The organism is Modestobacter sp. I12A-02662, from assembly GCF_041028325.1.
Lineage (GTDB): Bacteria > Actinomycetota > Actinomycetes > Mycobacteriales > Geodermatophilaceae > Modestobacter.
In genome coordinates this window covers 57,672-169,719 of the sequence record NZ_JABGDE010000011.1, presented here as the reverse complement: position 1 = coordinate 169,719, position 112,048 = coordinate 57,672, and the positions used below count along the sequence as shown (strand labels likewise).

The window sequence follows — 112,048 nt, the reverse complement described above, 5'->3', positions numbered from 1 at the left end:
CTCGCTGTTCGTCAACGTCGGCGAGCGCACGAACATCACCGGGTCGGCGCGCTTCCGGAAGCTGATCAAGGCGGGGGACTACGGCACCGCCCTCGCCGTCGCCCGCCAGCAGGTCGAGGCCGGCGCGCAGGTGATCGACGTCAACATGGACGAGGGCATGATCGACGGCGTCGCGGCGATGGACCGCTTCCTGAAGCTGGTGGCGTCCGAACCCGACATCTGCCGGGTGCCCACCATGATCGACTCCTCCAAGTGGGAGGTCATCGAGGCCGGGCTGAAGTGCGTCCAGGGCAAGGCGATCGTCAACTCCATCTCGCTGAAGAACGGTGAGGAGGAGTTCGTCCGGGAGGCCCGGCTGTGCCGCAAGTACGGCGCCGCGGTCGTGGTCATGGCCTTCGACGAGAACGGCCAGGCCGACAGCCTCGAGCGGCGCCGGCAGATCTGCCGCCGCGCCTACGACGTGCTGACCCAGCAGGTCGGGTTCCCGGCCGAGGACATCATCTTCGACCCGAACGTCTTCGCGGTGGCCACCGGCATCGAGGAGCACGCCCGTTACGGGCTGGACTACATCGAGGCGACCCGCTGGATCAAGGAGAACCTGCCCGGCGCGCTGGTCTCCGGCGGCGTCTCCAACGTCTCGTTCTCGTTCCGCGGCAACAACCGGGTGCGCGAGGCCATCCACGCGGTTTTCCTGTTCCACGCTATCGCGGCCGGCATGGACATGGGCATCGTCAACGCCGGCGCCCTCGAGGTCTACGACGAGGTGCCGGCCGAGCTGCGGGAACGCATCGAGGACGTCGTCCTGGACCGGCGCCCGGACAGCACCGAGCGCCTCCTGGAGATTGCCGGGGACTACGCCGCCGGTGAGGCCGCCGTCGAGCCGGCCGCCGAGGAGTGGCGGGCCCTCCCGGTCGCCGAGCGGATCACACATGCCCTGGTGAAGGGCATCGACGGGTTCGTCGAGGCCGACACCGAGGAGCTGCGCCTGGAGATCGCCGCCCGCGGTGGCCGCCCGATCGAGGTGATCGAGGGCCCGCTGATGGCCGGGATGAACGTCGTCGGGGACCTGTTCGGCGCGGGCAAGATGTTCCTGCCGCAGGTGGTCAAGTCCGCGCGGGTGATGAAGAAGGCGGTCGCGCACCTGGTCCCGTACATCGAGGCGGAGCGGCAGCCGGGCGACGTCGAGCGCAGCAACGGCACGGTCGTGATGGCCACGGTGAAGGGCGACGTCCACGACATCGGGAAGAACATCGTCGGCGTCGTCCTGCAGTGCAACAACTACGACGTCGTCGACCTCGGCGTGATGGTGCCCGGGCAGAAGGTGCTCGACGCCGCCAAGGAGCACGGCGCGGACATCGTCGGCCTGTCCGGGCTGATCACGCCGTCGCTGGACGAGATGGTGCAGCTGGCCGGGGAGATGGAGCGGCAGGGCTTCGAGATCCCGCTGCTGATCGGTGGGGCGACCACCTCGCGGGCGCACACCGCGGTCAAGGTCGCGCAGCAGTACCACGGCCCGGTGGTCTGGGTGAAGGACGCCTCCCGCTCGGTGCCGGTGGTGGCGGCGTTGCTGTCGGACGAGCAGCGGCCCGCTCTGCTGGCCGAGGTGGAGGCGGACTACGCGGCGCTGCGGGCGCGGCACGCCGCCCGGCAGGACACCCGCACGCTGCTGCCGCTGGCCGCCGCCCGGGCCGCCGCGCCACCGATCGACTGGACCGGGTACCACCCGCCGCGGCCGCGGATGCTGCTCCAGCAGACCAAGGACGTCTGCACCGGACCGGACTGCGACCACACGCACGGCAAGGCCACCCAGTTCGTCCGGACCTTCGCGGACTACCCGCTGGAGGAGCTGCGCGGGTACATCGACTGGCAGCCGTTCTTCAACGCCTGGGAGATCCGCGGCCGGTTCCCCGACGTCCTCAACAACCCGACGACCGGGGAGGCCGCCCGCCGGCTGTACGAGGACGCCCAAGCGATGCTCGACCGGATCGTCGAGGAGCGGTGGCTGCGCGCCAGCGGGGTGTTCGGGTTGTTCCCGGCCAACCGGGTGGACGGCGAGGACATCGAGGTCTACACCGACGAGTCCCGCACCGCGGTGCGGGCCACCCTGCACCAGCTCCGCCAGCAGACCGAGGGGCGGGACGGCGCGCCCCGCACGTCGCTGGCCGACTTCGTCGCCCCGAAGGACACCGGTCTGCGCGACCACGTCGGCGCGTTCGCGGTGACCGCCGGCCTGGGGTCGGCGGAGAAGGTCGCCGAGTTCAAGAAGGCGAACGACGACTACAGCGCCATCCTGCTCGAGTCGCTGGCCGACCGGCTCGCCGAGGCGTTCGCCGAGCGGCTGCACGAGCGGGTGCGCAGGGAGTTCTGGGGCTACGCGCCCGACGAGGCGCTGGACAGCGACGGCCTGATCGCGGAGCGGTACAAGGGCATCCGTCCGGCGCCGGGGTACCCGGCGTGCCCGGAGCACACCGAGAAGCGGACCATCTGGGAGCTGCTCGACGTCGAGGCGGCCACCGGCATCCAGCTCACCGACAGCATGGCGATGTGGCCGGGGGCGGCGGTCAGCGGCCTGTACTTCTCCCATCCCCAGTCGCGGTACTTCGTGCTCGGCCGGGTCGGCCAGGACCAGGTGGAGGACTACGCCCGGCGCAAGGGCTGGTCGGTGGGCGAGGCGGAGCGCTGGCTCTCGCCGAACCTCGGCTACCGGACGGTGGACGAATGATGAGCTCGGTGCAGTCCCTGGAAGCGGTGCTGTTCGACATGGACGGCACGCTGGTCGAGACCGAGCACTACTGGGACCGCTCGTTGGAGCTGCTCGCCGGGGAGCTGGGCGGCCGGATGTCCGCCGAGGTCCGGCCGGCGATGGTGGGCGTCGCGGTGCCGGTGTCGCTGCAGCTGCTGTACGCCGACCTCGGGGTCACCCGGACCGCGGAGGAACAGCTCCGGGACGACGCGTTCCTCTACGAGACCACCGGCCGGCAGGTCGAGGAGGGCGTGCAGGGCCGCCCTGGAGCGCTGGAGCTGCTGTCCGCCGTCCGGGCCGCCGGGCTGCGGACCGCACTGGTGACCTCCACCCACCGCCGGCTCGCCGACCGGGTGCTGGCACAGGTCGGGCCCGGGCTGTTCGACGTCACCGTGTGCGGCGACGAGGTGCCGGCGACCAAGCCGGACCCGTCGCCCTACCTGCAGGCGATGGCCGCGCTGGGCGTCGCACCCGGGTCGTGCCTGGTCATCGAGGACTCGCTGACCGGGGTCGCCTCGGGTCTGGCCGCGGGCGCCACCGTGCTCGGGGTGCCGACGTTGCAGTCACTGGAACCACAAGACGGCCTGGTGGTCCGGTCCACCCTCGCCGGGCTGTCCGTCACCGACCTGCAGGCGCTGCTGGACGACCGCGTCGCCGCCTGAGGGCGGCCTGGTCAAGGTGGCTGGCCGACGACGGTCCCGTCGGGTCCCGCGACGCGGCCCCGGGACACGACCGTGCGCACCGCGCGCAGGGCTCGGATGTCGGTGAGCGGGTCCCCGTCCACCGCCAGCAGGTCGGCGTCCAGGCCGGCGGCCAGCCGGCCCGTCCGGGCGGCGAGCCCGCACGCCTGCGCCGCGGCGCTCGTCGCGGAGACGAGCGCCTCCTCGGCGGAGGCGCCGCAGTCGACCAGGTCGATGACGGCCTCGGGCAGGACGCCGTGCGTCTTGGACGGGTTGATGCCGCCGTCCGTGCCGCTCACCAGCCGGACGCCTCCCTCCAGCAGCGCGGTCACGTGGGCCAGTCGCCGGTCCCAGGTCATCCCCAGGCGCTGGATCACCGCGAGCATCTGCGGTGAGGGGGCGACGCCCGGCGTCCGCCCCAGGGTCGGGCACACCGGCGTCCCGGCCCGGGCCAGCCGGGCGGCCAGCTGCGCGGGGACGGCGAAGCCGTGCTCGACGAAGCAGGACCCGTGCTCGATGCCGTCCACCCCCGCGGCCGCGCACTGCTCGACCGAGGTCAGCGGGTGGGCGTGCGCGGTGACCGGGAGCCCGGCCGCATGCGCCTCGTCGACGACCGCGTGGAGCTCCTCGAGGGTGAACTGACCGCCGAGGACGTCGGTGGCCACGGTCATCACGCCGCCGCTGGCCATGACCTTGACGACGTCGGCCCCCCGCTCGGCCCGTTCCCGGACGGCCCGCCGCAGGCCGTCGACTCCGGAGGCCTCTCCGCCCAGCCACCAGCAGTGACCCTGCACGGAGGTGATCGGGGGCCCCGCCGCGACCACCGTGGGACCCGGTCCCGCGCCGCGGTGCCGGTCGACCACCGCCCAGTCGGCGTCCCCGAGGTCGCGCACGGCCGTGACCCCGGCGGCGAGCTGGCGGCGCAGCGAGACCGAGACGATCGCGTCGACCGCCCCTGCGTCCAGCTCGGCGAGCTGGTCCAGGGCGCGGGGGCCGCCGTCCGCGCAGAGGTGGACGTGCGTGTCGATCAGTCCCGGCAGCAGGGTCGCGCCGGCCAGGTCGGTCACCTCGCACCCGGCCGGGGCGGTCGCCGCAGCCGGCTCGACGCCGATGATCGCGCCGTCCTCCACCAGGACCAGGGCTCCGCCGGGCAGCACCCGCTCGCCGTCGAAGGCCCGTTCCGCCCGGTAGCCGTGCACGGTCCGCCTCCAGGCCACCGGTGGATCCGCCGGCGCGACCGTACCGAGCCCCACGGGCGCCCGGGGCCTTCCGCGGCCTCTCGGCGGTCAGCCGGGGCTCAGACCGGGGTGACCGGCAGCGCGGTGCGCCAGCCCGCGTCGGCGGCGGCCTGCGCCGGGAACGGCGGGGGAGTGCCGCCGAACGCCGGGCACAGCGCCTGGTGGTCGCACCAGCCGCACAGCCGGCTCTTGTTGGCCCGGAAGTCACCGGTGGCCACCGCGCGCTCGATCGCCGCCCAGATGGCCTGCAGGGTGCGCTCGAACCGCACCAGCTCCGCCTCGTCCGGCGCGTAGGTGAGCGCGTCGGCGTCGCCGAGGTACAGCAGCTTCAGCTGGGCGGCCACCACGCCGCGGGTGCGCCAGAGCACCAGTGCGTAGAACTTCATCTGGAACAGAGCCTTGGCCTCGAAGGCCTCGCGCGGTACCGCGCCGGTCTTGTAGTCGACCACCCGGATCGCCCCGGTGGGAGCCACGTCGAGCCGGTCGACGTAGCCGCGCAGCAGCAGCCCGTCGGGGACGGTGACCTCGACCAGCTCCTCGCGCCCGGCCGGCTGGATGCGGGTCGGGTCCTCCAGGGTGAAGTAGTTCTCGACCAGGGCGCCGGCCGAGGTCAGCCACTCATCGAGGCCGCCCGCGCCGGCCACCTCGGTGCCGTCCTGCGGCGCGGCGAAGAGCTCCTCGACGCCCTCCTCCTGCCGCAGCTCCTCCCAGGCCGGGGCGACCAGCTCGCGGGCGGCGTCGAGGGTGCGCCGGGACGGGGGGAGGTCGTAGAGCTTCTCCAGCACCGAGTGCACCAGCGTGCCGCGGACGGCCGCCCGGCTCTTCTTCTCCGGCAGGCGGTCGATCGTGCGGAACCGGTAGAGCAGGGGACAGGACTTGAAGTCCGCGGCGCGGGACGGCGACAGCGAGGGCCGCCGCGGCGTGCCGTCCGCCGTCGTGGTCCGTTCCGGAATGCCCTCGGGGGACCGGTCGGTCGCGAGCGTCGCCGTCATGGGACCGAGGCTAGGTCGGCGCTCCGACAGTTCCGAGTCTCCGCGCCGGAGGCTCCCCGGACGCCGTCCGTACGCTCGTGGCCCGTGGACCAACAGCAGGTACTGCCGCACGACCCGACCCCTGAGGCCGCTCCGGCTCCCGAGCCCACCGCGGTGGAGGTGCTCGCCGAGGCGCCCCTGGAGCCCGTGGTGGTCGAGGGGGAGCCCGCCGGCAGCCCCGAGCCGGTGGCCGGGGCCTTCCGGACCGGTGACCGGGTGCAGCTCACCGACCCCAAGGGGCGGATGCACACGGTGGTCCTGGAGCCGGGCAAGGCCTTCCACACCCACCGCGGCGCGATCGCCCACGACGAGCTGATCGGGGCCCCGGAGGGGTCGGTCGTGCACTCGACGGCGAACACCGGCTACCTGGCGTTGCGGCCCCTGCTGGCCGACTTCGTCCTGTCCATGCCCCGGGGCGCGCAGGTCATCTACCCCAAGGACGCCGCGCAGATCGTCGGCTCCGGCGACATCGGCCCGGGGATGCGGGTGCTCGAGGCCGGCGCCGGGTCCGGCGCGTTGACCTGCTCGCTGCTGCGGGCGGTCGGCAGCGGGGGGACGGTCACCAGCTACGAGCGGCGCGAGGACTTCGCCGACGTCGCGCGCGCGAACGTGGGCGCCTTCTTCGGCGACGTGCCGGCGAACTGGTCGCTGCGGCTCGGCGACCTCGACCAGCACCCGGCCGAGGAGGTCGTGGACCGCGTCGTCCTGGACATGCTGGCGCCGTGGGAGGTGCTGCCCACGGTGGCCGCGGCGCTGCGCCCCGGCGGCGTGCTGGTCGGCTACGTCGCCACGGTGACCCAGCTGTCCAGCTACGTGGAGGCGCTGCGGGCGCAGGGCTGCTGGACCGAGCCCTACGCGTGGGAGTCGCTGGTCCGGCCCTGGCACGCCGTGGGTCTCGCGGTGCGCCCGGAGCACCGCATGGTGGCCCACACCGCCTTCCTCGTCACCGCCCGGCGACTGGCCGACGGGGTCGTCGCACCCACCCGGCAGCGCCGGGCGCAGAAGTTCTGATCCGGCCGGAGATGACGGTTCGGTGACGTACCGGCGCACCCCGCGCACCCGTCCGTGGGAGGGCGGCATTGTCGGCACCGGCGTGTATAGATTGGCTGCCTGGCTCCCCCCGATGTGTGCGGAGGTGCGTGATGGGCCTGGGTCCTGACGAGTTCCGAGCGCGGCGTGAACGTGACGTCGCCTCCCTGGTGAGCCAGATCTCCTACCTCGAGGAGGAGATCGGCCTCCTGCGGCGCAAGGTCTCCGACAGCCCGCGCCAGGTGCGCGCGCTGGAGGAGCGGCTGGCCGAGGCGGAGGGCCGGGCGGCCTTCCTGTCCGAGCGCAACGACAAGCTGGCCGGCACGCTGCGCGAGGCACGCGAGCAGCTGGTCACGCTGAAGGAGGAGGTCGAGCGCCTGGGCCAGCCGCCCTCGGGCTACGGCGTCTTCCTCGAGCGCTTCGAGGACGGCACGGTCGACGTCTTCACCGGCGGGCGCAAGCTGCGGGTGGCGGTGTCCCCGGACGTCGAGCTCGACGGGCTCCGGCACGGCCAGGAGGTCATGCTCAACGAGGCGATGAACGTGGTCGCCGCGCGCGGCTTCGAGCGGGCCGGCGACGTCGTGATGCTCAAGGAGCTGCTCGAGCCGGTGCCCGGCGAGCCGCGGCGGGCCCTGGTCATCGGGCACACCGACGAGGAGCGGGTCGTCCGGATCGCCGACTCGTTGACCGGCCACCCGCTGCGCAGCGGTGACTCGCTGCTGCTGGAGACCCGGTCGGGGTACGTGTACGAGCGGATCCCGAAGAGCGAGGTCGAGGAGCTGATCCTCGAAGAGGTCCCCGACATCGACTACTCCGACATCGGTGGGCTGTCCCGGCAGATCGAGCAGATCCGGGACGCCGTCGAGCTGCCGTTCCTGCACGCGGACCTGTTCCGCGAGTACCAGCTGCGCCCGCCGAAGGGCATCCTGCTGTACGGCCCGCCGGGCTGCGGGAAGACGCTGATCGCCAAGGCGGTGGCCAACTCGCTGGCCAAGAAGGTCGCCGCGCTGAACGGGGACTCCGACCGGAGCCAGGGGAAGTCCTTCTTCCTCAACATCAAGGGCCCGGAGCTGCTCAACAAGTACGTGGGCGAGACCGAGCGGCACATCCGGCTGGTGTTCCAGCGGGCCCGGGAGAAGGCCAGCGAGGGCACGCCGGTCATCGTCTTCTTCGACGAGATGGACTCGATCTTCCGCACCCGCGGGTCGGGGGTCTCCTCCGACGTGGAGAGCACGATCGTCCCGCAGCTGCTCAGCGAGATCGACGGCGTCGAGGGCCTGGAGAACGTCATCGTGATCGGCGCCTCCAACCGCGAGGACATGATCGACCCGGCCATCCTGCGGCCCGGGCGGCTCGACGTGAAGATCAAGATCGAGCGCCCGGACGCCGAGGCGGCGCGCGACATCTTCAGCAAGTACCTGACCACCTCGCTGCCGATCCACCCCGACGACCTCGCCGAGCACTGGGGCAACCGTGAGTCGACGATCGCCGGGATGATCCAGCGGACCGTGGAGCGGATGTACACCGAGACGGAGGAGAACCGCTTCCTGGAGGTCACCTACGCCAACGGTGACAAGGAGGTCCTGTACTTCCGGGACTTCAACTCCGGGGCGATGCTGCAGAACATCGTCGACCGCGCCAAGAAGATGGCGATCAAGGACCTCCTCGAGACGGGCGTGGGCGGGCTGCGGGTGCAGCACCTGATGGCCGCCTGCGTCGACGAGTTCAAGGAGAACGAGGACCTGCCCAACACGACCAACCCCGACGACTGGGCGCGGATCTCGGGCAAGAAGGGCGAGCGGATCGTCTACATCCGCACGCTGATCAGCGGCAAGGGCGCGGAGAGCGGCCGCGCCATCGACACCGCCACCAACACCGGCCAGTACCTGTAGCGGGCCGTCGGCCCGGTCCCCGCACCGCGGGGCCGGGCCGACGCGCGTTCAGGTGAGGCGGTCGGCCAGCACCCGCAGGTGCTCACCGCCGGCGGCGTCGTACGTCGCCCCGGGCACGGTCAGCACCGGGTACGGCCGGACGAGCGGCGGCTGCGGACCGACGTCGACGTGGGTCACCTCGGCCCCGAGTCCGTGCAACTGGTCGGCCATGCCGTAGTCGGACCGGGAGTCGCCGACGGTGTGCCAGGCAGCGGGGAGGGGTCCGTCCGCCCGCAGCAGGTGCAGGGCGCGGCGGGCACCGAGCGCCTTCCCCGCCCGGACCGACTCCACGTCGGTGGCGATGACCGAGGGGTCGATCCGCCACGGCGTCCGGCCCTCCGCGTCGGGGACGGACCGCCCGTCCAGCTGCACTCCCAGCCCCGCCGCCGACAGCCGGGCCGCCAGGTCGGCGTCGAACGCACGCTGCCGCTCGGCGTAGAACTCGGCAGGGACGTCGGTGCGCGCCTCCACCGTGGCCATCGTCCGCTTGCTGGCATCGACGAACATCGCGTCGCCGTAGCCGTTCCCGACCAGTTCGGCGAGGACGTCGCGGCAGACCTCCGGCACTGCCAGGTCGGCGTCGACGTGCACCTCCGCGGCACCGTCCGGGCCGGCCGTCGTCCACACGCCGCCCTTCTCGCAGACCGCGTGCAACCTGGCGTGGTCGGGCAGGCCGGCCGCGACGAGCGGCCGCAGGACGCGCTCGCCGACGAACGCCGCCGACCGCCCGGTGTTGAGCACGACCGGGACGCCGGCGGCCAGCAGCCGCCGCAGGTCCCCGAGCAGCGAAGACGCCGCAGTGCGGGTGACCGGGCTGGCCACGGGGCCGTCGACGTCCAGCAGCAGGCCCAGGGGCGGCATCTCCACCCGTCCATCTTCCAGGCGCGCGGCTGCCGCCTAACCTGGGGCGCATGAGCGTGCGACGGGTGATGGGGACCGAGCTGGAGTACGGCATCTCCGTGCCCGGGCAGCCGGGGGCGAACCCGACGACGCTGTCCAGCCAGGTGGTGAACGCCTGGGCGGTCGCCGACGCGCCGATGCCCCGCCGGCCGCGCTGGGACTTCGAGGAGGAGTCGCCGCTGCGGGACGCCCGCGGCTTCGACCTGTCCCCGGCCAACGCGCTGGACCACACCGACCTCGACGAGGACGCCGGGATGGCCAACGTCATCCTCACCAACGGCGCCCGGCTCTACGTCGACCACGCGCACCCGGAGTACTCGACACCGGAGGTCACCAACCCCCGGGACCTGGTCGTCTGGGACAAGGCCGGCGAGCAGATCATGGCCGAGGCGGCCCGGCGGGCCGCCCGCATCCCGGGCACCCAGCCCATCCAGCTGTACAAGAACAACACCGACGGGAAGGGCGCCTCCTACGGGGCGCACGAGAACTACCTGATGGACCGCCGGACTCCGTTCGTGGAGATCATCCGGGGCCTCGTCCCCTTCTTCGTGACCCGGCAGGTGTTCACCGGCGCCGGGCGGGTCGGCATCGGCACCGAGGGGCGCACCCACGGCTTCCAGCTGTCGCAGCGGGCCGACTTCTTCGAGGTCGAGGTGGGCCTGGAGACGACGCTGAAGCGGCCCATCATCAACACCCGCGACGAGCCGCACGCCAACCCCGACGAGTACCGCCGGCTGCACGTGATCATCGGCGACGCCAACCTGGCCGAGCTGTCGACGTACCTGAAGGTCGGGACGACGGCGCTCGTGCTGGCGATGATCGAGGCGCGGGCGCTGGGCAAGGACCTGGGCATCGAGGAGCCGGTCGAGGCACTGCAGGCCATCAGCCACGACCCGACGCTGACCCACCAGGTGCGGCTGCGCGACGGCCGGCGGCTGACCGCCGTCGAGGTGCAGCGGGAGTACCTCGCACTGGCCGAGGAGTTCGTCGCCCGGCACGGCGAGCCCGACCCCCAGACCACCGACGTGCTGCGCCGCTGGGCCCAGGTGCTCGACGACCTGGAGACGGACCCGATGCGGCTGGCCGACCAGCTCGACTGGCCGGCGAAGCTGCGCCTCCTGGAGGGGTACCGGCAGCGCGACGGGCTCTCCTGGGGTGACGCCCGGCTCAAGCTGGTGGACCTGCAGTACTCCGACGTGCGCCCCGAGAAGGGGCTGTACCACCGCCTGGTGGCCCGCGGGTCGATGCAGCGGCTGCTCACCGACGAGGAGGTGACCCGGGCGATGACCAGCCCACCGCCGGACACCCGGGCCTACTTCCGCGGCGAGTGCCTGCGCCGGTACCCGGCCCAGGTGGCCGCCGCGTCGTGGGACTCGGTGGTGTTCGACGTGGGCCGGGACAACCTGGTGCGGATCCCGACCATGGAACCGCTGCGGGGCACCCGGGACCACGTCGGCGCGCTGTTCGAGGCGACGTCCAGCGCCGCGGAGCTCGTGGACACCATCACCGGCAGCTGAGGTCCCGGCCACTCGTCGTGTCTGTGGATCGAGGTGAGCCGACTGTCACACCGCGCGGGTAGCTTCAGCGGCAGCATCCGAAGCTCCACACACGACGGAGGGCGAGATGGCAACGAGGGACAGCGGGGGTCAGCACCGCGCGACGCGGTCGCGAGAGGAGACCGAGGAGGTCGAGGCGTCGGTCGACGCCGAGAGCTCCGAGCGCACCAAGGAAGTGACCGAGGACGTGGACTCGCTCCTCGACGAGATCGACGGGGTCCTCGAGGAGAACGCCGAGGAATTTGTCAGGTCATACGTGCAAAAAGGGGGCCAATGACCATTCTGCGACCATTCAGGGAATGTTTCAGGAATGGTCACAGAAAAGTTCTGCCCTGATTGCGGTGTGACCCGTCCGGAAGACGCGTTCACCAGGGACCGCAGCCGGAAGGACGGCCTGGCGGCGTACTGCCGTGCTCACGCCCGTTGCCGGGCGAACGCATCGCGCGCAGCCCGTGTCGGGACGGCCAAGCGCCGGACGGCCAGTGGTCGCGGTGTCCCGTCTGGCTCAAAGTGGTGCCCGGACTGCGGCCTGGTCAGGCCGCTGTCCGAGTTCCCTCGTACGCGGGCGACGACGTCAGGGCGCTACACGTACTGCAAGCCGTGCCACAACGCGCGCGGTAAGGCGTCCAAGGAGAAGATCGGCGGCTCACAGACGTATCACCTGAAGCGGCGGTACGGGATCACGGCCGTGGAGGCAGACGCGATGCCGGCAGCCCAGGGTGGGCTGTGCGCGATCTGCCGGGCGGCACCGGCGGTGCACGTCGACCACGACCACGCGACCGACGTCGTCCGGGAATTGCTGTGCTTCAACTGCAACGGTGGGCTGGGACAGTTCCGGGACGACCCGGCGGTGCTGCGGGCTGCGGCGGGGTACGTCGAACGCCACCGGGCCCGGCAGCACCGTGCCCAGCCCTTGGTCCGGCGGCGCCCGGAGGTGATCAGCCACCCGGTCGGCCCGCCGGTAGGGTCGTCGCAGCGTCCGCCGGTGCACCGGCGGACGGGTCTGAGCAGTCGGGGCCGCGCGGTGCCGGCGGCGAGAGAGGCGGGCGAGTGAGCGAGTCGTCAACTGGCCGGAGCGGGTTCCCGCCCGCGTACCTGGACCGGGTGGGCTCGTCGTTCACCGACTTCCTCGGCCTCGCCGCGCCCGACCTGCTGCCCGGCCGGCGCACCCTCCCTGCCGCGCCGCTGGGCGAGCTGGCACCGCACGGCACCACCATCGTCGCGGTCACCTACGAGGGTGGCGTGCTCATGGGCGGGGACCGCCGGGCCACGATGGGCAACCTCATCTCCAGCCGTGACATCGAGAAGGTCTACGCGGCCGACTCGTACTCGGTGATCGGCATCGCCGGTGCCGCCGGCATCGCCATCGAGATGGTCCGGCTCTACCAGGTCGAGCTCGAGCACTACGAGAAGATCGAGGGCGTCACGATGTCCCTCGACGGCAAGGCCAACCGGCTGGCCGGCATGATCCGCGGCAACCTCGGCGCCGCGATGCAGGGCCTGGCCGTCGTCCCGCTGTTCGCCGGCTACGACCTGGACGCCGCCGAGGGCGCGAGCCCCGGCCGCATCTTCAGCTACGACGTCACCGGCGGGAACTACGAGGAGCGCGGCTACGCCTCGGTCGGCTCCGGCTCGCTGTTCGCCCGCAACTCGCTGAAGAAGACCTGGCGAACCGGGCTGCCGGCCGACGCCGCCACCCGCAGCCTGGTCGAGTCCCTCTACGACGCCGCCGACGACGACTCCGCCACCGGCGGTCCCGACCCGGTGCGGCGGCTGTACCCGATCGTCTACCGGGTCGACGCCGAGGGCGCGGTCCGGCTCCCCGACGCCGAGGTGGCCGCCGTCGCCGAGACGATCATCGCCGACCGTTCCGCGGGCAACGAAGCGCGGGAGGTCTGAGCCATGACCATGCCCTACTACGCCTCCGCCGAGCAGGTGATGCGGGACCGCTCGGAGTACGCCCGCAAGGGCATCTCCCGCGGCCGCAGCGTCGCCGTCCTCACCTACGTCGACGGCGTCCTGTTCATCGCCGAGAACCCCAGCGCCACGCTGCACAAGGTCAGCGAGCTCTACGACCGGATCGGCTTCGCCGCGGTCGGCCGGTACTCGGAGTTCGAGAGCCTGCGGGTGGCCGGGGTCCGGCTCGCCGACGTCCGCGGCTACTCCTACAACCGCCGGGACGTCACCGGACGGGTCATCGCCAACGCCTACGCGCAGACCCTCGGCGCGGTGTTCACCGAGCAGCTCAAGCCCTACGAGGTCGAGCTGTGCGTCGCCGAGGTGGGTGACAGCAGCGGCGGGGACCAGCTGTACCGGCTCACCTTCGACGGCTCCATCGTCGACGAGTCCGACTTCGTCGTCATGGGCGGCCAGGCCGAGACCGTCGCCAACCACCTCCGGGAGCACTACACCCGCGGCATGGGCCTGCGCGAGGCGCTGCGGGTCGGCGTCCGGGCGCTCTCCGCGGTGAGCCCTGCCACCGCCGCCAACGGCGGCGGGCACGACCAGCTGCCGGCCGAGCAGCTCGAGGTCGCCGTCCTGGACCGGCGGCGGCACAAGCGGGCGTTCCGCCGGGTCGCCGGCGCCTCCCTCCGGTCGCTGCTGTCCGACGAGCCGGTTCCCGAGGAGGCGGCGCCGCCCGCCGCGGCGACCCACGTGCACGCGCCCAGCGCCCCCGCGCCGGGCACCCCGGCCGGCCTCGGCGACCCGACGGCCGTCGACACCGCCGGCGGCACCGAGGACCGCACGCTGGAGCCGGACACCTTGGACGGCGCGGGCGGCGGCACCGAGGGCGACCAGCCGCAGCCCCGCACGGACGACGAGCGCTGAGCCACCGTCCGTGATCGGCGCGGCGCGTCCGGGACACGAGCCGAGCGCGCCGCGGCGGCATAGGCTCGGCGGGGTGGAACGACGGATCTTCGGCATCGAGACCGAGTACGGCGTCACCTGCACCTTCCGCGGGCAGCGCCGGCTCTCCCCGGACGAGGTCGCGCGCTACCTGTTCCGCCGGGTGGTGTCGTGGGGACGCAGCTCCAACGTCTTCCTGCGCAACGGCTCCCGGCTCTACCTCGACGTCGGCAGCCACCCCGAGTACGCCACCGCCGAGTGCGACGACCTGGTGGAGCTCGTCGTCCACGACAAGGCGGGGGAGCGGATCCTCGAGGGCCTGATGGTCGACGCCGAGCAGCGGCTCAACGAGGAGGGTGTCACCGGCGACATCTACCTGTTCAAGAACAACACCGACTCCGCCGGCAACAGCTACGGCTGCCACGAGAACTACCTGGTCGGCCGGCACGGTGAGTTCGGCCGCCTGGCCGACGTGCTCATCCCCTTCCTGGTCAGCCGCCAGATGGTGGTCGGCGCCGGCAAGGTCCTGCAGACCCCGCGTGGCGCCGTCTACTGCGTGAGCCAGCGCGCCGAGCACATCTGGGAGGGCGTCTCCAGCGCCACCACCCGCTCCCGCCCGATCATCAACACCCGCGACGAGCCGCACGCCGACGCCGAGCGCTACCGCCGGCTGCACGTCATCGTCGGCGACTCGAACATGAACGAGACGACGACGCTGCTCAAGGTCACCATCACCGACCTGGTGCTGCGGATGATCGAGCAGGGCGTCGTGATCCGGGACATGACGCTGGAGAACCCGATCCGGGCCATCCGCGAGATCAGCCACGACCTGACCGGACGGCGCAAGGTCCGGCTGGCCAACGGCCGGGAGATGTCGGCGCTGGAGATCCAGACCGAGTACCACGACCGGGCCGCCGAGTTCGTCGACCGCGAGGGCTACGGCCCGGTGCACCGGCAGATGCTCGAGCTGTGGGGTCGCACGCTCAAGGCCGTCGACTCCGGCGACCTCAGCCTGATCGACCGCGAGGTGGACTGGGCCAGCAAGTACCGGCTCATCGAGCGTTACCGGGCCAAGCACGACCTGCCGCTGTCCAGCCCGCGGGTCGCGCAGATGGACCTCGCCTACCACGACATCCGGCGCGGCCGCGGCCTGTACTACCTGCTGGAGAAGGCCGGCCAGGTCGACCGGGTGGCGCACGACCCGCGGATCTTCGAGGCCAAGAACGTGCCCCCGCAGACCACCCGGGCCAAGCTGCGCGGCGAGTTCATCCGCCGGGCGCAGGAGAAGCGCCGCGACTTCACCGTCGACTGGGTGCACCTCAAGCTCAACGACCAGGCCCAGCGCACCGTCCTGTGCAAGGACCCGTTCAAGGCCGTCGACGAGCGGGTGGAGAAGCTCATCGCGAGCATGTAGGAGGACCCGTCCTCCTCATCCCTCGCACGCTCGGGACGAGCCTCTGGACGGGGCCATACTCGCGCCAATGGGCAACGTGCTGATCACCGGGGTGAGCCGCCGGGCGGGCATCGGGTTCGCGATCGCCCGGCGGCTGCTCGCCCGCGGGGACCGGGTCGTCGTCCACTCCTGGACGCCGCACGACACCGGGCAGCCGTGGGGCGCCGACGACCTCGGCGCCGTCCTGGCCGAGCTGGGCTCCCCACCGCACCTGTCCGCGGACCTCGCCGACCCGCAGGCGCCCGCCGCCCTGGTCGCCGCGGCCACCGCGGCGGTCGGGCCCCTCACCGGGCTCGTCGCCAACCACGCGCGCAGCGCCGAGGGCGGCCTCGCCGACGTCACCGCCGCGGAGCTCGACCTCTGCTTCGCGGTCAACGCGCGGGGCAGCCTGCTGCTCACCCAGGCGTTCGCCGCCCAGTACGACCCGGGCGCCGGCCCCGGGGCGGTCGTCCTGTTCACCTCCGGTCAGCACCGCGGGCCGATGTCCGCCGAGCTGCCCTACGCGGTGAGCAAGGGGGCCGTCCAGCAGATGACCCTCTCCCTCGCCGACGCGCTGATCGACCGCGACGTCACGGTGAACTGCGTCAACCCCGGACCGACGGACACCGGCTGGGCGGGGTCGGAGCTCGCCGACACCGTCCGGCGGGCCATGCCGCGCGGCCGCTGGAACAGCCCCGAGGAGGTGGCCGCGGTCGTCGCCTGGCTGACCGGCCCCGACGCCCGCTCGGTCACCGGCCAGACCATCGACGCCGAGGGCGGCTTCCGCCGCTGGGCGTGAGGCGGGAGCGTCAGACGGGGGGCAGGCCGAAGATCGCCAGCTGGGCGGCGTACCGGCCGGCGGCCGCCGCGGCGAGGAAGTAGGCCCGGTCCTCGGCCAGGCCGCGGCCCATCGTCGACAGCGTCACCGGCGAGGCGGCCAGCGCCTCGTCCAGCCCCTCGCTGTCCACCCACTCCACGAAGTTCCGCTCGGGCTGGCCGGCGAGGTCCTCCTCGACCTGGGCGCCGAGCGCCGAGCCCAGCCCGCGCGGCGCCACCAGGGTCACGCCGCCCAGCGCCACCCGGCCGAACGCGGTGAGGGAGTGGTGCGACACCCCGCGGTGCCGCGGCCGTGGGTCGGCCTCGGAGATGCGCAGCGCCCCGATCGCCTGACCGCCGAGCACGTACGTCGCGTTGCACACCTCTCCGGCGGTGACCCCGGAGAACCCCCACGGGGTGCCGGTGCCCAGGTTCCCCGGGCCCTGGGTGACCACCGTGACGTCCGCACCGAGCACGTGCCGGGCGGCCAGCAGCCCGGTGTGCACGGTGACCGCCTCCAGGTCCCCGCCGAACGCCTGCCCGACGGTGACCACGCCGGCCAGGTCGTCGGTGAGCGTGTCGAGGGTGCGGCTGAACGCGGCGGGCAGGGCCCCGCCGTCGGTCATCACGTAGGCGACCTTCAGCGCCGGGTCGGTGACGTGCACCCCGGCCAGCACCGCGGGCAGCGCGGAGTGCAGGTCGGCGACGACCACCGGCATCCCGCCGAGGTCCTCGGCGGCCGCGATCAGGTCGTGGTGCTCGGTCTGCTGCTCGTCGACCCCCTGCACGCTGACCTGCAGCGGCGAGTACCGGTTCTTGACCAGGTGCCCGGGGCCGGTGGGGTCCGGGGGCAGCCGGTCGGGGACGGCCACCACCAGCGCGTACCCGCCGGTGCCCAGCTGCTGCGCCCAGGCGGTCGTGTTGAGCAGGACGTCGTCCCCCAGCGCGGGGCTGCCCACCAGCGACGGGTGGGCGAGGGCCCGGACCGCGCCGTCGCCGGGCACCTCGACGGTCATCTCCTGCGCGTCCCGCCAGGACCGGCCCAGCTCGGTCACCCGGCCCCGGCGCCAGCGGATCCGCGAGACCGGGGTGGGGGAGGAGGCAGAGGTCACGGCCGGAGGGTAGCCAGGGCGGCGGTCGCGGGCAGCCGGACGACGGGGACGGAGCGCCCGCCGCGCGGGCCGTAACCTGTGCGCGTGGCAGCCAAGCGGGCGGAACGACTGGTCAACCTGGTCTTCGCCCTGCTGGGCACCCGGCAGTACGTCTCCGCGGCCAAGATCCGCGCCACGGTGCCCGGCTACGAGCCCGACGACGGCACCGAGCGGGCCGACGAGGCGTTCAAGCGGATGTTCGAGCGGGACAAGGCGGAGCTGCGCGAGATCGGCGTGCCGCTGGAGACTGGGCGCACCAGCGTCTTCGACACCGAGGACGGCTACCGCATCGCCCGGGCCTCGTACGAGCTGCCGGAGATCACGCTCACCGGTGAGGAGGCCGCCGCGGTGGGCCTGGCGCTGCGGCTGTGGCAGTCGGCCCAGCTGGCCGGCGCCGCGCAGAGCGCCCTGGTGAAGCTGCGCGCGGCGGGGGTGGAGGTCGACCAGTCCCGGACCCTCCCGATCCAGCCGCGCCTGGACGCCGGGGAGCCCGCCTTCGAGCCCTGCTACGCCGCGGCCCGCGACCGCCGCGAGCTCGCCTTCGACTACCGCCGTCCCGACGAGCCGGCGCCCACCCGCCGCCGCGTGCAGCCGTGGGGCGTGGTGGCCTGGCACGGGCGCTGGTACCTCGTCGGCCACGACCTGGACCGCCAGGCGCCCCGGGTGTTCCGGCTCTCCCGGGTGGCCGGGACGCCGCGGGCCACCGGTCCGGCCGGCGCCTTCGAGCCGCCGGCCGACCTGGACCTGGCGAGGGTGGTGGCCCGCTCCGAGCGCCGCGAGGAGGAGCTGGTCGTGGTGCGGGTCCGGCCGGGCGCCGCGATCGGGCTGCGCCGGCACGCGGAGTCCCTCGGCCCGGTCGAGGACAGCCGGGGCGGGGTGGAGGACCGGCTGCAGCTGCGCACGACCGAGCCCTGGGCGCTGGCCGACGAGATCGCCGCCTACGGCCCCGACGTGCTGGTCGAGGCGCCGCAGCGGATGCGGGAGGCGGTCGTGCAGCGGCTGACCCGCCTGGCGGCGCTGCGGACACCGGCATGACCTCCCCGAGCACCGCGGAGCGGATGACCCGGCTGCTGGCGCTGGTCCCGTACCTGCAGGCCCGCCCTGACGGCGTCCGGCTGGCCGACGCCGCCCGCGACTTCGGCGTCCCCGAGGCGCAGCTGCGCCGGGACCTGGACCTGCTGTGGGTGTGCGGGCTGCCCGGCCACGGCCCCGGGGACCTCGTCGACCTGGCGTTCGAGGGCGACCGGGTGCGGGTCACCTTCACCGCCGGCCTCGTGCGGCCGCTGCGGCTGACCACCGACGAGGCGGTCGCGCTGATCGTGGCGCTGCGCACGCTGCTCGAGCTGCCCGGCCTCGCCGAGGGGGAGGCGGTCAGCCGGGCCCTGGCCAAGGTCGCCGGCGCGGCAGGGCACGCCGCGGAGTCCCGGACGCCGCTGGCGGTCAGCGTGGACGCCCGGGAGCAGTCCCTCGCCGTCGTCCGGGACGGGCTCGAGCGCGGCAGGGCGCTGGACGTGCACTACTACGTGCCCAGCCGGGACGAGCGGACCCGCCGGGTGGTCGACCCGATGCGGCTGCTGCTGGTCGACGGGCACTGGTACCTGGAGGCCTGGTGCCGCAACGTCGAGGGCGTGCGGCTGTTCCGGCTGGACCGGATGGACGAGGTCACCGTGCTGGACGAGCCCGCCGCGCCACCACCGCAGGCGCGGGAGCGCGACCTGGACGACGGCCTGTACCAGGCGGCGGAGGACCAGCCGCTGGTCCGGCTGCGGCTGGCCCGGCAGGCCCGGTGGGTCGCCGACTACTACCCGGTGGAGGAGCAGGTCGAGGTCGACGACCCGCCCGGAGGGCTGGCCGTCACGGTGCGGACGTCGGACCTGGGCTGGGCGCGCCGGCTGGTGGCCTCCCTGGGCGGCGCGGCCACCGTGGACGAGCCGGCCGAGCTGGCCGACCAGGTCGCGGCCGAGGCCCGCGCCGCGCTCGCCCGGTACGCGGACTGACCGGGCCGGCACCCGGCCGCTGCCCGGCCGCGCCGGTTACTGTCCTCCCGTGCTGCTCGTCGTGTGGATCGCCGTCGTCGTGGTCGCGCTGGCCGTCCTGGGCGTGCTCGGGTACGGCGTGCGCGGCGCCGCCGGCCGGCTGGACCGGGAACTGCGCGGCCTGCAGGCCGACGTCGAGCCGGCGCGCGCGGACGTCGAGGAGGCCCTCCGGCGCGCCGCCGCCCAGCGCCAGGAACGACCGGCAGCCACCGACTGAACCGCAGGTGGACGGCGTGCCACCGGGCCCGCCGCCACCGTCCGCCACCCCTGTCCGGCGTCCGCCCCGGCGTAGAGTCAGCCGCACCCCCACCACTGGAGGACCCCGATGAACCTCGGTCCCATGGAGATCGGCCTGATCATCCTGGCCGTCCTGCTGCTCTTCGGCTACAAGAAGCTGCCCGACGCCTCACGGTCGCTGGGCCGCTCGCTGCGCATCTTCAAGGGCGAGATGAAGGGGATGAAGGACGACGACGTCCGGGGCAAGGACGCGGCCACGGTGACGCCGGCGCCGACCCAGATCGCCGCCCCGGCCCCGGTCGACCTCGAGGCGGAGGCCCGCGCCGCCGAGGCCCGGGCCGCCGAGGCGCGGGCCCGCGCCGAGCAGGCCCGCTCGTCGGCCGGCGCCGACGGCGCCCGCTGACCGCTCCTCCCGCACCCTGGCACCGATGACCCTGGCAGCGCGCGGCAGGAAGCGGCGTCCCGAGCGGGACGCCGCCGCGACGATGACCCTCGTCGCGCACCTGCGTGAGCTGCGCAACCGCGTCGGTGTCGCGCTGGTGTTCGTGCTGCTGGGCACCGCGGTGGCGTTCTGGTGGTACGAGCACGGCCTGGGGGAGTTCATCCGCGCCCCCTACTGCGGGCTGGACACCGACCTGCGCGCGCTGGGCACCGGCGGCAGCGGCGACTGCGAGCTGCTGGTCACCGACGTCTTCGGCGGCGCGCTGATCCGGCTGAAGATCAGCTTCATGGTCGGGATCGTGCTGTCCGCCCCGTTCTGGCTCTACCAGCTGTGGGCCTTCATCACCCCGGGCCTGCGCAAGAACGAGAAGCGCTACGGCGTCGCCTTCGTCGCCGCGTCCAGCACCCTGTTCGCGCTGGGGGCGGCGCTGGCCTACGTCTCGCTGGCCAAGGGCCTGGACCTGCTGCTCGGCCTGGCCGGGGAGGGCGTGGCGATCGCGCTCACCGCGCAGGACTACATCGGCTTCGTCATCTCCCTGCTGCTCGCCTTCGGGGTGAGCTTCGAGCTGCCGCTGATCGCGGTGGTGCTCAACCTGATCGGCGTGCTGTCCCACGCGGTGCTGGCCAAGGGCCGGCGGTGGATCTACTTCCTCACCATCCTGTTCGCCGCCTTCGTCACGCCCACCCAGGACCCGTTCACCATGCTGCTGATGGCCGCGCCGATGTGCGTGCTGTTCGAGCTGGCCATCCAGATCGCCCGGCTGGTCGACAAGCGGCGGGCCAAGCGGGCGGCCGCGCTGGGCCTGACCGGCCTGGACGACGACGAGCCCTCCCCGCTCGACGCGTCGCCGTCGGCGGTGGACACCACCCCCAGCCCGCTCGCGGCCGAGCCCTCCCCGCTGCCGGAGCCGGCCCCCGGACCCTCCCGCTGAGCCCTCCCACCGTGGCGCTGCTGACCAGCGTCCGGCGGGGACGCGGCGACCGGCTCGTCGCCGCGGTGACGGCGGCCCTCACCGGCCGCGGCGTGGCCTGCACCCCGCTGCCCGCCCGGGACCGCGCCGGGGCGGAGGCGCGGGCCCGCGAGGCGGTGGCCGGCGGGGTGACGGCGGTCGCCGCCCTCGGCGGGGACGGCTGCGCGCACGCCGCCCTGCAGGCCGTCGCCGGGACACCCGCCGCGCTCGCGGTGCTCCCCGCCGGCTCGGGCAACGACCTGGCCGCGGCCCTCGGTGTGCCGGCCGATCCGGTCGCGGCCGCCCGGGCCGCTGCCGGGGACCTGCTGGCGGGCCGGCGCCGGGTCCTGGACGCCGGCCGCACCGGCGACCGCTGGTGGGCCACGGTGCTGTGCTGCGGGTTCGACTCGGCGGTCACCGAGCGGGCCAACCGGCTGCGCTGGCCGCGCGGGCCGCTCCGCTACGACGTGGCGCTCCTCGCCGAGCTGGCCCGGCTGCGGCCGCGGGCGGTCGGCCTGACCGTCGACGGGGACGCCCGGGAGCTGGCGGTCACCCTGGTCGCGGTCGCCAACACCCCGCGCTACGGCGGCGGGTTGCGCATCGCCCCGGGGGCTGACCCGGCCGACGGCCTGCTGGACGTGGTCGTGGTCGGCCCGGTCGGCCGGCGCGAGCTGGTGCGCACCCGGCCGCGGCTGGCCACCGGCACCCACGTCGACCACCCGGCGGTCACGGTGCTGCGCGGCCGGGAGGTCACCCTGCGGGGCGCGGGGCTGGTCACCTACGCCGACGGCGAGCCGGTGGCCGCGCTGCCGGCGGTGTCGCTGTGCCTCCCGGGCGCGTTGACGGTCGTCGGCGCCGCCCGCCGCTGAGGGGCACGAGTGGCCACTCCCGCCCCCCAGGTGGGCGTTCGAGCCGAGCCACCGGCGCGCGCATACGGTGGGGGCATGTCCAGCCCGGCTGAGCGGTACGCGGCTGCACGCCGCCGGACCGCGCATCCCACCCTGTCGGACTTCACCGCCGAGCTCGGCTTCTCCCTCGACCCGTTCCAGGTCGAGGCGTGCGAGGCGCTGGAGCAGGGCTCGGGCGTGCTGGTCTGCGCGCCCACCGGCGCGGGGAAGACGGTGGTGGGGGAGTTCGCCGTCCACAAGGCGCTGCAGGAGGGCCGCAAGGCCTTCTACACGACCCCGATCAAGGCGCTGTCCAACCAGAAGTACAACGACTTCGTCGACCGGTACGGCAGCGCCAGGGTCGGCCTGCTGACCGGCGACAACGCCATCAACGGGGACGCCCCGGTGGTCGTGATGACCACCGAGGTGCTGCGCAACATGCTCTACGTCGACTCCCCGGCGCTCACCGACCTCGCCTACGTCGTGATGGACGAGGTGCACTACCTCGCCGACCGGTTCCGCGGGGCGGTGTGGGAGGAGGTGATCATCCACCTGCCCGAGCACGTCCGGCTGGTGTCGCTGTCGGCGACGGTCAGCAACGCCGAGGAGTTCGCCGACTGGCTGGTCACCGTGCGCGGGGACACCCGGATCGTGGTCAGCGAGGTGCGGCCGGTCCCGCTGTGGCAGCACATGCTGGTCAGCGGCCGGGTGTTCGACCTGTTCGCGCTGCGCCCGGCGGCGCACGCGGGGGAGTGGGAGGACACCCCGCGCGGGCAGTCCACCCGCGACCGCGGCGCGGCCGTGGTCGACCCGGAGCTGGTCCGGTACGTGAAGGAGCAGGAGCGCCGCTTCGACTCCTGGTCCGGCGGCGGTGGCGGCACCCGCGGCGGTTTCAGCCACAAGCCGCGGTTCAGGCCGCCGTCGCGGCCGGACGTCGTCGAGCGGCTGGACCGGGCCGGCCTGCTGCCCGCGATCACCTTCATCTTCAGCCGCAACGGCTGCGACGCCGCCGTCCACCAGTGCCTCGGCTCGGGGATGCGGCTGACCGACGAGAGCGAGCGCGCCGCGATCGCCGAGGTGGTCGACCGGCGCACCGGGGCGCTGCCCGAGGAGGACCTGCACGTCCTCGGGTTCTGGGAGTGGCGGGAGGGGCTGCTCGCCGGGTTCGCCGCCCACCACGCGGGGCTGGTGCCGGCGTTCAAGGAGACCGTCGAGGAGTGCTTCGTCCGCGGGCTGGTGAAGGCCGTGTTCGCCACCGAGACCCTGGCGCTGGGCATCAACATGCCGGCCCGCACCGTCGTCCTCGAGCGGCTGGTGAAGTGGAACGGCGAGGCGCACGTCGACGTCACGCCGGGGGAGTACACCCAGCTCACCGGGCGGGCCGGCCGGCGGGGCATCGACATCGAGGGGCACGCCGCCGTGGTGTGGGCGCCGGGGGTCGACCCGGCCCTGGTCGCGGGCCTGGCCAGCACCCGCACGTACCCGCTGCGCTCGTCGTTCCGGCCCAGCTACAACATGGCGGTCAACCTGGTCGGCGCGTTCGGCCGGGAGCGGGCGCGGGACCTGCTCGCCTCCTCCTTCGCCCAGTTCCAGGCCGACCGCTCGGTCGTCGGCCTGGCCCGCGCCGCCGCCCGGCACGAGGAGGCCGCCGCCCGGCTGCAGCAGGAGATGCACGGCGGGCTGTCCAGCGCCGCGCTGGACGTCGCCGGGTACGCCCGGCTGCGGATGGAGATCTCCGAGCGGGAGAAGGCGCTGTCCCGCGACTCGCAGGCCAAGCGCCGGCTGGAGGCCGCCGAGTCGCTGGAGGCGCTGCGCACCGGGGACGTGATCCGGGTGCCGTCGGGACGGCGGCAGGGGCTCGCCGTCGTCCTCGACCCCGGGATCACCGAGCTGGCCGACCCGCGCCCGCTCGTGCTCACCGAGGACCGGTGGGCCGGCCGGCTCGCGGCGGTCGACTTCCCGACCCCGGTGACGCCGCTGGCCCGGGTCAAGGTGCCCAAGAACTTCAACCACCGCAGCCCGCACGCCCGCCGCGACCTGGCCTCCACGCTGCGCACCGCGCGGATGGACAACGAGCTCGGCGCGCGGCGCACCAGGGGCCGGTCGACGGCCGCCGACGACCCGGTGCTGGCCGACCTGCGGCACGCCCTGCGCGCGCACCCGGTGCACGGCCTGCCCGACCGGGAGGAGCGGGTGCGCGCCGCGGACCGCTGGATCCGGGAGCTCCGCGACGCCGAGCGGCTGCACCGCCAGATGGCCGACCGCACCGGCTCGCTCACCCAGCAGTTCGACCGCACCTGCGACGTGCTGGCCGAGCTGGGCTACCTGCACCCGGAGCTGCCGGTGCCCGCCCCCGAGGACGGCCTGCCGCCGGACGAGTCCCCGGCGGTGACCGAGGCCGGCCGTCGGCTGGGCCGGATCTGGTCGGAGGCCGACCTGCTCACCGCCGAGTGCCTGCGCGCCGGGGTGTTCCGCGGGCTCACCCCGGCGGAGCTGGCCGCGGTGGTGTCCGCGCTGGTGTTCGAGGCCAGGCGGGAGAGCCCGGGGCAGCCGGCGGTGCCGGCCGGGAAGGTGGCCGGTGCGCTCGCCGAGATGCGCCGCATCCGCACCCGGCTGCAGGACGTCGAGGCCGAGCACCAGGTGCCGCTGACCCGGGACCTGGACCTCGGCTTCGTCTGGGCCGCGTTCCGCTGGGCCGACGGGCAGACCCTGGACCGGGTGCTGGCCGGAGCCGAGCAGGCGGGCACCGAGCTGTCCGGCGGGGACTTCGTGCGCTGGGCCCGGCAGCTGATCGACCTGCTCGACCAGCTGGCCAAGGTCGCCGACGAGCCGGTGGCCGGTGCGGCCCGGGCGGCGGTCGGGCGGGTGCGCCGCGGTGTCGTGTCGGTCGCGGTCAGCGGCTGACCAGCGCGCCCGCTGCCCCGGGCCGCCGGGTGGGCCACAATCGGGCGCCGGGCCGGGTGCGTCCGGCCGGAGCGAGGAGTGCGCATGAGCCAGCCGCCGCAGGGCGAGGACCCCTGGGCCCGAGGGCAGGGCGGTCGCCCGCCCGCGCCCGGGTGGGGGCCGCCGTCCGGGGGCTGGGGACCGCCGTCCGGCGGGTGGGGACCGCCGTCCGGCGGGTGGGGACCGCCGTCCGGGGGCTGGGGGCCGCCGTCGGCCGGGCCGTACGGACAGCCCGGCCAGTACGGCTCACCGAGCCAGCACGGCGACCCCGGCCAGTACGGGGGCGGCTACGGGCAGCCCGGTCCCTACGGCGGCTCCTACGACCAGCCGTACGGGTACGGCCAGCAGCCGGGGTGGGACCAGCCCGGGTGGGCGCCGGCGCAGCCCGCGCACCAGCCGCGCCGCAGCCTGGCCACCCTGGTGTTCCTGGCCATCATCATCGCCGGGGTCGTCGTCTACGTGCTGACCACCGGCGCGACCCGGCTCGACCCGGACGCCGTCGAGCGGGACGTGGCGGCCCAGTACGAGCAGCGGGAGGGCGTGTCCCTCGACCTCTCCTGCGACCAGGCGATGAACGTGCGCAGCGGCCGCACCTACGAGTGCGCCGGGACGACCGGCGACGGCCGGGACGTCACGATCACCATCGAGGTCCTGAGCACCGACGGGGACTACACCTGGTCCGACCGCTGACCGTCGCCCAGGACGTCCTCCGGCCAGCCCAGGGCCGCGCCCAGCCGGCGCACCGAGCTCTCCAGGCCGTGCGCCTCGGCCAGGCCGGCGAGGACGTCGGCGTCGGCCGGACGGCGGGGCAGCTCGCCGTCGACCGGGGGCAGGTCGATGCCGGTGGCCACGGCGACGACGACGGGCGCGGCGTCGAGGTAGTCCGACGCGGCGTGCAGCCGCTTCAGGACGGCGGCGGTCAGCGGCGGCCGCGGAACGGTCGTCCGGGCCGCCGCCGCCCGGATGCCGGCCAGTGAGCCGAACTCGTTGATCAGCGCGGCTGCCGTCTTCGCGCCCACGCCGGCCACCCCGGGCAGCCCGTCGCTGGGGTCGCCCCGCAGCACCGCGAAGTCGGCGTAGGCCCGCCCCGGGATGCCGTACTTCGCGGCGACGGCGGCCTCGTCGACGAACTCGATGTCGGTGATGCCGCGGGCGGTGTAGAGCACCCGCACGGCCCGATCGTCGTCGACCAGCTGGAACAGGTCGCGGTCACCGGTGACGACGTCGACCGGCCCGCGGGCCCTCGTCGCGAGCGTGCCGATGACGTCGTCGGCCTCGTAGCCGGGGGCACCGACCCGGGCCAGCCCGGCGGCGGCCAGCACCTCGACGAGGACCGGCACCTGGGGGCCCAGCTCGTCGGGGGTCTCCTCGCCGCCGTCCGGCGCCAGCCGGTGCGCCTTGTAGCTCGGGATCGCGTCGACCCGGAAGGCCGGCCGCCAGTCGTCGTCCCAGCAGGCCACCAGCCGGTCGGGGGAGTGGGTGGTGACCAGTCGTGCGGTCATGTCCAGGAAGCCGCGCACCGCGTTCACCGGCCGCCCGTGCGGACCGGTGACGCTGGTGGGCACGCCGTAGAAGGCCCGGAAGTAGAGGCTCGCCGCGTCCAGCAGCATCGTCGTCACGCCGGGACGGTAGCGGTCTGCCCGTGTGTTCTACCGTTATCCCCAACAACTGGTCCGGCGGGCGGCGGGCCGAGCGACGGCCGCCGGCGGCACGAGGCAGCGCGGTTAGTCTGCGCTCGTGGTCGCGAACTCCCCTTCCTCCCCGCTGGTCTCCCTCGACCGGGTCCGTGCCGCCCGCGCGGTCGCCGAGGAGCTCGGTGTCGACGTGGTGGTCGTGACGCCGGGCTCGGACCTGCGCTACCTGTCCGGCTACTCCGCGCACGCGATGGAGCGGCTGACCGCGCTCGCCGTGCCGCGGCGCGGCGAGCCCCTGCTGGTCGTGCCCCGCCTGGAAGCGCCGATGGTCGACGCGTCCCCGGCCGGGGCCCTGGACCTGGAGCTGCTGGCCTGGGACGAGACCGAGGACCCGTTCGCCCGGCTGGCCGCGGCGGTCACCGCTCGGCTGGGCACGACCCCGGCCCGGGTGGCGGTCGGCTCGCGGACCTGGGCCGAGCACGCGCTGGGCATCCAGCGCGCCCTGCCGGGCGCGACCCTGGAGCTGGCGAGCCCGGTGATCGACCGGCTGCGCATGGTCAAGACGCCGGCGGAGGTGGCGGAGCTCGCCGCGGCGGGCGCGGCCATCGACCGGGTGCACGCGCGGATGGGGGAGTTCCTCCGGGTCGGGCGGACGGAGGCCGAGGTCGGCGCCGACGTCGCCGCGGCGATCCTCGCCGAGGGTCACGTGTCGGTCGACTTCACGATCATCGGGTCCGGCCCCAACGGGGCGAGCCCGCACCACGAGCTGTCCGACCGGGTGGTCGGCGCCGGCGACCTCGTCGTGGTCGACATCGGCGGGGAGACGGCCACCGGCTACCGCTCGGACTGCACCCGCACCTACGTCGTCGGCGGGTCGGCGGGCGCGGAGGTCGCCGAGTGGTACGCGGTGCTGCAGCAGGCGCAGCAGGCCGCCACCGCCGTCGTCCGGCCCGGGGTCACCTGCGAGCAGGTCGACGCCGCGGCGCGCGAGGTCATCACCACGGCCGGCTGGGGCGACCACTTCATCCACCGCACCGGGCACGGCATCGGCCTGGACACCCACGAGGCGCCGTACGTCGTCGCCGGGAACGAGCTCCCGCTCGAGCCGGGGATGGCCTTCTCCGTGGAGCCCGGCATCTACCTGGCCGGGCGGTGCGGTGCGCGGATCGAGGACATCGTCGTCTGCACCGACGACGGCGTCCGCAGCCTGAACAGGGGTCCTCGTGAGCTCGTCGAACTCCCCGGCTGACCCGGCCGCGGCGCCCGACGTCGACCGGGAGCTGATGCGGGCACTCGCCCGGGACGGCCGGGCGAGCTTCACCGAGCTCGCCGAGCGGGTGGGCCTGTCGGTGTCGGCGGTGCACCAGCGGGTGCGCCGGCTCGAGCAGCGTGGGCTGATCACCGGGTACGCCGCACAGCTGGACGCCAAGGCGCTGGGCCTGCCGATGGCCGCGTTCGTCTCCATCACCCCGATCGACGTGGCCCAGCCCGACGACGCGCCGGCGCGGCTCGCGCACCTGACCGCGATCGAGGCCTGCCACTCGGTCGCCGGGGTGGAGAGCTACATCCTCAAGGTGCGGGTCGCCGGCCCGGACGCCCTGGAGGCGCTGCTGCAGGAGATCCGGGCCGCGGCGAACGTCACCACCCGGACGACGGTGGTGCTGTCCACCTTCTACGAGGACCGCCCGCCGCTCTGAGCGGTGCCGGCGGGGACGCCTCGGGTGCGGCGCCGGCAGTAGCGTCCTCAGATGGACCTCGATCCGGTCAGCACGAACCCCGACGCCTACCGCGCGCTCTTCGAGAACGAGCGCGTCAGGGTGCTCGAGTACACCGACACCCCGGGTCACCGCACCACCCCGCACCGGCACCCGGACAGCGTGATGGTGTCGCTGAGCGCCTTCCGCCGCCGGCTGGGCACCGATGGCCGCGAGGTCGAGGTGGAGATCCCGTTCGGGGTGGCCCGGTGGGTGGGGGCGCAGGAGCACTACGGGGAGAGCATCGGGGACACGCCGTCCCACAGCGTGTTCTTCGAGCTGAAGGACGCCACGCCGCTGGCGGCACCGGGGAGCACGCTCGGCCCGAGCTGAGCGCGGCCCGCCAGCCCGGGCGGCGCGCGTCCCGCACTCGACACCGGATCGAACGTGTGTTCGGATGGTCGGCATGCGGTGGGACGCGCAGAGGCTCGACCTCGAGGAACCGACGGCGCTGCCCGGGTTGCCGACGGTCCGCGGGCTGCTGCGCCGGGTGCAGGTGCCGGAGTTCCCGGGGCTGACCTTCCACGAGGTCCGCGCGAAGAGCGCCCTCAACGCCGTCCCGGCCGACTCCGCGATGCCGTTCGGCCACACGATCAACCCCTATCGGGGCTGCTCCCACGCGTGCGTGTACTGCCTACGCGGTGATACGAGCATCCTGATGGCGGACGGTCGGCAGAAGCCGATTGCCGACCTGCGCGTGGGCGACCGGATCATCGGGACGGAGAAGCGGGGGAGCTACCGGTTCTACGTCGAGACCGAGGTGCTCGCCCACTGGTCCACCGTCAAACCCGCGCAACGGGTGACGCTGGCCGACGGCACGGAACTCGTCGCGAGCGGCGACCACCGGTTCCTCACCCGCCGGGGGTGGAAGCACGTCACCGGCACCGGCTCCGGGGCTGGGCAGCGCCCACACCTCACCACGAACGACGAGCTGCTCGGGTTCGGCCGGTCGGCGCCGACCGCGGCGCCGTGCGCCGACTACCGCCGCGGCTACCTGACCGGCGTGTTCCGGGGCGACGCTCATCTCGAGGTGTACCGCTACCAGCGAGCGGGCCGAGTGCACGGCGATCAGAACCACCGCTTCCGTCTGGCTCTGGCCGACGCCGACGGGCTTCGCCACGCGCAGGACCACCTGGCGCAGGCCGGCGTCCCCACCGACTGGTTCGACTTCTCGGCTGCCACCGAGACGCGACGGGCGACGATCGCGATCCGCGCGTCGAAGGCCGCCTCCATCGCCCGCATCTTCACGCTGATCAGCTGGCCCGACGAATCGTCCGACGCCTGGCGCCGCGGCTTCCTGGCCGGGATCTTCGACGCCGAGGGCGGTCGCAGCCAGCACGTCTTGCGGATCACCAACACCGACCCGGAACTGCTGTCCCGTACGCGGGAGGCGTTCGCGGCCTCCGGGTTCGATGCCGTCCTGGAGGACCGGAAGAAGCCGAATGGGCTGAGCGAGGTGCGGTTGCGCGGCGGACTCGACGAGCACATGCGCTTCATCCACCTAATCGACCCGGCGACCCGACGCAAGTGCCTCGTGCAGGGCGCGGCGATCAAGAGCTCAGCCGATCTCCGCGTCGTCGCCCTGGAAGACCTCGGGCTCGAGATGCCGATGTTCGACATCACCACCGGCACCGGTGACTTCATCGCCAATGGCGTGGTGAGCCACAACTGCTACGCCCGGAGCACGCACGAATGGCTGGAGTTCGACAGCGGCGCCGACTTCGACCGGCAGATCGTGGTGAAGACCAATGTGGTCGAGGTGCTGCGCCGGGAACTGGCGCGGGCCTCCTGGAAACGCGAGCACGTGGCACTGGGCACGAACACCGATCCCTATCAGCGCGCGGAGGGCCGGTACCGGCTGATGCCCGGGATCATCGACGCCCTCGCCCGGTCCGGCACGCCGTTCTCGGTGCTCACCAAGGGCACGCTGGCCCGCCGCGACGTGCCGCTGCTGGCCGCCGCCTCCCGGGACGTGCCGATCGGCATGGGGGTGTCCATGGCCATCTGGGACGACGACCTGCACGCCGCCCTCGAGCCCGGCGTGCCCACGCCCCGGGCCCGGCTGGACCTGGTCCGGGCGGTCACCGACGCCGGGTTGCCGTGCGGCGTCTTCCTGGCCCCGGTGCTCCCGGGACTCACCGACCGGATCGACCACCTGGAGGCGGCGGTCCGTGCGATCGCCGAGGCCGGGGCCACCGGGGTCACCGTGCTGCCGCTGCACCTGCGGCCGGGGGCCCGGGAGTGGTTCACCGCCTGGCTGGCCCGGGAACACCCGGCGCTGGTGACGCGGTACCGCGCGCTCTACGGCCGCGGCGCCTACGTGCCGGCCGAGTACCGCAGCTGGCTGGCCGGGCGGGTGGCGCCGATCCTGGCCCGCAACGGCCTGGACCGGCAGAGCGGCGGGACGGCGCGTGGGCTGGCCGGCTCCACCGGCGCCCCGGCCGGCTCGGACGCCGGGCTGCCGGGCGACCCGTCCGCGGGCTTCCCGGCCGGCAGCCTGCCCGGGCGGGCCGGTGACCGGGCGGCGACACCGGCCGCACCGCCCGAGCAGCTGGCCCTCTGCTGAGGGCAGGCTTGCCTCACCCGGGAGGAACCCGCTGGTCAACACGCCGATCCGGGTGCAGATCGGCCGCGCCCGGGGGTGTCCGCCGACCGCTCGAAGGCGGACGATGGGGCATCCTGCCCCGACGCCAGGGAGTCCCCATGACCACCCTCGCCATGCCCGCGGTCAGCGAGTGCACCGTCGACGGCTGTTCCTACAACCACGACGGCTGCCACGCGTTCGCCATCACGGTCCGCGGCCACGACGGCCACGCCGACTGCGGCACGTTCGTCCCGCTCACCCACAAGGGCGGCCTGCCGGTCGCCGAGGCCCAGGTGGGCGCCTGCCTGCGGGAGGACTGCCGGCACAACGAGGCCCTGGAGTGCCACGCCGACGCGATCCGGGTCGGCCCGGACATCGACGGCGCCAACTGCCTCACCTACAGCGCGCGCTGAACCGCCGCCCGGTGGCCGGCCCGCCGGGGGAGGGGCCGGTCAGCCGGCCAGCCGCGCGGCCCGGTGCGTGCTGCGCAGCGCGCGGACCGCACCACGGGGCCCCACCAGCGGCGCACCGCCGGCCAGGGCCAGCCGGCGGTAGGAGTCGTAGGAGAGCGTGAGGTAGACGGCGGCGAGTGCCTCGGCCTGCTCGCGGTGCCGTGGCGGGGCGGTGGCCAGCAGGTGCCGGCCGGTGCCCGCGGCGTGCTTCGCGAACGTCACCTGCAGGGCCTGGCTGGACAGCTGGCCGCCGACGTGGCTGCCGATGCCCGGGCCGCGCCGCAGCGCCGGCAGCACCCACGGGCTCGCCGCCAGCGCGGGGAAGCGGTTGCGGACGGTCTCCCAGGCCTGCCAGGCCGTCGAGGCGCCGCCGACCGACCACGAGCCGTCGTCGGTGACGATCTGCAGCCGCCGCGCACCCACGTGCACCTGGTCGCGGCGCAGCGCCCGGAACTGGCCGACCGTCGCCGGCCAGCGCAGCGCCAGCGCGCACCAGGCGACGGTCCGCAGGTGCTCGGGGTCCTCGCTGCGGATCTGCGTCAGTGCGCGCAGGTCCAGCGCCGGCGGGTCGGGCTCCGGCGTGGGTGCCAACGGCAGGCCGATCCCGCCGTAGCGGGCGACCTTGCTGTACAGCGCGACGGTCGCGGGCTTCCAGCCCCGCGCCTCGATCAGCGGCGCCATTCCCTGCCCGGCCAGCTCGTCGGGGCCGAGCCCCAGTTCGAGGGCGGCCTCCATCAACCGGCGCCATTGCGCCTCGTACCCCTCCGGCGGGGGCAACCGGCGCCAGGCGCGCACCGGGGGAGGGGAGGGCATCTCGGGCAGCGGCGGCTGCCATTCACCACGCATGCTCCTTTTTACCGTTATCCCCAACAATTCGCCACCCTTTCCTGTTCGCACTCACCGTCGTCGGCGAACGCCGCCCTCCGGGCGCCGTCTCAGTTGTCGCGGGACCGGGCGTGCGGTGGGCAGGACGGGGAGGGGGTGCAGTGCCGACAGGCACTGTCCTTCCTTTGTGCGTTGTTCTTGGGCATAACGGTGCGATGCCGCGGCACGGGGAGCGGACCGCTCGCCGTGCGCTCCCCACCCGGCCCCGGGAATGATCACCTGCATGCGGACGGTGGGCGTCGAGGAAGAGCTGATGGTCGTCAGCGCCGACGGGGTGCCCGTGCCACTCGGACCCCGGGCCCTGGAGGTCGCTGCCCGCCGCGGCGAGGGGGAGACCGTCGAGGAGCACGACCGCGCCGAGCGGGCGGACACCCACGCCGGCGACCCGGTCGCCCACCTGGTGCCCGAGCTGAAACAACAGCAGATCGAGCTGGGCACGCAGGTCTGCGACACGCTGGACGACGTCGCCGCCCAACTCCGGCACTGGCGCAGCTCGGCCGACGCGGCAGCCCGCGCGGCCGGTGCCCGGGTCGCCGCCCTGGCCACCTCGCCGGTGCCGGTGGAGGCGGTCCCCACCGCCGGGCAGCGCTACGAGCGGATGGTGGCGGAGTTCGGCCAGACCGCCCGGGAGCAGCTCACCTGCGGCTGCCACGTGCACGTCACCGTGGACGGCGACGAGGAGGGCGTCGCCGTCCTGGACCGGATCCGCGTCTGGCTGCCGGTGCTCACCGCCCTGACCGCCAACTCGCCGTTCTGGTACGGCCGCGACACCGGCTACGCGAGCTTCCGCTCCCAGGCGTGGAGCCGGTGGCCCTCGGCCGGCATCAACGGCCCGTACGGCAGCCTGGAGGCCTACCACCGGCTGATCGCCGACCTGCTCGCCACCGAGGCGGTGCTCGACGAGGGGATGATCTACTTCGACGCCCGCCTGTCCGCGACGTGGCCCACCGTGGAGGTCCGGGTCTCCGACGTCGCGCTGCGGGTCGAGGACGCTGTGCTGCTGGCCGGCCTGGTGCGCGGCCTGGTGGAGACCGCCGCCCGCGAGTGGCGTGCCGGGCGACCCGCCCCCGACGTCCGCGCCGAGCTGGTGCGGGCCGCCGGCTGGCGGGCCGGCCGGTCCGGGACCACCGGCGACCTCGTCGACCCGCGCACCGGCCGTCCGGCGCCCGCCGCTGCGGTGGTGGGCGCCCTCGTCACGCACCTCCGGCCTGCCCTCACCGACGCCGGGGACCTCGCGGCGGTGCAGCGGGGCGTCGCCGACGTGCTGCGCCGCGGCACCGGCGCCGACCTGCAGCGGGCGGTGTACGCCGAGACCGGTGACCTGACCGCCGTCGTCCGCCGGGCCGTCGCCGCGACCCATGGACACTGACCTGACCATCGACATCCCATCGCAGACGGAGGACGACGTGGACGAGACGACGGGCCTGCGGGCCCACCTGCGCACCGCGACGCTGAGCACCGGCGTCTGGGGCAACCTGGTCGACCCGCGGGTCGCGCACGCGGTCGCCCGGGCCGACTTCGACTGGGTCTGCGTCGACCAGCAGCACGGGTACGCCTCGGGCAACGACGTCCTGGACCTCATCGGCGCCGTCCGGGCCGCCGGCACCTCCGCCCTCGTCCGGCTGGCCTGGAACCGTCCCGAGGAGATCGGGCGCGCCCTGGACGCCCAAGCGGACGGCGTCATCGTGCCGATGGTCGAGTCGGCGGAGGAGGCCCGCGCCGCCGTCGCCGGGACCCGCTACGCGCCCGCCGGCCGGCGCAGCTGGGGAGGTACCCGCAGCCCCCTCGCGCCGACCGCCAACGACGTCGCCGCGACCAACGCGGCCAGCGCATGCCTGGTCATGGTGGAGACCCCGGCGGCCGTCGAGCGGGTCGAGGAGATCGCCGCGGTCGAGGGGCTGGACGGCATCTTCCTGGGCCCCTTCGACCTGTCCCTGGCCTACGGCATGCCGATCGAGGAGCTGATCGCCGACCAGGGCGAGGACTCGCCGCTGGGTCGCGTGGTGGCCGCCTGCCGCAGGAACGGCATCACCGCGGGCGCGTTCGCCGGGAACCTGGACCGCGCCGCGGCGCTGCGCGCGCACGGGTTCACCATGCTCGCCGTCATCTCCGACGACGCCCTGGTCACCCAGGCCAGCACCGCGACCGCGGCCGAGGCCCGGGACCGGCTCCGCTGAACCGAGGGCCCGGCACACCGACCGGGCCGGTTGGCTAGGGTCCGCACATGGACACGCCGAGCTGGGGCGACATCGCCCGCCGGGACCTCTTCGGGCCCCGGCCCGACCCCCGGGACCGCCCCTACCGGATCGTCGTCCGGCTGGCGCTGGTCGTCTTCCGGCTGTTCGGCTTCCGGTTCGACGTCCGGGGCGCCGAGCACGTGCCCGCCACCGGCGGCGCGGTGCTGTGCAGCAACCACGTCAGCTACTTCGACTTCACCTTCCTGGGGCTGGCCGCGCTGCCGCAGCGCCGGCTGGTGCGGTTCATGGCGAAGGCGGTGGTCTTCCAGCACTGGCTCTCCGGCCGCTTCATGCGCGCCATGCAGCACATCCCGGTCGACCGGACCGCCGGCGCCGCCGCCTTCGACGTCGCCGTCCGCGCGCTCAAGGACGGCCAGGTCGTCGGCGTCTTCCCCGAGGCAACCATCAGCAGCTCGTTCACCGTCAAGGACCTCAAGGCCGGGGCCGCGCGGATGGCCGTCGACGCCGGGGTGCCGATCCTGCCGGCGGCGGTCTGGGGCGGTCACCGGGTGGCGACCAAGAACCACGACGTCGTCCTGCGCCGCGGGGTGCCCGTCACCGTGATCGTCGGCGAGCCGATCGTGCCGGAGCCGGGGGAGAAGGTGCAGAGCGTGCTGCGCCGCACCCGGGCGGCGATGGAGGCGCTGCTCGAGGAGGCCCAGCGCAGCTACCCCGACCAGCCGGCCGACGACGCCGACCGCTGGTGGCTGCCCGCCCACCTCGGCGGGACGGCGCCCACCCTCGAGGAGGCCAAGGAGCAGGACACCCGCGACGCCGCGGGCAAGAAGATCAAGCACCCCAAGCCGCACCCCGTCGTCCGGCTGAGGAAGATCCTCACCCGCCGCGGCCGCTGACCCCCGGCACGTCCTGGCGGGTGAGCGGGCCGACCATCACCCGCTCGAACCGGCGGTGCCACCAGGCGCCGGTGTCCCGCCGCTCGGCCCACGTGGTGAACCGGTAGCGGTACTGCAGCACCCGGACGGCGGCCGGCGGACGGTCCCCGAACGGCGCCGAGCGCAGCAGCCGCAGCGTCGCCGGGTCGGCGACCAGCAGCTTCTCCAGCAGGGGCCGCAGCCAGGACCGGCCGTAGGCGGGGGAGAGCGCGGCGAACCACATCAGCCAGTCCAGCCGCAGGTGGTAGGGCGCCCACTGGCGCGGACGACGGCGGACGTCGCCGGGCTTGCCCTTGAACTCGTACTCCCGCCAGACGGTGTCCGGGCCCGGGTGCGGGTCGTCGGTGGCCTCCACGACCAGTTCCCGCCGGATCCGGGTGACCGAGCCGAAGGCGCCGTAGCTGTTCACCAGCCGCAGCGGGTCGAAGCTGGTGTTCATCCGCTGGTGCGGGGACAGCAGGTTGCGGACCGGGCCGACGCTCAGCCCCGCCACCAGGACGGCGAGCACGACGCTGACGACCAGGAACCAGGTCGGTGCGGCGAGCTCCTCCGGTGGCTCCACCGGCAGCACCGCGGCCAGCCACCGCCCGTCGAGCAGCGACAGGGCGAGCACCAGGGTGAGCGCGTTCAGCCAGGCGAAGTTGCCGCTGACCAGCAGGTAGCCCTGGGTGATCACCATGACCGCCGCGGCTCCCCCGGCGATCGGCTGGGGGAGCAGCAGGCCGAACACCACGACCAGCTGGGTCACGTGGTTGGCCAGCGTCTCCACCTTGTGCAGCCGCGGGCTCAGCCGGTGGAAGAACCAGCTCAGCGGGTTGGGCATCGGCTGGGTCTCGTGGTGGTAGGCCAGGCAGGTCAGGTCCCGCCAGCACCGGTCGCCGCGCATCTTGATCAGCCCGGCGCCGAACTCCAGCCGGAACAGCAGCCAGCGCAGCAGCCACAGGCCCAGGACGGGGGGCGCGACGTGCGCCGGGCCGAGGAACACGGTGAGGAACCCGGCCTCCAGCAGCAGGGTCTCCCAGCCGAAGCCGTACCAGATCTGCCCGACGTCGACGATCGACAGGTAGAGCACCCACAGCGCCAGCCAGAGCGCCATCCAGCCCCACAGCGGCAGCCGGTCGGCGACCCCGGCCAGCGCCAGGGCGGAGAGGACGACGCCGAGCCAGCAGCAGGCGAGGAAGAACCGGTCCGACCAGCGCCAGTGGAAGATGCTCGGCGCCTTCCAGAAGCTCGTGTACCGCAGGAACCGGGGCACCGGGGTGAGGCCGTGGGTGCCGATCAGCGCCGGGCCCTGCCGCAGCGCGGCGACGAAGGCGATCAGGTAGACCAGCGCGATGCCGCGGGTGAACACCCAGCGCCCCATCCAGGCGCCGGGGTCGGCGAACCAGTCCATCGCTCCTCCTCGCCGGGGAACGGGTCAGTCGGCCGGTGCGCTCAGCCGGAAGGCCTCCAGCTCGGTGTCGTACCACCGCCGGGTGCGGCCCAGCGGTTCCATGCCCAGCCGCCGGCAGACGGCCAGTGACGGCTCGTTGCCCGGCCGGACGACGGCGTAGACCTCCACCAGCCCCTCACCGAACGCCCGGTCCAGCACGGCGCGGGCGGCCTCGGTGGCGTAGCCCCGGCCCCAGCTGTCCGGGTGCAGGTGCCAGCCGACCTCCACCTCGCCGACGCCGCGGGGCAGCGGCTTGAGCAGCACGGTGCCCGCCGGCCGGCCGCCGTCCACCGGGTCGATCGCCCAGCAGCCGTGCCGCGGGTCCAGCTCGTGCACCCGCTGCCAGCGCTCCACCAGCTCGCGCATCGACACCGTCGGCGGGCCGCCCAGCCAGCGGGTCACCTCGTCGCGGCCGTAGAGGTCGGCCAGGCGGGCGAGGTCGGCGTCCACCGTCGTCCAGGCCCGCAGTCGCAGCCGGCCGGTGCACAGCAGCTCCACCGCGGGTGGCTACCGCCGCCGTCCGCCCGGGAAACGCCGCCCGGCGGAGCTGGCCCCGCTGCAGGGGCCCCGTGCTGAGCCTGCGAAGCACGGGGGGCAGCGGGGTCGTTCAGCAGCCCACCGGCTCGAGGACGGCGGCGTCCGCGCGCTGGGCGGCCCACCACTCCCGGCCCTCGGCGGGCAGCGTGTGGATGGGGTCGTAGTAGGTGTAGCGCCGGTCCAGCGCCGCCTCGTCGGCCCGCTCGATGCCGGTGCGGTAGTTCTTCGTCCAGTAGGAGATGCCGCGCACCCGGTCGTACTCGGCCACCTGGTGCACCCAGCGCTTGCCGACGAAGGGCACGTCGCAGACGATCCGCGGGGTGGCGAACCCGGGCAGGTAGCCCATCAGGTCGTGCTGCAGCGTCTGCGCCTGGGCGAGGGAGACCCGCCAGTGCTCGGCGCTGGGGATCATGTCGCACATGTAGAAGTAGTAGGGCGTGATCCCGGCGCCGTCGAGCAGCCCGAAGCACAGGTCGAGCAGCTGCCCGGCGGTCGCGTTCACCCCGGCCAGCAGCACGCCCTGGTTGCGCACGTCGCGCACCCCGGCGGCCAGCAGCGCCCTGGTGGCCTCGGCCACCAGCGGGGTCACCGACTGCGCCGCGTTGACGTGCGTGTGCACGGCGAGGGAGACCCCGCGCTCCCGCGCGGTCCCCGCCAGCCGGGTCATGCCGGCCACGACGTCGTCCTGCAGCCAGTGCTGCGGCAGGCCCATCAGCGCCTTGGTGGCCAGCCGGATGTCGCGGACCGACTCGATCTCCAGCAGCCCGGCGACGAAGGCCTCGAGGTTGCGGAACGGCAGGTTGGCGACGTCCCCGCCGGAGACGACGACGTCCCGCACGCCGGGGGTGCGGCGCAGGTGGTCCAGCATCGCGCCCTGCCGGTCCACCGGCTTGAGGTCGAACTTGAGCTTGGCGACGGCGGGGGTGGAGTTGCCGACCAGGTCCATCCGGGTGCAGTGGCCGCAGTACTGCGGGCAGGTCGACAGCAGCTCGGCGAGCACCTTGGTGGGGTAGCGGTGGGTCAACCCCTCCACCGCCCACATGTCGTGCTCGTGCAGGGAGTCGCGGGTGGCGTACGGGTGGCTGCCGTCCGCGCCGGGCAGCCGGTCGGAGGCCACGGGCAGCATGTACCGGCGGACCGGGTCGGCGAGCATCGCCGCCGTGGTGGGCACGGTGCCGGGGACCATCGTGTTGAGCATCTGCGGCGGCAGCAGCAGCGACATCGTCGCCCGGCCCGCCTGGTCGGCCTCGACGTCGGCGTAGAACGACTCGTCGAGCAGGTCCCCGTACACGCCGCGCAGCTGCCGCACGTTCTTCACGCAGTGCGCGCGCTGCCACTGGGCGCTGCGCCACTCGCCCTCGGTCACCCCCGCAAACCCCGGCAGCCGGCGCCAGTCGGGCTCGACGAGCTCACGCACGGTGTACTCGTATGGCTGCTCCAGCACCGGAACTCCCGTCTCCTCAGTCGGATCGATGACGACCAGGCCAGCATACGGGAGGATCTTCGGCATTGAGGCATGATCACGATAGGTTCTGCGGTGTCGGTGGCACAGAGGCGGAGGGATGACGGTGGCGAGCGACCTGCTGCAGCGGAGTCTGGGGGTGCACCGCGTGCTCGACCCGGTCGGGGTGCTGCCTCAGGCGGCCACCCGGCTGGACCCCGATCCGCGGATCGCCCCCGACGAGGTGCGCATCGCCGTGGAGCGGCTGAACCTCGACGCGGCCTCCTTCCGGCAGCTGGCCGAGGAGCACGGCGGGGACGGCGACGCGGTGCGGGCCGCGGTGCTCGGGATCGTCGGGAGCCGGGGCAAGATGCACAACCCGGTCACCGGCTCGGGCGGCATGCTGGTCGGCACGGTCGAGGAGGTCGGCCCGGAGTCGCCGCTGGGCCTGTGCCCCGGTGACCGGGTCGCCACGCTGGTCTCGCTGACCCTCACCCCGCTGCGGATCACCGACGGGCTGGCCCGCTGGGACGGCCGCAGCGAGCAGGTCCCGGCGGCCGGGACGGCGGTGCTCTTCGCCCGGTCGATCGCCGCCGTCCTGCCCGACGACCTGCCCACCGAGGTCGCCCTCGCCGTCCTCGACGTGTGCGGTGCCCCGGCCGCCACCGAGCGCGTGGTGCACCGCGCCGGGCACCGCCCCTCGGTGGCCGTGCTCGGCGCCGCCGGCAAGTCCGGCTGCTTGAGCCTGGCCGCCGCGCGGGACGCCCGGGCGGGCCGCCTGGTCGGCGTGGTGCGGAACGAGGCCGAGGCCACCGCGCTGCGGGCCGCGGGCCTGGCCGACCAGGTGGTGGTCGCCGACGCCACCGACCCGCTGGCCCTCGCGGCCGCGGTGGGCAGGCCGGTGGACGTGACCGTGGTCTGCGTCGACGCACCCGGCGCGGAGCACGGGGCGCTGCTCGCCACGGCCGACGGCGGCACCGTGCTCTTCTTCTCCATGGCCACCTCCTTCTCGGCGGCGGCCCTGGGCGCGGAGGGGCTGGCGGCGGACGTGACCATGCTGGTCGGCAACGGCTACACCCCGGGGCACGCGGCCCTCGCCCTGCACCTGTACCGGTGCACGCCCGGCGTGCGGGCGCTGATCGACCCGCGGGTGCGGGCATGACCGGCCTGCTGGTCACCGGGGTCACCGTCGGCGACCGCCCCGGCCGGGCCGTGCACGTCGCCGACGGGCGGATCGCCTGGCTCGGCGACGCGGCCGACGCGCCGCCGGCCGGCCGGGTCGTGGACGGCGGGGGAGCGCTGCTGACCCCGGCGTTCGTCGACGCCCACGTGCACGCCACCGCGACCGGGCTCGCGCTGACCGGGCTGGCGCTGCACGGCGCGGGCAGCCTGCGGGCCGCGGTGGCCACCGTCGCCGACCATGCCGCGGCGCAGCCCACCGGCACGGTGCTGGGCACCGGCTGGGACGAGACCGGCTGGCCCGAGGGCCGCGGCCTGACCCGGTCGGACGTGGACGCGGTGGTGGGCGGGCGGCCGGCCTACCTGGCCCGGGTCGACGTGCACTCCGCGACCGTCTCCACGGCGCTGCTCGACCGCGTGCCCGGGATCACCGCCCTGCCCGGCTTCTCCGCCGACGGCCGGCTGCGGCTCGACGCGCACCACGCCGCCCGGCAGGCCGCCTACGGCGCCGTAGACCCCGCACAGCGCCGGGCCGCGCAGCGGGCCACCCTGGACGCCGCCACCGCGCTGGGCATCGGCACGGTGCACGAGATGGCCGGCCCGGAGGTGTCCAGCGCCGAGGACCTGGCCGGGCTGCTGGCGCTGGCCGGTGCGGCACCCGGCCCGCGGGTGCTCGGGTACTGGGGGGAGCTGGCCTCCCGCGGCGGGCTCGACGTGGTCCGCGAGCTGGGCCTGGCCGGCGCGGGCGGCGACCTGTTCTGCGACGGCGCGTTCGGCTCGCACACCGCGGCGCTCTCCCGTCCGTACACCGACCGGCCGGAGACCAGCGGCGCGCTGCGCTTCGACACCGGGCAGCTGGCCGACCACCTGCGCGCCTGCACGCTCGCCGGGGTGCAGGCCGGCTTCCACGTGATCGGGGACGCCGCCGTCGCCCAGGTGCTGGCCGCGGTCGGCACCGTGGCCGGCGAGCTGGGCCGGGACGCCGTGCGGGCCTGCCGGCACCGGCTGGAGCACCTGGAGATGGCCGACGAGGACGCGGTCGACGCGCTGCGGCGCTGGGGGATGGTGGCCAGCGTGCAGCCGGCGTTCGACGCGCTGTGGGGCGGCGCGGAGGGCATGTACGCCGAGCGGCTGGGCGTCGAGCGGGCCGCGGCCACCAACCCGCTCGCCGACCTGGTGGACGCCGGGGTGCCGCTGGCCCTGGGCAGCGACGCCCCGGTCACCCCGCTGGACCCCTGGGGCGGGGTGCACGCCGCCGTCGAGCACTCCACACCCGGCTCGGCGCTGCGCCCGTTCGACGCCTTCGACGCCGCCACCCACGGCGGCTGGGTCGCCGCCCGCGCCGAGCACGCCGAGGGCCCGCTCGCCGTCGGCGCGCCCGCCGACCTCGCGCTGTGGGCCACCGGGGACACGCTCTCCGCCGTCCTGGCCACCCGCGCCCGCCCCACCTGCCGGCTGCTCCTCGTGGCCGGCGAGCCGATCGGAGACCTCCGATGACGGCCATGTTGGCCAACATGGCCGTCCGGCGGTGGCCTGACGGGCATCCGGTGCGGCCATGTTGGCCAACATGGCCCCAGTGGGAGGGGGCACGATGAGCAAGCTGGCGCTGGACCCGGTGCTGGCGACCCGGGCGCGGGAGCTCGCCGCGCGCGCCGCCGCACCGGTGGTGGAGCTGGCGCGGGCGCACACCACGGTGTCCGTCGAGCGCGCCGTGCTGCGGCTGGCCGGGCTCACCGGCACCGACCCGGTCACCGGCGACGGGCCCGAGCAGGACCGCGTGCCCTGGGTGAACCGCGTGGTGGACGCCGTCCGCGACCAGGTGGGCCTGGAGTCCGGCGTCGCGCTGCCGGTCTGGCACGCGCTCACCAGCGGGACGGCGCACGACCTCCAGGAGCTGGCCGAGCAGGTCGGCGCCGGCACCGCCCGGTTCGCGCTGCCCGCCGACCCGGAGCCCGCCCGCGAGGCCGCCCGCACCGCGGTGGCCACCGGGATCGCCCGGATCGACGCCAACCGGGCCCGCCGCGACGAGCTGGTGGCCGGCCTCGGCGACCCGCCGCGGCGACCGTGGATCTACCTGATCGTGGCCACCGGCGACATCCACGAGGACATCCCGCAGGCCCAGGCCGCCGCCCGGGCCGGCGCCGACGTCATCGCGGTGATCCGGTCCACCGGGCAGTCGCTGCTGGACTACGTCCCCGAGGGTGCCACCCGCACCGGCTACGCAGGCACCTACGCCACGCAGGAGAACTTCCGGCTGATGCGCGCGGCGCTGGACGACGTCAGCCGGGAGCTGGGCCGCTACGTGCGGCTGACCAACTACGCCTCCGGGCTGTGCATGCCGGAGATCGCGGTGCTGGCCGGGCTGGAGCGGCTGGACATGATGCTCAACGACGCGATGTACGGGATCCTCTTCCGCGACATCAACCCGCGGCGGACCTTCGTCGACCAGCGGTTCAGCCGGATGGTGCACGCCCGCGCCGGGATCGTCATCAACACCGGCGAGGACAACTACCTCACCACCGCCGACGCCGTGGACGAGGCGCACACCGTCACCGTCAGCCAGCTGCTCAACGAGCGGCTGGCGCACGAGGCCGGGTTGGCGGACTGGCAGCTCGGCCTCGGGCACGCCTTCGAGATCGACCCGGACCGGCCCGAGTCCTTCCGGCTGGAGCTGGCCCACGCGCTGCTGGCCCGCGGCCTGTTCCCCGACGCGCCGCTGAAGTGGATGCCGCCGACCAAGCACATGACCGGCGACGTGTTCCGCGGCTACCTGCTGGACGGGTTCTTCAACCTGGCCGGGGCGCTGACCGGCCAGGGGATCCTGCTGGTCGGGATGATGACCGAGGCCGTGGTCACCCCGTGGCTGTCCGACCGGGACCTGGCGCTGCGCAACGTCCGGTACGTGCTGGGGTCCGCGGGCAACCTCGCCGAGGACTTCCACCCGCAGCCGGGCGGCTTCATCGACCGCCGCGCGCACACGGTGCTCGCCGAGGCGGTGGACCTGCTGGAGCGGATCGCCGACCACCCGCAGGGGCTGATCCAGGCGATCGCCGACGGCACCTTCGGCATCACCCGGCGGTCCCCGGACGGCGGGAAGGGCCTGGACGGCGTCGTCCGGCTCGCCGAGGGCGCCTACAACCCGGCCCTGGAGCTCCTGGAGGGCGTGCGTGTCTGACGGGACGATCGTCCGGCCCTACGGGGACACCACCGGCGACGGGATGGTGCAGACGTCGTTCACCCTGCCCGTCCCACCCGGCCCGCGCGCCGAGGGGGCCGCCCTGCAGCTGGCGAACAAGATGGGCATCGAGCCGGCCATGGTGGTGCACAGCCACGGCATCGGCGGTGGGGGCGGGACGGCGGGCGAAGGCGCGGCGTTCACGTTCTTCGTCGTCTACGGCAGCGTCCGGCACCTGGTCGACCTCGCGGCGGTGGAGGTCGAGGAGCGCGCCTACCCGCTGCTGTCCCCGACCGAGGTCAACGCCGCGATCAAGACCCGGCTGCGGCGCAGCCTCGTCGTGCTCGGCGCGTGCATCGGCACCGACGCGCACACCGTCGGCATCGACGCGATCCTCAACCTCAAGGGCTTCGCGGGGGAGAAGGGCCTGGAGTACTACCGGGAGATGCAGGTCGCGAACCTGGGCGCGCAGGTCGGGGTCGCCGACCTGGTCCGCACCGCGCGCGACCGGCGGGCCGACGCCGTCCTGGTCTCCCAGGTGGTCACCCAGCGCGACGCGCACCTGCGCAACACCCGGGAGCTCGCCGGGGCGTTCCGCGAGGCGATGGGGGAGTCCCGGCCGCTGCTGGTGGTCGGCGGTCCGCGGTTCGACCCGGCGATGGCGGCCGAGCTCGGCGTCGACAAGGTCTTCGGCCGGGGGACGACGCCCGGCGAGGTCGCCAGCTACCTGGTGCACGCCCTGGTCCCCGAGGAGGAACAGTGACCGACCCGCGCGAAGGCCTGATCGTCACCCACCGCCGCTACGTGCCGTACGCGCACGCCCACTACGGCGGCGACCTGGTCGACGGCGCCTACACCCTGGGCCTGTTCGGCGACGTGGCGACCGAGGTGGCGATCCGCACGGACGGCGACGAGGGGCTGCTCGCCGGCTACTCCGAGGTGCGCTTCCTCGCGGCGGTGCGGGCCGGGGACGTCCTGGAGGCATCCTGCGAGGTGGTCCGGGTCGGCCGCCGCAGCCGGGAACTGCGCTGCTGGGCCGAGGTCGTCGCCCGGGCCGAGCCGTCCCGGGGCGCCTCGGCGGCCCGCGTGCTCGACCCGCCGCTGCGGGTGGTGGAGGCGGTCGCCACCCTCGTCGTCCCGGGGCCGGCCGCGACCTCCTGAGCGTCGTCGCGGCCGGGGAGCCCGCCGGGATGGGATGCTGGGGCGCGGTCGCCGCGGTGGCGGCCGGGAACGCGGGGAGGACGGCGGTGCCGGCAGTGGTCACGACCGGCACCCGCCCGGCCGGCGCACCGGTGGCCGAGCCGCCCCGGCGCGGAGCCCGGCGGCTGCCCTGGCGCACGCTGCTGGCCGCGGCCGGCGGGCTGGCGCTGTTCCTGTCCTTCCCGGGGTGGGACCTCACCGGGCTGGCCGTGCTGGGCCCGGCCGCGCTGGCCCTGGCGGTCCGCGGGCAGCGGGTGCGCGGTGGCCTCTGGCTCGGTCTGGTGCTGGGGCTGGTCTTCATGGTGCCGCTGCTGTCCTGGACCGGTGTCTACGTCGGCCCGTTCCCGTGGCTGGCGCTGGCGGTCACCGAGGCGCTGTACTTCGCGCTGCTCGGCGGCGCCGCGGCGCTGACCTCCCGGCTGCCGCTGTGGCCGGTGTGGGGAGCGGCGCTGTGGGTGGCCGACGAGGCGCTGCGCGGACGCTGGCCGCTGGGCGGCTTCCCCTGGGGCCGGCTGGGCTTCAGCCAGGCCGACACCCCGTTCACCGCCCTGGCCGCCTACGGCGGCGTGCCGCTGGTCGGCTTCGCGGTCGCCCTCACCGGCACCCTGCTGGCCGCCGGCGTGCTGGCGGTGCGCCGCCGCGCCCGGCGGACGGCGGTCCTCGCGCTGGCCGGGGCGCTCCTCGTGCCGGCCGTCGGCCTCCTCGCCGCGCTCCCGCTGGCCGGGCCGTCGCTGACCGAGGGCGGGCCCACCCGCACGGTCGCGGTGATCCAGGGCAACGTCCCCCGGGCCGGGCTGGACTTCAACGCCCAGCGCCGGGCGGTGCTCGACAACCACGCCGCGGAGACCGAGCGGCTGGCCGCCCGCGTCGCCGCCGGCGAGGTGGCCGCGCCGGACCTGGTCATCTGGCCGGAGAACAGCTCGGACATCGACCCGTACACCAACCGCGACGCGGCGGCGGTGATCACCCGGGCGGCCCGCGCGGTCGACGCGCCGATCCTGGTCGGCGCGGTCGTCCAGGGCCCGGGCCGGTTCATCTCCAACACCGGCATCGTCTGGGACCCGGTCACCGGCCCGGGGGACACCTACGTCAAGCGGCACCCGGTGCCGCTCGCGGAGTACGTGCCCGCCCGGTCGTTCTTCCGGTTCTTCAGCCCGCTGATCGACCGGATCCACGACTTCGCGCACGGCAGCGAGGTCGGCAACCTCGACGTCGGCGGCGCGCGGGTGGGCGACGTCATCTGCTTCGAGGTGGCCTACGACGGGCTGGTGGCCGACGTCGTCCAGGGCGGCGCCGGGATGATCGTCGTGCAGACCAACAACGCCACCTTCGGCTACACCGACGAGACCGAGCAGCAACTGGCCATGGGCCGGCTGCGGGCCGTCGAGTTCGGCCGGACCGTCGTCGTCGCCGCGACCAGCGGGATCAGCGCCGTCATCGCCCCGGACGGGTCGCTGGCGCAGCGCTCGGAGCTGTTCACCGCCGCGACGTTCGTCGAGGAGATCGCCCAGCGCGACCAGCGGACGGTGGCCGAGCGGCTGGACTCCTGGCCGGAGTGGGTGCTCACCGCCGTCGGCGTCGGCGCGGTGCTCGCCGTCGCCGGGCCGGCGCCGGCCCGGCGCCGCCGCGCCCGCTGAGCCGCCTGCGCCGTCGGCGAACGCACGGGCGCCCGGAGCAAGATGGGCGCCTCGAGCGTTGACCGGAGTGGTGGCGGGGCGACGGCCCCGCGGAGGAGGAGGGCACATGGCCACGGGCCACACCGCGCTGGGTGACACGGCGCCGGGCGCCACCGGGTACCCGCGGCGCCGCGCCGGGTCCCGCTGGCGGACGGCGATCGGCCTGGGCGCGCTGGCGGAGGTCGCCGTCTTCGTCCTGGTGGCCGGGCAGATCGGCGTGGCCTGGACGATCCTGCTGACCCTGGCCACCAGCGCGCTGGGCGGGGTGCTGCTGGCCCGCCAGGGCACCCGGGCGCTGGCGGAGCTGCGCGAGCGTGCCCAGGGGCGCCGGCCGGCCGGGCGGGCGCTCGGCGACACCGGGCTGGCGGCCGCGGGGGCCCTGCTCATGGTGCTGCCGGGGTTCCTCGGCGACCTGCTCGGGCTCGTGTGCGTGCTGCCCGGCACCCGCCGGCTGCCGCGGGCGCTGATCGCCCGGGGGATCGCCCGCCGGATGCCCGACCGCTGGCTCGGCCCGGTCCGGGTGCGCGCCGTGCGGGTCGAGCAGGTCGACGGCACCTCCCGCACCGGCCCGGTCACCCGCGGGGGCGCCCGGGTGATCGACGGCGAGGTCGGCTGACGCAGAACGGCCCCGGTGGGAGATCCCACCGGGGCCGTTCTGCAACGTCCTGGAGCGGCCTGCCTCCAGGGGCCCACCGCGAGCTTGCGAGTGGTGGGGAGGAGGCAGGTCCTTCTTCAGCTCGCCCGGGTGCGGCGGCCGCGGAGCACCTCGAGCCGCTCGGCGAGGACCTCCTCGAGGTCGTCGACGGAGCGCCGCTCCAGGAGCATGTCCCAGTGGGTGCGCGGCGGCTTGACCTTCTTGGGCGCCGGCTCCGAGCCGCCGACGAGCTTCGCGGCGGAACCGTCGAACTTGCACTCCCAGGTGTCCGGGATCTCCGCGTCGTCAGCGAAGGGCACCGTCACGAGGTGTCCCTGAGGGCACCGGTACTCGGCGTACTGCCGCTCGATGGGCGCGGTGTTGCGCTCGGTCTCGTAGCTCACGCTGCCCAGTCGGCTTCCGCGCAGGGAACGCTCGCCCATGGCACACCGTCCTCTCGTGCTGATGTCGGTTCGTTCTGGACTGCCCGGACAGCCGCATGCTCACGCATCCGGTGCGGGGTGTCGCAGGAGTCAACGACAGATGAAGGAAGAAGATTCCGTGTCGTCCGGCCGACCATCATCGCATGGGGTGAGGTATAGGGCACCACCCACCCCCTCCGAGGGGTCAGCGCAGCGCCAGCTGCCCCGGACCGGTCGGGGCGCGGCCGAGCTCGCCGCGGACGTAGTGCCGCCGGCAGAGCACCTGGTAGCGCACCGGTGCGTCGTCGGCCGGCCCGGCGACGTCGTCGGGCGACGACGCCGGCGCGGTGTCGGCGACCACCACCGTGGCGCCCTCCCGGACCATCGCCCCGCCCACCACCCGGGCGTTGAGCAGCCCGGGCAGGCCGCACCAGCACAGCACCTGGACCTGCACCCGCTGCACGTCGTCGGCGAGCTCGAACAGCCGCTGCGTCCCGGGGAACAGCCGGGCGCGGAAGTCGGTGGTCAGGCCGAAGGCGTACACGTCGACGTGGGACTCGTCGACCAGCTCGGCCAGCTGCTCCACCTGCGCGCCGGTGAGGAACTGCGCCTCGTCGACGATCAGGTAGTCGACCCGGTGCCCGGCGGCCCAGTGGTCGCGCACCAGCAGCCGGACGTCGGTGCCGGCGTCCACCTCCAGGGCCGCGCGCCGCAGCCCCACCCGGGAGCTGATCTGCGGGCTCCCCGACCGGTCGCCCTGGGTCAGCAGCACCCCGTGCCGGCCCTGCCTGCGCTGGTTGTGGTCCACCTGCAGGGCCAGCGTCGACTTGCCGCAGTCCATCGGGCCGTGGAAGAACACCAGGTGCGCCGGCGCCGGGTGGCGGCGGCGGTCCCCGGCGGCGGGCACGAACGGGATCCCGTTCGGGGGAGAGGGGGTCACAGACGCTCCGGGGGTGTGTTGCCGGCCTCGACGATCGCCTGCCGCATGTCGAGCTTCAGCAGCAGCCACCCGCCGACGCCGAAGAACAGGACCAGGCTGAAGATCGCGGAGCGGTAGGAGTCGGTGAGCTGGAAGGTGAGCGCGAACAGGAACGGGCCCAGCCAGCTGGTGCCGCGGTCGCTGATCTCGTACAGGCCGAAGTACTCGGCCTCCTTGCCGGCCGGGATCAGCTGGCTGAACAGCGAGCGGGACAGCGCCTGCGTGCCGCCGAGCACGAAGCCGATGACCACCGCGAGCAGGTAGAACTGCACGGCCGCGCCGGCGGTGAGGAAGTAGGCGGCGACCAGCACACCGGTCCACACGACGAGCGCGCCGAGCACGGTGCGCCGCGCGCCGATCCGGGCCGCGATCCGGCCCATGCCCACCGCGCCGAAGAAGGCGACCACCTGCACCAGCAGGATCGCCGAGACCAGCGTGGTCTGGGACAGTTCCAGCTCCTCGGCGCCGTACTGGGCCGAGACGCCGATGACCGTCTGGACGCCGTCGTTGTACAGCAGGTACGCGGCGAGGAACCACAGCGTCAGCCGGTACCGGCGCAGGTCGCGCAGCGTGCCGCCGAGCTGGCGGAAGCTCGCCCGCAGCGGCCCGCCGGACGCCGGCACCAGGGCCGCCTCCCGCGGGCGCCGGTTGCGCAGCAGGGTGATGCTGACGACGGCGAAGCCGGCCCACCAGACCCCGGCCGAGGCCAGGCAGATCCGCACCGCCTCGCCCTCGGTCAGCCCCAGCGCCTCGTACCGCGTGAACAGCACCAGGCTGGCGGCCAGCAGCAGGGCGCCGCCGAGGTAGCCGAAGGCCCAGCCCCGGCTGGACACCGCGTCCCGCTCGTCGGGCCCGGCGAGGTCGGGCAGCCAGGAGTAGTAGACGACGGTCGCCGCGCCGAAGCAGAGGTTGGCCACGACGTACAGCGCGGCGCCCAGCAGGTACCGCTGGTCGGCGACGAAGAACAGCGCCATGGTGCTCAGCGACCCGAGCGTGGCGAAGCAGGCGAGCAGCTGCCGCTTGTGCCCGGTGCGGTCGGCGAGGGCGCCGGTGACCGGCAGGACGACGACCTGCAGCAGCACCGACAGGGACAGCACGTAGCCGAACCAGCTGCCCGACGGCACGCTGATGCCCAGCGGGTGGATCCGGCCGTCGGCGTCCGCGGCCGCCTCGGCGATCGAGGTGAGGTAGGGGGCCAGGAACACCGTCGTCACCGAGGTGTTGAAGGCCGACATCGCCCAGTCGTAGGAGTACCAGCCGGCCCGCTCGCGGCGCAGGGCGCGGTCGGCGGGGGAGGGGACCGGCGACTGCTGGGCCGGTGGCGCTGCGTTCACCGGCGCAGGGTGGCAGCCGGAGCGTGCCGGGTCCAGCACCGTCCGGAGCCGGTCACGGGATGTCCGGCGGGACGACGCCCCCGGGGAACGCGGCGACCGCCGTCGTCGGCCGGGTGGGGTCGCAGAACGCGACCCGGTCAGCCGGCTCGCCGGCCCGCAGCGGCACCAGCCCGCGGGTGAGCGCGGCCGCAATGCGGGTGCGGGCACGGTTCACGTCCCCGACCCGCCCCGGCCGCAGGTCGTCCAGGTGCACGGCCGGGCCGATGTGCACGCGCAACGCCGGCTGCACCCACAGGGCGCGCAGCATGGTGCGCAGCTTGCCCCAGTCGTTGGCGTACTGGAGGACCTCGTGGGCACCCCACTGGCTGACCGGGATGACCGGCACGCCGGCGTCCAGAGCCAGCCGGGCCAGTCCCGTGCGGCCACGCTCCGGCCACCCGTCCGGTGCCAGCCCCACCCGGCCCTCCGGGTAGGCGACGACGTGCCCGCCGTGGGCCAGCGCCACCTGGGTCACCCGCAGGGCGAGGGCGGCGGCATCGCTGCGCCGCTGCACCCGGATCCCGCCGGACCGCTCGAGCAGCGGCCCGACGACCGGCGCGGACATGATCCCGCCGGTGGCCATGAACCGCGGGGTCAGGCCGGCCCGGTGCAGCACCGCGGCGATGGTGAAGATGTCGTAGTCCCCGATGTGGTTGACCGCCAGCAGCAGCGGTCCGCGCCGCCACTCCTCGGGGACGCTGCCGGTCACCTCCAGCCGGCCGAACAGCCCCACGACCGGGGACCAGACGCGCAGCATGAGCCGCCAGAACCACCAGGGCGGGGCGGCGGCGATCGCCAGCTCCCGGGCGAACCACTCGGGATCGTCCGGTCCGACCTGCGGCGCGAGGTCGTCGGGCAGCGGGGGAGCGGGCGGCCGCCAGGCGCGCAGCCGCCGACCGAGCCGGCTCACACGCCGGTCCACTGACCGCGGGCGACCAGCGCGTCCCGGAGCATGCCGGGCCGGTCGGTCATCAGGCCGTCGACGCCGAGGTCGAGCATCTCCGCGGCCTCCTGCTCGCCGTCCACCGTCCACACGTGCACCTGCAGGCCGCGGGCGTGCGCGGCGGCGATGAACCGCTCGTCGACCAGCGGCCGCCCGCCCAGGGCCAGCGGCACCTGGGCGCAGCCGGCCTGGATCTGCACCAGCCCGGCGGCCCTGGGGGAGTAGCTGGACAGGCGCAGCGCCGCGACCCCGCGGGGCCCGAGCGACGTGCAGACGTCCGGCCCGAACACCCGGCGGGCCGCCGCCACCCTGGCGTCGGAGAACGAGGCGAGGCAGATGCGGTCCTCGACGCCCATCCGCCGCACCGTGCGCACCAGGGGCGCCAGCACGCCGGCGGCCTTGATGTCGAGGTTGAAGCGCACGTCCGGCCACGCCGCGAGCAGGTCCTCCAGCCGCAGGATCGGCTGGCGCCCACCGATCAGCGCCGCGCCCACCTCCCGCCACGGCAGGGCCTCCACCCGGCCGTCGCGGTCGGTCACCCGGTCGAGCGTCGGGTCGTGGAACACCACCAGGACGCCGTCGGCGGTCACCCGGACGTCGGTCTCCAGGTACCGGTAGCCCAGCTTCACGCAGGCCTCGAACGCGGGCATGGTGTTCTCGAGGTGCTCGATCGCGCCGCCTCGGTGCGCCATCGCCAGCGGGGTCGGCCCGTCGAGGAAGGCGAAGCGCGATCCCGGCACGGGTCCACGCTAGTGCCGCCCGCCGACGCGCCGCCGAAGGGTCCGGGGGAGCGGGACCCGGCGGCGTTGGCGTGTCCGCGGTCGGCGACCGCCGGCGCGTTCTACCGTTCCCCCGTGGCGGTGGAGCAGGGGACCGGCGCCCGCCAGGCGCACAGCCGGCGGGACGGCGAGGAGCGACGCTGCGGCTGGTGCCGCAGCGTGCTGCCGGCGCAGGAGTCGGTGGGACGCCCGCGCCTCTACTGCGGCCAGGCCTGCCGGCAGCGGGCCTACGAGCAGCGGTCGGCGACGGCGAAGGCCGGCCTGTCCGACGACGTGGTGCTGGTGACCCGCGCCGAGCTCGACGGCCTGCAGGACCGGCTCTACCAGCTGCGCTGTGCGATCGAGGACGTGCAGACGCTGCTCACCGAGCGGCCGACCAAGGCCGAGCTCGAGCGGTCGCTCGAGGACCTGATCCGCTCGACCGGCCGCCTGGACCGGCTCTGGCTCAACGGCCGCGCCGCCGGCTGAGGCCGGCCCGGTCAGCGGTCGCTGTCGGAGTTCTCGTTCCGGTCCTCGTTCTCCCCGGACTCGTCGTCCTGCTCGTTGCTGTCCTGCTGGGGGATGGTCGGGCTCGAACCCTCGGTGTTGGTGGTGTCGTCGTCGGTCGTGCCGTCGTTGCGGGTGTCGCTGTTCTCGCCGCCACTGGGGGAGCCACAGGCGGTCAGCACCGCCGGGCCGCCGAACAGGGCGAGCGCTGCGAGCAGGGCGGCCAGCGGACGTCGGATCTGCATGCCCCGACCCTAAGGACGTCGCGGCCGGTCCGCCCCTCGAAGCCCCGGCGCACCGCCGCGCCGCCGTCGCGGGGCGGGCTCACGCGGCCTACCGGACGTGGACCGGCCTGAGAAGATCACCGTCGGCGGTGCGACCCGACGGATGGAGACACGATGAGCATGGTCACGCGGACGGACAGCCGGTCGGCTGCACAGCACGCTGCCGACAGCCACGACCTGATCCGTGTGCACGGCGCGCGCGTGAACAACCTCAAGGACGTCAGCGTCGAGATCCCCAAGCGGCGCCTGACGGTGTTCACCGGGGTCTCCGGCTCGGGCAAGAGCTCGCTGGTGTTCGACACGATCGCCGCGGAGTCGCAGCGGCTGATCAACGAGACCTACAGCGCTTTCCTGCAGGGCTTCATGCCGTCGCTGGCCCGGCCGGAGGTCGACCTGCTGGACGGCCTGACGACGGCGATCATCGTCGACCAGGAGCGGATGGGCGCCAACCCCCGCTCCACCGTCGGCACCGCCACCGACGCCAACGCGATGCTGCGCATCCTGTTCAGCCGGCTCGGGCAGCCGCACCTCGGCTCGCCCAACGCCTACTCGTTCAACCTGCCCTCGGTGCGGGCCAGCGGCGCGATCACCGTCGAGCGCGGAGCCAAGACGAAGACCGAGAAGGCCACCTTCACCCAGCTCGGCGGCATGTGCCCGCGCTGCGAGGGCATGGGCTCGCTCAACGACTTCGACCTCACGGCCCTCTACGACGAGTCCCGGTCGCTGAGCGACGGCGGGCTGAAGGTGCCCGGCTACAGCATGGACGGGTGGTACGGCCGCCTGTTCCAGGGCATCGGCCTCGACCTGGACAAGCCGATCGGCAGGTACACGAAGAAGGAGATGCACGACCTCCTCTACAAGGAGCCGACCAAGATCAAGGTCGAGGGCGTCAACCTCACCTACGAGGGCGTGATCCCGAAGGTGCAGAAGTCGATGCTGTCCAAGGACGTCGACGCGCTGCAGCCGCACGTCCGGCGCTTCGTGGAGCGCGCGGTGACGTTCACTACCTGCACCGAGTGCGGCGGCACCCGGCTCACCCAGGAGGCCCTGGGGTCGAGGATCCGGGGCAAGAACATCGCCAACGTCTGCGCGATGCAGATCAGCGACCTGGCCCGCTGGGTGCGGGACCTCGACGAGCCCTCGGTGGCCCCGCTGCTCACCGGGCTGCAGCACCTGCTGGACTCCTTCGCGGAGATCGGCCTCGGCTACCTCAGCCTGGACCGCCCGTCCGGCACGCTGTCGGGCGGCGAGGCGCAGCGCACCAAGATGATCCGGCACCTCGGGTCGTCGCTCACCGACGTCACCTACGTCTTCGACGAGCCGACCATCGGGCTGCACCCGCACGACATCCAGCGGATGAACGGCCTGCTGCTGCAGCTGCGCGACAAGGGCAACACCGTGCTGGTCGTGGAGCACAAGCCGGAGGCGATCGCGATCGCCGACCACGTCGTCGACCTCGGTCCGGGCGCCGGCACCGGCGGGGGCGAGGTGGTCTTCGAGGGCACCGTGGCGGGGCTGCGGGCCAGCGGCACGCTGACCGGGCGGCACCTGGACGACCGCGCCGCCCTCAAGCCGTCGGTGCGGACGCCGTCGGGGGCGCTGGAGGTGCGCGGCGCCGGCACCCACAACCTGCAGGACGTGGACGTCGACGTCCCGCTCGGGGTGCTGTGCGTGGTCACCGGCGTGGCCGGCTCCGGGAAGAGCTCGCTGATCCACGGCTCGGTGGCCGGGCGGGACGGCGTGGTGGTGGTCGACCAGGGCGCGATCCGGGGCTCGCGACGGAGCAACCCGGCCACCTACACCGGCCTGCTCGAGCCGATCCGCAAGGCGTTCGCCAAGGCCAACGGGGTGAAGCCGGCGCTGTTCAGCTCGAACTCCGAGGGCGCCTGCCCCACCTGCAACGGCGCGGGCGTCATCTACACCGACCTGGGGGTCATGGCCACCGTCGAGTCCCCCTGCGAGGAGTGCGAGGGGAAGCGGTTCCAGGCCGCGGTGCTCGAGTACACGCTGGGCGGCCGGAACATCTCCGAGGTCCTCGCGATGTCGGTGGCCGAGGCCGAGGAGTTCTTCGGCGACGGCGAGGCGCGGCTGCCGGCGGCCCACGCGATCCTGTCCCGGCTGGCCGACGTCGGGCTCGGGTACCTCACCCTCGGCCAGCCGCTCACCACGCTGTCCGGCGGCGAGCGGCAGCGGCTCAAGCTGGCCGCGCAGATGGCCGAGAAGGGCGACGTCTACGTCCTCGACGAGCCGACCACCGGCCTGCACCTCGCCGACGTCGAGCAGCTGCTCGGGCTGCTCGACCGGCTCGTCGACTCCGGCCGGTCGGTCCTCGTCATCGAGCACCACCAGGCGGTCATGGCGCACGCCGACTGGCTCATCGACCTCGGTCCCGGCGCCGGCCACGACGGCGGCCGGATCGTCTTCGAGGGCACGCCCGCCGACCTCGTCGCCGACCGGTCCACCCTCACCGGCCAGCACCTGGCGGCCTACGTCGGCGGCTGACGACCAACCCATCCCACCCCTGGTTTCGTCAGAGTGACGCAATCAGGGTGGGACGGCTGGACCGGGGGAGGTCGACCCGGCTCGCCCGGGGACCGGAGCACCGGCGTTGAAGATCGACTCCTGGAGCAGGTCGACCGGCCGGGGACTTGGTCGGGATGAAGTCCGGGGACTTCGGCCGGATGGGGCTCACGCGGCCCTTGACTTCCACGCAGTCCGCGTGCGCCGGCCGCAGCGCGACGACGCGGAACCCGGTGGACGCCGGAGTGGGCGGACCGACCCGGTGGCGACCCCTCTCGGCATCCCCGCGGTCCGCCGATAATCGACATTATGTCAAGTAGTGCGGAGAACGGGCCGTGGGCACCCTCACCTTCCGAGCGATGACCCGGGTAAACGATGATCTTGACTGCTAGCCTGCCGGTCCGGATTCCCACTCATGCGGACCACCAGGGGCGACAGTGACAGGGCTGATGGGGCTGTTCGTCGGCGGAGGGTTCGCGCTGCTCGGACTGATCCTGCTGCACCGGCAGCTCCGCTTCACCGTGGCGCGACGACGGTGGACCAGGGTGTCGGGTCGCCTGATCGACTCGACGTACGTCCGGCTCCGGGACGACGGCACCGAGGTGCACAAGATCCGCGTCAGCTACCGCACCTCCGACACCGAGGTGACCACCTGGTCGGACCGCGAGTTCGGCCCCACGGTGACCCGGCGGATCGGCACCGAGGTGGCGGTGTGGTACGACCCCGTCCGCCCCGCAAGATTCGAGGTGGCCCTCTCCGCCGAGGAGACGGTGGCCCCGCTGGAGTTCGTGCTCGCCGGCGCGGCGCTGCTCGTCGGCCTGCTCGTGGCCGCGATGTCGGCGGGGTCGCTGTGAGCTGCCCTCAGCCGTCCCGCGCCTGACGGCCGGCGGGTCGAGCCACTCCCCTGCGGATCACTCTGCCCGAGGGTCGTTCCGTCACTGTGACGGATGTGTCCGGGTGCCGGCGGCGCTGGGCGGAGGCCCTGCCCTCCCTGCCACTTCAACGTATAGCCGACCCCGGGGCTTGCGGCAAGACCCGGTCGGTGCCGCAGAATCGCCCGGCCGACGCCAGGACCCCCGGTCGAGGTCAGCTGGAGCGGGTGCCGCGCTGGCCACCGGGTCCCTCCCGCCGGCCCCGGCGCCTCCCCGGCGCCCCACGGTCGCGAGCGACCTCGACTCGGAGCTGATGCCGTGAAACCCCTGTCGTCCACCGCGTTCGACCTGCCCGAGCACCTCTCCCCCAAGGCCGACCCGGCACTGATCGCCGGCGACGACCAGCACTTCGCGGCCGTCGCGGAGTGCCTCGCGCAGTCGATCGCCGACCTGTCCGACCGCCTCGACGCCGAGCGGAGGGCGCCCGGCGGCCACGGTCAGGCGGCACTGGACCGGGACCTGGAGGTCCACCGGCTGACCGCCCGCCTGCGCACCCTGCGCCGCTTCGGGCTGGACCTGTGCCTCGGGCGCATCGTCGGCGCCGAGGACCCCGAGCCCGTCTACGTCGGACGACTCGGCCTCACCGACCGCACGGGTCGGCGGCTGCTGGTCGACTGGCGGTCCCCCGCGGCCGAGCCGTTCTTCGGCGCGACCCACGCCCACCCGATGGGTCTGGTGAGCCGCCGCCGGTACCGCTGGACCCGGGGCCGGATCACCGACTACTGGGACGAGGTGTTCACCGCCGACGGGCTGGTGCGCAACGCCGCGCTCGACGACCAGTCCGCCTTCATCGCCAGCCTGGGCAGCAACCGGTCGGCCCGGATGCGCGACGTGCTCGGCACCATCCAGGCCGACCAGGACGCCATCATCCGCGCGGGCTCCTCCGGCACGCTGGTGGTCGACGGCGGTCCGGGCACGGGGAAGACCGTCGTCGCCCTGCACCGCTCGGCCTACCTGCTGTACTCCGACCCGCGGCTCGGGCACCACCGGGGCGGCGTCCTGTTCATCGGTCCGCACCAGCCCTACCTGTCCTACGTCGCCGACGTGCTGCCCAGCCTGGGTGAGGAGGGCGTGCAGACCTGCACCCTGCGGCACCTTGTCCCCGAGGGGGCCACGGCAGCGGTCGAGACGGACCCGGACGTGGCGTGGCTGAAGGCGTCCGCCGACCTGGTGCAGGCGATCGAGACGGCCGTCCGGTTCTACGAGGAACCGCCCAGCACCGGCATGACGGTCGAGACGCCGTGGTCCGACATCCGGGTGAGCGCCGAGGACTGGGCGGCGGCGTTCGAGGCAGCCGAACCGGGCACCTCGCACAACGAGGCGCACGACCAGGTGTGGGAGGAGCTGCTCACGATCCTGGTGGACGCGCACGAGGACGCCGACGTCCCGGCCGACGAGCTCCGCACGGCACTGCTGCGCAACCGGGAGCTGCGGACGGCGTTCCACCGGGCGTGGCCGCTGCTCGACGCTCCCGACCTGGTCGGGGACCTCTGGTCGGTGCCGGCCTATCTGCGCAGGTGCGCGCCGTGGCTCAGCCGCGACGACGTCCAGCGGCTGCAGCGGCCGGACCCCCGGGCCTGGACGGTGTCCGACCTGCCGTTGCTGGACGCCGCCCGGCAGCGGCTCGGCGATCCGGAGGCGTCCCGGCGCCGGCGTCGGCAGGAGGCCGAGGTCGCCGCCCAACGCGAGCGGATGGCCACCGTCATCGACGACCTGATCGCGGCGGACGACTCCGAGCTGTTGCTGATGACGTCCCTGCGGCATCAGGACCTGCGCGACGCCCTGGTCGACGAGAGCGCGCTGCCCACGGCCGACCCCGACCTGCTGGCCGGCCCGTTCGCGCACGTCGTCGTGGACGAGGCGCAGGAGCTGACCGACGCGGAGTGGCAGATGCTGCTGCTCCGCTGCCCGTCCCGGAGCTTCACCGTCGTCGGGGACCGGGCCCAGGCCAGGCACGGGTTCACCGAGTCGTGGCAGGAACGGCTCCAGCGGGTCGGGCTCGACCGGATCACCCTGGCCTCCCTGACCATCAACTACCGGACGCCGGAGGAGGTCATGGCCGAGGCCGAGCCGGTCATCCGGGCCGCGCTGCCGGACGCCAACGTGCCGACCTCCATCCGCACCAGCGGTCTGCCCGTCGTGCACGGGTCGGTCGCGGAGCTGTGCACCGTGCTGGAGACCTGGCTCGCCACCCACGCCGAGGGGATCGCCTGCGTCATCGGCGACCCCAGCTTCCGGGGTACCTCCCGGGTCCGGTCGCTGACCCCGGAGCTGGCGAAGGGGCTCGAGTTCGACCTGGTCGTCCTGATCGACCCGGAGAGGTTCGGCGCAGGCATCGAGGGAGCCGTCGACCGCTACGTCGCGATGACCCGGGCGACCCAGCAGCTCGTCGTCCTCACCAGCGGCTGACGCCGGGCCGGTTCCGTCGGCGCGGTCCGAGGTGGATGGTGGAGGCCATGCACCTGCTCCACCTCGGGCTGCCGGTGCGGGACCGCGACCGGAGCCTCCACTTCTATGCGACGTACTTCGGGTTCGACCCGGCCGCGGCCCGGTCGTATCCGGACGGGACCACCATCGTGCGGGACCAGGACGGGTTCGACCTCGCGCTGCACCCCGTGGCCGAGCCCGCCCCCGTGCCCGCCTTCCTGCACGTCGGCTTCCGCATGGCCGACGCCGACGCCGTTCGCCGGCTGCGGGACCGGCTGGAGTCCGACGGGGTCCCGGTCGTCGAGTACGACGAGGAGCCCGCGCTGGTCTCGTTCACGTGCCTGGACCCGGACGGCTGGCGGGTCCAGGTGTACTGGGAACGGAACTGACCCCTCGTCGCCCGGCTCAGTCGGCGAAGGACACCTCCTTGGTCTCGACGACCCCCGCGGTCCGGCCCGGCGCCGCCTGGAACTGCCAGTACAGGTTCGTGTGGGCGATGACCTGGTCCGGCGGCGGGGCGCCCCAGGCCGTAAGGTCCTCCGTCGTGTGCGCGTCCCCGACCAGGGTCACGTCGTAGCCGCGCGCGAACGCGCCGTGGATGGTGGAGCGGACGCAGGCGTCCGTCGACGCTCCGGTCACCAGCAGCCGACCGACGCCGGCCCCCGCGAGCACGTCCTCCAGGTCGGTGGCCTCGAACGAGTCGCCGTACGTCTTGTGCACCAGTGGCTCGGTCTCCTGGCGGGTCAGCTCCGGGACGTACTGCCACCCGTCACTGCCCTGCGCCAGTTGCTCGCTCGAGTGCTGGACCCAGACGACGGGCACCCCTGCGTCACGCGCCCGGTCGACCAGCGTGCCGATGTTGGCCACCACCTCGTCGCGGCGGTGTGCCGCACCGACGACGCCCTTCTGCACGTCGATGACCATCAGGGCGGTGTGCGGCCGGTCGGGCAGCGTCGTCACGGGGATCTCCTCTGGCTCGTCGGACTGCGTCCGTGTCAGGTGGGTCACGGTAGGCCCGATCACCGACGATTTCGCCGTCCGCTCCGACCGATGAGTCCGCCGGGCGCAGCCGGTCCTGTCCTCGATCCCCCACCACCTCTGGAGGCCCCGTGCCCAGCACCGTCCAGCCGATCGTCCTCACCCGCGACCTGCCGCGGCTGCTCGACTTCTACCGCGGCGTGCTGGGTGCCACCGAGACCGAGCGGGTGCCGGCCGAGGGTCCGGTGTTCTACGTCGGCCTGCAGATCGGTGACAGCGACCTCGGCCTGGTCGCCGAGCCGGAGGCGCCCGAGCAGCCGCCCCGGGTGCTGCTCAGCGTGACGGTGGACGACGTCGACGCGCTGCTCCCCCGGGTCACCGGGTGCGGCGGCACCGCGAACCCGGCCAACGACATGCCGTGGGGCCAGCGGGTGGCGCACGTGCAGGACCCCGACGGCAACCCGCTGAACCTGGTGCAGCCGCTCTGACCCGTCCGGGCCGGAGCGGCTGCAGCGACAGCAGGTTCAGCTGATCTCGGCGCGCTCGATCCGCAGCCACCCGATGACGATCGGCAGCACGACCCACAGCGCGGTCGACGTCGCGAGCTGGAGCCAGCCCCGGCCGTCGAGCTCGCCGAAGAACATCGGCATGGTGGTGGTGGACAGGTCCAGCCAGTCCCGCACCCAGTGCAGGGCACCGACGGTGCTCACCAGCAGGTTGAACGCGGTCGGCAGGGCGAGGTAGAGCACGATCGCCAGCGGCGAGCTCAGGAACAGCATGCCGAAGGCCACCCCGCCCAGCAGGAACACCACCTCGACGAGCAGCACCTGACCGACCTGGGCGGCGGTCAGCGACCAGTCGGCCGCCGCGTCGCCGAGCGCGGGGGTGAGCGCCGTCCCGATCGCGGAGACCGCCGCCGCGGCGATCATCCCGAGGACGGCGAGCACGGTGGAGGCGAGCAGCTTGGCCATGAGCACGCGGGACCGCCGGGGCACCAGCGCGAAGGTGGTCAGCGCCGTGCGCTGCGACCACTCGCTGGTGACCAGCAGGACGCCGAGCACCGGCAGCAGCACGCCGATGGGCAGCTGCGTCGCGGCGAGGTAGACGGCGAACCGGCGGTCGCCCTCGTCGCCGGCGACCAGCAGCAGCGCGACGACCGCGAGCAGCACCAGCCCGATGGTGACCAGGAGCCAGCGGCCGGCCCGGGTGTCCCAGCTCTTGCGCAGCTCGACGCGGACCAGCGTGGCGAGGCCGGGCGCGGCCGGCTCGGCGACCGTCGGGGGTCGCTGTTCCGTCGTCACGGTCAGCGCGTTCATGCCGCCACCTCGGCCGTGCCGGTCGAGGTGAGCGAGCGGAAGAGCTCTTCGAGCCCCTCTCCCCCACCGGGCCGCAGCTCGGTCACGACGGCGCCGGCCGCCGCCACGGCCCGGCCGACGGCGTCCACGGGTGCGTCGGCGACCAGCCCGTCCCCGGTCCCCGGGCGTACCGCGATCCCGGCGGTGGCCAGCGCCCGTTGCAGCGCCGACCGGTCCGGGCCGCGAACCAGCGTCCCCCGGCCGGCCAGCAGCTCCCGCTGGCCGCCCTGCGCCACGATCCGGCCGCCGGCGATGACGACGAGCTGGTCGGCGACCGCCTCGACCTCGCGCAGCAGGTGCGAGGACAGCAGCACCGTGCCACCGCGGTCGGCGAAGCCCCGCAGCAGGCCGCGCATCCAGAAGATGCCGTCGGGGTCCAGGCCGTTCGCCGGCTCGTCGAGCACCAGCACCTGCGGGTCGCCGAGCAGCGCGGCGGCCAGACCCAGCCGCTGCCGCATGCCCAGGGAGTACTGCCCGACCCGCGTGCCGGCCGGGCGGCCGGCGAGACCGACCGTGCCGAGCAGCTCGTCCACCCGCTCCTCCGGCACGCCCAGCACCAGCGCGGTCAGGCTCAGCACCTCGCGGCCGGTGCGGCCGCTGTGCTGGGCGCCGGCGTCGAGCAGCACGCCGACGGCGAGCCGATGCTCTCCCCCAGCGTCACCCGGCAGCTGATCGCGCACGTGGCGGCGGTCGACGTCCCGGCAGGTGGCGCCGACGACCGGCGGGCCCGGGCGGAGGCGCGCCTGGGGACGCTCAGCGAGCGGGAGCGGGCGGTGGCCCTGGCCGTCGGCCGCGGGCTGAGCAACGCCCAGATCGGCGCGGAGCTGCACCTCAGCGTGGCCACGGTGAAGGCGCACGTCTCCCGCCTGCTCACCAAGCTCGAGCTGACCAACCGGGTGCAGATCGCGCTGCTCACCCACGACGCCGAGCTGGTGTAGCCGCGGTGTGACGCGGGCCCGGGCGCGCCCTGCGGCCCGCGCACGGCCGCGCTCGTGATGATGGTCGGCGTGACGGCGGCCGAGCGGTTCTGGGAGCGGGTCTCCGCCACCTCTCCCCCGCTCCCCGGCTGGCTGCTGGCGCTGAGCGCGCTGGCCGCCGTCCTGCTGGTCGCCTCCCCCGCGCTGTGGCGGCACGCCCGGCACGCGGTGACCATCGCGCACGAGGGCGCGCACGGCCTGGCGGCGCTGGTCACCGGGCGCCGCCTGGCCGGCATCCGGCTGCACTCGGACACCTCCGGGCTGACCGTCTCCGCCGGCCGCCCCACCGGGGCCGGCATGGTGCTCACCGCTGCGGCGGGCTACACCGGCCCGGGCGTGTTCGGGCTGGGCGCCGCCGCGCTGCTCGCCGCCGGGTACGCCGTCGGGCTGCTGTGGGCGCTGCTCGGTCTGCTCGCCCTGCTGCTGGTGCAGATCCGCAACTGGTACGGGCTGTGGTCGGTGCTGGCCACCGGCACGCTGGTGTTCGCCGCGACCTGGTGGCTCCCAGCCGAGGGGCAGGCCGCCTTCGCCCACGGCGCGACCTGGTTCCTGCTGCTGGCCGCGCCCAAGACCGTGCTGGAGCTGCAGGCCAAGCGCCGCCGCGGCTCGGCGCGGGACTCCGACGCCGACCAGCTCGCCCGGCTCACCCGGCTGCCCGGCCTGATCTGGGTGGGCGTCTTCCTGCTGGTCGACGTCGGGGCCCTCGCCCTGGGCACCGGGTGGCTCCTCCGCTGACGGCCCTGCGCAGGGGCCGGCCGAGGGTTCCTTCAGGGGCGGCTGCGGCGCCGGGGCGCGGAGTGCGGCGGCTGGTGCACCGGCTCCACCTCCGGCGGCGGCGGGATCCGCCGCTCGACGGGGTCCGCGGACACCGTGAGCGTCTCCCCGTGGTGGGCGGTCTCCACCGGTTCCTCGCCGTACACCAGCCGGTAGGTGGCCGTCTCCGCGGTCACCGTCACCGCCAGGCACCGGCCCTGGACGACGACCCGGAAGGCGAGCCGCTGGATGCGGGGCGGCAGGCGCGGGGCGAAGGTCAGCCGCCCGTCGTGGTCCCGCATCCCGCCGAACCCGGCGACGGCGACCGTCCAGCCGCCGGCCAGCGAGGCGATGTGCAACCCGTGCCCGCTGTTGCCGTGCAGGTTCTGCAGGTCGGTGAGCGCCGCCTCCCCCCAGTAGTCGTGGGCCAGCTGCAGGTGCCCGGTCTCGGCGGCCACCACCGCCTGCTGGGCCGCCGACAGCGAGGAGTCCCGCACCGTGCGGGCCTCGTAGTAGGCGAAGTCGGCGATCTTCTGCTCGAGGGTGAAAGCGTCCCCGCGCAGGTGCAGCGCCATCACCAGGTCGGCCTGCTTGATCACCTGCTTGCGGTAGATGTCGAAGTAGGGGAAGTGCAGCAGCAGCGGGTACTGGGCGGGGTCGGTGCCCTCGAAGTCCCACTCCTCGTGGTGGGTGAAGTTCTCCGACTGCTCGTGCACGCCCAGCGCCTCGTTGAAGGGCACCCGCATGTGCTCGGCGCCCCGGGCCCAGAACTCCACCTCGTCGTCGTCCACCTGCAGCCGGACGGCGGTCTCCGGGTTGCGCTTCACCGCCGCGACCGCCTCGCGCAGGTTCCGCTGCGCCATGAGGTTCGTGTAGACGTTGTTGTCCACCACGGCGGTGTACTCGTCGGGGCCGGTCACCCCGTCGATCCGGAACCCGTGCGCGTCGTCGACGTGCCCCAGCGACGCCCACAGCCGGGCGGTCTCCACGAGCAGCTCGGTGCCGTAGTCGCGGTCGAACTCCTCGTCGAGGGTGGCCCACCAGTAGCGGGCGACGGCGTCGGCGATGTCCGCGTTGACGTGGAAGGCCGCCGTCCCGGCCGGCCAGTAGCCGGAGGTCTCCTCGCCGTGGATGGTGCGCCACGCGAACGCCGCGCCGTCCTGCCCCAGCAGGCGGGCCCGCTCCCGGGCCATGTCGAGGGTGGAGTGACGCCACAGGAGGGCGTCGCGGACGGCGGACGGCGCGGTGTAGGTGAGCACGGGCAGCACGTAGGTCTCGGTGTCCCAGAAGGTGTGCCCGTCGTACCCGTCGCCGGTGAGCCCCTTGGCCGCGATGGGCTGCCGCTCGGCGCGCAGGCCGGCCTGCAGGACGTGGAACATGCCGACCCGCACCGCCTGCTGGAGCTCGTCGTCGCCGTCGATCTCGACGTCGGCCTCGTCCCAGTGCCGGTCCAGCAGCTCGCGCTGCTCACGCAGCAGCCGGTCCCAGCCGGCCAGCTGGGCCGTCGCGAGCGCCCCGTCGACCTGGTCCCGCAGCGCGGGGGACGAGCGCCGGCTGGACCAGCCGTAGGCCAGGTACTTGACCAGCCGCAGCCGCGAGCCGGCCGGCAGCCGGGCGGCCAGGGTGTACCGGGCCAGGTCCGGCGAGATCTCCAGGTCCTCGGTGGCGGAGTCGGGGATGTCGACGTCGTGGTGCATGCCGGCGGCCAGCCGCAGCCGGCTGCGCCGGGTCTGGTGCACCAGGACGGCGTGCCGGCCGCGGCCCACGTGCAGCTCGGCCCGCAGCGGGCGGTCCATCGCCGCGCCGGCCCGCGGGTCGCCGGACTGCGTCGTGGAGACGTCCTCGTTGGCCAGCAGGTCCGACTGCAGCGCGACGTAGAGGTCGCCCTGGTCGTCGGTGCACTCGACCTCGTACTCGATCGCGGCGATCGACCGCCGGGTGAGCGACACCAGCCGCGTGCTGGTGACCTTGACCTGGCGGCCGGCGGGCGAGCGCCACTCCGTGCAGCGGCGCAGCACCCCGGCCCGCAGATCGAGGGTGCGGCGGTGGTCGACGACGTCGCCGTACTGCAGGTCCAGAGGCGAGTCACCGACCAGCAGCCGGATCAGCTTGCCGTCGGTGACGTTGACGATCGTCTGGCCCTGCTCGGGGTAGCCGTAGCCGGCCTCCGCGTAGGGCAGCGGCCGTTCCTCGTAGTAGCCGTTGAGGTAGGTGCCCGGGATGACGACCGGCTCCCCCTCGTCGAACGTCCCGCGCATCCCGATGTGCCCGTTGGCCAGGGCGAACACCGACTCGTTCACGGCCAGGGAGGCCAGGTCCACGCCCACCTCGGTCAGCGACCAGGGCTCGATGAGGAAGTGCGCGCGCCCCTCCGTCACGCCCGCTCCCCCATCAGCTCGGCCAGGTCGGCGACGACGACGTCCGCCCCGCGCTCCCGCAGGGCCTCGGCCTGGCCGGCCCGGTCCACGCCGACCACGAACCCGAAGTCGCCGGCCCGGCCGGCGGCCACCCCGGCCAGCGCGTCCTCGAAGACGACGGCCCGCGCCGGTGGGACGCCGAGCAGCCGGGCGCCGGCCAGGAACCCGTCGGGCGCGGGCTTGCCGCGCAGCCCCTCCCGCTTGGCCACCACCCCGTCCACCCGGGCGTCGATGAGGTCCGCGAACCCGCCGGCGGCGATGACCTGCTCACCGTTCGCCGAGGCGGTCACCACGGCGGTGGCCAGCCCGGCCTCCTTCACCGCGCGCAGGTACCGCATCGACCCCTCGTAGACCACGACGCCGTGCTCCTCGAGCTCACGCAGCAGCAGCTCGTTCTTCCGGGTGGCGACCCCGGAGACAGTCGCCGCGTCGGCCGGGTCGGCGCTGCCGCCCTCGGGCAGGACGATCCCCCGGCTGGCGAGGAAGTCGCGGACGCCGTCCTCGCGGGGCTTCCCGTCGACGTGGAGGTTGTAGTCCGCGGCGGTGAACTCCGGTGCGGCCGGGTCCCGGCCCCGCAGGAACTCGTCGAAGGTGCGCTTCCAGGCGGCCTGGTGGACCTTCGCGGTCTGGGTGAGCACACCGTCGAGGTCGAAGAGGCAGGCCTGGATGTCGTCGGGGAGTCCCAGCACGCCGCCACGCTACGGCGAGATCATGCCCGTGACCTGTCGAGCGGCCCCCGGGACGTCGGCCGGACCTGCGACGAGGCGGGGCCGCGGGCGTTGGCGCCAGCGCCCGGAGGGCGCCCGGTTGACCTGTCGTCGAGCAACAGGTGACGTGTTCGCCAGTTTGTTGGGGATAACGGTAGTGGGGTGGGGATCCGGAGGTCCTCCGGGAGACGAGGGTGGGCCGACGATCGACCACAAGCGCTTGGTGCGCCACGGGTTAGCCTGGCGAGGTGACGAACCGCCAGCGCCCCCCGTCGCAGCTCGGCTCCGAGGACCTGCTCGCCCTGGACCGCCAGGTGTGCTACGCCCTGTCGGTGGCCGCCCGGAACGTGGTCGCCGTCTACCGCCCGGTCCTGGAGCCGCTCGGGCTGACCCATCCGCAGTACCTGGTGATGCTGGCGCTGTGGCAGCACGGGAGCCTGTCGGTCAAGGACCTCTCCGGCCTGCTGCAGCTGGACCCCGGCACGCTCTCGCCGCTGCTCAAGCGGCTGGAGGCGGCCGGCCTGCTGCGCCGGGAGCGGGACCCGGAGGACCAGCGGAACCTGGCGCTGGCCCTGACGGACAAGGGGGTGGCCCTGCGCGAGCAGGCGGAGAAGATCCCCACCGGCATCGTCGAGCGCCTCGGCCTGCCCATGGAGGAGCTGACCAGCCTGCACGAAGCGCTGACCCGCGTCATCGCCGCGTCGCAGCGCGCGCTGCACTCGGGGGCCGACGACGCCGTGCCGGGTGCGACGGTCGCGTGACCTCCCTTCGCCGACGACCTGGGTGTTACCTTGGAGACACTTGGTACCCCAACCCTTGGTGCCCCAGTGATCTCGCCGCACGATAGAGGCGTGACCGTCCTCGAGCAGGAGCACACAGCCGCCATGACCGATCCCACCGCCGAGCCCGGCACGCCGGATGAGCCCATCGTCCGCCCGGCCCCCCACCGGTGGCTCTGGTACGCGTTCGGTGGCCGGCTGCCCGCCCGCCACCGCAGCTGGGTGCTCTACGACACCACCACCAGCACCTGGGGACTGCGCCACGTCGCCCGCAGCCTGGTGCAGATGTCGGTCCCGATCATCCTGATCCTGGTCCTGCTGCCTGCCGGCTGGGGCCTGCGCGCCGCGGTGGCCGGCGGCGGGCTGTTCCTCGGCCTGCTCTACTCGCTGGCCTACATGCCCGAGACCACCGAGCACCGGGTCGTGAAGGCCGGCTACCCCTCGGGCACCGCCACCGCGCATCGTGACCACACCTCCGTGCAGCGGCAGCAGCGCGAGAGCGAGCGCAAGCACGCCGCCGCGGCCAAGCGGGCCGCCCGCTACCGCGACCGCTCCGGTCGGTGACCGGAGGGGGGAGTTGGTTGTGCGCCGCTGACCCCGCTCCCCCGCGGCCGTGCCACGTACGTGGCGGCGTTGTTGGGGATAACGGTGGTAGGGGGGCCGTCGGGCAGAGCGCGACGGCAGTGCCTAGGGTCGGTGCCGGCAACATCCGCCGTCGTCCCGGCCGGACCGGGGGGACCCCGATCGCAGGAGGCAGCGGCATGCCCGACCGCCCGACCCCGCCCGACCCGTACGACTTCCTGCCGCAGGTGCCGGCCTTCGAGGTCACCAGCACCGACGTCGCCGACGGGCAGCTCCTGGGCACGGCGCAGGTGAGCGGGGTGATGGGTGCCGGCGGCGAGGACGTCTCCCCGCAGCTGTCGTGGTCGGGGTTCCCGCCGGGGACCAAGGGCTTCGCCGTCACCGTGTTCGACCCCGACGCGCCGACCGCCAGCGGGTTCTGGCACTGGGCCGTCGCCGGCATCCCGGCGGCGGTGACCGAGCTGCCCCGGGACGCGGGGAACCGGTCGGGCAGCGGCCTGCCGGACGGCGCCGTCCAGCTGCGCAACGACGCCGGGTTCGCCGGGTACGTCGGAGCCGCCCCGCCTCCCGGGCACGGCCCGCACCGCTACCACGTGGCCGTGCACGCGGTGGACACCGAGGACCTCGGCGTCCCGGCCGACGGCAGCTGTGCCTCCCTCGGCTTCGCCCTGTTCAGCCACACCGTGGCGCGCGCCGTCCTCGTCCCGGTCCACGAGGAGGCGTGACCGGCCGGTCCCCCGGGCCGGGCCGGGCCCCGGCTCAGTGGACCGGGAGCTCGGCCACGCAGCTGGTGCCCACCCGGGCGAAGCCGGCCCGCTCGTAGACCCGGGCCACGTCGTCGTCCCCGGCGGAGAGGAACACGAGGTCGGCGGTCTGCCGGGCGTGCTCGGCCAGCGCCGAGGTCAGCGCCGCGCCCAGGCCGCGGCCGCGGTACCGGGGCAGCGTGGCCACCCCGACGACCTCGCTGACCTCCCGGCCGTCGACCAGGAGCGGCTGGTGCGACCCGATGGCGACCGGGTCGCCGTCGTCGACGGCGACCATCATGACCGTCTGGCCGCCGGCCACCCGCTCCCGGAGCACTTCCGTGGGCGGCACCTCCGCGGGGCCCGGGTCGCCGAGCGCCACCTCCAGCGCCCCTCCCCCGGCTCCGGCGGGCGCCACGACGGCGTGCGGCGCGGCGAAGGCCAGCTCGGCCAGCCGCTGGTACAGCCCGAGCCGGGGGTCGTCGGCGCCGACGATGTACAGCCGCACCTCTGGCGGCAGCAGCACCTCCACCGGGTCGACGGCCACCAGCAACGGCAGCTCCTCGACCTCGAGGGCGGCCTCGCGGGCCACGCCCGCCAGCCCGCGGCAGCGGTCGCCGAGCCACTCCAGCGACGCCGGCAGCCCGGAGCGCTCCTGCAGCTCCACCGCGGCGCGCACGTCGGCGACGGTCACCTCGCCCTCCCGGCCCGGGCGCGGCCGCGCCGGGTAGGGCCACTCGGGCGGGCCGACCGGCACGTCGAGCGCGCCGACCGTGCGCACCTGCACGAGGGCGTCGGCGCGCGGCGCGAGGGTGGAGTAACGCTCGATCCGGTCGAGCAGCCCGGGCGACGACACGGCCAGACCCTAGACGCACCGGGCGACGATCGGACCACGTGCACGCCACGATGGGGTGAGGTCGAGGTGGCGGCCGTCGCCGTGCGCCACCCGGTCGGGGACCGCCGGACGGCCAGGGGACAGGATGTCCCGGTGACGGCCGGAACGCGACCGCAGGTCTCCCCCTTCGCCGCCTTCGACCGGGAGTCCTGGCGGGCGCTCGCGGCCGGCAGCGAGCTGCCGCTCGACAGCGCCGACCTCCGCTCGCTCGCCAGCCTGGGCGACCGGATCGACCTCGACGAGGTGGCCACGGTCTACCTGCCGCTGGCCCGCCTGCTGCAGCTGCACGTGACCGCCAGCCGGCGGCTGTGGGCCGCGCAGACGGAGTTCCTGCACGCCCGGACCGCCAAGGTGCCCTTCGTCATCGCGGTGGCCGGCAGCGTCGCCGTCGGCAAGAGCACCACCGCCCGGCTGCTGCGCGCGCTGCTCGCGGCCGCCCCGGACACGCCGCGGGTCGACCTGGTCACCACGGACGGTTTCCTGCTGCCGAACGCCGAGCTGGAGCGGCGCGGCCTGCTCGGCCGCAAGGGGTTCCCGGAGAGCTACGACCGGCGGGCGCTGCTGCGCTTCCTCGCCGACGTGAAGTCCGGCCGGCCCGAGGTCAGCGCACCCGTGTACTCCCACCTGTCCTACGACGTGCTGCCCGAGCGCCGGCAGGTCGTCGACTCCCCCGACGTCCTGGTGCTCGAGGGGCTCAACGTCCTGCAGGCCGGCGGCGGCACCGACGGCCGGGTGCCGGAGGTGTTCCTGTCGGACTTCATCGACTTCTCCGTGTACGTCGACGCGAACGAGCAGGACATCGCGCAGTGGTACGTCGAGCGCTTCCTCGCGCTGCGCCGCACCGCCTTCCAGGACAGCAGCGCGTACTTCCACCGGTTCGCCGCCCTCACCGACGCGGAGGCGACGGCGACGGCGCGGGGCATCTGGACGGCGGTCAACGAGCCCAACCTGCGGCTGAACATCGCGCCCACCCGGTCGCGGGCCCGGCTGGTGCTGCAGAAGTCCGCCGACCACTCGGTGCGCCGGGTGCTGTTGCGCAAGCTGTAGGCGGCCCGGCGCGTGGGCGGGAGTTGACGAGACGGGGGTCACGACGTCGTGACTTCTGGACACTCCGGGACGCCGCTGTCCAGGCGCAGACTCGGTCCGGTCGCACGAAGCGACGGCCGTTCAACCGCAACCCCCCTCGACTCCCCTGGAGTGGTCCCGATGTGCTCCCATCCCACCGCCTGCCCGGACGCCTCCTCCGACGAGCGGGTGCTGGCCGTGCCGGTGAGCCGGCACCCCGAGCAGGGCTGGAGCCTGCTGTGCAACGGCGTGGTCGTCTTCGACGACGACGGTGAGCTGCTGCCCGACGGCCGGGTCGTGCTGACCCGTCCCTGGGCGCAGCCCCGCGTCCCTGCCTGACCCGCCTCGCCCCTGGGTAGCTCCTCCCGGGACCGACCCACCCGGCATGCGAGGAGACCCGATGAGCGCTGTCAGCGAGCAGTTCATGCAGGCGCTGCACCACCTGGACGAGCAGCGCGACCCCGGGCCGCTGGTGGAGCTCACCGCCGAGGACGCGGTGCTCACCAAGCTCGGCGACCACCGGGAGGCCACCGGCCCGGAGGGTGCTCGCGGCTTCTGGGAGGAGTACCGCGGGGTCTTCGACACGATCAGCACCGAGTTCACCCACACCGTCGACGGCGAGGGGAGCTCGTGCCTGGAGTGGACCTCCACCGCCACGCTGCCCGACGGCGCAGACCTCAGCTACCGCGGGGTCACCGTGATCGACGTGGACGGCGAGCAGGTCACCGGGGTGCGCACCTACTACGACTCGGCGGCCTTCGTGGGACCGTCCGGCGGGTAAGCCGGCTGCCCGGTCGCGCACGGACCCGCGCGCGACCGGGTGCCGGTCAGCTCTGCGCGCCGACCACGTCCAGCGTCGTCCCCATGTCGTCGGGGGCGCTGTCGGCGCGGTCCGGCGTGTTGCCGGCCTTGGGCAGCGGCTCCTCGAACGCCTCCGGCGCGGGGCACGCGCAGACCAGGTTGCGGTCGCCGTACGCCCCGTCGATCCGCCGCACCGGCGCCAGGTAGCCCCGGCCGACCAGGCTCGGCACCGGGTACACCGCGACCTCCCGCGGGTACGGCAGCTCCCACTCCCCCGCCACCATGGCCAGGGTGTGCGGGGCGTTCCGCAGGGGGTTGTCGTCGCGGTCGAACTCGCCGGCGGCGACCTTCTCGATCTCCCCGCGGATGTGCACCATCGCGGCGACGAACCGGTCGAGCTCGGCCTTGTCCTCGCTCTCGGTGGGCTCGACCATCAGCGTGCCGGCGACCGGGAAGCTCATCGTGGGCGCGTGGAAGCCGAAGTCGATGAGCCGCTTGGCGATGTCGTCGTTGGTGACGCCGGTGGCCCTGGTCAGCGGGCGGATGTCGAGGATGCACTCGTGTGCGACCAGCCCGTCGGCGCCGGTGTAGAGCACCGGGTAGTGCGGGCGCAGCCGCTCGGCCACGTAGTTCGCCGCGAGGATCGCGTGCTCGGTGGCCTGCAGCAGCCCGTCGGGGCCCATCAGCCGCAGGTAGGCCCAGGAGATGGGCAGGATGCCGGCCGACCCGAACGGCGCCGCGGAGACGGCCGGGCCCCTGCCGCCGGTGTCGACCAGCGGGTGCCCGGGCAGGAAGGGCACCAGGTGCTCGCGGACGCCGATCGGGCCGACACCCGGGCCGCCACCGCCGTGCGGGATGCAGAAGGTCTTGTGCAGGTTCAGGTGGCTGACGTCGGAGCCGAACCGGCCCGGCTTGGCCAGCCCGACCAGGGCGTTGAGGTTGGCGCCGTCGACGTACACCTGGCCGCCGGCGTCGTGCACGGCCGCGCAGATCTCCTGCACCTCGGTCTCGAAGACGCCGTGCGTGGACGGGTAGGTGATCATGATCGCGGCCAGCTGCTCGGCGTGCTGCTCGACCTTGGCGCGCAGGTCGGCCAGGTCGACGTTGCCCGCGTCGTCGCACGCGACGACGACCACCCGCATCCCGGCCATGACCGCGCTCGCGGCGTTGGTGCCGTGCGCCGAGGACGGGATCAGGCACACGTCGCGCTGCGTCTCGCCGCGGCTGCGGTGGTAGCCGCGGATGGCCAGCAGGCCGGCGAACTCGCCCTGCGAGCCGGCGTTGGGCTGCACGCTCACCGCCGCGTACCCGGTGACCTCCGCGAGCCCGGCGCACAGCTCGTCGATCAGCTGCCGGTAGCCGCGCGCCTGCTCGACGGGGGCGAAGGGGTGCAGCTCGGCGAACTCCGGCCAGGTGATGGCGGCCATCTCGGTGGCGGCGTTGAGCTTCATCGTGCACGACCCGAGCGGGATCATCGTGCGGTCCAGCGCCAGGTCCTTGTCCGACAGCTTCCGCAGGTAGCGCAGCATCGCGGTCTCCGAGCGGTGCTCGGAGAAGACCGGGTGGGTGAGGAACGCGGTGCGCCGGCGCAGCGCGGCGGGCAGCGCGTCGTCCCCGGCGTCGTCCAGCGCGTCCTCGTCGGCGTCGACGCCGAACGCCTCGGCGACCAGCCGCAGCAGCGCCGGGGTCGTGGTCTCGTCGACGGCGACGGCGACGCTGTCGGCGTCGACCAGCCGCAGGTTGATCCGGCGCTCCGCCGCGGCGGCCACCACGTCGGCCGCCCGGCCGGGCACGGCGACGGTCAGCGTGTCGAAGAAGTGCTCGTGCCCCAGCTGCAGGCCGCCGGCCCGCAGCCACCCGGCCAGCGCCAGCGCGGTGCGGTGCACCCGGGCGGCGATCGCGGTGAGCCCGTCGGCGCCGTGGTAGACGGCGTAGGTGCCGGCCATGACCGCGAGCAGCACCTGGGCGGTGCAGATGTTGCTGGTGGCCTTCTCCCGGCGGATGTGCTGCTCGCGGGTCTGCAGCGCCAGCCGGTAGGCGACGTCGCCGTCGGCGTCCACGGAGACCCCGACCAGCCGGCCGGGCAGCTGGCGGGCCAGGCCCTCGCGGACTGCGAGGTACCCGGCGTGCGGTCCGCCGTAGCCCATCGGGACGCCGAAGCGCTGGGTGGTGCCGCAGGCGACGTCCGCGCCCCACTGCCCCGGCGCCTCGAGCAGGGTGAGGGCCAGCAGGTCGGCGGCGACCACGACCGCCGCGCCGGCCTCGTGCGCGGCGGCGGCCACCGCCCGGTGGTCGCGGACGGCGCCGCTGGCGCCCGGGTAGCTGAGCAGCACGCCGAACGCGCCGGCCTCGGGCAGGTCGGTGGGCCACCCGGCGGACAGGTCGGTGACGTGCAGCGGGATGCCCAGCGGTTCGGCGCGGGTCTGCAGCACCGCCAGCGTCTGCGGCAGCGTGTCGCTGTCGACGACGAAGACCGCGCCGGCCTTGGCCCGCCCCGCGCGCCGCACCAGGGTCATCCCCTCGGCGGCCGCGGTCGCCTCGTCGAGCATCGAGGCGCCGGCCACGGCCAGCCCGGTCAGGTCGGCCACCATCGTCTGGAAGTTGATCAGCGCCTCGAGCCGGCCCTGGCTGATCTCGGGCTGGTAGGGCGTGTACGCGGTGTACCAGGCCGGGTTCTCCAGGACGTTGCGCTGGATGACCGCGGGCGTGATCGTGCCGCTGTAGCCCAGGCCGATCATCGAGGTGAAGACCTCGTTGGCCGCCGCGCGCTCGCGCAGCTCGGCCAGGACGGTCGCCTCGTCCGCGGCCGCCGGCAGGTCCAGCGGCGTGCGGTCGCGCACGCCCTCGGGGACGCAGGCGTCGGCCAGCGAGGCCAGCGAGGCGTGGCCGACGACCTCGAGCATCGCCTCGGTCTCACCGGCGCGGGGGCCGATGTGGCGAGCGGCGAAGGAGCGGCTCGGTGAGAGCTCCCGCAGCGAGGGCAGGGTGCCGCTCAGCGGCGGCAGCGCGGTTCCGGCAGGTGCAGGCGTCTGGTCCACCACTGCAACGACGCTACCAGCGCCCCACCACCCGCCCGCCGTGAGCTTGCGGACGGTGGGGGGCGAGGGGGTCCTCTCTCAGGCGGAGGCGGCGCGCCGGCGACGGCGGGCGGTCAGCTCGTCGTCGACGTGCTGCCCGCTGCCGTCCAGCCGCTCGGCCGGCAGCTCGGCCAGCTCGCCGGACAGCTCGCGCAGCGCACCGGAGACGGCGATCCCGAAGACGCCCTGCCCGCCGGCGAGCAGGTCGACGACCTCCTCGGCGGAGGTGCACTCGTAGACGGTGGCGCCGTCGGACAGGAGGGTGACGTTCGCCAGCTCCCGCACCCCGCGCTGGCGGAGGTGGTCGACGGCCCTGCGGATGTTCTGCAGCGAGACGCCGGTGTCCAGGAGCCGCTTGACGACCTTGAGCACCAGGATGTCGCGGAAGGAGTACAGCCGCTGCGTGCCCGAACCGGTGGCGCTGCGCACCGACGGGGCGACCAGCCCGGTGCGGGCCCAGTAGTCCAGCTGGCGGTAGGTGATGCCCGCGGCCGCGCAGGCGGTGGGGCCGCGGTAGCCGACCAGGTCGCTGTCGACCTCGTCGTACGTGGGGGCGCCGACGGCGGCGTCGCTGAACAGCTGACCCTGCGAGCCCTCGCCGAACGCCCGGGAACCGTTGTCCGCGTCGCTCACGTCAGGGCCTCCTCGAGTCCACACACCCAGCAGCTGGGCCGTGCCCTGCTGCCGCCGGGCCGGTCACATCGCGTGCACCGAGCTCCCACGGACGTGATTCGCTGACGGTAGGCCGGGCCCGTAGACCGGTCAACCGAAGCGGGCGGCGTGTCGCCGACCCCACTCGAAGGGGGTGCGCATCGTCGTTCTCGGCAGCCGAGGAGTCTCTTCGTATGGCCTCGGCCCCGTCCAGAGGCTCGCCCCGAGCCTGCGAGGGGTGAGGAGGACGGGGTCCTTCCTCAGGTGGGACCCCCGCCGGAGCCGGATCCGGCGCCGAAGTCCTCCGGGCTGATGTTGTCCAGGAACTCGCGGAACTTCTCGACCTCGTCCTCCTGCTCGTCGGGGATCTCGATCCCCACCTCGTCGAGCAGGGCCTCGGCCCCGTAGATGGGTGACCCCGTGCGGACGGCGAGGGCCACCGCGTCCGAGGGCCGGGCGCTGACCGTGCGCTCGTCCCCGAAGACCAGCTCGGCGATGTAGATCCCGTCGCGCATCTCGGTGATGTGCACGGCCCGGAGGGTGGCCCCGAGGGCGTGCACGACGTCCTTGAGCAGGTCGTGGGTCATCGGCCGCGCGGGCCGCACCCCCTGCTGCTCGAAGGCGATCGCCGCCGCCTCGACCGCGCCGATCCAGATCGGCAGGTAGCGCTCACCCTGCGCCTCCTTGAGCAGCAGGATGGGCTGGTTGCCGGGCAGCTCCACCCGGACGCCGACGACTCTGAGCTCCTGCACGTCTGGCTCCCCCTCCGCTGTCTGGCCCCCGGCCGGGCCCTGCCCGGACCGGCCGGCGGACGGCGCACCCGTGGGTGCCCGGTTCCCGCAACGGTACGCCAGCAGGCTCCCCGCCTCAGCTGTCCAGGACCTCGCGGAGCCGGGCCTCGAGCAGGGCGCTGTGCAGCTGCGCGGACAGGCCGGCGAGCTCCTGCACCTGTTCCGACGCGCGGCTGCGCGCCTCCTCCGAGCGGGCCCGCAGCACCGGCACGACGAGCTGCTCGAGCAGCGCCGCCTCCCGCTCGGCCCCGTTGCGCCACACCCGCAGGTGGCGGGGCTCGATCCCGTGCCGCGCCAGCCCGGCGGCGGCCCGGGCCACCGGCAGGTCGCCGGCCCGGAACCGCCCCTGGGCGTCCGGGGTGACCAGCCCGTACTGCACGCAGTCGGCGAGCTGGGCCTCGTCCAGGCCCGCGGCGCGGGCGAGCACCTCGGCCGGCACCGGGCCGGGCCCGAGCCCGCCGTCGCTCCCGTCGGCGGCCCCGTGCCCGGGCAGCGGCTCGCCGCGGTCGAGCGCGTCCAGGTGCTCCTTGATCACCCGCAGCGGCAGGTAGTGGTCCCGCTGGGCGGCCAGCACGTACCGCAGCCGGGCGACGTCGGCGCCGGAGAACTTCCGGTACCCCGACGGCGTCCGCTGCGGGTGCACCAGCTCCTCCGCCTCGAGGTAGCGGATCTTGCTGATGGTCACGTCCGGGAACTCGCCGCGCAGCGCGGCCAGCACCTCGCCGATGGTGAGACGTGGCGCTGCGTCGTCGGCCTCGCGCCGCTGGGCGGCTGCGCTCATCGGCCCGTGCTCATCATCCGGCGCCCGTCCGTTCCGTTCCGCGGGTGGCCGACCGGCTCACTGCCCGACGGGCTCGCCGGTGCGCGGGCCGGTCAGGTACACCAGGCGGAACTTGCCGATCTGGACCTCGTCGCCACCGGCGAGGGAGGCGACGTCGACCGGCTCGCGGTTGACGTAGGTGCCGTTGAGGCTGCCGACGTCGTGCACGGTGAAGCCGCCGCCCTCGCGGTGGAACTCCACGTGCCGGCGGCTGACGGTGACGTCGTCGAGGAAGATGTCGCTGTCGGGGTGCCGGCCCGCGGTGGTGACCTCCTGGTCGAGCAGGAAGCGGCTGCCCGCGTTGGGGCCGCGCTTCACCACGAGCAGCGCCGAACCGGCTGGCAGCGACTCGACCGCGCCGGCGTGGGCGTCCGCGGTGGCGTCGACGACCTCGGCCTGCTCGCCGGAGTCCTCCCCGCCGACCTTCGGGATGATGCTGGTCGACTCACCCACGCTCTGCGGGCTCAGAGCCGACCCGCACTGGGCGCAGAAACGGCTGCCCTCGGGGTTCTGGTGGCCACAGCGAGTGCAGAGCACGTGGGTCTCCTCCGGTGCAGGTGGCACCGCCGCGGGCGTGGACGTCCGCGGCGGCCGGCGGTCGACGGACCGGTCGGTCCGTCGAGGTCGGCCGCCGCAGGGTCGCGGTCGGGCCGGGGGTCATGGAACCAGCGGCTGACCCAGGGGTCAACCGGACGTACAGGGTGAGGGTCGGGCGCCGCAGGGCGCGGCTCCGGCCATCGACGTGATGATAGTGATCGAGACCCGCCGTGCCGAGTCGCCGGGTCGGCGGCGCCGCCGGCGCCGGCGGGGACGAGGTCGTCAGGAGGCGTCGACGAGGGCCTGGTAGGCGGCGGCGTCGAGCAGGTCCGCGGTCGGGTCGCCGTCGGCGCCCTGGACGGCGACCTCGACCAGCCAGCCCTCGCCGTACGGGTCGCTGTTGACGGTCTCCGGGGTGGTCTCCAGGGCGCTGTTCACCGCGGTCACCACGCCGGTCACCGGCGAGTAGATGTCGGAGACGGACTTGGTGGACTCGACCTCACCGATCGCGCTGCCCGGGGCCACCTCCTCCCCCACCTCGGGGAGCTGGATGAAGACGATGTCGCCGAGGGCGTCCTGCGCGTGGTCGGTGATGCCCACCCGGACCACCGTGGAGGCACCGTCCGCGCCCTGGACCATCGCCCATTCGTGCTGGTCGGTGTAACGACGGTCGTCGGGCGTGGCCATGCGGCATCTCCTGGGGGCTCGAGGTGGTGCGGGGTCGTGCGGCTGGGTCCGGGACGTCGGCCTCGGTGCTGGACCCGGGGGCACCGAGGTCCACCTTCAGTCGTCGTCCGCGGGCTCAGCGTATTGAGGGGCCTCCAGCACCCGCAACGCGTCCACGACGACCCGGTCGGACTGCACGACGTCCACGCTGCCCGACCGCCGGGCGACCTTGTCCACCACGCCGTTGGGGATGTTCATCGCCGTCTCCATGTCGCGGGGCGACCCGATGACCAGGACGTCGTACGGCGCGTCGACGGGCTGCCCGTCGATCGACAGCGCCCCCGGGTCGCCGGTGACGGCGCTGTCGACGCCGATCCGGACGCCGTCGACCTGCATGGTCTCGGCTCCGGCGCCGCGCAGCTCCTGCACCGCGTAGAGCAGGATGGCCGCGCTGATCCGGTCGGCCGGGTCCCGGACGGTGATCTCCAGTCCCGGCCCCTGGGCGGCCACCCGGCCGGTGAGGACACCGAGGGCCTGCGCCCGGTCCGCGGCCTCCTCCAGCGCCGCCGGGGACGTGCCGCCCTCGGCGCGCAGCTGCTCCAGGGCGGCCCGCTGCTCGGCGATCTGCTGCCGCAGCCGGTCCTCCCGGGCCGTCACGTCGTCCAGGATGCGGACGAGGTCGTCCCGACGCAGGCCGGCGAGCGCGGCGTCGGTGTCGGTGCTGCGCACCTGCACCGCGATGGCGAAGCCGAGCACGAGCGTCAGGACGCCGATGAGGACGGCGGCCAGGGGGTCCCGCCGGCGCCGGCGCCACGCCCGCCAGGACGCCCGCGGCCCGCTGGCCGGGGGCGCGGCCGGCTCCGCGGGGCCCGGCTCCTCCGCGGTCATGCCCGGAACAGGTGCCGGCGGATGGCCGCCGCGTTGCCGAAGATCCGGATGCCGAGCACGACGACCACGGCGGTGGACAGCTGGGCACCGACCCCGAGCTGGTCACCCAGGAAGACGATGAGGGCGGCGACCACCACGTTGGACACGAACGAGACGACGAAGACCTTCGCGTCGAAGATGCCGTCGAAGCGCGCCCGGATGCCGCCGAAAACCGCGTCGAGCGCGGCGACCACCGCGATCGGCAGGTAGGGCTGCAGCCACAGCGGGACGCTGGGGTCCAGGACGAGGCCGAGGACCACGCCGACCGCGAGTCCGAGGATCGGGATCACGGGTCAGCCTCCGTCGGTGGTGGAGTCAGGGGTGTCCGCGGCCGGCGGGTCGCCGGCGGGGTCCAGCGGCTGGGCGTTGCGCAGCTCCGGGCCGGTGGCACCGGGCAGCTGGAGCTCGTCGGCCCGGGCGAAGTCGAACACCACACCGTAGAGACGGGTGAGGTCCGCGACGAAGGAGGCCTCCGGCGTGCTCAGGAACCGGTTGGCCAGCGTGCCCGGGTCGCCGATCGCGCGGATCTCGTAGGGGCTGCTCACCGGCTGGAAGTCCACGAGGATCGCGCCGCCGGCCTGCCGGACCGCCGTGGTCGGCCCGAGGCGCTGGTCGTTGATGCTGACCGCCTCGGCGCCCGAGCTCCACAGCGCGTTGACGACCTGCTGCACGTCGCTGTCCTGCACCACGCCGGCCTGGGCGACCTCCTCCGACCCACCGATCGGGTCGCTGTCCGCGGCCGCGGGCGCGTTGCCCAGGGTCACCTCCAACCCCGGCCCGGAGACCGGGAGGAGCGCCGCCTCCCGCTCGGCGGTGGCCAGCTGCTCCAGCGCCCGCTGCCCGATCGCGCTGGCCGCCAGGGCCTCGTCACGGGTGCGGTTGACCTCCGCGGTGAGCTGCTCGAGCTGCGCGCTCAGGTCGTCGACCCGGTCGGTCCCCTGGCGGATGTCCTGGCGCAGCGCGTCGCGGACCTCCTCGCGGCCCTGCGCGCCGGAGGCGGCCTCCTCGTAGGTGACCGAGGCGAGCAGGCCGGCGAGGGCGAAGGTGAGCGCGACCAGCCCCTGGCCCCGGCGCCGCCGGATCCACGAGGGCCGGCCGGGTGGCGGTGACCCGGGCTCGGGGGCGCTCACGGCGGCCCGGGCCGCCCGGGCGGCGGCGGCCTGCGCGTAGGCCGGGTCGACGGTCTCGGCGAGGACCTGGTCGAGCAGCGAGGCGCCCAGCGAGCGTGGCCGCCCGGGCGCGGCCCGGGTCACGGCCGGGCCTCGGCCAGGCTCCTCCGGACCAGCCCGACCGCCTGGACGACGTAGAAGACGCCCGCGAGTAGGTAGAGCGCGGCACCCCAGATGGTGAGGGCGTAGGCGACGGGCCGGACCACCGTGGCCACCGGGCCGTCGCCGTCGGCGAGCAGCAGCAGCGGGAAGGCGTAGAGGAGCAGGAAGGTGGCCGCCTTCCCGAGGTAGTGCACCTGCAGCGGCGGCCAGCCGGCGAGGCGGAGCACCAGCAGGGTCAGGCCGAGGACCAGCTCGCGGCCGACCAGGACGGCGACCAGCCAGAACGGGACGACGTCGCGGAGCACGAAGGCGATGAGCGTGGCGACGATGTACAGCCGGTCCGCGGCCGGGTCGAGCAGCGCGCCCAGTCTGCTGGCCTGCCCGAACGCCCGGGCGAGCTTGCCGTCGGCCCAGTCGGTGAACCCCGAGACCGCGAGCACCAGGATCGCCCAGCCGTCGGCCTGCGGGCCGAGCAGCAGCCACAGGAACAGCGGGACGCCGAGCAGCCGCAGCACCGACAGCGCGTTGGGCAGGGTGAAGACCCGGTCGCCGAGCTCGTCCCGCCCGAGCGGCGCCGTCGGCTCCCCCGGTGGGGTCCCCGCCGTGCGGTCGTCCGCCGTCGTCATCGCTGCTCCACCTCGCCGTCCACCAGCCCTCAGGCTAGTGCCCGATGGCCCGGGACCCGGCCACCCCGGCCGGGCTCCGCCGTGGCGTGGCGGTTGCGGTCAGCGGCCGGTCACCGGTCCGGGCTCGTGCACCCTGGTGGTCCACTGCGCGTGCGCAGTCCATCTCCGGAGGCCCGCCCGTGACATCCCCCCGCCCGTTCTTCGACGCACACTTCCACGTCATCGACAGCCGGTTCCCGCTGGCGGCGGACGACGGCTTCGTGCCTGGGGAGTTCACCGTGGCGCAGTACCGGGAGCGGGTCGCCGGGCTGGGTGTCGTCGGTGGTGCGGTGGTGTCCGGCTCCTTCCAGCGCTTCGACCAGGGGTACCTGCTCGACGCGCTGCACCGACTGGGGCCCGGCTTCGTCGGGGTCACCCAGATCCCGCACGACCTGCCGGACGCCGACGTCGTGGCCCTCGGCGAGCGCGGGGTGCGCGCCGTCCGGTTCAACCTGCGCCGCGGCGGGTCGGCCGCCGTGGAGCACCTCGACCGGCTGGCCCGCCGGGTGCACGACCTGGCCGGCATGCACGCCGAGCTCTACGTCGACGCCCGGGACCTGCCCGACCTGGCCGCCGTCCTGGCCGGACTGCCGGCCGTGAGCATCGACCACCTCGGACTGCACGCCGACGGGCTGCCCTCCCTGCTGGCGCTGGTCGAGCGCGGAGTGCGGGTGAAGGCCACCGGTTTCGGGCGGGTGGACCTCGACGTCGCCGCGACGATCCGGGCGGTGCTGGCGGTCGACCCGGCCGCGCTGATGGCCGGCTCCGACCTGCCCTCCACCCGCGCCCGGCGGCCCTTCGCCGACCGCGACCTGGACCTGGTGGCCGAAGTGGCCGGCGAGCACCTCGACGCGGTGCTGCACGGCAACGCGACGGCCTTCTACCGGGTGTGACCGGCCGGTCGGCGCCGTCTGGGGAGGTGCGCGGGCCGCCCGTCCAGCGGCGGCCGTCATACGAACCAGTTGTTGGGGATAACGGGAGCACGCCGGGCAGGTGGGAACGGGCGCGGGGCTCGGCCAGCCGGCACGTCGCGGCCCACGCCCGCTGCCCGGTGACCGGGGTGCGCGGAGCCGAGCCGGCCGCGGGTCGCGCACCCGTCCCCACGACCGCCGGTGCCGCTCAGTCCGCGGAGCGCACCACGGTGACCGGGCACGGGGCGTGCCGCACGCACTGGTCGCTCACCGAGCCCAGCAGCAGGCCGGCGAACCCGCCCAGTCCCCGGGCGCCGACCACCAGCAGGTCGGCGCCGCCGGCGGACTCGATCAGCCCCCGAGCCGCGGAGCCGTGCGTGACGTGGCAGGTGACCGACAGCGCGGGGTCCAGGGAGGCGGCGGCCACGTGCGCCTCCAGCTCCTCGCGGACCGCCTTCTCGTAGTCCGGCAGCGGCGGCACGTACCCGAACTCCCAGCTGGCCGGCCGGGGCGCGGTGGTCATCCGCCAGGCGCGGAGCACGTGCAGCGGCCAGCCGGCCCGGGCGGCCAGCCCGGCCGCCCACTGCAGTGCCTGCTCGGCACCCGGCGACCCGTCGTGCCCGACCAGGACGCCGCCGGAGATCTGCGCCACCCGGACCACGCCGTCGTCGAAGCCCTGGTCCTGCACCTCGCCGTCTTCCGTCATGGCGGGAACATACGGCGCGGGACCCCGGCCCCCCAGTGCCCAAGGTCCCGATCCGCTCAGGTGCCGGGCCGCGGGCGCGCCGAGTCAGGTGCGCGGCGCGCCAGCGGAACCAGCTGGTCCAGGGCGGTGGCCGTGATGGTCCCGTCGACCCCGAGTCCCATGAGGGCGGCGAAGAGGCCGAGTTGGGCCCGCCACCCAGCGTCGCCGGTCGGGGCCGCGCCGCCCGCGCGGTGCCCTGAGGACTGCGGATCGTCCACCTGGAGGCGGTCCCGCCGAGCGGGCTGCACGGTGACGGTCCCGCCGGTCAGCCCGTCGCGCCGGCCATGGCGCGCGGGACCGGCTCCTGCGCGTCCTGCGGCGGGTGGACGACCATCACCGGGCAGGGGCCGTGCACCACCCTCTGCAGGGCCACCGATCCGAGCAGCATGCTCGACCACCTCGCGCGCCCTCGCCGCGGTGTCCGCGCGCAGGGCGTCGTTCCGTGCGCTGTCCAGCAGGTACGCGTCGGTCCAGTAGGAGTCGACCGGGAAGGCCGTGACGACCTCGAGCACCGCGCCCTTGCGGGCGGCAGCCACCAGGGCCCAGTCGACCCCGACGACCACCCGGGCGGGTGCGGACGGGCTCGGGCGGTCCACGGGGGTGGGTCCGACGGTCACAGCGGCCCCCTCGGTGTCGGTCCCGGTCCGTGCCCACCGGGCTGGTCCTCAGACTGTCCGGGCCGCCGCCCGGGTCGAGGCGGGCGCACGTCCCCACGGGCCGGGACGTAGGTCCCGATCCGGCTCACCGGGGCCACCGGTGGGCGTGAGCGCCGGGTCGCGGTCGGCCGGGCGCCGGCGACCACGATGACCGTCGGGAGTCGCGCCGGGCGGGGACCTCGGTCCCTGCCCGCAGCCCGCGCAGGTCCCTGTACCAGCCGGTGCCGTCGGCCTAGCGTCGTCCTCACCGACGACGACGAGGGGGAAGCCGTGCAGGTCAGGGACGCCATGACCCGGAGCGTGGTCACCGTGGGGCCGGACACGCCGGCCAAGTACGCCGCCGAGGTCATGGCCGAGCGCGGGTTCGCGGCGCTGCCCGTGGTGGACGGCGACGGCGCCGTGATCGGCATCGTCGCCGAGGCCGACGTGCTCCGGGACCGCCTGCCGCAGGACCCCCGGCTGCACCTGATCCGCGAGTCCGAGACGCGGACGACCCCGCACCTGCTCGTGCGCGGGGTGATGACGTCCCCGGCGCGGACCGTGCCGCTGACCGCCGACATCGCCGACGTGGCGCGCCTGTTCGTCGACGCGCGCCTGCGCAGCGTCCCCGTCGTGGACGGCGCCCGGCTGGCCGGGATCGTCAGCCGGCGGGACCTGCTGAGGACCCTCGTCCGTCCCGATGACGACATCCGGCGGGACCTGCTGCGACTGGTCGAGTCCTACACCCAGGACCCGGACCGCTGGTCGGTCACCGTGGCCGACGGGGTGGCCACCGTGCGGCGGGTCGGCCGGGCTCCGCTGGACACCGACGCCACCGCGGACCCCGGCATCCTTCAGCGGGCCGTCACGAGCCTGGCCCGGACCGTTCCCGGGGTGATCGACGTCCGCGTCGAGGACCCGGCCGAGGACCCGGCCGAGGACCCGGCCGTCGACGCCCCGCGGTGAGACCCCCGCGCACCCACCCAGAGACGAGGAGACAGCCATGACCGTCCCCGCTCCCGGCCGACCCGTCGTCGTGGGAGTCGACGGATCGGAGAACGCGCGTGCGGCCGCGCACCTCGCCGCGGAGGAGGCCCGGCGCCGCGGCGCTCCCCTCGAGCTCGTCTCGGCGCTGCCCAGGGCCTTCTTCGGCACGGTGACCGTGACACCGGAGCCCGGCCTCTTCTCCGCCATCAACGAGCGGGTGTCCGAGGTGCTCCGGTCCGTCGCCGCCGAGGTGGCGGACGCGGCCGGCGAGGCCCCGGTGAGCTGGTCGGTGGTCGAGGGTGCGCCTGCGGACGTGCTGCGGGAGGCGTCCGGGCGTGCCCAGCTCGTCGTCCTCGGCAGCCGCGGCGTGGGTGGGGTGGCCGGGCTGGTGACGGGGTCCACCGCCAGCGCAGTCGTCCCCACGGCCGACTGCCCCGTCCTCGTCCTCCCCGACGACGTCTCGACCACGGTCAGCGAGCGGCGGTCCGTCGTCGTCGGCGTGGAGGGCCGGCCCGGTGACGACGAGGTCCTCTCCTTCGCCTTCGAGGAGGCCGCGGCCCGTGGCACCGACCTGGTCGCCGTGCACGCCTGGCAGGACGTCGTCCTGGAGACGCCCTACCAGTCGCTCAGCGTGCTCGTCGACTGGAGCAGCGTCCGCGAGGACGAGGGGCGCGTCCTGGCGGAGACGATGGCCGGATGGCGGGACAAGGTCCCGGACGTGCCGGTGCGCGAGGTGGTGGTCCGCGACCGGACCGCCCGGGCGCTGGTCGCGGCCGCGCTGACCGCGGAGCTCCTGGTCATCGGGCACCGGCGGCGCAACCGGCTGGCCAGACTCGGGTCGACCACCCACGGCGTGCTCCACCGGACCACCTGCCCGCTCGCCGTGGTCCCGATCCCCCCGGTGACGGCGGGCTGACGTCCACGCCGAGGCCGGCTCAACCCGGGGCGGAGCGGCGAGGGCGCCCGGGCACCGCCGTCCTCGCGCTCCGGGGTCCGAGGTGCCCGCGGAGGGAGGCGGTGGATGACGACGCCGACGCCCGGCGGCTCGCCCTCGGGTGAGGCGCCGGGCCTGTCCCCCGACGGGCGGGTGCGGGCGCTGGAGGCCGCCGCCGACGCGGCTCGTGCCGCCCCGTCGGTGCACGACAGCCGGCCCTGGACGATCGTGCAGCACCGGGACCGGCTGGAGCTGCTCGCCGACCGGTCGCGCCAGCTGACCGCGCTGGACCCGGAGGGCCGGGAGCTCGTGCAGAGCCTGGGGGCGGCCCTGTTCGACGTGCGGGTGTCCCTGGCCGCGGCGGGCTGGGCGGCGGCGGTGGACCGCTTCCCGGACCGTGCCCGCCCCGACCTCGCCGCGGTCGTGCGCCCGCTCCACGGAGCTCCGGAGCCGGGGATCGCCCAGCTGGCGGCGGTCCTCCACCACCGGCGCTCCAACCGGCGCGGGTTCCCGGCCTAGGAGAGCACCGCCGCCTGGTCGTGCAGCTCAGCCGGGAGGCCGACATGGTGCAGAGCGGCGATCCGGCCTGCCGCGCCGACCTCCGCCGATGGCGGACCCCGGCCGGGAGCCCGTCCGCACCCGAGGACAGCTCCCCGCCCGACCGGGCGAGGACGGACAGCGAGACCGGCGCCGACCGGTCTTCGTGCTCCTGGCGACCCGGACCGACGACCCGGGGACCTGGCTCCGCTCCGGGGAGGCGCTGCAACGGCTCCCGCTGCAGCTGACCCGGCTCGGCTGGGCGGCCGGCCCGATGACCCAGGCCCTCGAGGTCGCCCGGACCCGCGACCAGCAGCGCGCCGGCACCACCGCGGAGCAGCACCGGCAGATGCTGCTCCGGATCGGCTTCGCGGCACCGGCCGAGGCGGCACCCCACCGGGCGCCGATACGACCCCGCGCGGGCGGACGCCCCCCGGCCGGCCCCCGAGGGGCGGGGAGGCACCACGTGGGTGTGACCGGCCGGCGCCGTCCCCCGCCACCCGGCCGGGAGACCGCCCACCGGGCGGTACTGGCGGCGCTCGGCGACCTGCGGAACTCGCGCTCCGCCTCGGACCCGGTGGCCCGGGGAAGGGCCGTCCGGCCCTGTCGGGGCCCTCGGTCGAGCGGGAGACCCGGCCCGACACCGACCTCTCCCCCACCGACCGATCGGAGTACGCAGATGAGCGCCTCCTGACCCCGCGTCCTCGTCGCCGCCGCGAGCAAGCACGGCTCCACGATGGAGATGGCCACCTTCCTCGCCCGGGCGCTGCAGGAGTCGGCGGCCGGGCGGCGGTGCGGGCTGATCGCCGAGGCCCTGCCCATCGACCGACGACCCGACGCCGCGCGCTACGACGCCGTCGTGCTCGCCAGCGCGGTCTACGGAGGCCGCTGGCTGGAGCCGGCCCGGCACTACGCGGCCGACCAGGTGACGGCGCTGCGCGGCCGGCCGGTCTGGCTGCTGAGCAGCGGGCCGATCGGCGAGCCGCCGTTCCCGCCGGACGAGCCGCACGACGCCGGGCCCATCGCCGCCATGGTCGGCGCCCGGGGAGGCGGGTGTTCCCGGGACGCCTGGACAAGCAGCTGCTGACCATCGGGGAACGGGCGATGGTCACCGCCATGCGCGCACCGCTCGGTGACTTCCGCGACTGGGAGGCCCTCCGCGGCTCGGCCGAGGAGATCGCCGCCGAGCTCGCCGGTTCGCTCACGGACACCGCGACGGCACCGGCTCCAGCGCCGTCCTGACCCGGCGGCCGCGCGGCCGTCACGTCCCCGGGACGACGAGACCCGTCTCGTAGGCCAGCACGACCAATCGGGCGCGGTCCCGGGCGCCGAGCTTGGCGAGCAGCCGGGAGACGTAGGTGCGCGCCGTCGCCGGGGAGAGGAGCAGCTCCCGGGCGATCTCCTCGTTGGACCGGCCCCGCCCCACGAGCGCGAGCACCTCCCGCTCCCGCTCGGTCAGGCCCTGCAGCGGCGCGTCGTCCACCTGGGCCCGCAGCCGGTCGGCCAGCGACCGCAGCACCGTCCCGGTGACCGCCGGGGACAGCAGCGACTCCCCGCCGGCGACCACGCGGATGGCCGAGCGCAGATCGGTCGGTGCGACGTCCTTGAGCAGGTAGCCGGCCGCCCCCGCGCGGACGGCCTCGAACACCAGCTCGTCCTCGTCGAAGGTGGTGAGCACCAGCACCCGGACGTCGTCCAGTCCGGGGTCGGCGACGATGTCGCGGGTGGCCTGCAGGCCGTCCGTCTCCGGCATCCGGATGTCCATGAGGACGACGTCGGGCCGCAGCTCGCGGACCCGGCTCAGCCCTGCCCGGCCGGTGCCCGCCTCCCCCACGACGGTGATGTCGCCGTCGCGCTCGGCCAGGGCCCGCAACCCGGCGCGCACCAGCTCCTGGTCGTCGACCAGCACGATCCGGATCACGGGCGCAGCCTCACCGGCAGCTCCGCCCGCACCACGAACCCCGCCCCCTCCTCGCGGCCGGCGCTCAGCCGGCCGCCCAGCACGGCCACCCTCTCAGCCATGCCGACCAGCCCGTGACCGCCCCCGCGCGGCGACGGCCGTGCGGACCAGCCGGACGGGCCGTCGTCGGCCACCACCAGCTCCAGCCGGTCGCCGCGCACGCCGACGGTGACCGCCGCGTGCGTGGCCCCGGAGTGCCGGATGACGTTGGTCAGCGACTCCTGCACGATCCGGTACGCCGCCGCTTCGATCGCACCGTCCGGACGGGGGTCGGCGACGTCGACGTCCAGGTCGACCGCGACCCCGGCCTCGCGCGCGGCGTCCACCAGACGGCCGAGCCCGGCGATGCCCACCGCTCCCCGTTCGACGTCGCCCGTCGGCGAGCGGAGGAGCTTGACGGTGGCCCGCAGCTCGCGCAGCTGCGCCGAGGTGGCCGCGCCGATCTGCTCGACCGCGCGCCGGGCGGCCTCGTCGTCCCGCCCGATGGCCTCGGCGGCCACGTTGCCGTGCAGCGCGATCACCGACATGGCGTGCCCGACCGAGTCGTGCAGGTCCTGGGCGATGCGCACCCGCTCGGCCTGCACCCGGCGCTCGGCGTCCCGCGCCTGCTCGACGGCCGTCAGCGCCCGCAGTCGGCCTTCGGAGGAGCGCATCTGCCGGCGGGCGCGGACGCTCACGCCGAGCGCGATCGCCGCCGCGACGAGCGCCACGTTCGTGAGCAGCTCGTAGCTGACCAGGTACGCGGTCGGCAGGCCGTCGTCCAGCCGGGCCCACGCGGCCACCGCGACCAGCACCGTCCCCGCCCCGACCGCCCAGCGCAGGGCACCCGTGTCGGCCGCCCGGTAGAGGGCGGCGACCGCGGGCAGCGCGATGCCGATCGGCGGGAAGCCCAGGGCGTAGTAGGCGAAGACGCCCAGGACCGTCAGCACCAGGACCAGCCGCGGGGCGCGCCGCCCGGCCAGCACCAGCGCACCGAAGCCCACGGCGAAGAGGTGGGCGCCGAGGGTGGCCCGGCCGGTCCCCTCCAGGTCTGCGGCGATGACCAGTGCCACGGCGAGGGCCTGCGTCGCCGCGAGCAGTCCGTCGGCCAGGCGCGGGTCCACCGCGCCGCTGCTCGCGGGCACGTCCCTGGGACCGGGCACGAGGTCAGCGTAGGAACTGCGACGGCCTGCGGGCATCCCTCACCGTCGCCGGTGGCGGCCGCGGGCGTGCGCCCAGGCGAGCAGCCGCCACACCGGCTCCTGCACGACGTCGGGCACGCCGTGCACGGCGAAGGGCAGGCCGTGGCGCACGTTGATCGCGGCGAGCAGGCCGAGAGGTGGGATCCGGCCGCTCCCGGCGAGCGCGCGGAACTGCTCCTCGAGCGGGCCGGCGGGGATCTCGCGCACGCGGATCCGCGCCGGCTCGTCGAAGGGGTTGGCGAAGGCGTGCACCACCGACGGAGGGACCGTCACCGACTCCCCGGCCGGCAGGACGCCGGTCTCCCGGCCCCGGACGACGCGCAGCCGTCCCTCCACCACGGTGAACGTCTCGGTCTGCCCGCGGTGCCGGTGCCGCGGCGGGCCGGAGAACCCGGGCGGCAGCAGCGCCTCCGCCTCGAACAGCTCACCGCCGTCGTCCCGGCCGGAGGCGCGGATCGTGATGGTCTCGCCGGTCGGCAGGTGCAGGGTCCGGGGATGGCGGTCGGGCGGGGCCGCGGTCATGCCGTCGGCTCCGCCGCGCCGGGGAACAGCCAGGCGAAGCTGCGCTCGGCGGCCCGGCGGTAGGCCTCCCGGCCGCTCCCCCGTCCGTAGGCCAGGTCCTCCAGCGCGGCGCACCGAGCGAAGAACGTGACGCGCTGCCGCAGCTCGGGGGTGTCGGAGCCGTGGGCGAGCAGCACGTCGTCGAGGAAGGCGGGGCCGAAGTCCCGGTACGGCCGGGCGAGGTCCAGCGCCGGGTCGGTGACGGCCGCGTCGGCCCAGTCGATGATCCCGGTCAGCTCGCCGTCCGACTCGAGCAGGTGCTCCGCACCCAGGTCCGCGTGCGCCAGCACCAGCTCCCGGGCCGGGCGGGGCCGGGTGGCGCGCAGGACCCGCAGCAGCGGCGCGGGGCCGGGGAGGTCGGCGAGCCAGTCGTCGGGCTCGGCGGGATCGACCGGGGCACGGTCGCCGACCTCCGCCCGGGGGATGCCGTGCAGCTCGCGGAGGACCCGTCCCAGCCGGGCAGCGGCGCCCGCGGGTGCCGCCCGTCCGAGCAGCGGCCGCCCCGGGACCAGCGGGTAGCCGAGCACGCCGTGGACCGGGTCGGCGAAGCGGGGCACGGGGACGGGGACGGACACGTGCGCGGCGACCAGCCGCAGCAGCTCGGCCTCGCGGGTCACCTCGGCACGGGCTCCGGGGTCGGCGACCCGCACGACCAGCTCCCCCGCCAGGAAGGCGCGGTGGTCGAGCCCGCCGCCGAGCTCCCGGAGGTCTCCGCCGGAGCAGCCGGGGGCATGGGCGGCGAGCGCACGCACGGCGCGGGCGCGGGGCGCGTCGTCGTCCGCCGTCGTCCCGGTGCTCATCGCTCCCCTCCCCGGCCGGCCCCTACCCGCTCGGCCGGGCCCGCGGCGGTGGCGCGGACCCAGCGCAGCAGCGCCGTGAACGCCAGCGCGGCGGTCACCGCGCCGCCGACGAGGCGCACCCGGTGCCCGGCGACGAACTCCCCGGCGACCTGCCGCAGGTGCTCCGGTGCGTGGGTGCCGACCGGGTCGACGAACATGATCTCGTTGCGCGGCCAGAAGAACGCCACCGAGAACAGGAACTCGCAGGCGACGAAGACCGCCGTCGCGGCGGCGACCCACCACCGCAGTCGTGGCTCCCGCCAGGCCAGCACCGTGGCGACCAGGCTGGTGAGCACGACCGTGGCGCCCAACGGGGGGAAGTAGTCGCTGGGACCGCCCGCGACGAGGAACTCGCGGGCCCGCTCCAGGGACGCCGGTGGGTCGCCGAAGATGTTCGGGTAGAGCATCACCGTCTCCGCGGCCACGCCACCGAAGGACATCATCGCCGTCCACACGAGGACGACGAGCACGACCGTGGTCAGACTCGTACGGGACATCGCACCGGTTCCTCCTGGCTGCTCGGGACTGGACGCCCGGACGGGCACCGTCGCCCGACGCTAGGTCGGCCGCCCTCCCCCGTCTGCCGACTCCGAGCGAGGACCGGTGTCGCTCCTCGACGTACGTCGCGCCGCCGGACCGCCGATCGAGCAGGTCGGCACACCACGCCGGCTGACGCCCAGCGCAGCGCCGACGCGATCATCTCCGCCGCGCGCGTTCCCGGCTGCTGAGAACGGCTGGTCGGTCGTACGTTGGTGGCGGGCGTCGCGGACAGCCCCACCCCGTCCGCGCGACCTGCCGACACGAGCTGAGGCGGAACGATGGCGACCAACCGGCCCGACCCGGGCGAGTTCCTCGAACTGGCGCAGCGGATGCTGCGCGAGCTGTTCGGCGAGTCGCGGAACGACGACGACGCCGGACCGTGGGCGGAGGCGACCCGCTCCTCCCGCGAGCGCGCCGGCATCGGCCAGGGCACCCGTGAGCCCACCCCCGAGCAGCAGCGCGAGAACCTCACGTTCGCGCTCGCCACGCGCGCCGTCGAGGCGCTCGAGGACCTGTCGCTCAACGTCGCGGCGATCCGTCAGCGCCTGGAGCGGCTGGACCCACCGGCCCCGGGGACGCGGCCCGGGGACGACGGCGGCCCGGACGGAGCTGACGTCCTGGGTCGGTGACGCGCCGTCGGGGCGGGCGTCAGCCGGTGGCGCCCGGCCGCTCCCCCCGGGGCGTGGATCCCTTCTCGGAACGGGGTGCAGGGCGGTGGCCGCAGGGGCTGCGAGGTCAGGTCCTCGCGATGGCCACCGCGGCGGACGGCTCGGGCGTCTGGCCGTCCGGGACGACGAACACCTCGCCGTGCCGGCTCAGCGTGGTGACGACGGCGGACTCCAGCTGTTCCCCCACCGCCGGCACGGAGCCCAGCCTCAGGACCGGTCGACCCGTGCCAGAGGACTTCCAGGTGCAGGCGGACTCGTTGACCAGGAGCGTCTCGACCTGCCCGTTGCGGGCGGCCCGGAGGCAGTGCTCCACGTCGCCCCAGGTGCGGCCGGTGCCTCGGAGGTCGCGGTAGCGCTGGACGGCGGCGGACGCGCCGCGTCGCGTCTCCGGCTCGATCAGTGCCCGCGCGTGCCGGTGCAGCGCTGCACGGTCGAGCTGCGCCGGGTCGCCGTCGATGCCGTGATCGAGCAGGGGCGGTACGTGTTGACGGCGCGGTACAGGGCCTGCAGGTGCCGCGCGCCCGCCAGGACGAGCGGCGCCTGGACGTGCTCCGTGAGCACTCCGCGCAGGGCTCGGTCGGTGCCGTGGAAGTGCTGCCGCACCCGGGCCTTCCGCTCGTCGGAGCCCCGCCCGGCACCGGCGAAGATGGCCCGGCTGCCGGGGCCACCTCGGTCGGCCAGCGAGGCGGGCAGCCGTGGGGCACGGGGCCGCGGCATGGTGGTCCACGCCGCCAGCTCCAGCCCCGCCACGTCCACCCGCTCCAGCGCCAACGCCGTGCCCCTGAACAACCGGATGTCGTCCTGCGTCAGCGCCAGCAGGAAGTAGGGACCGTGGACGTTGATCGTCGGCAGCAGTGGCGAGATGGTGAACCGGTCGCCGACCACGGCCAGCTCCGGCCGGCGTACGGGGAGTGGTAGGCGCGCACGGAATCCGTGTCGGCGAACACCGCCAGCCCGAGGTGCTTCTCGCTCAGCGGTCGGGTGCGTTCCACTGCCTGGTGGACCCGACCCGTCAGGTCGGCCACCTCCGCGCTCGGCAGGCCGTCGGCGTGCAGCGCCCGGCCGGCCCCGGCGAGCAGGTCCCCTGCGCGGACCCGGGTCTTCGTCGATCGCGGCGACCCGGGCGACAGCGGGAGGAGGAACGACAACCGCGGACCCCCTGCCTCCTGCCCCAGGCGCAGCAGATCGCCCGACATCAACTCGGTCACGTCGCCTCCCGCCAGCCCCCGCAGCTCCGTCCGGACGTGGTTCACCAGTTCGACGGCGGATCGCTGGCGGGGAAGGACTGCAGGCCCCACTCGTCGACCATGTCGACCGCCCCATGCCGCTGCCCGGCGCCGGTGGCCGTCCAGGACGGGACGACGGCGGTCGGAGCGACCGGGAGGTCCATCTCCAGGAGAGGAACGGATTCCAGCTCGAGAACGCCGGACGGGTTCACGTCGATCACTCCTTTCGTCGGGGGGTACGTCTCCAGGGTGCTGCCGGGAGGCCGTTCGGCCCATGGCTCCGCCCGGTCGAGTCGGGCCGACCCTGGCTTCCGGCGCCCGGCAAGATGCCCGCCCGCACCTGCTTCCTGACCGTCGCACATACGCAGCGAGCGCCCGACGCAGGCCAGCTCGGTTGCCGGGAACCGGCAATGGGCCGGGGAGCCACTCCTCCGGTGGCGGCCGTCGAGAGGACCTCGCCGGCCACGCGACACTCCGGCATGAACGGGTCGGATGTCGGCGGAGAGGAAGCAGCAATGAGCTCGTTGGTCCAGCTCGGCCGAGCGGCCATGTCCCGAGCGCAGTTGGGTGTGCCGGAGGAGAGGGAAGCGGTGCGCGGGACGCTGGTCCCTGCCCAGGGACCCGATCGCCGCGCGAGGACCGCGGGCGACGTGGTGACCCGCTTCCCGGCGACGGCGCACGAGAGCGCCTCGCTGTGGACGGCCTGGGACCGGCTGCACGGGAAGGGCACCCAGCACCTGGTCGTGGTCGATGACCACCAGCACCTGGTCGGGGTGCTCGACGAGCGCACGATCGCGCTGGAATGGCCGCCCGGGCCGATGGGCGCACACCGCACGCCGGTGCGCACCCTGCTGCGCGGCCGCGCACGGTCCCAGGTGCGCAGCGACGAGGACCTGGCGACGGTGGCCCGGACCATGCTGCGCGACCGGGTCGACGCGGTGGCCGTGGTGGACCGGAACGGGCGGCTGTTCGGTCTGGTCACGCTGTGGCACCTCGCCGGGCTGGCCGCGGACGGCGGACGGGACGACGTCCCACGGCGATCCACGGCCCGCCCGACGGGCCAGGGCTGACCGCCGTGGGTCACGCCGCGATCGTCGTCGCGGAGCGCAAGGCGCTCCTCGTCCGCACCGAGCACCTCGTCCGCGAGTTCCACCCCGTCCTGTCGGCCGGGGCGGTCATCCGCGCGGTGGCCCGCTGCCGCGTCGAGCTGCTGCGCGCCGGGGTGCGCCGCGGACTGGCCAGCACCACCGAGGCCCGGGTGCGCGCCCAGCTCCGCCGGAACGCTGCGAGCGCCGGCGGCGTCGGCGGGAGCCGCGACTCCCGGGGAGCCGGCACGGCCCGCACCGGCTGACGGAGCCGCGCAGCGCACCCGGTCCTCTCCGGCCGGTCCCCGGGGCGCCCGGGTCGGTCAGGGCTCGGCAGGCAGCGGCACCGCGGGCCACTCCAGCAGCCGCGCGCCGAGCACGGCCGTCTGCAGCGCGAACCGCTGGTCGGGCTGGGCGACGCTGTACCCGGTGAGCTGGGCGACCCGGGCCAGGCGGTAGGTGACCGTGCGGACCGACACGTGCAGGCGGCGGGCGGCCTCGGTCGCGACCTCACCGGCGTCGAAGTACGCCCGCAGGGTCTCCAGCAGCACCTCCGCTCCGCCGCGCACCTGCTCCAACGGCGCGAGCACGTCGCGGACCAGGTCGACGATGGCTGCCTGGTCGCGGCCCAGCACCCGGTAGACGAGCAGGTCGCGGGCGTGGACGACGTCGGTGTCGAAGCCGAGCCGGTCGGCGAGGGTCAGGGCCTCGAGAGCCTCCTCGTAGGAACGGGCGACCCCGTAGGCGCCGGGGAAGGCGCGCCCGGCCGCCAGGCGCCAGCGGCCGGCGATCTCCCGCCGGTGCAGTTCCTGCTGCAGCGCCTCACTCACGTCGACGCCCCTCGGCAGGGCGAAGGCCGGGGCGCCTCCGCCCGGGACCACGATGACCACGCGGCCGTCCTTGGTGGCCACCAGCACCTCGCGGTCGCCGAACCTGTCGACCACCGCGCGCTCCAGCGCGATCGCCGCACGGTCGACCGCGCCGGTCCCGTCGCGCGGTGCGACCAGCGCGACGTGGTGGGGCTTGCCCAGGTCGATGCCGAACGGCTCGGCGCGCTCCACCAGCCGGGAGACGTCGGCGTCCCCGCGGAGCAGGTCGTCGACGAACTCCGCCCGCAGCGACTCCTCCCGGCGGATCATCTCCCGCCGCTCGGACTGGTGGCCGTCGACCAGCACGCCGACGGCGTCGTCGAGCACCCGCAGCACCGCCTCCGCGGACCGGCGCACCTTCTCCGGATCGGACGAGCGCACGACCACGGGCAGCTGCCGCCACAGCCGCCACGCCGCGGACAGGTACAGGTCCACGGCGCGGCGCGCGCCGACGCCCTGCGCCGCGGCGCGACGTCCGAGCTCGCGGACGGCGTCCAGCTCGAACGAGTCGGGGCGGCGGCCGTTGATGGCGGCGTCGGCCAGCAGCGGCAGGTACTCGCCGAGCAGTTCCGCTGGCGCCTTGACAGCGGCCGCCGCCGAGGCGCCGACCGAGGCCAGCCAGTCGTCGGAGGCCGCCGCCGGCCGGCCGGCCGGCACGCCTCCGGTGCTGCGGGTCATGTCCCCTCCCGTCGCATCGCCGACGATGGGCGACGACAGCATGCCCCATGTGGCCGCGTGCACCCGTGGTCCCACCCTCCCGCCCCGACGAGAGGGTGGGACACAGCCAGGGAGGTGGGCAGTGCTCAGCAGACGGGAACAGCGGGTCTGGGACGACGTCCAGCGGTTCGTGCTGGTCCTCCTCGGGGCACCGGTCGCCGGTCTGGCCATCGGCGCCGCCACCGTGCTGGGCTGGGCGCTGTGGCACACCTGGCCGCAGTTGGGCGGACAGGCCTCGGCGGGCACCTGGTGGAACGGCCGCACGGACGGGACCACGCGCCGGCCGGCGGGCCGGCCCTGACGCCGCCCGGCCGGTGTGCTCGCTCAACGGGCCCTGGGCAGGCCGGCCGTCACGCCGTCCGCGGGGTGGTCCAGCGGGACTCCCCCGACGACGCGTGCTCCTGCCCGTCATGGGCGGCGTCCCGGACGGCCGGAGGCGCGGGCGGCACGACGACGTCGTCCAGCGAGGACCAGCAGTGCCACAGCAGCCACCGCGGGAGGGCGGCGACGGCGACGGCCGCGCCGACGACCGGGGCGCCGAGGACGACCAGGAGAGCCGCGATGCACCCGCTGACGACGACCGTGGCGGTGAGGTGCACCGGCCTGGGGGTGCGCGGCGGCCGGACCACCGGGCCGTGGCCCGGAGGAGCGGGCTCCCCGGCCTCCTCCGCACAGTTGGCCCGGATCTCGTCCCAGGCGCGCTGTTCGTCGTGACTGGGCATCGTCCACCTCCCGACGTCGCCAGCCTGCCCCGGCCCGCACGGTCGCACGAGGGGCCCTCACCGGTCAGGTGCTGCCCTCCGGCGTTGCCGGGAGTCGGCAACCCGGAGGTGACGGCGGGCCGGTCGTCCCCGGATCGGTCGCCGGCCGCACCGGTCGCACCACCTGGACGGCGGCGACAGGATGGCACCATGACCGACGCCGCCGAGGGGTGGCTGGACGAGATCCCCACCGACGAGTGCTACCGACTGCTGACCACGCAGGAGATCGGACGGCTCGGCGTGAACGCCGAGGAGTACCCGCTGATCGTCCCGGTCAACTTGGCGATGGACGGCACGACGATCGTCATCCGCACCCGCGCCGGGACCAGGCTCGCGGCGGCGCAGCACGCCAGGGTCACCTTCGAGGTCGACGAGATCGACCGGCGGACGCGCAGCGGGTGGAGCGTCCTGGCGCGAGGACTGGCCGAGGAGGTCGGTGCGGAGCACCGGGCGGACCTCGTCGCACGCACGCCACCGGTGTGCAGCCGTGGGCCCCCGGGGACTCCGGGCACTGGGTGCGGCTGATCCCCCACCAGGTCACCGGACGGCGGATCGTGCCGGGCGAACTGCCACCGGCGGTCGATCCGCGCGCCCACCTGTGACCGCCGGTCATCGTCCGCCCGTGCCGGTGCGCGAGGGGAACTCCGGTCGTCGTCGCTCGTAGAACGCCGCGAGCCCCTCCTCCGCGTCGGCCGAGGTGAACGCCTTCTGACCCAGCAGCGCCTCGTACCGGAAGGCCTGGTCCGCGGGCAGGTCGGAGAGGTGCTGGACGGCCTCCTTCACCACGGCCATCGCGGTTCCGCTGTTGCGGGCCAACCGCTGGGCGAGGGCCATGGCGGTGTCGAGCACGGCGTCGGGTGCGACCACCTGGTTGAGCAGCCCCCACCGCAGGCCCTCCTCGGCGGTGATCCGGTCGCCCGTGAGCATCAGCTGCATGGCCCAGGCGTACGGGATCTGCCGGGTGAGGCGAACGAGGGTGCCTCCGGCCGGCACCACGCCGATGCCGACCTCCGGGAGGCCGAACTGGGCGGCGGAGCTCGCGATCCGCAGGTCGGTGGACAGCATGATCTCGAACCCGCCGCCCAGGCACAGACCGTTGACCGCGGCGATGACGGGCTTGCGCTGCTCGCCGTGCTTCTGGTGGGCGCCGTCCCACCGGGAGATGTCGAAGCGCCCCTCGGCCAGCGCCGGGATGGACTCGGTCAGGTCCGCCCCGACGCAGAACGCCCGGTCACCGCGCCCGGTGAGCACCGCCGCGGCGACGGCGGGGCTGGCGTGCACCTCGTCGAAGGCGGCGGCCAGCTCGTCGTACATGGCCAACGTCAGGGCGTTGAGCTTCTCCGCGCGGTCGATGGTGATGACGGCGACCTGGCCGTGGTGCTCGACGGTGATCGTCATCCTTAGATCACCTGGTCAGCGCGCAGCCCCGCGATCGCCTCGTCGTCGAGGTCGGCCAGTGCGCGCAGCAGCACGTCGGTGTGCTCGCCCACCTGGGGCGCCAGCCCGCGGGGGCGGGCGGGGGTGACGCCCAGCTTGATCGGCTGACCGAACATCCGCAGCACACCGAAGTCGGGGTACTCGACGTCGACGACCATGTCGCGGGCCGCGATGTGCGGGTCGTTCACCACCTCGTCGATGGTCTTGATCGCCGACAGGGGCACCACGTCGCCGGCGAGCTCCTCCAGTTCCGCCTTCGTCCGGCTGGAGAACCACTCCAGCAGCTGGGGCTTCACCTTGGCCTCGTAGACCTCCGGGGTGAACCGCTTGGCCATGGTGTCGGCCGCCGGGTCGTCCGCCACCTCCGGCTGACCGAACATCTCGCACGTCAGACGCCAGAACTTGTCCGTGTACCCGCCGAAGAAGACGAACCCGTCCTTGCACTCGTACAGCTCGTAGGGCTTGACGAAGGGGTGCTCGTTGCCCAGCGGCGTGGGGACCTTGCCCTCGACGGTGTAGGACACGACCGCGTTCTCGGTCAGGCTCAGGACCGAGTCCTGCTGGGACACGTCGACGAGCTGCCCCTGGCCGGTGGCCTCGGCGTGCCGGAGGGCGGCGAGCGTGCCGATGACGCCGTACATGGTGGCCGCGAGGTCACCGATGATCGTGCCCACGCGGATGGGGGGCCGGTCGGGGTAGCCGTTCATCGACCACAGCCCGCCGGTGGCCTGCGCGGAGTTGTCGTAGGCGGGGCGACGCCGGTGCGGACCGGTCTGGCCGAAGCCGGAGAGGGCGGTGTAGACGAGTGCGGGGTTCACCTCCTTCAGCTCGTTCCAGCCGACCCCGAGCTTGTCCATCGTCCCGGGGCGGAAGTTCTCCACGAGGACGTGGGCCTTCCCGACCAGGGTGCGCAGCAGCTCCTTGCCGCGCTCGGCGGACAGGTCCAGCGTCAGGCCGAGCTTGTTGCGGTTGAACTGCCCGAAGAAGGCACTGAAGCCGGTGGTCTCGTCGCCGCCGAGGAAGGGCGGGAAACCGCGGGCGTAGTCGGGCTCCGCAGGGTTCTCGATCTTGATGACGGTGGCTCCCAGGTCGGCGAGGATCTGGGAGCAGAAGGGCCCGGCGACGACGCGGGTGATGTCGAGGACGACGACGCCGGCCAGCGCGCCGCGTCCGGCGGGGGCTTCGAACAGGGCCGTCACGTCGTCGATGGTGCCTGTCATGGGTCTCCGATCGGTCGGGTGCGGGCGGTCGGCCGGAGGCGCCCGACCGCGGGGCGTCGCGGTGGGTCGCGGGCAACCGCCGGGGTGCCCGCGACCCACCCTCGTCAGGCGGCCGGGCTCTGCTGCCCGGCGACGCGGACGCGCGCCTCGAGGAGCGTCCCGCAGGTGGGGCTGTAGTACTCCTCGAGCAGCACGTCGGGACCGGCGGTCCGCGGCCGGATGCGGACGCCGAGCTCGCCCAGCCGCTCCGAGGCGGTGGTGACGCGCAGCACCGCATCGGTCCGCCAGTCCTCGGCGGTGCTGAACGTCGAGCCGCTGGCGGGGCAGACCCAGCCGTCGCCGTCCCGCTGGGGAGCCGAGGCCGAGGTGCCGATGGCCTCGGGGCGGATCCGGGCGGTCGGGGCGGTGCCGCCCAGCCGCTCGGAGCGCAGCCGGTCGCGCAGCTGCTCGGTGCCGGCGGCGTCGACGGCACCGTCGGCGAGGACGACCCCGTACACGTCCTCGGCGGCGGTGGCGGTGACGTAGTCGTCGAGGACGTCCTGGTGCACCCGGGCGGGGTCCCGCAGCAGCGGGTCACCGTAGCCACCGCCCCCGGCGATCCACTCGTGGAACACGTCCCCCCGGTCGACCGAGACCCCGGACTGGTTGATGGCCAGCAGTTCCCGGCCGGCCACCGTGACGTTGTCGGGGGTGGGGAGGGAACCGCCGGCCATGAGGGCGGCGACGTCGGTGTCCCGCCAGACCTCGTGCCCGCTCCCACCGGCGGGCAGGCCACCGCCGAACCCGTCGGGCGGGACCTGGGCGCTCGGGGCGAAGACGGTCTGGGTGACGGTCTGGGCGTGGTGCAGGGTCCAGGCGAAGTCCAGGCCGAGGCCACCACGGAAGGCACCGTGACCCGGGCTGTCGAGGTTGAGCTTCTTCCACAGGTACAGCACCGGGTAGAGCATCTCGTTCATCTCGACGTCGGGCAGCGCGTTGTTGACCTGCGTCATCATGCCCGCGCAGTCCATGCCGTCGCCCTCGATCTGCGCGCCGGCACCGATGCCCCCGCCGTCCATGTTGAACAGCACGAAGTAGTCGCCGCCGTCGGTGGTGCCGGCGGAGATGCCCCCGGTCCAGCTGTCCCCCCAGACGCCCTGGCTGCGCTGGCGCATCTCGGGGTCGGTGCTCACCGCGCACGCCTGGTTGAACAGCTTGGTGACCAGCCGGCTGACGCGTGCCCCGGTGGTCAGGTGCCCGTTGCTGATCGGCGCCGGCGGGGACGGGTTGACGATGGAGTCGTCGTCGACGAGCACCTCGAAGGCGGTCATCACGCCCTCGTTGAACGGCACGTCCCAGGCGATGATCGGGACAACCGACGTGGCGACGCTGCCGACCAGCGCCCCGTAGCTGCAGTTGATGAAGCCACCGGTCTGCGGGCTGGAGCCGCGGAAGTTCAGGGTGATCTGGTCATCGCGCTTGGTCATGGTGCAGTGCACCCGGTACAGCTCGTCGTCGTGGCCGTTGTGCTCGGTCCACTCGTCGTCGGTGTAGACGCCATCGGGGAGGCGGCGGATGCGGTCCCGGACGACCTGCTCGGCGAGCTGGAAGCTGAGCCGGGTGTACTCGCGGAACTCCTCGAGGCCGAACTCCTCCACGGTGGCGAGCAGTCGCCGGATGCCGGTGTTGTTGCTGGCCACCAGGCTGCGGACGTCGTTCCAGTAGAGGACCGGGACGCGGACGTTGTTCAGCAGCAGCCGGCGCACGGACTCCACCGGCCTGCCCCGGTCGTAGATCTTGACCCCGGGCGGCAGCCGCAGGGCCTCCGAGTAGCAGTCGACCGCGCTGGGGGCGAACCCGCCGGGGGTCATGCCGCCGACGTCGACGAGGTGGGCCTGCGACTGCGCCCAGCCGATGAGCTCGTCCCCCGCGAAGATCGGCGAGATGACGTTGGTGTCCGGCGGGTGGCTGGCCCCGGCGGTGTGCGGGTCGTTGCTGATGAAGGCGTCCCCCGGGTGCAGCTCCTCGCCCTCGATGACCTTGATCAGGTTCTGCACGGCCACGCTGCCCGAGCCGATGTGGAACTGCACGTAGTCGGAGAAGGCCCAGATGCGGCCGGTGGGGTCGAACAGCGCCGTGTTGAGGTCTCCGGCCTCGGTGATGACGGGCGATCCCGAGGACCGGATCATCGCGATGCCCATCTCCTCGACGATGGAGTCCAGGCGCATCCGGACGACTTCGAGGGTGATCGGGTCGTAGCTGGTGGGGATGTCGGTCGCGGTCACGATCTCTCCTGTGAGCTCGGTCAGGCGTTGCTGAGGCGGATGAGGAAGTGGCCGCCGTCGACGACCTCCACGCTCGCCCCGGCGGGGACGTAGATGGTGGTGTCGGGCTCCTCGAGCAGGCAGGGCCCGTCCGCCTTGCCCGTGGCCCGGAAGCCGCGGTGGACGTCCACCGTCACCGGGCGGCTGGTGGCCGGGTCGACGATCTCCCGGCTGAGCAGCTGGTGCTCCTCGGTGTCGACGTCATCGGTGATGCGCTGGGCGTCGGTGCGGCCGATGGCGCGCACCCGGCTGTTGATCAGCAGGATCTCGGCCTCGGTCCAGGCGGTGCCCGATCCGAACTCCGCCTCGTAGTCGGCGATGAACCGCCGCCGGAGCTCCTCCTTGTCCGCCTCCTCGAACCGCTCCCCGGTCAGGCGGGTGGTGACCTCGAAGATCTGGCCGGCGAACTTCATGTCCGCCTCGCGGAACAGCTCGCGCCGGTCGACCGGGATGCCCTCGGACTCGAACCAGGCCCGGGCACGCTGCTCCAGGGACTCGAAGGACTCCTCGAGGTCGGCGGCCGGCCGGTCGAAGGTCCACGGCGAGGTCTGGACGGCGGAGAAGACCGAGTCGGCGTGCATGAGGCCGAAGGCGGAGAAGACCGCGGCGTTGCGGGGCAGCACGATCTCGCTGACCCCGGTCTCCGCGGCGATGGCGGCGGCGAAGAGCCCACAGGCGCCACCGAACCCGACGAGGGTGAACTCGCGCGGGTCGTGGCCCCGGTTGACGGTCACCTTGCGCAGCGCGTTGGCCATCTGCGACGCGGTCAGGCGGTAGACGCCGGCCGCGGCCTCCTCCTCGGTCAGCCCCAGCGGCTCGCCGACCTCGGTGCGCATCGCCTCACGCGCCTTGTCCAGGTACAGCGGCACCGTCCCGCCCAGGTAGTAGTCGGCGTTGATCAGCCCCAGGACGAGGGCGGCGTCGGTGACGGCCGGCCGGGTGCCCCCGTTGCCGTAGCAGGCCGGGCCGGGGGTGCTGCCGGCCGAGTGCGGGCCGACCCGCATCAGGCCGCGGCCGTCGACCCAGGCCAGGCTCCCCCCGCCGGCGCCGATGGTCTCGATGTCCACGGCGGTGAGGCTGGTGGGCAGGCCACCCACCTCGGCACGGGGCAGCAGCCGGAAATCGTCGTTGATGATGGCGGCGGCGTCCATGCTGGTGCCGCCCATGTCGGCGGTCAGGATGCTGCGCCGGCCCAGCTGGGTGCCGAGCAGGCGTGCGCCGGTGACGCCACCCACCGGCCCGGAGTTGAACATCGCGATCGGCGCCTTGTTGGTCTCCTCGACGGACAGGAACCCGCCGTGGACCTGCATGATCTGCACCCGCTGCCGCAGGCCGCGGGCGGCCAGCTCCTGCGCGAGGTGCTCGAAGTGCCGGGCGACCAGGGGCTTTACGCCGGCGTCCAGGGCGGTGGTGACCATCCGCTCGTACTCGCGGTACACCGGGGTCAGGTCGCTCGACAGCGTGTAGGGCACGTCGGGGTGGTGCGCCGCGAGGTGCTCGGCGATGGCGCGCTCGTGCGCCGGGTTGCGGAAGGACCACAGCAGGCACACGGCGATGGACTCGGCGCCGACCGCGATGGCTGCGTCCACGGCCTCGCGGACAGCGTCCTCGGTGAGGGCGACGAGGACCTCGCCGTGCGCGTCGACGCGCTCGTGGACCTCGATGATCCGGCGGCGGTCCACGATCTCCGGTGCCGGCGCCATCAGGTGCGGGTTCCGCTCGGACGTCCGCGCCGAGCGCGCGATCCGCAGGGTGTCCCGGAAGCCCTGGGTGACGAGCAGCCCGACAGGTGCGTACTTCTGCTCGTCGACGGCGTTGGTCACGATGGTGTTGCCCAGGACCAGCCGGTCGACCGCGGCGAAGAAGTCCGCCTCGGTGAGGTCCAGGCGCTCCTGGAGGACGCCGAGGGCGCCGAGGATGCCGGTGGTGACGTCCTTGGTGGAGAACGCCTTCCCGCGCACGGCGCGGCCGTCGAGGATGGCGACCGCGTCGGTGAAGGTGCCACCGACGTCGATGCCCACGTGCAGAGTCATGTCTCTCCCTTGAGAACGAGGTGACGCCGGGCCGCGGGTGCGGTCAGCGGGCACTGCGGAGCTCGGCGAGCACCTGCTGGGCGTGCTCGGCGCGGATGGCCTTGTCACTGATGAGGCGGGCCACGACCTGCGGCACCTCGTCGCCCGTCGCGCCGGCGGTGACGGCGATGTTGCGGGCGTGCAGGGACATGTGACCCCGCTGGATGCCCTCGGTGGCCAGCGCACGCATGGCGGCGAGGTTCTGCGCCAGGCCGGTGGCCACGACGACGTCGGCCAGCTCCTGGGCGGTGCCGACGCCGAGGATGGCGAGCGCGGACCGGGCGACGGGGTGGGCCTTGGTGGCGCCGCCGACCAGGCCGACGGGCATGGGGAGCTCGAGGAACCCGACGAGGTTGCCGTCGGCGTCCTTCTCGAAGCGGGACAGCGACGTGTACCGGCCGTCGGGCCCGATCGCGTGCGAGTGCGCTCCGGCCTCGACCGCACGGGTGTCGTTGCCGGTGGCCAGCACGACGGCGCTGATCCCGTTCATGATCCCCTTGTTGTGGGTCGCCGCCCGGTAGGGGTCCGCCTGGGCCAGCGCGCCGGCGTGCACCAGGTCGTCGACGACCTGGGGGCCGCCCAGGCTCTCGGCGTCGAAGACGGCGCGGGCACGGGTGATCCGGCGGTCGGCCTTGTTCGTCAGGATGCGCAGCAGCGGACGGCCACCGGCGATCTCCCCGACCCGGGTCGCCACGGCCTCGGCCATCGTGTTGACCGCGTTGGCGCCCATGGCGTCGCGGACGTCGACGACCAGGTGGGCGACGACGTAGGTCTGCACCGGCGAGGGCACGAGCCGCACGAGGAGGTCGCGGACGCCACCGCCGAAGCGCACCAGGATCGGGTCCTGCTCGTTGGCCAGGTCGATGATCTCCTGACGGCTCTCGAGCAGACGGGCGCGGCCGCCCTCCGGGTCGACGACGTCGAGCACCTGGATCTGGGCCTGCATGAGCGGCTCGGTGCTGGAGGTGTGGAATCCGCCGAGGACACGGGCGATGCGGGCGGCATTGCTGGCCGCGGCCACGACGGAGGCCTCCTCGGTCGCCATCGGGATCAGGACGTCGCGTCCGTTGATCGTGAAGTTGGTGGCCAGACCGACCGGGATGCCCATCACGCCGATGACGTTCTCGATGAGGTGGTCGGCCTGCTCGACCTGAAGGCCGTGCGCGGGGTCCAGTGCGGCGAGCGCCTCGGGACCGACACCGGTGCTGTCCTGGATGCGTCGGCGGCGGTCGGCGACCGGGAGGTCCCGTAGGCCGCTGAGCCTGCTGGTGCTGGTCACGTGCTCCTCCTTGCCCGCCGCGGGGACCCGGCGGCGTGTGGGCGTCTGCGGACGCCCCAGCCACGCTAGGGAGAAGTGGTGCAGGCCACTATGGGCGGACGGTCTGCTCTCCGGGCTCCGTCAGTGGACGTTCCGTCCACCGGTGGTGGCCGCGGAGCGGGCCACGAGGTGCAGCCGGACGGCGATGGACAGCCGGAACAGGACCTCGGGTGAGCGCCATCGACCACCGAGGAGCTCGTCCAGCCGCGCGAGCCGCTGGAGCACGGTGTTGACGTGGACGCCGAGGCTGCGGGCGGTGGCCGCCGGACTGCTCTGGCAGTCGAGGTAGGCGGCCACGGTGCGCAGCAGGTCGGTGCCCCGCTGGGCGTCCCAGTCCAGAACGGGTCCGATCAGGTGGCGGATGTAGGCCTGCACGTCGTCGTCCCCGTTCCCGAAGACGGCCAGGTACGGGGCGTAGGCGTCCACGCTGACCAGGCCGTGGCGCACGTCCAGACGTTCGAGCAGCCGGGCACACGCCTGCACCTGGGCCCAGCGGTGCGCGAGCCGGTCCGCCGGACCGGACCGCCCCACGATGACCAGCGGTTGCCGGGCGGTGACGGCCGCCAGCCGCCGGGCGATCAGCTCACCTGCCGCCGCGCCGTCCTCGCTGCTGCTCAGCACCGCCACCAGCTGCCCGCGCTCTCCCGACAGCGACGCCAGGGCGGGGTCCTGGACCACCCGGAGGGCGGCGTCGCGCACGTCGTCGGGCACGTGGACGGCGATCGGGACCCGGAGCTCCTGGAGGTCGACGCGTCGGGCCCGGGCCCGCTGGCGCACGTCGGGGTCGGCGGCCCGGGCCGGGTCGAGCAGGTCGGCGAGCAGCTCCCCACGGACGCGCTCCTCGGCTCGGACGAAGGCGTCCTGCTGGAGGGTCTGCAGGGCCAGGATCAGGCCGGCCCGCTCCACGATGCGCTTCTCCACCGGGCCGAAGGGGTCGCTGCTGCGGCCGACGCCGATGGCGCCCAGCAGGGAACGACCGGCCACCGCGGCGGTCAGCCCGTGGTGCTCCTCGCTCTCGGGCAGCTCGACGAAGTGCCCCGACCGCCGGCTCTCGTCGAGCGCCTCCGTGATCACGGCGCTGACGCGGAAGGCCGGGGCCACCTGCGTGCCGTGGGCATCGGTGGCGGCGACGGCTGCTGCCGAACGATCGGTGATGACCACGGAGCGGCGCAGTGCGCGGCTCAGCGTCGCGGCGATCCCACCCGCGTCCCCCCCGCCGAGGACGACGCTGGTCAGCTCCTCGTGGACCAGGCCGGCGCGCTCCATGGCGGCGACGTGGTGGGCCGACTCGGCGAGTGCCTTCTCGGCCTCCCTGGTCGACCGGTGGGCGATCGCGAACAGTTCCGCCGTCTGCAGGACCACTGCGGCGTGATCGGCGAACGCGGACAGCAAGGCGATCTCGTCGGTGGTGAAGCTGTGGCCGCTCCGGTAGGCGGCGAAGAGCACTCCGAGGACCTCGTCACCGGCCAGCATGGGGATGCCCAGCAGGGAGACGAGGCCCTCGCCGGCCACGGCGGCGTCGATGCCCGGGTCGTGGCGGACATCCGCGTCGACGAAGTAGTCGGTCTGCCAGCGGGGCGCCCGGGCCTGGACGACCTTGCTGGCCAGACCCGTGCCGGCCGGCACGCGCAGGTGACGGAAGGCCTCCGTGACCGCGCCGAGGGTGGACCGCACGTGGAGGTCACCGGTCTCCGCGTCGAACTCCGAGAGGTACATCAGGTCGCTGCCGACGAGGTCGTGCGCCCGCTCGACCAGCCGGTCCAGCAGCGGGTCGACGTCCCGGAGCTCGGCGAGCTCGCGCGCGCTGGAGAACAGCGCGGACAGCTGCTGGTCCCGCCGTCGCCAACGGTCGATGGTGGTCCGGGCCTCGGCGACCCGCCGCCGGAGGTCGGCGGCGTCGGCGGCGGAGCCGTGACCGGCGATGCGGTCCACCAGTGCGGACGGGAACTCCCGCCCGCTGATCAGCGCGTCCATCAGCGCCGCGACCTGCCCGGCGCCGACCGGCTCCGCGACGGTCGGGGCGGGCTCGGTCGGACCACCAGGTCCGGGGCGCTCTGCCATGGAGGGATCATCCATGCCGGGGCCCACGTCGGGCCGGGTCGGGTCTCACGCCGTCGCTCCTCGCCGGCGCCTCCGGCCTGCGGCTGCACCTCGGCTGGCTGACCGCGACCGGCTCCAGCTACGGCGCCCCGGCCGCCCCATCGCGTTCCTGTGGGCCACCTTCGTCATCGCCTTCGCGATCGTCCTGGGGGCGCACCTGGACGCCGGCATCCAGGCGCTGTGGCCCGCACCGCTGCGCGACCGCCGGCGCAGGCAGGAGCGGTCCGGACCCGAGCGGGAGGGGCACCCACCCGACCCTGCCCCGACCCGCCGGACACGGACCGGGCCGCCGCCCTCCCGGAGTCGTCGATGAGGCGGTGTGCGCAGCGCCACCGACGCCGCCCGCCGCACCGTCCTGCGGGCGGCCGTCACCCTCCGAGCCGGGGACGGCCGGCTGAGCGCCGGACCGCGACCTCCGCCTCTTCCGCCAAAGGTGGCGACCGTCGCCGCCCAGGTGGGCGTCCTGCGCCACCCAGGGTGGCTGGTGACGGGGCCCTCGACCGTCGAGCGTTCCGGGCAGGCGATCCGCGGGTCAGCAGGACCCGGGAGCCACGCCAGGGAAGGCGATCCCATGGCCCGCATCGATGGAGGAGACCGGCGATGACCGACAGGACCAGCGTCCCCATGACCCGGTCGGCACCGGCGGTCGACCCCGCCGTTGCCCGGCCGGCCGAGGTCCACCCCGCTCCGCAGGCCTGGACCGGGCCGTACCCGACGGGCCCCGCCGGCCCGCCGCCGCCGGCCGGCGGCGCGCCGGCACCGGGTCCTCGGCGGGGGCGGCGGCGCCTCCTGCTGCTGCTGGCCGTGGTGGCGGTCGCGATCGTCGGGTACGCCGTCGGCGGCGACGGTTCCTCCTCGCCACGCATGCCGGGGATCGAGGTCCCCGAGCCGACGGCGTTGTCGCCGCTGGACCTGCAGGCCGGCGACTGCTACAACGCGGCACCGCTGCCTGCCGACGGCTCCGACGCCCGGATCGACTCCGTCGAGGCGGTGCCGTGCACGGATCCGCACACCGCCCAGGTCGTCGCGAAGCTCGGCTACGCGGGCCAGGACTACACGGAGGTCGTCGAGACGCGGGCCGCTGCGGACTGCGCGGGCGAGATCCCGGCGGTGGTCCGTCCGGAGGTGCTGGCCGACCCGGCCTACTCGTTCGGCCAGATCCACCCGGACCCGCTGGCCTGGACCCGGGTCACGTCCGTCGCCTGCATCGTGGTCACCGGGACGCCCACGGCCGGGTCGGCGCTGAGCTGAGGTCGACGCACGGAGCCCCGCGGTCACCCGACCGCGGGGCTCCGTCGTCGTGGGGGGCGACGGGCGGCAGGTGCCGGTCCGGTCAGTCGCTGGTCGTGGCGCGGCGGCGCGCCCCCCGGTCGAACCGGTCGCGCTCCACGCCCAGCGGCCGACCGAGGTACCTGCCCAGCACCACGCCGGCGGCGAGGCCGAGGCCGATGGCCGCCGCACCGACGAGCGCGTTGAGCCCGCTGACCGGGTCGGCCTCCACGACGATCTCGAAGAGACCACGGTAGATCGCGAGCCCCGGCAACAGCGGGACGATGCCGCAGACCGCGACCAGCAGCGGAGGGATCCGCAGCCGACCGGTCAGGGACTCCTCGCAGAACCCGAGGACGACCGCGGCGGTCGCGCTCGCCACCGCTGGGCCGGCACCGAGGTCGCCGGCCACCGAACTGGTGGTCCACGCCAGCGCGCCGGCCACGGTCGCGACGCCGACGCCTCGCAGCCGGGCCCGCGATGCGAGCGCCCAGAACCCGGCGATCCCGGCGGCCGCGCCCAGGGTGACCGGGAACGGCACGGTGACCGGCGAGGGGTCGACCACGGCCAGCGGGACCCCGGCCCGCCGGGTCAGGTCGAGGACCCCCGCGATGCCGACGACGATGCCGGCCGTCAGCGTCACCACCTCGAAGGCCCGCCCGGCAGCGGTGACCGAGAACCCGCCGATCGCGTCCTCCGCGGAGCCGACGAAGGAGAGCCCGGCCAGGAGCACGACGATCCCCGCGGCGACGACCAGCGAGCTGCGGACGTCGACGTCCCATGCCACGAGGAGGACCGCCACCCCGGTCGCCAGGGCGGCCCCGGCCGCCTGCTGGAAGAACGGCGGGAGCCCGCGCCGGCCGAGGACCCGGATCATCTGCTCGATGGTGGCCGTGGTCAGCGCCGCGACCAGGGCCACCAACCACCCACCTCCGAGCAGGAAGGCGACGGAGCCGGCCATCCCCGACCAGCCGAGCGCGTGGACACGGCGGCGGTAGGGGTACGGCGCGGACACGACGGCATCCAGCCGCTGGTGCGCGTCCCGGATGTCGAGGCGGTCCGCCTTGATCGCCCGCGCCAGGTCGATGACGCCCTGGAGCCTGGTGTAGTCCATGCCCCGCGGACGGACGATGCGCATGAGCGTGAGCGGCAGGGCGTCGTCGCGGTCGTAGCTGACCGTCAGCGACGTGTACGTGATGTCGACCTGGCAGCCGGTCAGCCCGTAGGTCGCCGCCACCCGCAGCACCGTGGCATCGACGTCGGCCGCCGAGGCGCCGACGGCCATCATCGACTCCCCGATGCGCAGGGCGAGCCCCAGGGCCATGTGCGCGGTGGCGTCGTCGAGCCGGCTCGGCTGGGAGCGGAGGGCGAACGGCTCGGTGGGAGGACCGGAGCCGGAGATGGCCCGCCATGCCCGGTCCGGGAGGCCGGCGTTCCGCTTCGCGCGGTAGCGAGTCGTGGGGCCCACGCGACAAGGCTAGGAGGACAGGGAGGGACGTCCCTCCCCCCGCCGCCGAGTCGCTCCTGCACTCGACGTGATGTGGACCTCCCCGCCGTCGACCGACGCGTCCACGAGCGCGTCGCAGAGGTCGGTCACGGGTGCCGTGCCGTGCTCGGTCACGATCGTGTCGGCGTACCGCCGGCGGGCTCGCGGAGCATGCGCCACATCGGCGGACCGCCCGGGTGGAGCGCCCCGCCAGGAGCCACCGGCTCGAAGCCGCGCGCCGCGTACCACCCGACGTTCGTCGGCTTGCCGGTCTCCAGGTAGACGGGCTCGCCGGCCGCGTCGGAGCGGGACAGCTGCTCGTCGAGCAGCAGCGACCCGATCCCCCGACCCTGCGCCGCGGGCGCCACTCCCAGCACCTGCAGGTAGCGGACCGGGCGGGACGGGAAAGCGGCGTCGATGGCGCTCCCGAGACGCTGGACGTCCCGGGTCCTGCGGCCCAGGCCGACCGTCATCGGCAGCAGGTGCGGCAGCCCCCGCAGCCGGCGCACCGTGCTGACCGGGTAGCGGCCCGGCGGCTGCCACACGGCCGCTCCGAGGACGACGGTGCCGGCGACCGCCACCCGGGCGGAGCACCCGGCGTCGGCCAGCGAGAAGCCGACGAGCGCCCGCAGCGCCGTCCTCCGCTCTCCGGCGTCCGGGAGGACGTGCGTCCACGCCGGGTCGTCGCGGAGAGCCGCGACCGCGGCGTCGCGGGCGGGTCGGAGGTCACCGCGGACAGCGGGGCGGACGACGAGGTCACTCATGCGCCGATGATGGCTCCCCTCCCGGCCGACGAGCGCCAGGTGGTCCGCCCGTGACTGCGGAGGTCACCCCCGCCAGTGCACCTCCACGTGGGTCCAGGACACCTCGACCAGGGCGCCGGGAGCCCCGGGGCCGTGGACCCGGCCGGTCGCTCCGGCTCCGGCCGGCCCTCGGCCCCTGCCGGCGGCGCGGGCAGCGACCCTCGCCGCAGCCCATGCGACGACGGCCAGCGCCGAGGCCGGCAGCAGCGGCTCGGCGGTCAGCGCACGCAGGCCGGCAGGGACGATCGTGCGCCGCCTCGGCAGCCGCGCCGCCCATCGGGGCGATGGGATGACGCTGGTCGCACCCCGCCGCGCGATCGCGCCGGGCTGCACAGGTCCGACGTCCGCCATGCGTCCTCCCCAGGTCGCCACCACGACCACACGCATCGTGGATCCCACGACCGCGTCTGCCCATCGACGTCGTTCCGGCGTCAACGGACGGCAGCACTGCCCAGCCACACCAGACCTCCACTGCACCCGGGCGGTCCATCAGTGCTCTGCCGCCACGTCCTCTGCGCCGAGCCGCTGAGGCCGAGATCTGCCTGTCGTGGCCTCACCCGGATGGCGAGCAGCTCAACGGCGCCTGCCTCGGTGGAGTGGCGCGGGCGGCGCGCGGGTGTTCGTCGGATCGGCGGCGGCGCGCGCAGTCGCGCAGCAACGGTCAGGGCAGAGCGCCGCGCGTGAAGTCCTGGGCGGCCACGACGTGGTGGACGGGCAGGCCGTACTTCGATCGGACCGTGTGCGGCAGGTCCATCCGCAGCCAACGGGACTTCTCCTCCGGCAACGTGGAGATGATGAACCCGGCGTACCCCGGGTTGGCCTCCACCTCCGCCTCGATCGCCGCGACCGGATCAGGCGCGCCGACGCGGACGTCGCTGAGCGGCACCCCCTTCTTGGCGAACAGCGTCCTGGCTCGGTCCGCGAGCTTGCGGGCGGCGACCTCGGCGTCGTGCTCGTCGCCCTGCCGGAACAGCAGGTGCCGCACTGGCGTCGCCGGTACGAGGAGCACGAACTCCGCGCCCCCTTCCTGCTCCTTGACGGCGCGGACCTGCTTGAGCAAGTCCGGGTTGGTGACCGTCTCGTGCGCGATGACGAGATATCGCGTCATGTCCGCTCCTGCGAACGCCGGTGTCCAAGGGCACTTCGTGTCGGCCATGGTCCCACGCGAGCGCGAGTCCGAGTACGAGTGCCGCTCCCGGCTGCACCGGCTTGGTCACGCGCGCCGTGAGACGCGACCATGGTGGTCAGGGGCTTCGCACATCGAACGGGGTCCCTGTCGCCGCACGTCCTCCGCCGGGTCCTCCCACTCCGGCTTCGCCGGCAAGTCGCCGCCTCGATGCCAGTCACACCCACCCGATGTCCGGGACACGTCCACGGGTTTCGGGACATCGCTCGTCGAGGCCTGCGGTCGGCCCGCCGCTCACTCGTAGTAGAGCTTCTGGGGCCCCGGGTACACCCAGGACAGCGCGTCGCGCAGCCGGTCCCGCCAGTTCTCCCAGGAGTGGCCGTCGCGGGCCTCGGTGTAGCGGACCTGCATGCCGGCGTTCTCGAACACGTGCACCATCGACCGGTTCGGCACGATCAGCTCCTCGTAGACGCCGCAGGACAGGAAGACCCGGTCGGCGACGGCGCGCGGCTTGGCCCGGTAGCCGTTCACGAACTCGACGACCGGGTCGAAGAGCGGGCCGCCGCCGTGGTCGCTGCCGATGTCGGTGAACACGAACGACCCGGACATGAGCACCAGCGAGCCGTACGTGTCCGGCGACCGGTGGGCGGCCGACAGGGCGGCGACGCCGCCGAAGGAGGACCCGAGCAGGCAGCGCCCCGCACGCTGCCCGACGAGCGGGAGTGACGACTCCAGCTCCGGCAGCAGCTCCTCGGTGAGGAACCGGGAGTGCGCCGCGGAGTTGGCGTACTCCTCCAGCCGCTCGCCGGGGTGGGTGAAGGCGACGACGGTCTCCTCGACGTCGAGCCGGTGGATCAGGTTGTCCAGGACGGTCTTCATCGAGGCGTACTGCAGGAAGTCCCCGCCGTCGTGCACGACGAGCAGCGGGTAGGAGGCCGTCGGCCGGAAGCGGGCCGGCAGGTAGAGGGTGACGTGCGCGTCGCGGCCGAGCGCCTCGCTGCGCAGCACGAGCTCCCGCAGCTCGCCCGGGCGGGCGTCGGGGTCGGGCAGCACCCAGTCCGGGGTCTGGTAGCCCACGGCGAAGCAGACCGACGACGAGCCCATGGGGCTGTGCGACCGCTTCTCGTTGAGCGGGTCGTTGAAGCGCTCGTAGTGCTCGCCGCGCCGGATCTCGATCTGGTACTCGACCCGCGACCCCTCCGGCAGCTCCAGCACCAGGAACCACAGGTCGGTGCCGTGCACCCGGTGCATGGAGATCCGGTCGGGCAGCCCGACGATCCGCTGGCAGACCCACGCCTCGTCCGCCTCGCCGCGCCACAGGAAGGTGCACCGGTCGCCCTCGACCACCGGGACCTCGTGCTCGCCGAGGAACCGGTCGACCGCCTCGGCGTCCAGGGGGGTGGCCGACGTGAGCCGGTGGACGGCGAGCTCCGCGGGACCGGTCCGAGCCGAGGTCATGCCGCCGTCCCCTCGGTGATCAGCCCGTTGGTGCCGACCACGCGGGCATCCGGTGGCAGCGCACCGTCGGGACCGAGGTCGACCCGGACACCGTCGTCCAGGACCACGCACGGGACCGGCGCGAACCGGCGGGCCAGCACCGACATCCGGAGCACGTCGTCGGTCACCAGCCGCCGCCGCGCGTGCGGGAGCAGGACGAGGTCGGGGACCACGCCGATGCCCGCGTCGAAGACCTCGGTCAGCGAGGCGCCCTGCGCCGCGCGGTCGTGGAAGAGCACCACCCGGGGCGTCAGCGCCATCGCACCCGCCGACCACGCCACCACCCGCGGGGGCACGTGCGGCGACAGGTGGAACAGGTGCAGGACCCTGATCAGCTCGCCGACGTGCCCGCCGGCGATGACCAGGCACTGCGCGGCCGACAGCAGCTCGCGCACCTCCGCGCGGTGGGCGGCGATCGTGCCCCGCTCCTCCAGCCGCCAGGTGCCGTAGAAGTCGTCGTGCAGCTCGGCGACCCTGGCCAGGTGCGTCGCGTCGAGCAGCCGCACCGCCTCCATCGCGTCGGCGGAGGCCATGCTCAGCGTGTGCGCGCGCCCGTGGGTGCGCGCGGTCACCGCGGACTCCGCCTGCAGCGCGTGGTACAGCCGGATCAGGTACAGCTGCCGGAGCTCGTCGAGCACCTGCCGGTGCTCGCGCTCGGCCGCGGCGTACTCGGGATCGGCCCGCAGCGCGTCCATCCAGCGGGAGAACAACCGCAGGTTCACCGCCTGCGCACCGGCCAGCCCGAGGAGCTCCTCGTCGTCGGACTCCCGCTCCCGCCAGCCCGCGTTGACGACGGCCACCGGCCCGTCGACGTGCAGCGACGGCAGGACCCGGTCCAGGGTCGGACGGCGCTGCGGCCCGAGCAGCGTGATCGACGGGGTCACCGCGGCCGGCCTCAGTTCGCGTGCACGTGCACGGTGCGGCCGACGTCGTCGAGCATGCCGCGCAGCGTGTCGAAGTCCGGGTGCCGCATCCGGACGTAGGCGTTGGCCATGTACCCGGCCGTCTCCGGCTGGGTCGGCGTGCCCGGCGGCGGCAGGTGCGCGTCCAGCACCCACTGCCCGTGCCGCGCCTGGATCTCCTCCACGCCGGAGTACC

The 112,048-nt window shown here is 74.5% G+C and carries 114 protein-coding genes and 1 pseudogene (2 of these 115 only partly in view); 60 read left to right on the top strand and 55 right to left on the bottom strand.

Going from position 1 to position 112,048, the window contains the following annotated elements:
- Together metH and HL189_RS17235 are read left to right on the top strand one after the other, a co-directional pair.
- Nucleotides 1–2,722: the 3' portion of a methionine synthase gene (gene metH / locus HL189_RS17240; protein WP_369134942.1), read on the top strand. The gene continues 1,073 nt to the left of window position 1, outside the view; 2,722 of the gene's 3,795 nt are visible here — the last part of the coding sequence; its start codon lies off the left edge, out of view; its stop codon occupies nt 2,720–2,722.
- Nucleotides 2,722–3,405: an HAD family hydrolase gene (locus HL189_RS17235; protein ID WP_369134941.1), complete on the top strand. Its 684-nt coding sequence runs from the start codon at nt 2,722–2,724 to the stop codon at nt 3,403–3,405. The genes metH and HL189_RS17235 overlap by 1 nt, the downstream gene beginning before the upstream one ends.
- Nucleotides 3,406–3,416: 11 nt before the next feature.
- Here HL189_RS17235 and HL189_RS17230 read toward each other — a convergent pair whose 3' ends face one another.
- A complete protein-coding gene (locus tag HL189_RS17230; protein WP_369134940.1) occupies nt 3,417–4,640 on the bottom strand; it encodes an amidohydrolase family protein in 1,224 nt (407 codons plus the stop codon).
- A gap of 80 nt (nt 4,641–4,720) precedes the next feature.
- Entirely contained in the window at nt 4,721–5,653 is a 933-nt protein-coding gene (locus tag HL189_RS17225) for a RecB family exonuclease (protein ID WP_369134939.1), read from the bottom strand.
- Nucleotides 5,654–5,842: 189 nt separating this feature from the next.
- Here HL189_RS17225 and HL189_RS17220 point away from each other — a divergent pair, with 189 nt between their 5' ends.
- Both HL189_RS17220 and arc read left to right on the top strand, forming a co-directional pair.
- Complete coding sequence (locus HL189_RS17220; RefSeq protein ID WP_369134972.1) at nt 5,843–6,703, top strand: tRNA (adenine-N1)-methyltransferase; 861 nt, start codon at nt 5,843–5,845, stop codon at nt 6,701–6,703.
- 188 nt (nt 6,704–6,891) lie between these two features.
- The gene (arc, locus tag HL189_RS17215; protein ID WP_369134938.1) at nt 6,892–8,613 is read left to right on the top strand and encodes a proteasome ATPase; all 1,722 of its coding nucleotides are present in this window, start codon (nt 6,892–6,894) and stop codon (nt 8,611–8,613) included.
- Between the two features lie 48 nt (nt 8,614–8,661).
- Here the strand turns inward: arc and HL189_RS17210 are convergent, their stop codons facing one another.
- A complete protein-coding gene (locus tag HL189_RS17210) occupies nt 8,662–9,519 on the bottom strand; it encodes a hypothetical protein (protein WP_369134937.1) in 858 nt (285 codons plus the stop codon).
- Between the two features lie 44 nt (nt 9,520–9,563).
- On the opposite strand from HL189_RS17210, the gene dop reads away from it, so the two are divergent.
- From dop to HL189_RS17175, 7 genes are all read left to right on the top strand, one after another.
- Nucleotides 9,564–11,069 (top strand): depupylase/deamidase Dop, encoded by a 1,506-nt coding sequence (gene dop / locus HL189_RS17205; RefSeq protein ID WP_369134936.1) that lies wholly within the window; start codon nt 9,564–9,566, stop codon nt 11,067–11,069.
- Nucleotides 11,070–11,175: 106 nt separating this feature from the next.
- On the top strand, nt 11,176–11,385 hold the full coding sequence (locus HL189_RS17200; protein WP_369134935.1) for a ubiquitin-like protein Pup: 210 nt from the start codon (nt 11,176–11,178) through the stop codon (nt 11,383–11,385).
- 33 nt (nt 11,386–11,418) lie between these two features.
- The gene (locus HL189_RS17195; protein WP_369134934.1) at nt 11,419–12,162 is read left to right on the top strand and encodes an endonuclease VII domain-containing protein; all 744 of its coding nucleotides are present in this window, start codon (nt 11,419–11,421) and stop codon (nt 12,160–12,162) included.
- Nucleotides 12,159–13,007, top strand: a complete 849-nt coding sequence (prcB, locus tag HL189_RS17190) for a proteasome subunit beta (RefSeq protein WP_369134933.1) — start codon at nt 12,159–12,161, stop codon at nt 13,005–13,007. The genes HL189_RS17195 and prcB overlap by 4 nt, the downstream gene beginning before the upstream one ends.
- A gap of 3 nt (nt 13,008–13,010) precedes the next feature.
- Nucleotides 13,011–13,937, top strand: coding sequence for a proteasome subunit alpha (gene prcA, locus HL189_RS17185; protein WP_369134932.1), 927 nt, complete (start codon nt 13,011–13,013; stop codon nt 13,935–13,937).
- A gap of 73 nt (nt 13,938–14,010) precedes the next feature.
- Nucleotides 14,011–15,369 carry a Pup--protein ligase gene (gene pafA / locus HL189_RS17180; RefSeq protein WP_369134931.1) on the top strand — a complete coding sequence of 453 codons (1,359 nt, stop codon included), beginning with the start codon at nt 14,011–14,013 and terminating at the stop codon, nt 15,367–15,369.
- A 67-nt stretch (nt 15,370–15,436) separates the two neighbouring features.
- Nucleotides 15,437–16,186 (top strand): SDR family oxidoreductase, encoded by a 750-nt coding sequence (locus HL189_RS17175; RefSeq protein WP_369134930.1) that lies wholly within the window; start codon nt 15,437–15,439, stop codon nt 16,184–16,186.
- A 10-nt stretch (nt 16,187–16,196) separates the two neighbouring features.
- On the opposite strand, the gene HL189_RS17170 is transcribed toward HL189_RS17175, so the two are convergent.
- The gene (locus HL189_RS17170; RefSeq protein WP_369134929.1) at nt 16,197–17,315 is read right to left on the bottom strand and encodes a DUF3866 family protein; all 1,119 of its coding nucleotides are present in this window, start codon (nt 17,313–17,315) and stop codon (nt 16,197–16,199) included.
- A gap of 84 nt (nt 17,316–17,399) precedes the next feature.
- Between HL189_RS17170 and HL189_RS17165 the strand changes: the two genes are divergently transcribed.
- The 8 genes from HL189_RS17165 (at nt 17,400) to HL189_RS17130 (ending at nt 25,538) form a co-directional block, all read left to right on the top strand.
- Nucleotides 17,400–18,389, top strand: a complete 990-nt coding sequence (locus HL189_RS17165; protein WP_369134928.1) for a helix-turn-helix transcriptional regulator — start codon at nt 17,400–17,402, stop codon at nt 18,387–18,389.
- Nucleotides 18,386–19,351 carry a helix-turn-helix transcriptional regulator gene (locus HL189_RS17160; protein WP_369134927.1) on the top strand — a complete coding sequence of 322 codons (966 nt, stop codon included), beginning with the start codon at nt 18,386–18,388 and terminating at the stop codon, nt 19,349–19,351. The genes HL189_RS17165 and HL189_RS17160 overlap by 4 nt, the downstream gene beginning before the upstream one ends.
- Before the next feature lie 49 nt (nt 19,352–19,400).
- The gene (locus tag HL189_RS17155; RefSeq protein WP_369134926.1) at nt 19,401–19,607 is read left to right on the top strand and encodes a hypothetical protein; all 207 of its coding nucleotides are present in this window, start codon (nt 19,401–19,403) and stop codon (nt 19,605–19,607) included.
- Nucleotides 19,608–19,715: 108 nt separating this feature from the next.
- Nucleotides 19,716–20,030, top strand: coding sequence for a Sec-independent protein translocase subunit TatA (gene tatA / locus HL189_RS17150; RefSeq protein ID WP_369134925.1), 315 nt, complete (start codon nt 19,716–19,718; stop codon nt 20,028–20,030).
- Nucleotides 20,031–20,055: 25 nt separating this feature from the next.
- Entirely contained in the window at nt 20,056–21,000 is a 945-nt protein-coding gene (gene tatC / locus HL189_RS17145) for a twin-arginine translocase subunit TatC (protein WP_369134924.1), read from the top strand.
- An 11-nt stretch (nt 21,001–21,011) separates the two neighbouring features.
- Nucleotides 21,012–21,887, top strand: a complete 876-nt coding sequence (locus tag HL189_RS17140; RefSeq protein WP_369134923.1) for a diacylglycerol kinase family protein — start codon at nt 21,012–21,014, stop codon at nt 21,885–21,887.
- Nucleotides 21,888–21,962: 75 nt separating this feature from the next.
- Nucleotides 21,963–24,809, top strand: coding sequence for a DEAD/DEAH box helicase (locus HL189_RS17135; protein ID WP_369134922.1), 2,847 nt, complete (start codon nt 21,963–21,965; stop codon nt 24,807–24,809).
- An 84-nt stretch (nt 24,810–24,893) separates the two neighbouring features.
- On the top strand, nt 24,894–25,538 hold the full coding sequence (locus tag HL189_RS17130) for a DUF4333 domain-containing protein (RefSeq protein ID WP_369134921.1): 645 nt from the start codon (nt 24,894–24,896) through the stop codon (nt 25,536–25,538).
- Here the strand turns inward: HL189_RS17130 and HL189_RS17125 are convergent.
- A complete protein-coding gene (locus tag HL189_RS17125) occupies nt 25,517–26,458 on the bottom strand; it encodes a 5'-3' exonuclease H3TH domain-containing protein (protein ID WP_369134971.1) in 942 nt (313 codons plus the stop codon). The two genes, HL189_RS17130 and HL189_RS17125, sit on opposite strands and share 22 nt — an antisense overlap.
- Before the next feature lie 127 nt (nt 26,459–26,585).
- Between HL189_RS17125 and HL189_RS17120 the strand changes: the two genes are divergently transcribed.
- The 5 genes from HL189_RS17120 to HL189_RS17100 all read left to right on the top strand — a co-directional run bounded on the left by HL189_RS17120 (nt 26,586) and on the right by HL189_RS17100 (nt 31,233).
- The gene (locus HL189_RS17120) at nt 26,586–27,731 is read left to right on the top strand and encodes a M24 family metallopeptidase (RefSeq protein ID WP_369134920.1); all 1,146 of its coding nucleotides are present in this window, start codon (nt 26,586–26,588) and stop codon (nt 27,729–27,731) included.
- Nucleotides 27,706–28,179 carry an Lrp/AsnC family transcriptional regulator gene (locus HL189_RS17115; protein WP_369134919.1) on the top strand — a complete coding sequence of 158 codons (474 nt, stop codon included), beginning with the start codon at nt 27,706–27,708 and terminating at the stop codon, nt 28,177–28,179. Before HL189_RS17120 ends, HL189_RS17115 begins: the two co-directional genes overlap by 26 nt.
- Before the next feature lie 51 nt (nt 28,180–28,230).
- A complete protein-coding gene (locus tag HL189_RS17110) occupies nt 28,231–28,569 on the top strand; it encodes a cytoplasmic protein (protein ID WP_369134918.1) in 339 nt (112 codons plus the stop codon).
- Between the two features lie 64 nt (nt 28,570–28,633).
- The gene (locus HL189_RS17105) at nt 28,634–30,802 is read left to right on the top strand and encodes an intein-containing Rv2578c family radical SAM protein (RefSeq protein WP_369134917.1); all 2,169 of its coding nucleotides are present in this window, start codon (nt 28,634–28,636) and stop codon (nt 30,800–30,802) included.
- Nucleotides 30,803–30,939: 137 nt separating this feature from the next.
- A complete protein-coding gene (locus tag HL189_RS17100; RefSeq protein ID WP_369134916.1) occupies nt 30,940–31,233 on the top strand; it encodes a DUF1540 domain-containing protein in 294 nt (97 codons plus the stop codon).
- Nucleotides 31,234–31,272: 39 nt separating this feature from the next.
- On the opposite strand, the gene HL189_RS17095 is transcribed toward HL189_RS17100, so the two are convergent.
- Complete coding sequence (locus tag HL189_RS17095; protein ID WP_369134915.1) at nt 31,273–32,067, bottom strand: hypothetical protein; 795 nt, start codon at nt 32,065–32,067, stop codon at nt 31,273–31,275.
- A 313-nt stretch (nt 32,068–32,380) separates the two neighbouring features.
- On the opposite strand from HL189_RS17095, the gene HL189_RS17090 reads away from it, so the two are divergent.
- Genes HL189_RS17090 through HL189_RS17080 form a run of 3 tightly spaced genes read left to right on the top strand, consistent with a single transcriptional unit; the run spans nt 32,381 to nt 35,248 of the window.
- Nucleotides 32,381–33,526, top strand: coding sequence for a glutamate--cysteine ligase (locus tag HL189_RS17090; protein WP_369134914.1), 1,146 nt, complete (start codon nt 32,381–32,383; stop codon nt 33,524–33,526).
- A complete protein-coding gene (locus HL189_RS17085) occupies nt 33,516–34,334 on the top strand; it encodes an HpcH/HpaI aldolase/citrate lyase family protein (protein ID WP_369134913.1) in 819 nt (272 codons plus the stop codon). Before HL189_RS17090 ends, HL189_RS17085 begins: the two co-directional genes overlap by 11 nt.
- Before the next feature lie 47 nt (nt 34,335–34,381).
- Nucleotides 34,382–35,248 (top strand): lysophospholipid acyltransferase family protein, encoded by an 867-nt coding sequence (locus tag HL189_RS17080; protein ID WP_369134912.1) that lies wholly within the window; start codon nt 34,382–34,384, stop codon nt 35,246–35,248.
- Here HL189_RS17080 and HL189_RS17075 read toward each other — a convergent pair.
- The 3 genes from HL189_RS17075 to HL189_RS17065 form a co-directional block, all read right to left on the bottom strand.
- A complete protein-coding gene (locus HL189_RS17075) occupies nt 35,229–36,680 on the bottom strand; it encodes a lipase maturation factor family protein (protein ID WP_369134911.1) in 1,452 nt (483 codons plus the stop codon). The two genes, HL189_RS17080 and HL189_RS17075, sit on opposite strands and share 20 nt — an antisense overlap.
- A gap of 24 nt (nt 36,681–36,704) precedes the next feature.
- Nucleotides 36,705–37,217, bottom strand: a complete 513-nt coding sequence (locus tag HL189_RS17070; RefSeq protein WP_369134910.1) for a GNAT family N-acetyltransferase — start codon at nt 37,215–37,217, stop codon at nt 36,705–36,707.
- 109 nt (nt 37,218–37,326) lie between these two features.
- Entirely contained in the window at nt 37,327–38,700 is a 1,374-nt protein-coding gene (locus HL189_RS17065) for a KamA family radical SAM protein (RefSeq protein ID WP_369134909.1), read from the bottom strand.
- Nucleotides 38,701–38,818: 118 nt separating this feature from the next.
- Here HL189_RS17065 and HL189_RS17060 point away from each other — a divergent pair, with 118 nt between their 5' ends.
- The 7 genes from HL189_RS17060 to HL189_RS17030 all read left to right on the top strand — a co-directional run bounded on the left by HL189_RS17060 (nt 38,819) and on the right by HL189_RS17030 (nt 46,543).
- On the top strand, nt 38,819–39,859 hold the full coding sequence (locus HL189_RS17060; RefSeq protein WP_369134908.1) for an L-erythro-3,5-diaminohexanoate dehydrogenase: 1,041 nt from the start codon (nt 38,819–38,821) through the stop codon (nt 39,857–39,859).
- Nucleotides 39,856–41,373, top strand: a complete 1,518-nt coding sequence (locus HL189_RS17055) for an amidohydrolase (RefSeq protein WP_369134907.1) — start codon at nt 39,856–39,858, stop codon at nt 41,371–41,373. Before HL189_RS17060 ends, HL189_RS17055 begins: the two co-directional genes overlap by 4 nt.
- Before the next feature lie 94 nt (nt 41,374–41,467).
- Entirely contained in the window at nt 41,468–43,051 is a 1,584-nt protein-coding gene (locus HL189_RS17050; protein ID WP_369134906.1) for a lysine 5,6-aminomutase subunit alpha, read from the top strand.
- A complete protein-coding gene (locus HL189_RS17045; RefSeq protein WP_369134905.1) occupies nt 43,044–43,814 on the top strand; it encodes an OAM dimerization domain-containing protein in 771 nt (256 codons plus the stop codon). Before HL189_RS17050 ends, HL189_RS17045 begins: the two co-directional genes overlap by 8 nt.
- Nucleotides 43,811–44,212: a hotdog fold domain-containing protein gene (locus tag HL189_RS17040; protein ID WP_369134904.1), complete on the top strand. Its 402-nt coding sequence runs from the start codon at nt 43,811–43,813 to the stop codon at nt 44,210–44,212. Before HL189_RS17045 ends, HL189_RS17040 begins: the two co-directional genes overlap by 4 nt.
- Nucleotides 44,213–44,298: 86 nt before the next feature.
- Nucleotides 44,299–45,888, top strand: a complete 1,590-nt coding sequence (gene lnt, locus HL189_RS17035; protein WP_369134903.1) for an apolipoprotein N-acyltransferase — start codon at nt 44,299–44,301, stop codon at nt 45,886–45,888.
- Between the two features lie 106 nt (nt 45,889–45,994).
- Nucleotides 45,995–46,543 (top strand): FxsA family protein, encoded by a 549-nt coding sequence (locus tag HL189_RS17030; RefSeq protein ID WP_369134902.1) that lies wholly within the window; start codon nt 45,995–45,997, stop codon nt 46,541–46,543.
- Between the two features lie 116 nt (nt 46,544–46,659).
- On the opposite strand, the gene HL189_RS17025 is transcribed toward HL189_RS17030, so the two are convergent.
- The 5 genes from HL189_RS17025 to HL189_RS17005 form a co-directional block, all read right to left on the bottom strand.
- Nucleotides 46,660–47,004 (bottom strand): RNA polymerase-binding protein RbpA, encoded by a 345-nt coding sequence (locus tag HL189_RS17025; RefSeq protein WP_222266899.1) that lies wholly within the window; start codon nt 47,002–47,004, stop codon nt 46,660–46,662.
- 184 nt (nt 47,005–47,188) lie between these two features.
- On the bottom strand, nt 47,189–47,923 hold the full coding sequence (locus HL189_RS17020; protein ID WP_369134901.1) for a thymidine kinase: 735 nt from the start codon (nt 47,921–47,923) through the stop codon (nt 47,189–47,191).
- The gene (locus HL189_RS17015; RefSeq protein ID WP_369134900.1) at nt 47,920–49,296 is read right to left on the bottom strand and encodes an MFS transporter; all 1,377 of its coding nucleotides are present in this window, start codon (nt 49,294–49,296) and stop codon (nt 47,920–47,922) included. Before HL189_RS17015 ends, HL189_RS17020 begins: the two co-directional genes overlap by 4 nt.
- A 52-nt stretch (nt 49,297–49,348) precedes the next feature.
- Nucleotides 49,349–50,245: a lysophospholipid acyltransferase family protein gene (locus HL189_RS17010; RefSeq protein ID WP_369134899.1), complete on the bottom strand. Its 897-nt coding sequence runs from the start codon at nt 50,243–50,245 to the stop codon at nt 49,349–49,351.
- Nucleotides 50,242–51,018: a glycerophosphodiester phosphodiesterase gene (locus HL189_RS17005; protein WP_369134898.1), complete on the bottom strand. Its 777-nt coding sequence runs from the start codon at nt 51,016–51,018 to the stop codon at nt 50,242–50,244. The genes HL189_RS17010 and HL189_RS17005 overlap by 4 nt, the downstream gene beginning before the upstream one ends.
- 114 nt (nt 51,019–51,132) lie before the next feature.
- On the opposite strand from HL189_RS17005, the gene HL189_RS17000 reads away from it, so the two are divergent.
- Complete coding sequence (locus HL189_RS17000) at nt 51,133–51,525, top strand: hypothetical protein (protein WP_369134897.1); 393 nt, start codon at nt 51,133–51,135, stop codon at nt 51,523–51,525.
- An 11-nt stretch (nt 51,526–51,536) separates the two neighbouring features.
- Here HL189_RS17000 and HL189_RS16995 read toward each other — a convergent pair whose 3' ends face one another.
- Nucleotides 51,537–51,788 carry a hypothetical protein gene (locus tag HL189_RS16995; protein ID WP_369134896.1) on the bottom strand — a complete coding sequence of 84 codons (252 nt, stop codon included), beginning with the start codon at nt 51,786–51,788 and terminating at the stop codon, nt 51,537–51,539.
- A 153-nt stretch (nt 51,789–51,941) separates the two neighbouring features.
- On the opposite strand from HL189_RS16995, the gene HL189_RS16990 reads away from it, so the two are divergent.
- From HL189_RS16990 to HL189_RS16975, 4 genes are all read left to right on the top strand, one after another.
- The gene (locus HL189_RS16990; protein ID WP_369134895.1) at nt 51,942–54,329 is read left to right on the top strand and encodes an ATP-binding cassette domain-containing protein; all 2,388 of its coding nucleotides are present in this window, start codon (nt 51,942–51,944) and stop codon (nt 54,327–54,329) included.
- A 455-nt stretch (nt 54,330–54,784) separates the two neighbouring features.
- Complete coding sequence (locus tag HL189_RS16985) at nt 54,785–55,201, top strand: DUF3592 domain-containing protein (protein ID WP_369134894.1); 417 nt, start codon at nt 54,785–54,787, stop codon at nt 55,199–55,201.
- Between the two features lie 336 nt (nt 55,202–55,537).
- A complete protein-coding gene (gene helR / locus HL189_RS16980; protein ID WP_369134893.1) occupies nt 55,538–57,688 on the top strand; it encodes an RNA polymerase recycling motor ATPase HelR in 2,151 nt (716 codons plus the stop codon).
- 47 nt (nt 57,689–57,735) lie between these two features.
- Complete coding sequence (locus HL189_RS16975) at nt 57,736–58,095, top strand: VOC family protein (RefSeq protein ID WP_369134892.1); 360 nt, start codon at nt 57,736–57,738, stop codon at nt 58,093–58,095.
- Between the two features lie 16 nt (nt 58,096–58,111).
- Here the strand turns inward: HL189_RS16975 and HL189_RS16970 are convergent, their stop codons facing one another.
- Nucleotides 58,112–58,666 (bottom strand): cysteine hydrolase family protein, encoded by a 555-nt coding sequence (locus HL189_RS16970; RefSeq protein ID WP_369134891.1) that lies wholly within the window; start codon nt 58,664–58,666, stop codon nt 58,112–58,114.
- A 149-nt stretch (nt 58,667–58,815) separates the two neighbouring features.
- On the opposite strand from HL189_RS16970, the gene HL189_RS16965 reads away from it, so the two are divergent.
- Nucleotides 58,816–59,172: a VOC family protein gene (locus HL189_RS16965; RefSeq protein ID WP_369134890.1), complete on the top strand. Its 357-nt coding sequence runs from the start codon at nt 58,816–58,818 to the stop codon at nt 59,170–59,172.
- 36 nt (nt 59,173–59,208) lie between these two features.
- On the opposite strand, the gene HL189_RS16960 is transcribed toward HL189_RS16965, so the two are convergent.
- Nucleotides 59,209–60,000, bottom strand: coding sequence for a hypothetical protein (locus HL189_RS16960; protein ID WP_369134889.1), 792 nt, complete (start codon nt 59,998–60,000; stop codon nt 59,209–59,211).
- The gene (locus HL189_RS16955; RefSeq protein ID WP_369134888.1) at nt 59,997–60,665 is read right to left on the bottom strand and encodes an ATP-binding cassette domain-containing protein; all 669 of its coding nucleotides are present in this window, start codon (nt 60,663–60,665) and stop codon (nt 59,997–59,999) included. Before HL189_RS16955 ends, HL189_RS16960 begins: the two co-directional genes overlap by 4 nt.
- A gap of 15 nt (nt 60,666–60,680) precedes the next feature.
- Here HL189_RS16955 and HL189_RS16950 point away from each other — a divergent pair, with 15 nt between their 5' ends.
- Both HL189_RS16950 and HL189_RS16945 read left to right on the top strand, forming a co-directional pair.
- Nucleotides 60,681–60,977: a response regulator transcription factor gene (locus HL189_RS16950; protein ID WP_369134887.1), complete on the top strand. Its 297-nt coding sequence runs from the start codon at nt 60,681–60,683 to the stop codon at nt 60,975–60,977.
- A 60-nt stretch (nt 60,978–61,037) separates the two neighbouring features.
- Nucleotides 61,038–61,751: a M50 family metallopeptidase gene (locus HL189_RS16945; protein ID WP_369134970.1), complete on the top strand. Its 714-nt coding sequence runs from the start codon at nt 61,038–61,040 to the stop codon at nt 61,749–61,751.
- A 32-nt stretch (nt 61,752–61,783) separates the two neighbouring features.
- Here HL189_RS16945 and HL189_RS16940 read toward each other — a convergent pair whose 3' ends face one another.
- Together HL189_RS16940 and HL189_RS16935 are read right to left on the bottom strand one after the other, a co-directional pair.
- Nucleotides 61,784–64,147, bottom strand: a complete 2,364-nt coding sequence (locus HL189_RS16940) for a glycoside hydrolase family 65 protein (RefSeq protein WP_369134886.1) — start codon at nt 64,145–64,147, stop codon at nt 61,784–61,786.
- Nucleotides 64,144–64,875 (bottom strand): HAD family hydrolase, encoded by a 732-nt coding sequence (locus tag HL189_RS16935; RefSeq protein ID WP_369134885.1) that lies wholly within the window; start codon nt 64,873–64,875, stop codon nt 64,144–64,146. Before HL189_RS16935 ends, HL189_RS16940 begins: the two co-directional genes overlap by 4 nt.
- A 266-nt stretch (nt 64,876–65,141) precedes the next feature.
- Between HL189_RS16935 and HL189_RS16930 the strand changes: the two genes are divergently transcribed.
- The 3 genes from HL189_RS16930 to HL189_RS16920 all read left to right on the top strand — a co-directional run bounded on the left by HL189_RS16930 (nt 65,142) and on the right by HL189_RS16920 (nt 66,979).
- Nucleotides 65,142–65,654, top strand: coding sequence for a MarR family winged helix-turn-helix transcriptional regulator (locus HL189_RS16930; protein WP_369134884.1), 513 nt, complete (start codon nt 65,142–65,144; stop codon nt 65,652–65,654).
- 90 nt (nt 65,655–65,744) lie between these two features.
- Complete coding sequence (locus HL189_RS16925) at nt 65,745–66,236, top strand: DUF5313 family protein (RefSeq protein WP_369134883.1); 492 nt, start codon at nt 65,745–65,747, stop codon at nt 66,234–66,236.
- 197 nt (nt 66,237–66,433) lie between these two features.
- Nucleotides 66,434–66,979 carry a YbhB/YbcL family Raf kinase inhibitor-like protein gene (locus HL189_RS16920; RefSeq protein ID WP_369134882.1) on the top strand — a complete coding sequence of 182 codons (546 nt, stop codon included), beginning with the start codon at nt 66,434–66,436 and terminating at the stop codon, nt 66,977–66,979.
- Nucleotides 66,980–67,013: 34 nt separating this feature from the next.
- Here the strand turns inward: HL189_RS16920 and HL189_RS16915 are convergent, their stop codons facing one another.
- On the bottom strand, nt 67,014–67,853 hold the full coding sequence (locus HL189_RS16915; RefSeq protein WP_369134881.1) for a GNAT family N-acetyltransferase: 840 nt from the start codon (nt 67,851–67,853) through the stop codon (nt 67,014–67,016).
- A 132-nt stretch (nt 67,854–67,985) separates the two neighbouring features.
- Here HL189_RS16915 and coaA point away from each other — a divergent pair, with 132 nt between their 5' ends.
- The 3 genes from coaA (at nt 67,986) to HL189_RS16900 (ending at nt 69,738) form a co-directional block, all read left to right on the top strand.
- Nucleotides 67,986–68,939, top strand: coding sequence for a type I pantothenate kinase (gene coaA, locus HL189_RS16910; RefSeq protein ID WP_369134880.1), 954 nt, complete (start codon nt 67,986–67,988; stop codon nt 68,937–68,939).
- Nucleotides 68,940–69,098: 159 nt separating this feature from the next.
- Nucleotides 69,099–69,296, top strand: a complete 198-nt coding sequence (locus HL189_RS16905) for a DUF5999 family protein (RefSeq protein ID WP_369134879.1) — start codon at nt 69,099–69,101, stop codon at nt 69,294–69,296.
- A 61-nt stretch (nt 69,297–69,357) separates the two neighbouring features.
- A complete protein-coding gene (locus HL189_RS16900) occupies nt 69,358–69,738 on the top strand; it encodes a nuclear transport factor 2 family protein (RefSeq protein WP_369134878.1) in 381 nt (126 codons plus the stop codon).
- Nucleotides 69,739–69,784: 46 nt separating this feature from the next.
- Here the strand turns inward: HL189_RS16900 and gcvP are convergent, their stop codons facing one another.
- From gcvP to HL189_RS16850, 10 genes are all read right to left on the bottom strand, one after another.
- A complete protein-coding gene (gcvP, locus tag HL189_RS16895; RefSeq protein ID WP_369134877.1) occupies nt 69,785–72,796 on the bottom strand; it encodes an aminomethyl-transferring glycine dehydrogenase in 3,012 nt (1,003 codons plus the stop codon).
- 78 nt (nt 72,797–72,874) lie between these two features.
- Nucleotides 72,875–73,414, bottom strand: a complete 540-nt coding sequence (locus HL189_RS16890; protein WP_369134969.1) for a MerR family transcriptional regulator — start codon at nt 73,412–73,414, stop codon at nt 72,875–72,877.
- A gap of 332 nt (nt 73,415–73,746) precedes the next feature.
- Complete coding sequence (locus tag HL189_RS16885; protein WP_369134876.1) at nt 73,747–74,238, bottom strand: bifunctional nuclease family protein; 492 nt, start codon at nt 74,236–74,238, stop codon at nt 73,747–73,749.
- Nucleotides 74,239–74,353: 115 nt separating this feature from the next.
- Nucleotides 74,354–75,058: a MerR family transcriptional regulator gene (locus HL189_RS16880; RefSeq protein ID WP_369134875.1), complete on the bottom strand. Its 705-nt coding sequence runs from the start codon at nt 75,056–75,058 to the stop codon at nt 74,354–74,356.
- Between the two features lie 57 nt (nt 75,059–75,115).
- Nucleotides 75,116–75,634, bottom strand: coding sequence for an FHA domain-containing protein (locus HL189_RS16875; RefSeq protein ID WP_369134874.1), 519 nt, complete (start codon nt 75,632–75,634; stop codon nt 75,116–75,118).
- Nucleotides 75,635–75,916: 282 nt separating this feature from the next.
- Complete coding sequence (gcvH, locus tag HL189_RS16870) at nt 75,917–76,321, bottom strand: glycine cleavage system protein GcvH (RefSeq protein ID WP_369134873.1); 405 nt, start codon at nt 76,319–76,321, stop codon at nt 75,917–75,919.
- A 96-nt stretch (nt 76,322–76,417) separates the two neighbouring features.
- Nucleotides 76,418–77,188 (bottom strand): DUF881 domain-containing protein, encoded by a 771-nt coding sequence (locus HL189_RS16865; RefSeq protein WP_369134872.1) that lies wholly within the window; start codon nt 77,186–77,188, stop codon nt 76,418–76,420.
- Nucleotides 77,185–77,517 carry a small basic family protein gene (locus tag HL189_RS16860; protein ID WP_222266995.1) on the bottom strand — a complete coding sequence of 111 codons (333 nt, stop codon included), beginning with the start codon at nt 77,515–77,517 and terminating at the stop codon, nt 77,185–77,187. The genes HL189_RS16865 and HL189_RS16860 overlap by 4 nt, the downstream gene beginning before the upstream one ends.
- A 3-nt stretch (nt 77,518–77,520) precedes the next feature.
- Nucleotides 77,521–78,480 carry a DUF881 domain-containing protein gene (locus HL189_RS16855; protein WP_369134871.1) on the bottom strand — a complete coding sequence of 320 codons (960 nt, stop codon included), beginning with the start codon at nt 78,478–78,480 and terminating at the stop codon, nt 77,521–77,523.
- Nucleotides 78,477–79,124, bottom strand: coding sequence for a CDP-alcohol phosphatidyltransferase family protein (locus HL189_RS16850; RefSeq protein ID WP_369134870.1), 648 nt, complete (start codon nt 79,122–79,124; stop codon nt 78,477–78,479). Before HL189_RS16850 ends, HL189_RS16855 begins: the two co-directional genes overlap by 4 nt.
- Before the next feature lie 179 nt (nt 79,125–79,303).
- On the opposite strand from HL189_RS16850, the gene HL189_RS16845 reads away from it, so the two are divergent.
- Nucleotides 79,304–80,056, top strand: coding sequence for an amidohydrolase family protein (locus HL189_RS16845; RefSeq protein WP_369134869.1), 753 nt, complete (start codon nt 79,304–79,306; stop codon nt 80,054–80,056).
- A gap of 226 nt (nt 80,057–80,282) precedes the next feature.
- On the opposite strand, the gene HL189_RS16840 is transcribed toward HL189_RS16845, so the two are convergent.
- A complete protein-coding gene (locus tag HL189_RS16840) occupies nt 80,283–80,780 on the bottom strand; it encodes a universal stress protein (protein WP_369134868.1) in 498 nt (165 codons plus the stop codon).
- A gap of 56 nt (nt 80,781–80,836) precedes the next feature.
- The gene (locus HL189_RS16835) at nt 80,837–81,355 is read right to left on the bottom strand and encodes a hypothetical protein (protein ID WP_369134867.1); all 519 of its coding nucleotides are present in this window, start codon (nt 81,353–81,355) and stop codon (nt 80,837–80,839) included.
- Between the two features lie 390 nt (nt 81,356–81,745).
- On the opposite strand from HL189_RS16835, the gene HL189_RS16830 reads away from it, so the two are divergent.
- The 5 genes and pseudogenes from HL189_RS16830 to HL189_RS16810 all read left to right on the top strand — a co-directional run bounded on the left by HL189_RS16830 (nt 81,746) and on the right by HL189_RS16810 (nt 85,154).
- On the top strand, nt 81,746–82,420 hold the full coding sequence (locus tag HL189_RS16830) for an HPP family protein (protein WP_369134866.1): 675 nt from the start codon (nt 81,746–81,748) through the stop codon (nt 82,418–82,420).
- A 37-nt stretch (nt 82,421–82,457) separates the two neighbouring features.
- Nucleotides 82,458–83,357, top strand: coding sequence for a universal stress protein (locus HL189_RS16825; RefSeq protein WP_369134865.1), 900 nt, complete (start codon nt 82,458–82,460; stop codon nt 83,355–83,357).
- Nucleotides 83,358–83,462: 105 nt separating this feature from the next.
- Nucleotides 83,463–83,894 carry a hypothetical protein gene (locus tag HL189_RS16820; protein ID WP_369134864.1) on the top strand — a complete coding sequence of 144 codons (432 nt, stop codon included), beginning with the start codon at nt 83,463–83,465 and terminating at the stop codon, nt 83,892–83,894.
- Nucleotides 83,895–84,627: 733 nt separating this feature from the next.
- Nucleotides 84,628–84,999 (top strand): annotated as a pseudogene (locus tag HL189_RS16815) (flavodoxin domain-containing protein); the annotation flags it as partial.
- Nucleotides 84,966–85,154, top strand: coding sequence for a hypothetical protein (locus tag HL189_RS16810; protein ID WP_369134863.1), 189 nt, complete (start codon nt 84,966–84,968; stop codon nt 85,152–85,154). The pseudogene HL189_RS16815 and the gene HL189_RS16810, both read left to right, overlap by 34 nt.
- 19 nt (nt 85,155–85,173) lie before the next feature.
- Here HL189_RS16810 and HL189_RS16805 read toward each other — a convergent pair whose 3' ends face one another.
- Genes HL189_RS16805 through HL189_RS16785 form a run of 5 tightly spaced genes read right to left on the bottom strand, consistent with a single transcriptional unit; the run spans nt 85,174 to nt 88,950 of the window.
- Nucleotides 85,174–85,833 (bottom strand): response regulator, encoded by a 660-nt coding sequence (locus HL189_RS16805; protein WP_369134862.1) that lies wholly within the window; start codon nt 85,831–85,833, stop codon nt 85,174–85,176.
- A complete protein-coding gene (locus tag HL189_RS16800) occupies nt 85,830–87,014 on the bottom strand; it encodes a sensor histidine kinase (RefSeq protein ID WP_369134861.1) in 1,185 nt (394 codons plus the stop codon). Before HL189_RS16800 ends, HL189_RS16805 begins: the two co-directional genes overlap by 4 nt.
- Before the next feature lie 39 nt (nt 87,015–87,053).
- Nucleotides 87,054–87,575: a cupin domain-containing protein gene (locus tag HL189_RS16795; RefSeq protein WP_369134860.1), complete on the bottom strand. Its 522-nt coding sequence runs from the start codon at nt 87,573–87,575 to the stop codon at nt 87,054–87,056.
- The gene (locus tag HL189_RS16790) at nt 87,572–88,414 is read right to left on the bottom strand and encodes a phosphotransferase family protein (RefSeq protein WP_369134859.1); all 843 of its coding nucleotides are present in this window, start codon (nt 88,412–88,414) and stop codon (nt 87,572–87,574) included. Before HL189_RS16790 ends, HL189_RS16795 begins: the two co-directional genes overlap by 4 nt.
- Nucleotides 88,411–88,950: a hypothetical protein gene (locus HL189_RS16785; protein WP_369134858.1), complete on the bottom strand. Its 540-nt coding sequence runs from the start codon at nt 88,948–88,950 to the stop codon at nt 88,411–88,413. The genes HL189_RS16790 and HL189_RS16785 overlap by 4 nt, the downstream gene beginning before the upstream one ends.
- A 321-nt stretch (nt 88,951–89,271) precedes the next feature.
- Between HL189_RS16785 and HL189_RS16780 the strand changes: the two genes are divergently transcribed.
- Nucleotides 89,272–89,622 carry a hypothetical protein gene (locus tag HL189_RS16780; RefSeq protein ID WP_369134857.1) on the top strand — a complete coding sequence of 117 codons (351 nt, stop codon included), beginning with the start codon at nt 89,272–89,274 and terminating at the stop codon, nt 89,620–89,622.
- 106 nt (nt 89,623–89,728) lie between these two features.
- Here HL189_RS16780 and HL189_RS16775 read toward each other — a convergent pair whose 3' ends face one another.
- From HL189_RS16775 to HL189_RS16765, 3 genes are all read right to left on the bottom strand, one after another.
- Nucleotides 89,729–89,974 (bottom strand): hypothetical protein, encoded by a 246-nt coding sequence (locus HL189_RS16775; RefSeq protein ID WP_369134856.1) that lies wholly within the window; start codon nt 89,972–89,974, stop codon nt 89,729–89,731.
- A gap of 83 nt (nt 89,975–90,057) precedes the next feature.
- Nucleotides 90,058–90,546 (bottom strand): hypothetical protein, encoded by a 489-nt coding sequence (locus HL189_RS16770; protein WP_369134855.1) that lies wholly within the window; start codon nt 90,544–90,546, stop codon nt 90,058–90,060.
- A gap of 364 nt (nt 90,547–90,910) precedes the next feature.
- Entirely contained in the window at nt 90,911–91,099 is a 189-nt protein-coding gene (locus tag HL189_RS16765) for a hypothetical protein (protein WP_369134854.1), read from the bottom strand.
- 438 nt (nt 91,100–91,537) lie between these two features.
- Here HL189_RS16765 and HL189_RS16760 point away from each other — a divergent pair, with 438 nt between their 5' ends.
- The gene (locus tag HL189_RS16760; RefSeq protein ID WP_369134853.1) at nt 91,538–91,957 is read left to right on the top strand and encodes an HPP family protein; all 420 of its coding nucleotides are present in this window, start codon (nt 91,538–91,540) and stop codon (nt 91,955–91,957) included.
- 5 nt (nt 91,958–91,962) lie between these two features.
- A complete protein-coding gene (locus HL189_RS16755) occupies nt 91,963–92,238 on the top strand; it encodes a hypothetical protein (RefSeq protein WP_369134852.1) in 276 nt (91 codons plus the stop codon).
- A gap of 57 nt (nt 92,239–92,295) precedes the next feature.
- Here the strand turns inward: HL189_RS16755 and HL189_RS16750 are convergent, their stop codons facing one another.
- Nucleotides 92,296–93,519, bottom strand: a complete 1,224-nt coding sequence (locus HL189_RS16750; protein WP_369134851.1) for a PucR family transcriptional regulator — start codon at nt 93,517–93,519, stop codon at nt 92,296–92,298.
- 121 nt (nt 93,520–93,640) lie between these two features.
- Between HL189_RS16750 and HL189_RS16745 the strand changes: the two genes are divergently transcribed.
- Nucleotides 93,641–93,859 carry a hypothetical protein gene (locus tag HL189_RS16745; protein WP_369134850.1) on the top strand — a complete coding sequence of 73 codons (219 nt, stop codon included), beginning with the start codon at nt 93,641–93,643 and terminating at the stop codon, nt 93,857–93,859.
- Nucleotides 93,860–93,908: 49 nt separating this feature from the next.
- Here the strand turns inward: HL189_RS16745 and HL189_RS16740 are convergent, their stop codons facing one another.
- Nucleotides 93,909–94,280: a hypothetical protein gene (locus HL189_RS16740; protein ID WP_369134849.1), complete on the bottom strand. Its 372-nt coding sequence runs from the start codon at nt 94,278–94,280 to the stop codon at nt 93,909–93,911.
- Between the two features lie 189 nt (nt 94,281–94,469).
- Here HL189_RS16740 and HL189_RS16735 point away from each other — a divergent pair, with 189 nt between their 5' ends.
- Nucleotides 94,470–94,844, top strand: a complete 375-nt coding sequence (locus HL189_RS16735; protein ID WP_369134848.1) for a pyridoxamine 5'-phosphate oxidase family protein — start codon at nt 94,470–94,472, stop codon at nt 94,842–94,844.
- An 84-nt stretch (nt 94,845–94,928) separates the two neighbouring features.
- On the opposite strand, the gene HL189_RS16730 is transcribed toward HL189_RS16735, so the two are convergent.
- From HL189_RS16730 to HL189_RS16705, 6 genes are all read right to left on the bottom strand, one after another.
- The gene (locus tag HL189_RS16730) at nt 94,929–95,717 is read right to left on the bottom strand and encodes an enoyl-CoA hydratase/isomerase family protein (protein ID WP_369134847.1); all 789 of its coding nucleotides are present in this window, start codon (nt 95,715–95,717) and stop codon (nt 94,929–94,931) included.
- A gap of 2 nt (nt 95,718–95,719) precedes the next feature.
- Nucleotides 95,720–96,976 carry a CaiB/BaiF CoA transferase family protein gene (locus tag HL189_RS16725; RefSeq protein WP_369134846.1) on the bottom strand — a complete coding sequence of 419 codons (1,257 nt, stop codon included), beginning with the start codon at nt 96,974–96,976 and terminating at the stop codon, nt 95,720–95,722.
- 104 nt (nt 96,977–97,080) lie between these two features.
- Nucleotides 97,081–99,240: a hydantoinase B/oxoprolinase family protein gene (locus tag HL189_RS16720; protein ID WP_369134845.1), complete on the bottom strand. Its 2,160-nt coding sequence runs from the start codon at nt 99,238–99,240 to the stop codon at nt 97,081–97,083.
- A gap of 20 nt (nt 99,241–99,260) precedes the next feature.
- Nucleotides 99,261–101,312, bottom strand: a complete 2,052-nt coding sequence (locus HL189_RS16715; protein ID WP_369134844.1) for a hydantoinase/oxoprolinase family protein — start codon at nt 101,310–101,312, stop codon at nt 99,261–99,263.
- Nucleotides 101,313–101,355: 43 nt separating this feature from the next.
- Nucleotides 101,356–102,630: a hydroxymethylglutaryl-CoA reductase, degradative gene (locus HL189_RS16710; RefSeq protein WP_369134843.1), complete on the bottom strand. Its 1,275-nt coding sequence runs from the start codon at nt 102,628–102,630 to the stop codon at nt 101,356–101,358.
- 120 nt (nt 102,631–102,750) lie between these two features.
- The gene (locus HL189_RS16705; protein WP_369134842.1) at nt 102,751–104,730 is read right to left on the bottom strand and encodes a helix-turn-helix domain-containing protein; all 1,980 of its coding nucleotides are present in this window, start codon (nt 104,728–104,730) and stop codon (nt 102,751–102,753) included.
- 639 nt (nt 104,731–105,369) lie between these two features.
- Here HL189_RS16705 and HL189_RS16700 point away from each other — a divergent pair.
- Nucleotides 105,370–106,020, top strand: a complete 651-nt coding sequence (locus HL189_RS16700; RefSeq protein ID WP_369134841.1) for a hypothetical protein — start codon at nt 105,370–105,372, stop codon at nt 106,018–106,020.
- 82 nt (nt 106,021–106,102) lie between these two features.
- Here HL189_RS16700 and HL189_RS16695 read toward each other — a convergent pair whose 3' ends face one another.
- The 6 genes from HL189_RS16695 to HL189_RS16670 all read right to left on the bottom strand — a co-directional run.
- A complete protein-coding gene (locus HL189_RS16695; protein WP_369134840.1) occupies nt 106,103–107,506 on the bottom strand; it encodes a threonine/serine exporter ThrE family protein in 1,404 nt (467 codons plus the stop codon).
- A 149-nt stretch (nt 107,507–107,655) separates the two neighbouring features.
- Nucleotides 107,656–108,288, bottom strand: coding sequence for a GNAT family N-acetyltransferase (locus HL189_RS16690; RefSeq protein ID WP_369134839.1), 633 nt, complete (start codon nt 108,286–108,288; stop codon nt 107,656–107,658).
- 700 nt (nt 108,289–108,988) lie between these two features.
- Entirely contained in the window at nt 108,989–109,435 is a 447-nt protein-coding gene (locus tag HL189_RS16685) for a hypothetical protein (protein ID WP_369134838.1), read from the bottom strand.
- Between the two features lie 312 nt (nt 109,436–109,747).
- Nucleotides 109,748–110,911 carry an alpha/beta hydrolase-fold protein gene (locus tag HL189_RS16680; RefSeq protein ID WP_369134837.1) on the bottom strand — a complete coding sequence of 388 codons (1,164 nt, stop codon included), beginning with the start codon at nt 110,909–110,911 and terminating at the stop codon, nt 109,748–109,750.
- On the bottom strand, nt 110,908–111,834 hold the full coding sequence (locus HL189_RS16675) for a hypothetical protein (protein WP_369134836.1): 927 nt from the start codon (nt 111,832–111,834) through the stop codon (nt 110,908–110,910). The genes HL189_RS16680 and HL189_RS16675 overlap by 4 nt, the downstream gene beginning before the upstream one ends.
- A gap of 11 nt (nt 111,835–111,845) precedes the next feature.
- A protein-coding gene (locus HL189_RS16670; protein ID WP_369134835.1) for an acetyl-CoA carboxylase biotin carboxylase subunit family protein crosses the window boundary here: on the bottom strand, nt 111,846–112,048 show its final stretch. Its footprint extends 1,021 nt past the window's final position; 203 of the gene's 1,224 nt are visible here — the last part of the coding sequence; its start codon lies off the right edge, out of view; the stop codon is at nt 111,846–111,848.

Bases quoted from the DNA above. Each gene is read 5' to 3' on its own strand.
- HL189_RS17235 (WP_369134941.1), top strand. From the start codon at position 2,722: ATGAGCTCGGTGCAGTCCCTGGAAGCGGTGCTGTTCGACATGGACGGC.
- HL189_RS17225 (WP_369134939.1), bottom strand. From the start codon at position 5,653: ATGACGGCGACGCTCGCGACCGACCGGTCCCCCGAGGGCATTCCGGAA.
- dop (WP_369134936.1), top strand. From the start codon at position 9,564: ATGAGCGTGCGACGGGTGATGGGGACCGAGCTGGAGTACGGCATCTCC.
- HL189_RS17200 (WP_369134935.1), top strand. From the start codon at position 11,176: ATGGCAACGAGGGACAGCGGGGGTCAGCACCGCGCGACGCGGTCGCGA.
- HL189_RS17195 (WP_369134934.1), top strand. From the start codon at position 11,419: ATGGTCACAGAAAAGTTCTGCCCTGATTGCGGTGTGACCCGTCCGGAA.
- prcA (WP_369134932.1), top strand. From the start codon at position 13,011: ATGACCATGCCCTACTACGCCTCCGCCGAGCAGGTGATGCGGGACCGC.
- HL189_RS17175 (WP_369134930.1), top strand. From the start codon at position 15,437: ATGGGCAACGTGCTGATCACCGGGGTGAGCCGCCGGGCGGGCATCGGG.
- HL189_RS17160 (WP_369134927.1), top strand. From the start codon at position 18,386: ATGACCTCCCCGAGCACCGCGGAGCGGATGACCCGGCTGCTGGCGCTG.
- tatA (WP_369134925.1), top strand. From the start codon at position 19,716: ATGAACCTCGGTCCCATGGAGATCGGCCTGATCATCCTGGCCGTCCTG.
- tatC (WP_369134924.1), top strand. From the start codon at position 20,056: ATGACCCTGGCAGCGCGCGGCAGGAAGCGGCGTCCCGAGCGGGACGCC.
- HL189_RS17135 (WP_369134922.1), top strand. From the start codon at position 21,963: ATGTCCAGCCCGGCTGAGCGGTACGCGGCTGCACGCCGCCGGACCGCG.
- HL189_RS17130 (WP_369134921.1), top strand. From the start codon at position 24,894: ATGAGCCAGCCGCCGCAGGGCGAGGACCCCTGGGCCCGAGGGCAGGGC.
- HL189_RS17125 (WP_369134971.1), bottom strand. From the start codon at position 26,458: ATGCTGCTGGACGCGGCGAGCCTCTACTTCCGGGCCTTCTACGGCGTG.
- HL189_RS17110 (WP_369134918.1), top strand. From the start codon at position 28,231: ATGGACCTCGATCCGGTCAGCACGAACCCCGACGCCTACCGCGCGCTC.
- HL189_RS17105 (WP_369134917.1), top strand. From the start codon at position 28,634: ATGGTCGGCATGCGGTGGGACGCGCAGAGGCTCGACCTCGAGGAACCG.
- HL189_RS17100 (WP_369134916.1), top strand. From the start codon at position 30,940: ATGACCACCCTCGCCATGCCCGCGGTCAGCGAGTGCACCGTCGACGGC.
- HL189_RS17090 (WP_369134914.1), top strand. From the start codon at position 32,381: ATGCGGACGGTGGGCGTCGAGGAAGAGCTGATGGTCGTCAGCGCCGAC.
- HL189_RS17085 (WP_369134913.1), top strand. From the start codon at position 33,516: ATGGACACTGACCTGACCATCGACATCCCATCGCAGACGGAGGACGAC.
- HL189_RS17080 (WP_369134912.1), top strand. From the start codon at position 34,382: ATGGACACGCCGAGCTGGGGCGACATCGCCCGCCGGGACCTCTTCGGG.
- HL189_RS17075 (WP_369134911.1), bottom strand. From the start codon at position 36,680: ATGGACTGGTTCGCCGACCCCGGCGCCTGGATGGGGCGCTGGGTGTTC.
- HL189_RS17060 (WP_369134908.1), top strand. From the start codon at position 38,819: ATGACGGTGGCGAGCGACCTGCTGCAGCGGAGTCTGGGGGTGCACCGC.
- HL189_RS17055 (WP_369134907.1), top strand. From the start codon at position 39,856: ATGACCGGCCTGCTGGTCACCGGGGTCACCGTCGGCGACCGCCCCGGC.
- HL189_RS17050 (WP_369134906.1), top strand. From the start codon at position 41,468: ATGAGCAAGCTGGCGCTGGACCCGGTGCTGGCGACCCGGGCGCGGGAG.
- HL189_RS17030 (WP_369134902.1), top strand. From the start codon at position 45,995: ATGGCCACGGGCCACACCGCGCTGGGTGACACGGCGCCGGGCGCCACC.
- HL189_RS17025 (WP_222266899.1), bottom strand. From the start codon at position 47,004: ATGGGCGAGCGTTCCCTGCGCGGAAGCCGACTGGGCAGCGTGAGCTAC.
- HL189_RS16995 (WP_369134896.1), bottom strand. From the start codon at position 51,788: ATGCAGATCCGACGTCCGCTGGCCGCCCTGCTCGCAGCGCTCGCCCTG.
- HL189_RS16990 (WP_369134895.1), top strand. From the start codon at position 51,942: ATGAGCATGGTCACGCGGACGGACAGCCGGTCGGCTGCACAGCACGCT.
- HL189_RS16975 (WP_369134892.1), top strand. From the start codon at position 57,736: ATGCACCTGCTCCACCTCGGGCTGCCGGTGCGGGACCGCGACCGGAGC.
- HL189_RS16960 (WP_369134889.1), bottom strand. From the start codon at position 60,000: ATGAACGCGCTGACCGTGACGACGGAACAGCGACCCCCGACGGTCGCC.
- HL189_RS16950 (WP_369134887.1), top strand. From the start codon at position 60,681: ATGCTCTCCCCCAGCGTCACCCGGCAGCTGATCGCGCACGTGGCGGCG.
- HL189_RS16945 (WP_369134970.1), top strand. From the start codon at position 61,038: ATGGTCGGCGTGACGGCGGCCGAGCGGTTCTGGGAGCGGGTCTCCGCC.
- HL189_RS16920 (WP_369134882.1), top strand. From the start codon at position 66,434: ATGCCCGACCGCCCGACCCCGCCCGACCCGTACGACTTCCTGCCGCAG.
- HL189_RS16905 (WP_369134879.1), top strand. From the start codon at position 69,099: ATGTGCTCCCATCCCACCGCCTGCCCGGACGCCTCCTCCGACGAGCGG.
- HL189_RS16900 (WP_369134878.1), top strand. From the start codon at position 69,358: ATGAGCGCTGTCAGCGAGCAGTTCATGCAGGCGCTGCACCACCTGGAC.
- HL189_RS16880 (WP_369134875.1), bottom strand. From the start codon at position 75,058: ATGAGCGCAGCCGCCCAGCGGCGCGAGGCCGACGACGCAGCGCCACGT.
- gcvH (WP_369134873.1), bottom strand. From the start codon at position 76,321: ATGGCCACGCCCGACGACCGTCGTTACACCGACCAGCACGAATGGGCG.
- HL189_RS16865 (WP_369134872.1), bottom strand. From the start codon at position 77,188: ATGACCGCGGAGGAGCCGGGCCCCGCGGAGCCGGCCGCGCCCCCGGCC.
- HL189_RS16850 (WP_369134870.1), bottom strand. From the start codon at position 79,124: ATGACGACGGCGGACGACCGCACGGCGGGGACCCCACCGGGGGAGCCG.
- HL189_RS16840 (WP_369134868.1), bottom strand. From the start codon at position 80,780: ATGACGGAAGACGGCGAGGTGCAGGACCAGGGCTTCGACGACGGCGTG.
- HL189_RS16825 (WP_369134865.1), top strand. From the start codon at position 82,458: ATGACCGTCCCCGCTCCCGGCCGACCCGTCGTCGTGGGAGTCGACGGA.
- HL189_RS16820 (WP_369134864.1), top strand. From the start codon at position 83,463: ATGACGACGCCGACGCCCGGCGGCTCGCCCTCGGGTGAGGCGCCGGGC.
- HL189_RS16795 (WP_369134860.1), bottom strand. From the start codon at position 87,575: ATGACCGCGGCCCCGCCCGACCGCCATCCCCGGACCCTGCACCTGCCG.
- HL189_RS16790 (WP_369134859.1), bottom strand. From the start codon at position 88,414: ATGAGCACCGGGACGACGGCGGACGACGACGCGCCCCGCGCCCGCGCC.
- HL189_RS16785 (WP_369134858.1), bottom strand. From the start codon at position 88,950: ATGTCCCGTACGAGTCTGACCACGGTCGTGCTCGTCGTCCTCGTGTGG.
- HL189_RS16780 (WP_369134857.1), top strand. From the start codon at position 89,272: ATGGCGACCAACCGGCCCGACCCGGGCGAGTTCCTCGAACTGGCGCAG.
- HL189_RS16750 (WP_369134851.1), bottom strand. From the start codon at position 93,519: ATGACCCGCAGCACCGGAGGCGTGCCGGCCGGCCGGCCGGCGGCGGCC.
- HL189_RS16740 (WP_369134849.1), bottom strand. From the start codon at position 94,280: ATGCCCAGTCACGACGAACAGCGCGCCTGGGACGAGATCCGGGCCAAC.
- HL189_RS16735 (WP_369134848.1), top strand. From the start codon at position 94,470: ATGACCGACGCCGCCGAGGGGTGGCTGGACGAGATCCCCACCGACGAG.
- HL189_RS16730 (WP_369134847.1), bottom strand. From the start codon at position 95,717: ATGACGATCACCGTCGAGCACCACGGCCAGGTCGCCGTCATCACCATC.
- HL189_RS16725 (WP_369134846.1), bottom strand. From the start codon at position 96,976: ATGACAGGCACCATCGACGACGTGACGGCCCTGTTCGAAGCCCCCGCC.
- HL189_RS16715 (WP_369134844.1), bottom strand. From the start codon at position 101,312: ATGACTCTGCACGTGGGCATCGACGTCGGTGGCACCTTCACCGACGCG.
- HL189_RS16705 (WP_369134842.1), bottom strand. From the start codon at position 104,730: ATGGCAGAGCGCCCCGGACCTGGTGGTCCGACCGAGCCCGCCCCGACC.
- HL189_RS16700 (WP_369134841.1), top strand. From the start codon at position 105,370: ATGACCGACAGGACCAGCGTCCCCATGACCCGGTCGGCACCGGCGGTC.
- HL189_RS16690 (WP_369134839.1), bottom strand. From the start codon at position 108,288: ATGAGTGACCTCGTCGTCCGCCCCGCTGTCCGCGGTGACCTCCGACCC.
- HL189_RS16685 (WP_369134838.1), bottom strand. From the start codon at position 109,435: ATGACGCGATATCTCGTCATCGCGCACGAGACGGTCACCAACCCGGAC.
- HL189_RS16680 (WP_369134837.1), bottom strand. From the start codon at position 110,911: ATGACCTCGGCTCGGACCGGTCCCGCGGAGCTCGCCGTCCACCGGCTC.